The sequence below is a fragment of the Actinomadura geliboluensis genome, assembly GCF_043197915.1.
GTDB classification, from domain to species: domain Bacteria; phylum Actinomycetota; class Actinomycetes; order Streptosporangiales; family Streptosporangiaceae; genus Spirillospora; species Spirillospora geliboluensis.
Map to the genome: position 1 here is coordinate 793,812 of NZ_JBICUA010000002.1, position 112,258 is coordinate 906,069.

Here is a 112,258-nt window from a genome sequence, read left to right on the forward strand (position 1 = left end):
CGCGCGCCCGCCGCGCCCCCCCCCCCCCCCCGGCCGCGCCCCCGCCCCCCCCCCCCCCCCCCCCCCCCCCCCCCCCCCCCCCCCCCCCCCCCCCCCCCCCCCCCCCCGGCCCCTCAGCTCGCCGGAGGGGTGGCGCTCGGTGACGGCGACGGCGACCCCGGCGGCGACCCCGACGGGGAGGGTGCCGGGCTCGGCGACGTCTTCGGCGCGGCCTTGCCCGCCGCCGCCAGCGCGGCCTGCGCGTCCTTGATCCGCTTCCAGGCCTCGCCCATGCCCGGGTAGTCGCCCTTCTTCTGGGCGTTCTCGTAGTCGGTCACGGCCTTGTTCAGGTCGCCGATCGCCTTCTGTGCCGCCGCGCTCAGCTGCTGCCCGCCCGGCGAGCCCGGCGGCGCCTGCGGTGGCGCCCCGGGCTGCGCGGGCGCGCCCGCCCCGCCGAGGACCTGCTTCAGCGCGTCCTGCAGCGTGTCCGCCGCCGCGATGCTCTCCCCGTACCGGACCAGGATCTTGCCCATGATCGGGTACGGCTGCTGCTCCGCACCGCCCGCCGCCTTCGTGTACATCGGCTCCACGTACAGCAGATCACCGCCGAACGGGATCGTCAGCAGGTTGCCGGCCACGGTCTTCGTGCCGCCCTGCCGCAGCGCGAACAGGTCGCTCTTCACCTTCGAGTCGGTCTCGAACGAGTTCTGCACCTGCCCCGGGCCCGGCGGCTGCGCGTTCCGCGGCATCTGCAGGATCTGGATCTGCCCGTAGTCGCGCCCCGGCGTCGACCCGACCGCCATGAACGCCGCCAGCTGCGGGTTGTTGCGCGGGTTGAAGACCGTCGTCAGCGAGAACGACTCGGTGTCCTGGCCGGGCATCCGCAGGCTCTGGTAGTACGGCGGCTGCCGCTTGCCCTTCACCGTCGGGTCCTGCGGGACCTCCCAGAAGCCCTCGCCGTTGTAGAACGCCGACGGGTCCGTCACGTGGTACTTGGTCAGGACCTTGCGCTGCACCTTGAACAGGTCCTGCGGGTAGCGGAAGTGGGCCTCCAGCTCCGGCGGGATCGACGAGCGCGGCTGGACGGTGTTGTCGAACACCTTCATCCACGTCTTCGTCACCGGGTCGTTCTCGTCCCACTGGTAGAGGTGCACGGTGCCGTCGTAGGCGTCCACCGTGGCCTTCACCGAGTTCCGCATGTAGTTGATGTGGTCGTTCGCCTGCCGCGCCACCGCCGACCGCGTGTCGGTGATGGTGTCGCGGGTCGCCTCCCCGAGGCTCATCTCCTCCGAGTACGGGTAGCTGCTGGACGTCGTGTAGCCGTCCACGATCCACAGGATGCGGCCGTTCACCACCGCCGGGTACGGGTCGCCGTCCAGCGTCAGCCACGGCGCCGCCTTCTGCACCATCTGGCGCGGCGTCCGGTCGTAGAGGATCTTGGCGTCCTTGTTGATCGCGCCCGACAGCAGCAGGTTCTTGTCCTGGAACTTCGCCGAGTACAGCAGCTTGTTCAGGAACGAGTCGATGCGGACCCCGCCCCGCCCGGCGTAGGTGCTGCTCTGCTGCCCCGACTCGCTGTTGTCGGGGTAGTTCAGCTCCTGCTGGCCCTGCCCGCCGACCACCGAGTACTTCGGCGAGCGCTCCCCGAAGTAGATCTCCGGCTTCGCCACCTGGATCCGCTGGTCCGGGGACGCCGGCATGTCGCGGGTGATGAAGGCCGGCTCGCGCGAGTCGAACCGGTCGCCGTACGCCGACACGAAGCCGTAGCCGTGCGTGTAGACCATGTGGTCCTTCACCCAGCTGCGCTGCCCGGCCGGCGCGCCCGACAGCTCGCGGAGCGCGACGACCGTGTCGACGAGCTTGCCGTCCACCTGGTAGCGGTCGACGTCCAGCGTGTCCGGGAACTGGTAGAACGGGCGGATCCGCTGCAGCTGCTGGAACGTCTCGCCCACCACGTTCGGGTCGAGGACGCGGACGCCGCCGAGCTTGTCGGCGTCCTCCTGGAGCTGCTTCTTGTCCGTCACGGGCTGCGTGCCGTACGGGACGACCTTCGCGCCGTCCACGCCGTAGGCGGCCCGGGTGAACTTGATGTTGCGCGCGATGTACTCGCGCTCCTTGGCCAGCTCGTCCGGCTTCACCTGGAACTGCTGGATCAGCAGCGGGTACACCCCGCCCAGCAGGATCGCCGACAGCACCAGCAGCGTGAAGCCGACGCCCGGCAGCATCATGCCGCGCCGCAGCAGGTTGCTGAAGAACATCGCCGCGCACAACAGCGCGATCACGGCGAGGATCGTCTTCGCCGGCAGCAGCGCGTTGACATCGGTGTAGGACGCGCCCGTCGCCACCCCGCGTTCGGAATGCATCAGGCCGTACCGGTCGAACCAGTACGCCACCGCCTTCAGCAGGATGAACAGCCCGAACAGCACCGACAGGTGCGCGCGCGCCGGCGGGCTCGCCTTGTCGCCCGGCCCCTGCAGCCGCAGCCCCCCGTACAGGTAGTGCACCATCACCGCGGCCAGGATCGACAGGATCACCGTCGCGAAGACCACACCCAGCACGAGCCGCATGAACGGGTACGTGAAGACGTAGAACGACACGTCCTTGTGGAACTGCGGGTCCTCCACGCCGAACGGCGTGCGGTTCAGGAACGCCAGCCACACCGGCCACTGGCCCGCCACCGACGAACCCGTCAGCACGCCCAGCAGCCCCAGCAGCGACACCGCGATCATCCGGCGCCGCGGATCGATCACCGAGCGGTACCGCTCCAAGCCCTGCTGCTCCACCGACAGCGGCCGGTACGCCGGACGCAGCCGGTACGCGACCATCACATTGGCGCCCACCACCAGCGACATCAGCAGTCCGGCGCCGAAGAACAGGACGATCTTCGCCTGCAACTGCGTGGTGTACACCTCGGAGAAACCGATCGAGCGATACCACAGCAGGTCCGTGTACACGGCCGTGAAGATCAAGAACGCGACCAGCAGCACGGCCACCGCCACCAGAGCGGGCAAGACGATCCGCGTCCGTCCGGTACCGAGCCGGCGCCCGAAAGCGGGAGTCCGGAAGGTCAAGTCGGCCCCTCCGATCGAGAAACTCGCTCACCGGCCGCCCGCCGGTGCTGTAGATGCAACTTACCGACTGGCGCGAGGGTTCCGGCACTCACCGTCGCAGGAAGGGGAAAGATGGCCCCGTGAGTCATTTGGAAACAGCCGTGCTGGATCTTGAACGTCACTCGGCGGAGAAGGGCTGGGACAGCGCCCCCAGCCTGTACGCGCTCGTCCGCAGCGCCGAACTCCGCCGCGCCGAGCCCGGCCTCGCCGACCAGCTGCCCGCCGACGCCGACGCGCTCGTCCCCATCGAACAGGAAGGGCTCCCCGAAGAAAGCAGCGTCGAAGACGCCCTCGCGGGCATCGTCTGGCCCGACACCGTCGACGGCTGCGTCCTCGTCATCGAACGGGTCGTCCTGCCCCCCGGCGTCGAGGACGACATCCCCGACGACGCCGCCGAAGCCGCCGCGTTCGTCGGGAACCACCCCGCCCGCGAAGAGGTCCGCATGGTCGTCGGCGTCCTGCGCGACGGCGCCCGCCACGCCGCCGTCCGCATGCGCAGCCACGACAGCGAGGACGCCGTCCTGCGCGGGCCCGACCTCGTGCCCGGCCTCCCCGACGTCCTCGCCGCCACCTTCGACCCCGACGACCCCGGCGCGTCCCGCCCGGAATAGGACGGCCGCCGGGAGGTAGCCTGCGGAACGTGACCCACAGCGTTGAAGCCGGCGACGTCATCCGGCTGGCCGGCGTCCGCGAGACGCCCCTGTCCGTCGACGAGGTCTACCGCGCCGTCGGCGCCCCGAGCGCCGGCGGCATCGCCCTGTTCACCGGCACCGTCCGCGACCACGACCACGCGCGCGCCGTCAGCGGCCTGTCCTACAGCGCCCACCCCACCGTCGAACGGGAACTGCGCGCCGTCATGGAGAAGGTCGCCGCCGACCACCCCGTCCTCGCCCTCGCCGCCGTCCACCGCGTCGGCGACCTCCGCATCGGCGACATCGCCGTCATCGTCGCCGCCTCCAGCGCCCACCGCGCCGAAGCGTTCGACGCCTGCCGCCGCCTCATCGACGACCTCAAGGCCGGCGTCCCCATCTGGAAGCACCAGACCTTCGCCGACGGCGGCGACGAGTGGGTCGGGGCCTGCTGAGCCCCCTGACCGCATAGAGTTTCCGGCATGTCTCGTCGTGCCGCCACGCTCTCCGCCGCGAGCGTGCTCGTCCTCCTGCTCGCCGTCATCGGCTCCTTCATGCGCGTCCCCTACGTCGCGCTGATGCCGGGCCCCACGAGCAACACCCTCGGCACGAACGACAAGGGCCAGCCCCTCATCCGCATCGAAGGCCGCAAGACCTACCCCGACCAGGGGCACCTCAACTTCACCACCGTCACCTACCGCGGCGGTCCCGGCGGCCGCATCGACCTCTTCACCGCCCTGCGCGGCTGGCTCGACGGCGACACCGCCATCGTCCCCGAAGAGACGATCTTCCCCAAGAACGAGTCGCCGAAGCAGGTCGACCAAGAGAACACCCGGGCGATGCAGGACTCCCAGCAGAACGCCGAAGCCGCCGCCCTCCACCAGCTCGGCATCCCCCTCACCACCCGCGTCGTCGTCGACGGCGTCCAGAAAGGCCGCCCCGCCGACGGGATCCTGCGGCCCGGCGACGAGATCACCGCGCTCGACGGCGCCAAGGTCACCAGCGTCTCCCAGGTCACCGGCGCCATGGCCAAGCGCAAGATCGGCGACACCGTCACCCTGGACTACCGGCGCGGCGGCACCGAGCAGAAGGCCAAGGTCAAGACCGTCGCCGACCCCTCCGGCGAACGCGCCGTCGTCGGCATCGTCCTGTCCGACCAGTACAAGTTCCCCTTCAAGATCGACATCAGCATCGGCGACATCGGCGGCCCCTCCGCCGGCCTCATGTTCTCCCTCGCCATCTACGACAAACTCACCCCCGGCCCCCTCACCCAGGGCAAATTCATCGCCGGCACCGGCACCATCACCCCCGAAGGCCAAGTCGGCCCCATCGGCGGCATCCAGCAGAAGATGATCGCCGCCCGCAAGGCCGGCGCCACCGTCTTCCTCACCCCCAAGGACAACTGCACCGACGCCGCCGCCGCCCAACCCGACGGCCTCCGCCTCGTCCGCGCCGACACCCTCAACGGCACCATCCAGGCCATCAACGCCCTCAACACCGGCAACGGCCACATCCCCGCCTGCAAATGACCGCCACCGACCCAACCACTCCCACCCATGCCATAGACTTAAGACATCACCGCGGGGTGGAGCAGTTCGGTAGCTCGCTGGGCTCATAACCCAGAGGTCGCAGGTTCAAATCCTGCCCCCGCTACTGGTCCTAGGGTCCCCTTGGTCGCCGCTTTGCGGCTTCCCCGAGGGGACCCTTCGCCGTTTTCGGGGGGACGACCCCCCGTGCCCCCCGGTTCCGCCACCTCCCCCGCCCGCCCGCCCCTGGGGCTTCGCCCCTAGACCCCCTCTTTGGTTGGGGACGGTGGGTCAGGTGCTGGTGGGGCGTGGGGTACGGGTGGTGGGTGGGGCGTGGGGGTACGGGTGGGTGGGGTGGAAAGTTTTTCTGTAGGTGCCTGGGGTTGTTGCCAGGGCTCTTTGGAAGCGTCTTCTTAGGTTTGTGGCTGAGGAGAGGCCTGTGCGTTGGGCCACGGTCTCCACGGGGAGGTCTGTGGACTCCAGTAGGTGCTGGGCTGCGGCTATTCGCTGGGACAGGAGCCACTGGCCTGGGGGTGTGCCCAGCTGGTCGGTGAAGCGGCGGGCCAGGGTTCGGGGCGAGACGCCTGCTTGGGCGGCTAGGGCGTCCACTGTTAGGGGTTCGTGCAGGTTCTGTGTTGCCCAATCGAGGAGTGGTCCTAGGGAACCCTCGAACTGGGTCGGGTGGGGTGGGGCCGCGTACTGGAGTTGGCCGCCCTCGCGGTGTGGGGGCATGACCATGCTTCTTGCCACGTGCGCGGCGTAGCCGGCGCCCTGGTCAGTGCGGAGCAGGTGCAGGCACAGGTCTATTCCGGCGCCCGCGCCTGCGCTGGTGGCCACGTCGTTGTCGTGCACGTAGAGGACGTTCTTGTCGACCTGGACGGACGGGAACCACGCGGCCAAGTCGTCTGTGCGTGCCCAGTGCGTGGTTGCTCTGCGGCCGTCCAAGAGGCCCGTGTGCGCCAAGGCGAAGGCGCCGGTGCAGATGCTGGTCATGCGGGTTCCGCGGGCGTGTGCCTTGCGGAGCGCCTCGGTCAGGGTGGGGGAGGGTTTCTCCGCTACTGGTAGCCAGCCTGGGATGACGACGGTGTCGGCCTCGTCCAGCATCTCCAGGCCGTTGGGCACCACGAGGTCGTACCCGGCGCTGGTGGTGATCTGGCCCGGGTGCTCCGCGCACACGTCGAACGTGTAGCGGGGGTCCAGGCCAGGGCGTCTCGTGCCGAACACGTCCGCGGCGCAGCCGAGTTCGAACGTCGACTGGTTCGGGCGGACCAGCGCCACGACGCGGTGCATGGCAGGAAAGTACCGCAAGACGTCTTTTCTGACACTCGGCGAGGGCGGTGGCGGGCGGCCAGGGTGGTGCCATGACTACCGAACAGCCTGGATATGTGTGGTCGGCGGTGCAGGACGCCCCCGTTCGCGAAATCTTCCCCGGGATCCGGGTTCGGCCGCTGTGGTCTGGAGGCGCGGCGAAGGCGTCGGTGCTGGAGATGGATCCGGGCAGCCGGTGGGAGGGCGTGGACGTGCACGCGCCCGGTCCGGAGGAGGTCTTCGTCGTCTCCGGCGTCTTCAACGACGGAGAGCGCGACTATCCCGCCGGCTCCTTCATCCACGCCCCTGCCGGGTCGAGCCATGTGCCGCAGTCGGTGGAGGGCTGCACGCTGTTCCTGTTCTACCCGGAGGGGTGACCGGCTTTCGGGCGTCTCCTATACCCCCTTTTGGGGGTGGCGGGTGGGGTTCGGGTGTGGTTTCATCACGGCTCACCTGGGACTTTGCGGGAGGGGCGGTCTATGTCCGACTCGGTGGCTCGTGCTCGGCAGCACTCGGTGGGGGATCTGCTGCATCGGACCGCGCGGCGATATCCGGGGAAGCTCGCCGTGGTCAGCGGGGAGCTCCGGGTCACCTACGCGGAGTTCGACGTCGCGGTCAACCGGGCGGCGCACGCGCTGGCTGCGCGGGGGCTCGCCAAGGGGGACCGGATCGCGCTGCTCAGCCACAACTGCTGGCAGTACGCCGTGATCGCGTTCGCCACGGCCAAGCTGGGTGTGGTGCTCGTGCCCGTCAACTTCATGCTCAACGCCGACGAGGTCGCCTACATCGTCGGGCACTCGGGGGCGTCCGGGATCATCGCGGAGGACGCGCTCGCCCCGACGGCGGAGAAGGCGCTCGCGACCGCCGGAGTCGAGGGCGGTGTGCGGGGATGGATCGGGCTCTCCGGGGCTCCGGCGGGCGACGGCTGGGAGGACGTCGACGCCTGGTGGTCGGCCGGGCCCGAAGTGGCGCCGGACGTCCTCGTCGCGGACGATGATCCGCTGCGGCTCATGTACACGTCGGGGACCGAGTCGCGGCCCAAGGGTGTGATGCTCTCCAGCCGCTCCTTGATCTCCCAGTACGTCAGCTGCGTCATCGACGGCGAGATGAGCCCGGACGACGTCGAGGTGCACACGCTGCCGATGTACCACTGCGCGCAGCTCGACTGCTTCTTCTCGGTCGACGTCTACCTGGGGGCGACCAGCATCATCCTGCCGTCGCCGGAGCCCGGTGCGCTGCTGGAGACGATCGAGCGGGAGAAGGTCACCAAGCTGTTCTGCCCGCCTACCGTGTGGATCTCGCTGCTGCGGCATCCCGACTTCGAGCGGCGCGACCTGTCGAGCCTGCGGAAGGGCTACTACGGGGCGTCCCCGATGCCGGTCGAGGTGCTGCGTGAGCTGCTGCGGCGGCTGCCGGGGGTGCGGCTGTGGAACTTCTACGGGCAGACCGAGATGGCGCCGCTCGCGACCATCCTGCGGCCCGAGGAGCAGCTTGAGCGGGCCGGCGGCGCGGGGCGCGCGGGCATCAACGTCGAGACCGTCGTCGTCGACGACGACGGGAACCCCGTGGCGGCGGGGGAGATCGGCGAGATCGTCCACCGGAGCCCGCACGCGGCCCTCGGGTACTACCGGGACGAGGAGAAGACGGCGGAGGCGTTCCGCGGCGGGTGGTTCCACTCGGGTGACCTCGGGGTCATGACGGAGGACGGCTACCTGTCCGTCGTCGATCGCAAGAAGGACATGATCAAGACGGGTGGGGAGAACGTCGCCAGCCGGGAGGTCGAAGAGGCGATCTACGAGCTGGACGGCGTCGCGGAGGTCGCCGTCTTCGGCATCAGCCATCCGCACTGGATCGAGGCCGTCACCGCCGTCGTCGTGCCCAAGGCGGGGTCTGGGCTCAGTGTTGAGGATGTCAATGCTCATGCCCGGGAGCGGCTGGCTCCGTACAAGCGGCCCAAGTACGTCGTGCTTGCCGACGCCCTGCCCAAGAACCCCAGCGGCAAGATCCTCAAGCGGGAGTTGCGCGCTCAGCATGCCGAGCTGGCTCAGTCCTAGGTGGGGGGAGCCAGGTGAGGGGAGAGCGTTAGGGCCAGGTGGAGGGTCAGGCGGTCCTGGCCGTTGGTGAGGGTCAGGGCCGTCAGCTCTTCTATGCGGCGCAGGCGGTGGTAGAGGGTCTGGCGGTGGATGTTCAGGGCCTTCGCTGTTTGCTGGACGTTGCCCGCCAGGTCCAGGTAGGTGCGGGCCGTTTCTGCTAGTTCGTGGTTGTCGAGCAGGCGGTTGGTGCCCGGGGTTTGGGTTGCCTGGGTCAGGGCCTCGTCGCCTGCTGTGCGGAGGAGGCGCAGTACGCCCAGGCTCGTCCAGTCGCGGGTTTCGCCGGGGACGGCGGTGCGGGCCGCCACGCGGGCTCGGAGCCAGCCCTCGTGGACGTCCTCCAGGGTGGCGCAGGGGGCGTAGATGCCTGCTTGGACGGGGGCGTTGCGTTCCTCCAGGAGGCGGCGGGCCCGGTCGACCGTTGGCGGTGCCGGGGTCGAATTGTTGGGGATGACCAGGACGTGGTCGCGCTGCCACACCGTCGTCAGGACGGAGTGGGGGAGCTGCCACGGGTTGAGGGGTTCCGGGCTCGGGGTGCGCAGCACCGCCACGGCGAAGGGCGGTTCGGGGGAGGCGGCCTCGGTCAGGTCGTCCGCCGCCTGGGTGCGGGCGTCCGGGTGGGTGGAGAGCAGGTCGGCGACCTTCCAGCCCAGGTCGTCGCGCTCGCGGGCCTGGCGGGCCATGAGGAGGGCGGCGCGCTCGCAGAGCGGCATGGCCTTGGCGGCCTGGGCGCTCGTGATGCGCTCCTGGTCGTCCAGGAGCCACAGGTAGCCGTAGGTCACGTTGTGCCAGCGGACGGGCAGGCAGAGCCGGGCGAGCTGGCCGAGGGACGCGTCCGCCGGGATGCGGACCGGGCCTGTCGCGCGGGCGATGCCGTGCCGCTCGAAGCGGGCCCGGACGTCCTCGGACGAGCGGCGGCGCAGGATCGAGTCCAGCCGGACGGGGTCGATGGTGTCGCCGTGGGCGGCGTAGGCGACCAGGTGGAAGTCGCGGTCCTCCAGCGTGGCGGGGGCCTGCAGGAGGTCGGCCGCCTGTTCCGCGATCTCCTGGAGGTCTAGCGGCATCTCACTCCTTTGTACATTTGTATGAAGTCTAGCTCGCGTGAAAGTGGCGTTTGGCTGTAGGGGGACGGCGGGCGCGCTTCTACGGTTCGAGGTGTTCCTCGACGTTGGAGGCTCCCATGCTCGCTTCTGTTCTCCTCGCCGCCGCGCGCAGCGGGCGGATGCGCGGTCTTGTCACGTCCATGCCCCTGACCAGGGGCGTCGTCGACCGGTTCGTCGCCGGGGACGAGCTCGGTGACGCGGTGCGGGCGGTGCGGGAGCTGACGGACGCCGGGCTTTCGGTGACCCTCGACCACCTCGGGGAGGACACCCGGGAGCGCGCGCAGGCCGAGGCCGCGCGGGACGCGTATCTGCGGATGTTCTCGGTCTTCGAGGAGGGCGGGCTCGCGTCGGGCGCGGACGCCTCGGTGAAGCTGTCCGCGCTCGGGCAGGCGCTGCCGGGGGAGCTGGCGCTCGACAACGCGCGGGAGATCTGCGCCGCCGCCGGGCGGATCGGCATGACCGTCACCCTCGACATGGAGGACCACACGACCGTCGACTCCACGCTGGAGGTCCTCGGCAAGCTGCGGAGCGACTTCCCGTGGGTGGGTGTCGCCGTCCAGGCGATGCTGCGGCGCAGTGAGGGCGATCTGCGGGATCTGGTCGGGGAGGGCTCGCGGGTCCGGTGGGTGAAGGGCGCCTATGCCGAGCCCGCGTCGGTGGCCTTCCAGGGGCGGCACGAGGTCGACCGCGCTTACGCGCGGGGGCTGCGGCTGCTGATGGAGGGCGACGGCTACCCGATGATCGCCAGCCATGACCCCCGGATGATCGAGATCGCGCAGGCGCTCGGGGCGCGGCGGTCGCCCGATTCCTACGAGTTCCAGATGCTCTACGGGATCCGTGCCGGTGAGCAGCGGCGGCTCGCCGAGGACTACCGGATGCGCGTCTACGTCCCCTACGGCGCCGACTGGTACGGGTACTTCATGCGGCGGCTCGCCGAAAGGCCCGCCAACCTCGTCTTCTTTCTCCGTTCGTTCGTCTCCCGTTAAGGAGGGCCCCTGATGGACGCCGTGACCAACGTTCCGATGCCGGTCAACGAGCCGGTGCGCGGGTATGCGCCGGGCAGCGCCGAACGGGCCCGGCTGGAGGCGCGCCTCGCCGAGCTGACCGCCGAGGCGCCGATCGACCTGCCCATGACGATCGGCGGCGAGCGGCGGCTCGGAGCCGGCGCCAAGGTCGCCGTCGTGCAGCCGCACCGGCACGCGTCGGTGCTCGGGACGTTCGGCACCGCGACGCGGGAGGACGCGCAGGACGCGATCGACGCCGCGCTGAAGGCCGCGCCCGCCTGGCGGGACATGGCGTTCGACGACCGCGCCGCGATCTTCCTGCGCGCCGCGGACCTGCTCGCCGGGCCGTGGCGGGAGACGCTGCTGGCCGCGACGATGCTCGGCCAGTCCAAGACCGTCCAGCAGGCGGAGATCGACAGCCCGTGCGAGCTGGTCGACTTCTGGCGGTTCAACGTGCACTTCGCGCGGCGGATCCTCGCCGAGCAGCCGATCAGCGGCGCCGGGGTGTGGAACCGGTCCGACCACCGGCCGCTGGAGGGGTTCGTCTACGCGATCACCCCGTTCAACTTCACCGCGATCGCCGCGAACCTGCCGACCGCGCCCGCGCTCATGGGCAACGTGGTCGTGTGGAAGCCGTCGCCGACGCAGACCTACTCGGCCGTGCTGCTCATGCGGCTGCTGGAGGAGGCCGGGCTGCCGGACGGCGTCATCAACCTCGTGACCGGCGACGGGCTCGCGGTGTCGGACGTCGCGCTCCAGCACCCCGAACTGGCCGGGATCCACTTCACCGGGTCCACCGCGACGTTCCGCCACCTGTGGAAGACCGTCGGGAACAACATCGAGAAGTTCCGGAGCTACCCGCGGATCGTGGGGGAGACGGGCGGCAAGGACTTCGTCGTCGCCCACCCGTCCGCCGACCCGGCGGTGCTCAAGACCGCGCTCGTGCGGGGGGCCTTCGAGTACCAGGGGCAGAAGTGCTCCGCCGCGTCGCGGGCCTACATCCCGCGGTCGATCTGGGACGGCGGGTTCAAGGAGGAGCTGGCCGCCGAGGTCGACGGGCTCGCCATGGGCGACGTCGCCGACCTGTCCAACTTCATGAGCGCCGTGATCGACGAGCGGGCGTTCGCCAAGAGCAAGGCGGCCATCGACCGGGCCCACGCCGACCCCGGGGTCGAGGTCGTCGCCGGTGGGATCTACGACGACAGCGTCGGGTACTTCGTGCGGCCCACCGTGCTCGTTTCGGACGACCCCGAGAACGAGATCTTCCGCACCGAGTACTTCGGGCCGATCCTCGGCGTCCACGTCTACGAGGACGACAGGTACGACGAGATGCTCGCCCAGATGGAGTCGGTCGCCGAGTACGCCCTCACCGGCGCCGTCATCGCCAATGACCGGGCCGCCGCCGCGCACACCGCCGAGGTGCTGCGCTACGCCGCCGGGAACTTCTACATCAACGACAAGCCCACCGGCGCCGTCGTCGGGCAGCAGCCGTTCGGCGGCGCGCGGGCGTCCGGCACGAACGACAAGGCCGGGTCCGTCTTCAACCTGCTGCGGTGGACGTCGCCGCGGTCGATCAAGGAGACGTTCGTCCCGCCGACCGACTACCGGTACCTGCACATGGGCTAGGCCGGCTCGATGCCCGTGGCCGGGAGCGAGACCCAGCCCCGGGTGAACGGGGACGCGATCCGCTGGGCGTTCTCCAGGTCCACCCCTGTGCCGGGGTGGGCCTGGAGGAGCTCTTCCAGGGCGACGCGGGCCTGGAGCTTCGCCAGGTGCGAGCCGATGCAGAAGTGGACGCCGCTGGAGAAGCCCAGATGGCGCGGGATCTCCCGGGTGACGTCCAGCTCGTGCGCGGACGGGCCGAACTCCCGCTCGTCCCGGTTCGCCGACCCGAACAGCATCATCACCTTCTCGCCCTCCGGGATCTCCGTCCCGTGGAGGACGACCGGGCGCGTCGTCGTCCGCGCGAGGGCCTGCACCGAGCTCTCCAGGCGCAGGAACTCCAGCAGCGCGTTCGGGATCAGGGACGGGTCGGCGGCGAGGCGCTCGCGCTGCGCGTGGTCGCCGTCCAGCAGCGCGACGCCGTGTGAGATCAGGTTGCCGGTGGTGTCGTTGCCGCCCGCCACCATCACGAAGCAGAAGCCGAGGATGTCCCAGTCGGTGAGGCGCTCCCCGTCCGCCTCCGCCGCCGTCAGCGCGCTGATCAGGTCGTCGGACGGGTCGGCGCGGCGCGCGGCGATCACGTCGGTGAAGTAGGCGAACATCTCCGCGACGGCGGCGACCGCGTCGTCCTTCAGCGCCTTCAGGTCGAAGCCGTCGTCCTGGAGGGTCGTCAGCGCCGACACCCACGGATCGAACCGGGCCCGGTCGGACTCCGGGACGCCCAGCAGGTGCGCGAGCGCGTACGTGGGGAGGGGCGAGGAGAAGTCGCGGTGCAGGTCCGGGGTCTCGCCCTCGGCCGCCTTGCGCTCCATGAGGGCGATCCGGGAGCGGACGAACTCGCGGAGGAGGCCCTCCAGGGCCGCCGTGCGGCGCGGGGTGAAGCCGTGGCTGATCAGGCGCCGCAGGACGGTGTGGCGCGGCGGATCCAGCATCACGATCGTCGGGGCCAGGCCCAGCGTGCCGATCTCGTCCGGGTAGAACGTCAGGCCCTGCGCGGACGAGAACGTCCCCGCGTCCCGCGTCGCCGCCCAGATGTCGTCGAACCGGGACAGCGCCCAGAACGGCGGATCGTCGTGGCGGTGGACGGGGTCCTCGTCCCGCAGCCGGGTGTAGGCGGGATAGGGGTCGGCCTGGAAACCGGGGTCGAACGGGTCGTAGACGTCCGCCATGCGCGCGGCCTCCCGCTATTAACAGGCGTCGTTATTAACGCCCCCTGTTAGTATCATCGGCGTGCCGAAAGACGCAAGCGCCACCCGCGACGCCCTCCTGCACGCCGGCGCCCACCTCTTCGCCGCCCACGGCATCGACGCCGCCCGCACCCGCGACATCGTCACCCTCGCCGGACAAGGCAACGACTCCGCCGTCACCTACCACTTCGGCTCCCGCGCCGGCCTCCTCGACGCCGTCCTCCACGCCGGCATCACCCGCATGGAACCCGCCCGCGCCGCCGCCCTACCCCGCCTCCACCCCCGCGACCTCCCCGCCATCACCGTCGCCATCGTCCAACCCACCGCCGACGAACTCCGCACCGAACACGGCCGCGACTTCCTCCGCATCACCGCCCAACTCGCCGGACGCGCCGGAATCCGCGACCGCCACCTCCCACCCCTCCTGCGCGGCACCGCCCTCCAACGGCAACTCGAACTCCTCCAAGACGCCTGCCGCGCCACCCACCCCGAACCCCTCGCCCTCGAACGCGTCCAGCACTTCATCGCCTTCCTCACCGCCGCCCTCGCCGACCGCGCCACCCGCACCGCCCAACACCAGCCCCCCGCCCTCGACCACCACGCCTACACCGCCGACCTCACCGCCATGCTCACCGCCGCCCTCCAAACCCCCGCACCCGCCCATTTGCCTAACCACCCCCCACCCCATACAGTTAAGCCATCGCCGCGGGGTGGAGCAGTTCGGTAGCTCGCTGGGCTCATAACCCAGAGGTCGCAGGTTCAAATCCTGCCCCCGCTACTGGTCCTAGGGTCCCCTTGGTCGCCGCTTTGCGGCTTCCCGAGGGGACCCTTCGCCGTTTTCGGGGGGACGACCCCCCGTTCCCCCCGGTGCCTCCACCATCCCCCGCCCACCCGCCCCTGGGGCTTCGCCCCTAGACCCCCTTAGTCCTGTTTGTGGTGGTTTAGGCGGGTTGGGGATTCTTCTAGGGTTTGTCGGTCCCAGTTTGCGTTTTCTGCTGCTGCCTCGTAGGTGGCCTGGAGGAAGTCTGCTGCTGTTGCGTCTGGGTTTGGTGACGCTGCCACTGTTTCGTAGGGGAGGACGTACTCGCCCAGGGTCTGGTCGTAGTGGGCGCCTTGGGGGACCTTGTGGTCGGCGAAGCCCTTGGGTTCCGGGTAGGCGTAGGAGTAGAAGGCGCCCTCCTCGCCTCCGCCCGGCCAGAAGCCGGCGCTGGAGAGTTCGCCGGAATAGCCCTCCAGCATCACCCAGTCGGGGCAGTTCGGGGCGCCGCCGGGGTGGGCGGGGGCCGGGCGGCCGGAGAAGCGGGTGCAGGCCAGGTCCATCGCGCCCCAGAAGAAGTGCACCGGGCTCACCTTGCCGGTGAAGTGCGCGCGGAACGCGCCCAGGACGCGGTCGGCCTGGATCAGCTGGCGCCAGAAGAGGTGCGCGGCTTCGGGGTCGTAGGAGGATTTCTCGTTGTCCTCGGCGAACGGGATCGCCGGGTCCACCTCGTTCGGTGTGGCGCTGATCTGGGTTCGGATGCCCAGGTCGTCCATGGTGCTCATCAGCTCGGTGTAGAAGTCCGCCACCGGTCTTGGGGCGAGGTTCAGGTCGCGGGTCTCGCCGTTGCTGCGCCTGATGCGGAGCACGTGGTCGACGAAGTCGAACTCGATGTCGAAGGCGCCGTTCCCGTACGGGACCGACGACGTGGTCAGGCCCCTGGGGCTGACGTAGAGGGTGACCTGCCACCAGTGGTTCAGCAGCGGCTCGTGCGCCATCCGGATCTTGCCGACGATCTGCATCCACATGTGCAGGGTCTCGCGGGTGTCGGTCCAGTCCGCCAGCCGCAGGCGCGGCCAGTTCCCGTCCTCGCCTCGCTCTGCCATGACGCCTCCAGGTGACTCGGTCGTTGGCTCGGTCTGATACCCGCCCGATACCGGGAAAATGCACTGGCCAGTCCCGTGTCAGGTCACCGGTCTCCGGCTCTAGCCTGGAGGCATGCGCAACTATCTGGCGGGGCTGGCGGACGTCTGCTCCGTGCTCGTCTTCGTGGCGATCGGGCGGGCCTCGCACGAGGAGGCCGCGAGCCTGGCGGGGTTCGCCACGACCGCCTGGCCCTTCCTCGTCGGAGCCGGGGTCGGATGGGGCCTGACCCGGGCCTGGCGGCGGGCCGACGCGCTGGTGCCGACCGGGGTCGGCGTGTGGGTGTCCGCCGTCGCCGTCGGCATGGTGCTGCGGGCCGTGTCGGGGCAGGGGACGGCGCTCGCGTTCGTCATCGTGGCGACCCTGTTCCTCGGGGCCGTGCTGCTCGGGTGGCGGCTCGCCGCGCGGGTCGTCGAAGGGCGCAGGACGTCCGCCTCCGCCGGGTGACGCGCTTGTCGGGAGCCTCCAAATGACCGCCCGGTCTCTTTGACCGGTCGAACCGGTTGACGGAGGCGTCCGGTCCTGGTGAAGTTACCCGCGAGTCACGTGGGTGGCGGATCAGGGTGAAGGGAAGACGATGGCATCTGCGCTGCGCGAATGGCTGGACCGGCCGAACACCGGACGTGGCGTGCACCTCGCGGCCGACGACGGCGGCTGGGAGTACCGCGACTACGGTGAGCTGGCGTCCGCCGCGCGGCGCACCGCCGGGGCGCTGATCGAGGAGGGCGTCCGGCCGGGCGACGTCGTGTGCCTCATCCTCCCCACGGACTTCACCTGCATCGAGACGTACTTCGGCGTGTGGGCGGCGGGGGCCACCGTCTGCCTGATCACGCCGCCGCTCTTCCAGGACGGGGACGACTACGTCGCCCACGTCGCGGCCATCCTGCGGCAGGCGTCGCCGGCGCTCGTGGTCGCGTCCAAGGACCTGTCCGAGTACGCCGGGCGCGCCATGGACCAGGCCGGGATGAGCGGCGAGCCGTGGCAGCCGCGGCAGGGCGCCGAGGCCGACGTCCAGCCCGCGGGAGAGCTGGCGCTGCTGCAGTTCACGTCCGGGTCCAGCGGCGCCCCGCGCGGCGTCATGGTCACCTGGGAGAACCTGGAGGCCAACAGCGACCTCATCGCGCGGATGGCGGGGTACGAGGACGGCGACGTCGTCGCGTCCTGGCTGCCGCTCTACCACGACATGGGGCTCATCGGGACGTTCATCACGCCCATCGCGCGGCAGGGGATGCTGCGGCTGATGCGGCCCGACCACTTCATCCGCGACCCCGCACGGTGGATCCGCTGCTTCGCGGAGGCGCAGCACACGGCCGCGCCGCCGTTCGCCTACGCGTACTGCGCGCGGCGGGTCAAGCCGGAGCAGCTGGAAGGGCTCGACCTTTCGGGGTGGAAGATGGCGCTGATCGGGGCCGAGCCGATCGACCCGCACGCCCTTGAGGTGTTCGCCCGGCTCGTGGAGCCCTACGGGTTCTCGCGGTCCATGTTCAAGCCCGCTTACGGGATGGCCGAGACCACGCTGCTGGTCACCATGGACAACGCGCCCCGCGACCCGCTCGCCGTCCGGCCCGACCCGGAGGCGCTGGCGTTCGGGCAGCCCGTGCGGATCCTGGACCAGCACCGGCTCGGGGCCCAGTCGCTCGGCGCCAAGGCCGGGTGGGTCGTCGGGTGCGGGACGCCCGAGAGCGATGTGTCCGTCGTCATCGTCGACGACTCCGGGCGTCCCCTGGAGGACGGGCTTCTCGGGGAGATCGTCGTCGGGGGCGCCTCGGCCTGCCCGGGGTACTACGCGGGGGCCGAGGCCAAGTCGACGCGGTTCGTGGACGGGAAGGTCTACACCGGGGACGCCGGGTTCTTCCACGAGGGGCAGCTGTTCGTCCTCGGGCGGATGGGCGACAGCATCAAGGTGCGCGGCCGGTCGGTGTACGTCGAGGACCTCGAATCCAAGATCGCCGAGGTGAGCGGGCTCGGGAAGGGCCGCATCGTGGTGGTCGGCGTGCCGGGCGCCGGGCAGAAGGGGCTCGCGCTGTTCGCCGAGACGCAGAGCGAGGAGTGGATCCCGTCCGTGCGGGAGACGCTGCGGCGCCGGGTCGGCGACGACGTCGAGCTGACGATCGTGGTGGGCACCGGGCTGATCCAGCGCACCTCCAGCGGCAAGCCCCGCCGCCGGTACATGTGGGAGCGGCTGCAGGGCGGCCAGATGGACGGCGCACGGGTCGTCCGCTGATTGCTAAAGCCGGTGATAACACGACAACATGGCGGTGACGCTGTGAGAGGTCGACGATGCCGGCTGTTGCCAGAACGCTGTTCCGCCTGGGCGCCCGCCTGGGCTCCACCGCCCAGAACGCCCTGGAGGTCGCCCGCTTCGGCGGGTTCGACACCGATGAGGACGCCTCGCCGTGCGAGGTGGTGACCGAGCAGCGCGTGTACCGGCTGCGGCACTACTTCCCGGACGCGGCGGACGGGCCCGCGGTGCTGCTCGTCCCGCCGCTGATGATCACCGCGGAGGTGTACGACATCTCCTCGCGGGTCAGCGCCGTGCGCGTGCTGCACGACCTCGGCGTCGACCCGTGGGTGGTCGACTTCGGCGCGCCCGAGCGGGAGCCCGGCGGGCTGGAGCGGACCGTCAGCGACCACGTGCTGGCGGTCAGCGACGCCGTCGACCGGATCCGGAAGGCGACCGGGCGGGACGTCCACCTCGCCGGGTACTCGCAGGGCGGCATGTTCGTCTACCAGGCCGCCGCCTACCGGCGCAGCGACGGCATCGAGTCGGTCGTGACGTTCGGCAGCCCGTCCGACACCAGCCAGGGGCTTCCGTTCGGGCTGCCGAGCTGGCTCGCGTCGGAGGGCGTCGAGCGGATCCCCGACTGGGTGCTCGGCGGGTTCGCGGTGCCGGGGTGGGTGACGCGGCTCGGGTTCCAGGCCCTGAGCCCGGTCAAGTCCGTCCGGTCGCGGGTCGACTTCATCCTGCAGCTGCACGACCGTGAGCGGCTCGCGCCCAGGGAGCGGCAGCGGCGGTTCCTGGAGCGGGACGGGTGGGTGTCGTGGCCCGGCCCCGCGCTCGCCGAGTTCCTCCGCCAGTTCATCCAGCACAACCGCATGCTCACCGGCGGGTTCGTCATCGGCGACCGGCTGGTGACGCTCGCCGACATCACCTGCCCCGTGCTGACGTTCGTCGGGGAGGTCGACGAGATCGCCTCGCCGCCGATGGTGCGCGGCATCCGCCGCGCCGCGCCGCGCGCGCAGGTGTACGAGGCGTCGCTGCGCGCCGGGCACTTCGGGCTCGTCGTCGGCAGCCTCGCGATCGCGCAGACCTGGCCCGCCGTCGCGTCGTGGGCGCTGTGGCGGGAGGGCAAGGACGAGCTTCCGGAGATCGTCGCGCCGGTCGCGGGGGACGAGGAGGCCGAGCCCGCCGGCCTGCCCGGCGGCCCGGCGGGCTACGGGCTGCACCTGGCGATGGGCATCGGGGCCAGCGCCGCGCGGTCGGCGCTCCGGACGGCGTCGCAGGTCGTCCACGGCACCCGGCAGCTCAGCGGGGAGGCCGCGCAGAACCTGCCCCGGCTGGCGCGGCTGGAGCGCATCCAGTCCGACACGCGCATGTCGATGGGGCTGCTGCTGGACGAGCAGGCCCGGGACCGGCCCGGCGAGGTCTTCTTCCTGTACCAGGGCCGCGCGCACACCCACGACGCGGCCAAGCGGCGCGTCGACGCCGTGGTGCGCGGGCTGATCCACATCGGGGTGCGGCGCGGCGATGCCGTGGGCGTGCTGATGGAGACGCGGCCGACCGCGCTGGCGCTCGTCGCGGCGCTGAGCCGGCTCGGCGCCGTCGCGGTGCTGCTGCGCCCGGACGGCGACCCGGCCGCGGAGGCGCGGCTGGGCCAGGTGACGCGGGTCATCGCCGACCCGGAGCACGCCGCGATGGCCGCGCGGCTGGAGGGCGTCCAGGGCTACCTGCTCGGCGGCGTCGGGCGCGGCGACCGCGGGGCGCTGATCGACATGGAGACCATCGACCCCGCGAAGGTGGAGCTGCCGGGGTGGTACCGGGCGAACCCGGGGCGCGCCGGGGACCTCGCGTTCGTGGTCTTCCGGGGCGACGGGGAGCAGTTGCGGGCCAGCCGCATCACGAACCGGCGGTGGGCCCTGTCGGCGTTCGGGACCGCCTCGTCGGCGGCGCTGTCGTCGTCCGACACCGTCTACAGCATCACTCCGCTACAGCATTCGTCCGCCTTGCTGATGAGCTTGGGCGGTGCGGTGGCCGGGGGTGCGCGGCTTGCGTTGGCGAGTTCGTTCGATCCTGAGACGTTCTGGGACGAGGCGCGCCGCTATGGGGTGACTGTCGCGTCCTACACGTGGACGATGCTGCGCGAACTCGTGAACGCGCCGCCGAACCCGGCCGAGCGGCACCACGCCGTCCGGCTGTTCATCGGGTCGGGGATGCCGCGCGGGCTGTGGCGGCGGGTCGAGGACCGGTTCGCCCCCGCGCGGGTCCTGGAGTTCTACGCCTCGACGGAGGGCGAGGCGGTGCTGGTCAACATGAGCGGCAAGAAGCCCGGCTCGCTCGGCCGGCCGCTGCCCGGCAGCGCGCGGGTCCGGCTCGCGCGGTACGACTTGGAGAAAGGGCGGCTCGCCGAGGGGCCCGACGGGTTCGCGGTCAAGAGCGAGCCCGGCGAGATCGGCATGCTGCTCGCCCGGGTCCGGCTGTCGGCGATCGGCGCCGCGGCCCGTCCGGTGCGGGGCGTGTTCTGGCCCGAGGACGCGTGGACGATCACCGGCGACCTGTTCCGCCGGGACGCCGACGGCGACTACTGGCTCGTCGGGCGGGAGACCGAGCTGATCCGCACCGCCGACGGCATCGTCCCGCCCGGCCCCATCCGCGACGCGCTCGGCGACCTGCCGTACGTCGACAGCGTCGCCGTCTACGGGATTCCAGTGGGCGGCGGGGAGCTGGCCGCTGCCGCCGTCATCTTGCGGGACGGCGGCGAGTTGAAGGCCATCGACCTGTCGGAGGCGCTGCTGCGGGTCGAGCCGGGGCTGCGGCCCGCGCTGGTGCGGATCGTGGACGAGATGCCCGTCACGGCGGGACGGCGGCTGCGGACGGCGCCGCTGCGGGACGAGGGCGTCCCCGCCGCCGGCGACGGCCGCGCCTACTACCGGGACAAGGCGGGCGCGTACCGGCCGCTGACGGACGCGGCGCGGCGGCGGCTGCTCCGGGCGCCGTCGGCCCGCGAGGCGCGCTGACGCGCAAGTCACGAGCGATAAGTCTGGACTTACGGGCGTCCGCTACGTTAGAACAAAGCAACAGAATCCGGTTTTTTGTTGCACGCGTCCCGGAGGGTTCATGACGAGCGTCCTCGCGCCGCCGCCGCAGGGCAGCGGCCTGAAACCGGTCCCCGGCGTGCCCGGCGTCCCCTACATCGGCAGCACGCTCGCCGTGATGCGCGACCCGATCGGGATGGCCCGCAAGCGCTACGACCAGTACGGGCCCGTTGCGTGGGGCTGGCTGCTCGGGCAGCGCACCTGCACCGTCCAGGGGCCCGAGGCCGCCGAGGTCGTCCTGGTCAACCGGGACAAGGCGTTCGCGAGCGGGCCCGCGTGGAGCTACTACATCGGGCCGTTCTTCAAGCGCGGCATCATGCTCCTCGACTTCGAGGAGCACCTGCACCACCGCCGCATCATGCAGCAGGCGTTCACGCCCGCCCGGCTGCGCGCCTACATGGACGCGATGGCGCCCGGCATCGTCAAGGGCGTCGAGGCGTGGGAGCCCGGGCCCGGCTTCAAGGTGTACGACCACATCAAGAAGCTCACGCTCGACCTCGCCGTGGACGTGTTCATGGGCGTCGACCTGGACGACGCCGAGCGCGCGCGGGTCAACGGCGCCTTCATCGACGCCGTCCGCGCGGGCACGGCCTACGTGCGGTTCCCCGTCCCCGGGCTGCGCTGGCACCGCGGGCTCCAGGCCCGCAAGGTGCTGGAGGAGTTCTTCTACCGGCACCTGCCCGCCAAGCGGCGCGACGGCGGCGACGACCTGTTCGCCGCCCTGTGCCAGGCCGAGACCGACGACGGGCAGCGGTTCACCGACGAGGACGTCGTCAACCACATGATCTTCGCGCTGATGGCGGCGCACGACACCACCACCATCACGCTGACGACGATGTCCTACTACCTGGCCAAGTTCCCCGAATGGCAGGAGCGGCTGCGGGAGGAGTCCCTCGGCCTCGGCAAGCCGCAGCCGGCCTACGCCGACCTGGACGCCTTCACCGGCATCGACATGGTGATGAAGGAGTCGCTGCGGCTGCTGCCACCCGTCCCGGCGCTGCCCCGCAAGGTCGTCAAGGACACCTCGATCCTCGGCTACCACGTCCCCGCCGGGACGATGGTCGTGGTGCCGATGCTCAGCAACCACCACATGCCGCAGTGGTGGGCGGACCCGGAGCGGTTCGACCCCGAGCGCTTCTCGCCGGAGCGCCGCGAGGACAAGGCCCACAAGTACGCGTGGGCCCCGTTCGGCGGCGGCGCGCACAAGTGCATCGGGCTGTACTTCGCCGGGATGCAGGTGAAGACGATCCTGCACCAGGTCCTCCAGCGCTATCGCTGGAGCGTCCCCGCGCGGTACGAATGGCCCCTGGACACCACGTCCCTCCCTTCGCCGAAGGACGGGCTTCCCGTCCGGCTCGACCGCCTGGAGCAGCAATGAGCAAGGTCATCGCCATCACCGGAGCCGCGCGGGGGATCGGCCTCGCCACCGCCCGCGCCCTCAAGGCCAAGGGCGCCACCGTCGTCATCGGCGACATCGACGAGGCCGCCGTCCGGGAGGCCGCCGCGTCGCTCGGCGTCACCGGCCTCACCGTGGACGTCACCTCCCGCGAGTCGTTCACCGCGTTCCTGGACGCGGCGGAGGAGGCCGCGGGGCCGCTCGACGTCCTCATCAACAACGCCGGGATCATGCCGATCGGGCCGGTCACCGACGAGAGCGACGCCGACGCCCGCCGCTGCATCGACATCAACGTCCACGGCGTGATGCTCGGCACCAAGCTCGCCCTCGGCCGGATGCTGCCGCGCCGGTCCGGGCACATCATCAACATCGCCTCGCTCGCCGGCGTGATGTTCACCCCCGGCCTCGCCCTCTACAACGCCAGCAAGGCCGCCGTCGTCGGCTTCACCGAGGCGACCCGGCTGGAGGTGCAGGACCGGGGCGTGCACGTCAGCGCCGTGCTGCCGACGTTCACCAACACCGAGCTGGTCGCCGGGACGCGCAGCCCGAAGGGGCAGCAGAACTGCGAGCCGGAGGACATCGCCGCCGCCGTCGTCGAGCTGATCGGCAAGCCGCGCCCGCAGGTGGCGGTGCCGAAGAAGCTCGGCACGCAGGTCCGGCTCGGCGCGCTGTTCCCCGAGCGGCTCCGCCAGGCGACCTCCCGCCGCCTCGGCCTCGACAAGATCTTCCTGGAGTACGACCCGGACGCGCGCAAGGAGTACGACGCGCGAATCCGGTCGGGTTCCTGACCTTCTCGCTCAGGCCCGCCGCGCCTTCCGCGCCTCCCGGAAGGCGCGGCGGGCCTGCGGGAGGTAGCGGACGGACTCGGGCAGCAGCGGCCACAGCCGGTTGCCGGCGCGGACGGCCGCCGCGAAGCGGCGGTGGCGGCGCTCGTCGGCGGCGCTCCACGGCAGGTCGAGCAGCTCGCGCATGCGGGGGTGCAGGCCGCCGACCGTGATGAACCGGGCGACCGCGTTCAGCGGCGGCGACACCGCGCGCCACACCGGCGCGGGCACCCGCTTCGGGCGCGGCAGGCCCTTGGTGACGTAGCCGACGCCGTACCGGGCGGTCTTGTGGGGGACGATCTCCTCGTCCAGCATCCGCTTCCAGTACGCCTGGAACGCCTCCCAGTCCGCGGGCATGGCCCGGTCGCTGACCCCGTACATCCGGAACCAGGTCTTCGACTCCTCGTAGATGCGGCGCTTCTCGCCGTCGCCGAGCGGGCGGATGAACGTCTCGATCCCGTACAGCATGTTGTCGAGGAAGGTCGCGTGCGCCCAGTAGTAGGTCTCGGGGTCGAGGGCGTGGTAGCGGGTGCCGTCCGGCATCGTGCCCTTGATGTCGCGGTGGTAGTCGCGGACCTTGCGGCCCGTCTCGGCGGACCGCTCCGCCCCGTAGACGGTGTCCAGGATCGGCCCGGCGGAGCGTTTGACCCGCGCGAACGTCTCCTTGAAGAACACCGAGTGGTCGAGGACGCCCTGGCCGAGCGCGGGGAGCATGTTCTGCAGGACGGCCGCCCGCGGCCCGACGAGGACCATCCGGGTGTCGCCGAAGTAGCGCCAGGTCAGCGAGCCCGGTCCGAGCGGGGCCGGGGGCTGCGTCTCGGCCTGGTCCGTCATGTGCACCGCCGCGAGTGTGAGACAGAAGTACAGAGCGACGATTATTGTATCTGTGTAGCATCCGGCGGGCACGGCCCGGGTGCCCGATCCGGCTAGGGTGCGGCTATGACGATGGACGCGACGACCTCGGACGAGCTGCTCGCGCGGCTGTCCGAGCCCGACACCGGGGCCGACGACCTCGACACCCGCATCCTGGACGCCGCGCTCGCGGAGTTCGAGACCTACGGGCTGCGCAGGGTCAGCGTCGAGGACGTCGCCAAGCGAGCGGGGGTCGCGCGCACCACCATCTACCGGCGCTTCAGCAACAAGGAGCAGCTGCTCCAGGCGGTCATCCTGCGCGAGTGCCACCGGTTCCTCACCGCGATCGCCGAGGCCACCGAGGACCTCGGGTCCGCCGAGGAGGCCGTCGTGGAGGGGTTCGTGGTCGGGCTGCGCAGCGCCCGCACCCATCCGCTGATGACGCGCGTCCTGGAGAGCGAGCCGGAGGCGTTCCTGCCGCAGCTCAGCATGAACGGCGGCGCGGTCATGCTCGCCGCCCGCGACATCCTCGCCGAGCGGCTGCGCCGCGCCCGCCCCGGCGACGCGCAGGACCACGGCACCGTCGCCGAGGTGCTGCTGCGGCTCGCGGTGTCGCTGCTGCTCGTGCCGGGCGGTGGCCTGCGGCTGGACGACGAGGACGCCATCCGCGCCTTCGCCCGCGACTACCTCACCCGGATGCTCCGCCCCGCGCCCCGGAACGGGTGACGGGGCGTTCCGCCACCGCCGTCCGTCCCGTACGCTCTGGTCATCGAACTTCGTTCTAGAACCGGAGGCGCGGCATGGAGGCGGTCGTCCAGACGTCCCACGGAAAGGTGCGCGGCAGGACGCGGGACGGCGTCACCGCCTTCCTCGGCATCCCCTACGCCGCGCCCCCGTTCGGGCCGAACCGCTTCCGGGAGCCGCGCCCGCCGGAGCCGTGGGACGGCGTCCGCGACGCCTTCGAGTACGGGCCGACCGCGCCCAAGCCCGGCTACCCCAAGCCGTACGACGCGCTGCTGCCCGACCCCGACATCCCGGGTGAGGACTGCCTCAACCTGAACGTCTGGACACCCGAGCCGGGGGCCGCCGGGCTGCCCGTGATGGTGTGGATCCACGGCGGCGCGTTCCGCAACGGGTCCGGCGCCGTGCCCGTCTACAGCGGGCGCAACTTCGCCCGCGACGGCGTCGTCTGCGTGACCGTCAACTACCGGCTCGGCGTCGAGGGCTTCGCGAACCTGCCGGGCGCCCCGCTCAACCGGGGGCTGCTCGACCAGATCGCCGCGCTGGAGTGGGTGCGCGACAACATCGCGGCCTTCGGCGGCGACCCGGGAAACGTCACCGTGTTCGGCGAGTCGGCGGGCGGGATGAGCGTCACCACCCTGCTCTCCCTCGACCTCGGGCTGTTCCGGCGCGCGATCGCGCAGAGCGGCGCCGGCAGCATCGCGCAGGACCCGGACGACGCCATGCTCGTCACGAAGGAGATGGCGGCCCGGCTCGGCATCGAGCCGACCGCGGAGGCGTTCGCGGCGCTCGACCCGGCCGCGATCCTGCCCGCGCAGTCGTCCGTCGCCGCCGAGGTCTCGATGGTCCCCGACCCCGGCCGGTGGGGCGCCACCACCGCGGCGGGCGGCATGTCCCTCACCCCGGTGCTGGACGGCGCGCTGCTCGCCCGGCGGCCCGAGGACGCGATCGCCGCCGGCGCCGGCCGCGACGTCGACCTCCTCATCGGCTACACCTCCGAGGAGTTCCGGTTCTTCCTGATGCCGACCGGCCTCGCGGACCAGCTCACCGACGAGGTCGTGGGCCTCGTCACCACCGGGATGGGCGTCCCGGCGGGGCTGCCCGGCGCCTACCGGGACCGGTACCCGGAGATGACGGCGGGCGAGCTGATGGCGACGATCATCACCGACCACCTGTTCCGGATCCCGGCGAACCGCGCCGCCGCCGGGCACGCCGCCGCCGGCGGCCGCACCTGGATGTACGAGTTCGCGTGGCGGTCGCCGAACCACGGCCTCGGCGCCTGCCACGCCCTCGAACTGGGCTTCGTGTTCGACAACCTGACCGCCGAGGAGGAGGGGCTGACCGGGCCGAACCCGCCGCAGGCCCTCGCCGACCGGATGCACCGCCACTGGGTGGACTTCGCGGCCTCCGGCGATCCCGGCTGGGAGCGCTTCGACCCGTCCGCGCGGCTGGTGCGGACGTTCGACGGGCCGGGCGACGCGACCGCCGCCGACCCGCGCGGCGACGTCCGCAAGCTCTGGGACTAGAGCCGCTCGACCACGTGCTCGGCGATGGCGAGGGAGGACGTCGCCGCCGGGGACGGGGCGTTGCGGACCGTCACGACCGGTCCGACGCGCCCGATGCGGAAGTCGTCGACGAGCGAGCCGTCGGGGTCCACCGCCTGCGCGCGGACCCCGGCGGGCGCCGCGACGACGTCGGCGGCCGTGAGCGCCGGGACGAACCCGCGCGCCTCGGCGACGAACGCCCGCTTCACCGCCGACCCGTACAGTTCCTTCGCGCCCGTCCGCCAGTGCCGCCGCGCCAGGTGGCGGAAGCCGGGCCAGCGGACCGTCTCCCACACGTCGCCGGGGCGGACGTCCCGCCGCCGGTAGCCCTCCCTGGCCAGCGCCAGGACGGCGTTGGGGCCGATGTCCACGCCGCCGTCCACGCGCCGCGTGAAGTGCACGCCGAGGAACGGGTAGCGCGGGTCCGGCACCGGGTAGATCAGGCCGCGGACCTGGTCCGTCCGGGACGGGACGAGCCGGTAGTACTCGCCCCGGAACGGGATGATCGCCGGGGCGGGCGCGTCGCCGGCCAGGCGCGCCACCCGGTCCGACTGGAGCCCCGCGCACACGACGAGGCGGTCGAAGACCAGCTCCTCGTGCGGGGACGCGACCGTGACCCGGTCGCCGGCCCGGCCGAGCCGGACGACCTCGAAGCCGAGCCTGATCTCGCCGCCGGCCGCGGTGACGTCCGCGGCGAACGCGCGGGCGACCGCCGGGAAGTCGGCGATCGCCGTGGTGGGGGAGTGCAGCGCCGCGACCCCGGCGGCGTGCGGCTCGATCTCCCGCAGCCCGCCGCCCGTCAGGCGGCGCAGGCCCGGGACGCCGTTGGCGGTCGCGCGCCGCTCGATCTCGTCCAGCGCGGCCAGTTCGGACGCGTCGCGCGCCACGACGACCTTGCCGCACTCCTCGTAGGGCAGGTTCCGGTCGGTGCAGTACTCCTTGAGCAGCCCGATCCCGCGCCTGCACAGCGTCGCCTTGAGCGAGCCGGGCGCGTAGTACAGGCCCGCGTGGGCGACGCCGCTGCTGTGGCCCGTCTGGTGGGCCGCGACGCGGTCCTCCTTGTCGAGGACCGTCACCCGGACGCCGGGACGCGTCTCCGCCAGCCGGCGCGCGATCGCCAGCCCGAGGATCCCCGCGCCGACGACCCCGACCCGTGTTTCCGCCACCCCCGCACCCTAACGGGCGCCGGGCCTCAGCTCCCGAGCCGCTTGCGGCCCTGCGCCCGGACCCGCCTGCGCTGCGAGGGGTCGAGCATCATGTAGCCGACGACGGGCAGCGCCACGACGCCCAGCACGATGAGGAGGGCGATGAGCGGGCCGAGAATCTTGAGGGCGATGAGCGAGACCACCACACCGCCGATGACGTAGACAACCTTCGTTCCCATACCTGCACCTCCGGGCTTCTACCGAGAGAACGACCGTCCCGTGACGGTTTGTTCCACGATATGTCGCGAGTTGGCGGATGGCCATGGTGAGCGGACGGCCATGGTGATCTGCCCCGGAGTGGGTATGCCCGGCTCGCGGGGGTCGGATGCGCAGGTCGGACGCGCGGGTCAGATGCGCAGGTCAGATGCGCAGGGACAGCTGACCGCCGCCCAGGGCGCGCAGGACGTCGGCGTGCAGCCTGCCGTTCGAGCAGACCACGCTGCCGCCGTCCGGGCCCGGGACGCCGGACAGGTCGGTGAACATGCCGCCCGCCTCCTCCACGATCACCTGGAGGGCGGCGAGGTCCCACAGCGACACCTCCGGCTCGGTGGAGATGTCGACCGCGCCCTCGGCGACCATCATGTGCGACCAGAAGTCGCCGAACGCCCGCGTCCGCCACACCGACCGCGTCAGGTCGAGGAACTGGGTGAGGCGGCCCTGCTCCTCCCAGCCGCTCAGGCTGGAGAACGACAGCGACGCGTCGGCGAGGTCGCCCACCGACGACACGTTCATCCGGGTGGCGCGGGTGAGGCTGCGGCCCGTCCAGGCGCCGCCGCCGCGGGCCGCCCACCAGCGCTTGTTCAGCGCGGGCGCCGACACCACGCCGACCACGATCTCGTCGTTCTCCATCAGCGCGATCAGCGTCGCCCACACCGGCACGCCGCGCACGAAGTTCTTCGTCGCGTCGATCGGGTCGATGATCCAGCAGCGGTTCCCGTAGCCCGTCTTGCCGTACTCCTCGCCGATGACCGCGTCCCGCGGGCGGGCCCGCTTCAGCGTGCCGCGGATCTGCTCCTCCACGCTGCGGTCGGCGTCGCTGACCGGCGTCAGGTCCGGCTTGGTCTCGATGTCGAGATCGAGGGCGCGGAAACGCCTGGTCGTGATGTCGTCGGCCCCGTCCGCCAGCACATGCGCGAGACGAAGGTCATCGGAATAGCCCGCCACGGCGTGCAACGCTACCCTGATCGCCCCCGCCCGGACACACCCGTCCGTGCCGTACCGGCTTTTCCGGCATCCGGACGTGGCGCGCCGGGCCGCGATCGCCGGTTTCGGGGGGCGGGTGGTGGCAGCATGGGGGCCATGGCGCACGACCTTCCCGCATGGGTGGCCGAGCTGACCGACCCGCGCCGGGCGGAAACGCTCGACGAGCTCGCCGACCGCCTCGTCCCCCTCGCCGAGCACGCGATCGACGTCTCCCGCCGGTTGCAGGCGCAGCTCAACGAGCTCAACGACCCGTTCAAACGCGAGGCCCTCTACGGGCGCGTGGACCGGCTGAAGGCCCGGGTGGGCGAGGCCCTCGACGAGGTCACGGCGGAGATCGCCGCGTCCGGGGCCGAGCGCATCGAGCGGGTCTGGGCGGACTGGGCCGGCCGCGCCGGTCCCGGCGACCGCGGCGCGCGGGAGCGCGAGCTGCGCCGGCTGCTGGACCGCGACGTCGTGCCCGTCCTGTCCCGGCAGCAGGAGGACGTCGCCGCACGCGTCGCCGAACGCACCTCCAAGGCGCTGGAGGCGGCGACGCAGACGCTGCTGACGCGGGTGGAGGAGCTGGCCAAGGCGGTCACCGACCTGATCCACGACGTGCTGCCGCTGGCCCGCGAGGGCCTGGAGCTGGCGAGCCGCATCTCGACGCTGTCGGGCCACGCCCGCAAGGCGGGCCGGGGGCCGGTCCCCGGCGAGCTGAAGAGCGCGGGCGCCGAGACGTCCCGGGCGTTCGACGAGGCCGTCGCGCGGCTGGAGCTGGAGTGGTCCGCGCTCGGCGCCCGGTCGGCGACCGTGCGGGCGGCGCTGCGCGGCGCGGAGGAGACCGCGTTCAGCCACGTCACCGAGGAGATGACCCGCTGCGTGGAGGAGCTCGCGCCCCGGCACGTCGAGGCGCTGAACGAGGCCGAGGCCAAGGCCCGCACCTTGTTCGAGGAGTCGCGCGGGTAAGTCCGGGGGGCGGCCGGGCTGCTCCGCTAGGACTTCATGGTGAGGCTCTGCAGGAACGTCTCGTAGTAGGTGACGCTCTCGTCCCAGTGCGCCTGGTCGGTCGCCAGCAGCGCCTGGTAGAGGACGCCGCCCGACTCGAACACCCGCACGCGGGCACGGCCGGGCGTGCCGTTCTTGGTGAAGGTGAACTGCAGTTCGGCCGCCGGCCCGTACTTGTACGGGACGCTCCGCTCGAAGCTCTCCTGCTTGAAGTCGGGATACGCCCCCGTGTCGCTCTTCATCTGGCCGATCGCGGCCGCCAGGCCGTCACCGGGGCTCTGGAAGGACGAGCCGAGGCGCTGGAACGCCAGCCCCCGCGTCACGCCCTTCGTCTCGTCGGTGAACGTCACGTCGTCGCCCTCGGCCTCCTCCTTCCACCCCTTGGGGACGGCTACGACGAAGCTCGACCCGCGGTAGATCCGGTAGTCGGCGGGCGGGGAGGAGGGCGCGGACGACGCCGACGACGGCGTTCCCGACGTCGAGGTGCCGGCCCGGCCGCTCGGGCTCTGCTCGTTGCCGTTGCTGGTGAAGATGACCACCACGATGACGGCGACGGCGAGCGCGGCCGCGAAGACGCCCGCGGGCACGATCAGCGGCCACGGCACCCGCCGCCGCGGCGGGGGCGGCGGCGGGGGAGCCGTCGGGGCGGTGCCGGCCGGCGGCAGCGTGATGTCGTGCGGCGGCGGGCCGGGCGCGATGGCCTGCGGCGCGGCGTCGGCGGCCCGGCGGAGCAGCCGCCGGGCCTCGTCGGGGCCGATCCGCTGCGCGGGGTCCTTGCGCAGCAGCCCGTGCAGGACGGGCGCCAGCGGCCCGGCGAGGCGCAGCGGGTCCGGGTCGTCGGACAGGACGGCGGCCATCACGCCCCACACGTCCGGCCGCGCGAACGGCGGGCGCCCCTCCACGGCGGCGTAGAGCGTCCCGCCCAGCGACCACAGGTCGGACGCCGGGGTCGCCTTCTGGTGCCGGGCCTGCTCGGGCGCCAGGTACGCGGGGGACCCGACGATCGCGCCCGCCTGGGTGAGGGTCTCGTCGCCCGCCACGGTCGCGATCCCGAAGTCGGTGAGGACGGCCCGGCCGCCCGGCAGCAGCACGTTCCCCGGCTTGACGTCGCGGTGCACGACCCCGGCCGCGTGCGCGGCGCCGAGCGCGTCCAGCAGGTCGAGGCCGATCGCCGCGACCCGCGCGGGGGGCAGCGGCCCCTCCCGTTTGAGGACCCGGTCCAGCGACTCCGCCCGGACGAACTGCATGACGATCCATGGCCGGCCGTCCTCCTCGACGACGTCGTGGACCGTCACGATGCCCGGGTGGTCGAGCCGCGCCGCCGACCGCGCCTCCCGGAACGTCCGCGCGTACAGCCGCTCGACCTGCGCCTCGTCCAGGCCCTGCGGCAGCGTCACCTCCTTGACCGCGACCTCGCGGTCCAGCGTCCGGTCGCGGGCCCGCCAGACGGCGCCCATCCCGCCCCGGCCGAGCACCTCCACGAGCTCGTACCGCGCCGCGATCAACTGAGGCATGAAGGGGACCTTACCGACGCGGGCGGCGGCCGTCGCGGGCAATGCGCGGGGAAGAAGCGAGCAACCCACGGGCAAGGCCCGGCTATTCGGCGTCCGCCTCCCGGCTGGCGAGCAGGCGGCGCAGCGAGTCCAGCCGGGACTGCGAGGCGTGCCCGTCGGCGACCCACCCGTCCAGGCCGCAGTCGTCCTGGAAGTGGTCGCAGTGCGGCGGGCAGCGCTCGGCGGCGCCCTCGGCCAGGTCGTCGAACGCGTTGATCACGTTCCCCGGGTCGACGTGCGCCAGCCCGAAGCTCCGCACGCCCGGGGTGTCGATGATCCAGCCGTCGCCGCCGGGCAGCTCCAGCGCGATCGCCGACGAGGAGGTGTGCCGGCCGCGGCCGGTCACCGCGTTGACATGGCTGACCGCGCGCTCGGCGTCCGGGACGAGCGCGTTCACCAGCGTCGACTTGCCGACGCCGGAGTGCCCGACGAGGACGCTGGTGCGCCCCGCCAGATGGCCGCGCAGCTCGTCGAGGCCGCCGCCGCGCCGGGTCACCACGTACGGGACGCCGAGCGGCGCGTACTCGGCGACCAGCGCCTCCGCGCCGGCGAGGTCGGCCTTGGTCAGGCAGAGCAGCGGGTCCATCCCGGCGTCGTAGGCGGCGACGAGCTGCCGGTCGATCATGCGGGGGCGCGGCTCCGGGTCGGCCAGCGCGGTCACGATCGCGAGCTGGTCGGCGTTCGCGACGATGATCCGCTCGAACGGGTCGGTGTCGTCGGCGGTGCGGCGCAGCGAGGAGGTGCGCGGCTCCACCCGGACGATCCGGGCGAGGGTGTCGGCGGCGCCGGACACGTCCCCGACCACCGCCACCCGGTCGCCCACGACCACGCCCTTGCGGCCGAGCTCGCGGGCGCGCATCGCGGTCACGGCGCGCTCGTCGTCGGTGCCCGGGTCCACCAGGCAGCGGTAGCGGCCCCGGTCCACGGCCGTCACGAAGCCGGGGGAGGCGTCCTCGTGCGCGGGACGGCGGCGGGTGCGCGGCCGCGACCCGCGGCGCCCGGGCCGCACCCGGACGTCGTCCTCGTCGTAGTCGTGTGCTCGTCGAGCCAGTGTCCGCCCCTGCCGTCAGGCGGGCGCCTGCAGGGACGCCCACAACCGAGTGAAGTTCGGAAGAGTCTTGCCCACGGTCTCCGGATTCTCCACTTCGATGCCGGGAACGGCCAGTCCGAGCACCGCCGCCGCCATCACCATCCGGTGGTCGTCGTAGGTGTGGAACACGCCGCCGTGCAGCGGACGGGGCCGGATCTCCAGCCCGTCCGGCAGCTCGGCGGCGTCGCCGCCCAGCCCGTTGATCTCGGTGACCAGCGCGGCCAGCCGGTCGGTCTCGTGCCCGCGCAGGTGCGCGATGCCGGTCAGCCGGGACGGCGAGCCGGCCAGCGCGCACAGCGCCGCCAGCACCGGGGTCAGCTCGCCGACCTCGTGCAGGTCGGCCTCCAGGCCGCGGAACCCGCCGGCGGGGCCCCGCACGGTCAGGCCGTCCGGCCCGTGCGACACCTCCGCGCCCATCTCGGTGAGCAGGCCGCGCAGGGCGTCGCCCGGCTGCGTCGTCCGCGCGGGCCAGCCCGGCACGGTCACCCGCCCGCCGGTGACGAGCGCGGCGCCGAGGAACTGCGCCGAGTTCGACAGGTCGGGCTCGATCACCCACTCGCGGCCCCGCAGCGGGCCGGGGGCCACCCGCCAGACGTTCTCTTCGGCCTCGACCACCGCGCCCGCCTCGCGGAGCATCTCGACGGTCATCGCCAGGTGCGCGCCGGACGGCACCGGCGGGCCCTCGTGCCGGACCTCCACGCCCTTCTCGAAGCGCGGCGCGGCCAGCAGCAGCCCCGACACCAGTTGGGACGACCCGGACGCGTCGATCACAACCGCGCCGCCGTCCACCGATCCCGTCCCGCGCACGGTGAACGGGAGCGCGCCCCGCCCGCCGTCGTCGATGCCGGCGCCGAGCGCCCGCAGCGCGGTGATGATCGGGCCCATCGGCCGCTCCCGGGCGCGCGGGTCGCCGTCCACGGACACCTCTCCGGCGGCGAGCGCCGCGACCGGCGGCAGGAACCGCATCACCGTCCCGGCCAGGCCCGTGTCGACGCTCGCCGGGCCGCGCAGCTCACCCGGGGTGACCAGCCAGTCATCGCCGTCCTCGGCCACCCCGGTGCCGAGCGCGCGCAGCGCGGCGGCCATCAGGTCGGTGTCGCGGCTGCGCAGCGGCCGGACGATCCGGCCGGGCGCGGCGGCGAGCGCGGCCAGCACCAGCGCCCGGTTCGTCATCGACTTCGAGCCGGGCAGCGGGACCACGGCGTCCACCGGGGCGTGCGCGACGGGGGCGGACCAATGCGGAGAGGGCATGCCCCAAGGCTATCGGGCCGCGGCAGGTCACAGCGGGATGGTGAGGAGCGTCCCGCCGCCGTCCAGCCTGACCACGAAGCTGCTGATCTCGCCCATGTCGAGCCCCGTCCCGCCCTGCATGACGAGCGGCTTGGGCTGGCCCGGCACGCCGTAGCCCTTGTCGGGGACGCGCCAGCCCGCGACGACGCTGCGCTCGCCGTCCTTCGACACGGCCTCCAGGTGGCACCGCAGCGGCCCCTTGATGCCGCGCAGCTCCAGGCTGACCTGCGTGCCCCAGCCCTTGTCGACCAGCCCGACCGTCCCGGCCGCGCCGGTGCCCGCGTCGGTCGCGTGGAACTGTCGGCCCGTGACGGGCTGCGCCACCGGCGGCGGCTGCCGCTGCTCGCCCTCCTCGCCGAGCGCGGCGCCGATCGCGACGCCCGCGCCCAGCGCCACCGCGGCGGCGGCCGTGCCGACCACGTACGCGCCCCGGCGGAGCCTCCGGTCGGCGCGCCGCCGGCCGCGCACCATGTCGAGGACGGCGGCCGGGGGTGTGGACGGCTCGTCCTCACCCGCCTCCGCCTCCTCCCCGCCCGGGGACAGGCCCGGCTCGGGCACCAGCGAGAAGAGGGCCCCGGCCGTCCCCGACAGCTCGCCCAGCTCGGCCTGGCAGCGGCCGCAGCCGGCCAGATGCGCCTCGAACGCCCGCCGGTCGCCGGGTTCGAGAAGGCCGAGCGCGTAGGCGCCGACATCGGTGTGCTCGATCTGGGAACTCACGAGGTCACCCCCCTCTCCTCCAAGGCGACGCGCAGGGCGCGCAGCGCGTAGTAGACGCGGGACTTGACCGTCCCCACCGGGATGCCGAGGTGCTCGGCGGCCTGGTTCACCGTCCGGTCGCGCAGCACCGTCTCCGTCAGCGCCTGCCGGTGCGCGGGCGACAGGGACTCCAGGGCCTCCGCCACGACGACCTTGCGCAGCAGGCCGTCCAGCTCGTCCGCCATCGGCACGTTCTCCAGGGGGCCGTCGCCGACCTCCGGCGGCCGGACCTCGCGCTGCCGCCGGTTGTCGATCACGATACGCCGGGAGACCGTGGCCAGCCACGGCATCAGCGACGAGGTCCGGTCGTCCAGCCGGTCCGCGCTGCGCCACGCCCTGATCATGGTCTCCTGCACCACGTCCTCGGCCCACTGGCGGTCACCGCCGGTCAGCCGGAGGACGAACGCGAGGAGGGGCCGATGGTACTCGCGGTAGAGCGCGGTGACCATGTCCTCGTCGTCCGGGGCGGTGGCGCCGCCGGGCGGGCGTGCCGGGCCGGGGCGGCGGAGCAGGCTCCGCAACCCGCCGGGCCGGCGGCCGGTCGATCCGGGAAGTGCCATGGCCGGGGCGTCTCCGGGGTGCTCGAATGCGGACGGTCGTCAAGCAGTACGGAACCGCTCCGCCCCCGGGTTCAACCGTCTTGAGGGTCTTTTAAGGCTCTCTTCGGAAAGTCAGCGCTTGACCGCCTCCAGGACCTTGCCCGCCTGGACGGCCGTGCCGGTCTTCACCGTCCTGCCGGCCTTCATCGCCTTCGCCGCCTGGGTGGCGGTGCCCGCCTTCATGGTCTTGCCCGCGGCCTTGCCCGCCTTCGCGGCCTTCCCCGCGCGGTGGGCCGCCGCCGTCCGGACGTCCGGGCCGGTGGAGCGGCCCCGCTTCGCCCCGCCCCGGGACGCGATGCCCTTGAGCGCGCCGGTCGCCTTGCCCGCCTTGAACGTGCCCGCGGCGCCGGCCTTCGTCAGCAGGCCCCCGGCCTTGCCCCCCGCCTTGCCCGCCTTCCCGGCCTTGAGCATGCCGCCCGGCTTGAGCATGCCGCCGCCCGGCTTGGCGCTCTTCTTCATCTTGGCCGCCTTCGCGCCCTGCACGGCGGCCTTGCGCCCGGCCTCCGCGCGCGCGATCCGCACCTGGCGGGCGGCCTCCCGGCGGGCGTCCCGCAGCGTGGCGGCGGCCTCCCGGCGCATCGCCTTCGCGTCCGCGCCGCTCTTGATCTGCGTCTCGCGCAGCGCGCGGCGCAGTTCCGCGGCGCGCGGCGGGCGGCGCGGCTCGGTCGCCGCCATCAGCAGCGCGCCGAACAGCGCGGCGTTCTTCAGCAGGTGGGAGCGCTCGCTGGCGCGGCGATCGGGGTCGTCCTCGGTCCAGTAGCGGTGCTCGGTCGCCAGCGCCGGGACCAGCTGCGCGGCGAGCAGCAGCGTCGTCAGCCGCCGGAACCGGCCGGTCAGCAGCAGCGCGCCCGTGCCGAGGCTGATCGCGCCCTCGATGCGGACGAGCGTCTCGGGGTCCTTGGGCATCCACTCGATCCGGTCGGCGACCGGCTTGACGGCCGGGCCGACCTGCTCGGCGCGCTCGCGCGGATCGCGGATGGCGTCCAGGCCGGTCATGATGTAGGGCGCCGCCACGAGCGGGCGGGCCATGGTCGTGAAGGGTCGCATGACCGGCTACATGCCCAACGCGCCGCGCCTCAAGCGCGGCCGTAAGGGGACTCACGCGTGCCGCGGCGCCATGGCGGGCCGGGTGTCGCCGGCTCGTGGTGTTATGGGACCCATGTGCGGACGCTATGCCACCACCCGCGCGCGTCAGGAGCTCCTGGACGAGTTCCAGGTGCAGGTAGACGCGGTCGACGGGGACATCCAGCCCGACTACAACGTCGCGCCGACGAAGCAGGTGCCGGCGGTGCTGAACCGGCGCCCGAAGGACGCCCCGGAGGAGGAGGCCGCGGTCCGCCAGCTGCGGACGGTGCGCTGGGGGCTCGTCCCGTCCTGGGCCAAGGACCTCTCGATCGGCTCCCGGATGATCAACGCGCGGTTCGAGACCGTGCACGAGAAGCCGTCCTACCGCCGCGCGTTCGCCCGGCGCCGGTGCCTGCTGCCCGCCGACGGCTACTTCGAGTGGTACACGATCCAGGAGCAGGGCGACTCGCCCGACCCGGCGGAGGGCGAGAAGAAGGCGAAGAAGAAGCCGCAGAAGCAGCCCTACTTCATCCGGCCGAACGACGGCGAGGTCATGGCGATGGCCGGGCTGTACGAGCTGTGGAAGGCGCCCGAGGGCGGTGCCGGGGGGATCGAGGAGGGCGAGTGGGTGTGGACGTGCACCGTCATCACCACCGACGCGCCCGACGACCTCGGCCGGATCCACGACCGGATGCCGATGATCGTCGAGCGGGACCGCTGGGACGCCTGGCTCGACCCGGAGCTCGCCGACACCGAGCAGGTCCGCGGGCTGCTCGTGCCCGCCATGGCCGGGACAATGGACGCCTTCCCGGTGTCGAAAGCCGTCAACAGCGTGCGAAACAACGGGCCGGAACTCATAGAGCCGGTCATTTCTGGGGATAGCTCTGGTGATCAGGCCGACAGTTTGTTCTGACCCGTTGTTGTGACCGCGCCGCCTCGGCGGGGGAGGGCGGCTCCAGTGCGAGGAGTGCGCACGACCGTGGACACCGCCGCCGCCCGTTCCCGCCTCGAGGCCATGCTCATGGATCTGGACCGTTCCATCGCCATTCTTCGCGGCGAGACGCCCGAGCGCGACAGTTCCGCCGCGGACGCCGGGGCCGGTCTCACCGACCACGACCGGGTGGAGGCCGCGCTGGACTCCCTCGAACGCCACCGCGGCCGGGTGGCCGCCGCCCTGGACCGGATCGCCGCCGGGGCCTACGGCCGGTGCGTCGACTGCGGCGAGGCCGTCCCGGAGGGCCGCCTGGAGGCCCGCCCGGACGCCGCCCGCTGCATCGCCTGCCAGGGCAGGCGCGACCGCAGGCGCTGACCGGCCGCCCCTCGCCCCGCGCCCGGCTCCGGCTAGCCGGCCCGGCGGGCGCTGGCGAGCAGGTGGATGCCGAGCGACTCGTCCGTCTGCCGGGCGTTCAGCTCGGTCCGCACCAGGCGGGCGAGCGCGCGGGGCGACTCGCCGAGGACGTGCTCGACCGTGGAGGGCGAGAGCACGGTGCGCGGCCGGATCCACTCGACGTCGAGGCCCGCGTCGGCGAGCAGCTCGCGGAGCTGGTGGGACGAGAACGAGCGGGTGATCGTCCCGTCCGGCCAGGGCACGAGGACGACCTCGGCGCTCGGGACGTCCGACAGGTGCGCCCAGTAGTTGCGCTCGGCGAGCAGCGCCATCCCGAGGGTGAGGGAGTCGACGCAGAGCAGGACGCGGCCGCCGGGGCGCAGCACGCGGGCGATCTCCGCGACGGTGGCCTCGGTGGCGAGGTGCCGGGACAGCACGCGGTTCTCGGCGACCACGGCGTCCACCGAGGCGTCGGCGAGGTAGGGCAGCGTGCCGGAGTCGCCGACCACCGGGACCGGGCCCAGCAGCGGGCGATCCGCTCCGTCCCGGTGGGGGCCGTCCCGGCGGGCGCGGGCGGGCGGGCGGCCCGGGCGGTCGGGATCGCGCACCTCCAGCACCGCGTGGCCGGCGTCGGCGGCCCGGCGGGCGCTGTGCCCCTGGCCGCCGGAGATGTCCAGCACGCGGGACGGCCGCCGCGGCAGCCACCGGGCGAGCTGGGCGTCCGCCACCGCCCGGTAGAACCTCCAATAGCTGGCCAGGGAGTCCCCGGCCGCGGCTCCGGAGGTGTCGCGCAAGCTGGCGATGCTGGGCTCGGAAGGTCGCGCCGATGGCACGGAGTGCACCAAATGCTCCTGTTCTCGCCGTCTATGTCACTACCTTCCCCGTCCGGCCCCGATCATCACCCTGAGTGACGCGGCACCGGGTGCGGCGGGGATCCGGCCGGGGCCTCACCCCGGGAATCGGTGGGGCCGTTCCGGTGTTGCACCGTCTCACACGAGCAATACGGAGGTGCGAGCCGATGACGACAGCCGTCGCCGACCAGCAGCGGAGAGCCGGCGCCGCGGCGGCCCGCGGCGACGCGCGGCCACCCGTCCGCGTCGGCCGGCCGCGCGGACCGATATCGTCTGTGGGACACGACGCCGCAGGCCGAGCCAGGGCCGAGGGCGCCACAGCCGAGGGGGTGGGACAGGTACCGGGCACCACGGAGACCGTGGAGCAGCGCCAGGAGCGGTTCCAGCGCGACGTGCTCCCGTTCTTGGATCAGTTGTACTCGGCCGCGCTGCGCATGACGCGCAACCCGGCCGACGCCGAGGACCTCGTCCAGGAGACGTTCGCCAAGGCGTTCGCGTCCTTCCACCAGTTCAAGGAGGGCACGAACCTCAAGGCCTGGCTGTACCGCATCCTGACCAACACGTTCATCAACTCCTACCGCAAGAAGCAGCGCCAGCCGCAGCAGGCCGCCACCGAGGACATCGAGGACTGGCAGATCGCGCGCGCCGAGTCGCACACCTCCAGCGGGCTGAAGTCGGCGGAGGCCGAGGCGCTGGAGCACCTGCCCGACTCGGACGTGAAGCGGGCCCTGCAGGACCTGCCGGAGGAGTTCCGGATCGCCGTCTACCTCGCCGACGTCGAGGGCTTCGCCTACAAGGAGATCGCCGAGATCATGGGCACGCCCATCGGCACGGTGATGTCCCGGTTGCACCGCGGCCGGCGCCAGCTGCGCGGCATGCTGGAGGACTACGCTGAGGAGCGCGGCCTGACGCGCGCCACCAGGGGGTCATCATGAGCTGTGGGAACCACCACGAGACGCCCTGCGACGAGGTCCTCGCGCGGGTCTACACCTACCTGGACGGCGAGCTCGACCAGGGCGGCTGCGGCGAGGTGCGCCAGCACCTCGACGAGTGCGGGCCGTGCCTGCGCGAGTACGGGCTCGAAGAGGCCGTCAAGAAACTGGTGAACAAGTCCTGCGGGTGCGAGCAGGCGCCCACCGACCTGCGCGCCAAGGTGCTCGGCCGCATCGAGGAGATCTGCGGCGAGATCAAGGCGTCCGGCGGCGCCGACAGGTCCGAGAGCGTCTGAGGCCCGCGCCCGTCCCGGCGCGGCCGGGCGCGGGCCCGGCGCTTCGGTATCGTGCTGCGGGTGCTCACACTCGTCACCGGCGCGGCCGGCTTCATCGGCTCCCATCTCGTCGACCGGCTCCTCGCCGACGGCCATGAGGTCATCGGCGTGGACGACCTGTCGTCCGGCACCAACATCCGCCCGGGCGTCGAGATGTGGGAGATGGACGTCGCCGACCCGGCGCTGGCGGAGAAGGTCGCGGTCCGCCGCCCCGAGGTGATCTGCCACCTGGCCGCGCAGGTCAGCGTGCGCGTCAGCGTGTCCGACCCGCTGGGCGACGCCCGCACGAACGTGGTCGGCACCGCCAACGTGCTGGAGGCCGCGCGCGCCGCCGGCGGGCGGAAGGTCGTGGTGACCTCCAGCTGCGCGGTCTACGGGGTGCCGGACGCGCTGCCCGTCCCGGCGGACGCCGAGCTGCGGCCCGCGTCGCCGTACGCGGCCTCGAAGGTCGCCGGCGAGGTGTACGCGGGGATGTACAAGCAGCTCCACGGCATCGACTTCACGACGCTGACGCTCGCGAACGTCTACGGGCCGCGGCAGACGCCCGAGGGCGAGGCGGGCGTCGTGTCGATCTTCACCGACGCGCTGCTGGCCGGCCGTCCGACCAAGGTCTACGGCGACGGCACCCAGACCCGCGACTACGTCTACGTCCTGGACGTGGTCGACGCCTTCGCCCGTGCCGCCGGGGAGGCGGGCGGCGGGGGCCGCTTCAACGTGGGCACCGGGCTCCAGACGACCGACCGGGACCTGCATACGCTGGTCGCCGAGGCGGCGGGCGCGCCGGACGACCCGGAGTTCGCCCCGCCCCGGCTCGGCGACCTGCCCGCGATGTCCGTCGACCCGGCGGCGACGCGCGAGGCGCTCGGCTGGGAGCCGACGACCGCCCTCGCCGAGGGGATCGCCGAGACCGTCGCCTGGGCCCGCGAGCGCGGCGCCGCGCGCGGCTGAATTCGGGCGCATACCCCAAAACACGGGGTTGTCGCTTTGCGGTTATTTCCTTGGGGTGAGTCTTTTTCATCCGAGAGGTACGGTATGGCGTACCGGCGGTGGCCGACGGGGATGAAAAAGACTCGGGTTGGGCGTGCGTTTGCCGATGCACGTGCATTCTGTTGTGCAGTCGGATTGTGCGCTTACGTTGGGTGTATTCATCGGGGCAATTGATCACCTATGGTGACGGTCGGTTCACGCTTTGCTCAGTTTTTCCCTGACGCCTGTGTGACCTGGGCAGTTCGCGTTAGGCTTATGCCGAAATCAGCGACGGGAGCACGTGCGTGCCGATGCAATTCGGGGTATGTGCTCGCCCGGGAAGCCGGGCCCCGCGCCCGGCCCCTCGGAAGGCCGGCCGCGAGGCCGGGACGGCCCGGATCGGCGGGGGGAGGCAAGGAGCCATGCACGAACGCGTGTCGCCGGCAGGACACGGCCGGTGCCCGAGCGCCCCGGCGTCGTCGTTGATGCTGACCAAGGGCGTGTCCTGGGTCTAGGTGCCGGCAGGCGCACAGCACCCCGGCGGCGGCCCGCCATCTCGTCACTCCCCGAGGGGCGGCAATGCGTGGACTTCCTCTCGCTGCCTGGGCGTACGTCAGCGGTGTGGTGGCCGTCGCGGCCGGCCTCATCGCGACCTCGTCCTTCGCGGAGCTGGACTGGGGCAAGCTGGTCGTGCTGGCCCTGCTGTTCCTGGTCTGCGACTCGGCGCCCGCGCGGCTGACCGTCGCGCGCGCCAGGGTGTCGCTGAGCTTCGCCGCGAGCCTGGCCTCGGTGGTGCTGCTCGGCCCCACCGGCGCCGCGCTGCTCGGCCTGGTCGCCGTGGTCACCGGGCAGCGGTTCTTCGCCCCCGTCAAGCGCGTGTTCAACGGCGCGCAGTTCGCGCTCAGCGGCTTCGTCTCCGGGACGGTCTTCGAGCTGCTCGGCGGCGACCGCTTCCACCCGGAGAAGGCCCGCTGGGTCGAGCACGTCATCGGGCCGTTCCTCGGCGCGCTCGTCGCGTTCGTGGTGGTCAACCTGGCGCTGACCGCCGGGGTGCTGCTGCTCAGCCGGCAGGCCGCGCCGCGCGAGCTGCTGCACGAGAGCGGCCAGCTCGCCGTCGGCTGCCTCGGCTACGGCATGGTCGGCCTGCTGATCGCCGGGCTGTGGCCGCGGGTCGGCCCGTTCGCCGCCGTGCTCGTCCTGCTCCCGCTGTTCATCGCCCGCTGGGCGATGGACCAGGCGTACGCGCAGCAGCAGGCGCACGCCGCCACCCTCGCCGCGCTGTGCCAGGCGGTCGAGACCAAGGACTACTACACCCGCGGGCACTCCGAGCGCGTGTCCCGCGGCTCGGTGATGATCGCGCAGGAGATCGGGATGCGCGCCGACCGGGTCGAGGCGATCCGCTACGCCGGGATGCTGCACGACGTCGGCAAGCTCGGCGTCCCCACCAAGGTGCTGCAGAAGAACGGGCCGATGACCGAGGAGGAGTTCGCCGCGATCCAGCTGCACCCGATGCGCGGGCTGGAGATCGTCCGCGAGATCGGGTTCCTGGACGAGGCGCTCGCCGGGATCATGCACCACCACGAGAAGATGAACGGCCGCGGCTACCCGATGGGCCTCGCCGGGGACGAGATCCCCGAGTTCGCCCGGGTCATCTCGGTGGCGGACGCGTTCGACTCGATGACCTCGACGCGCTCCTACCGGGCCGCCCGCAGCATCGAGGAGGCCGTGGCCGAGCTGCGCCGCGGGATGGGCGACCACTTCGACCCCGAGATGGTCGAAGCGTTCCTGCGCGCGCTCGACCGCGAGGGCTGGGAGCCGCCCGACCCGGTCGTGCTGCCGGACGACGACGTCGTCGAGACCACCCGGCAGGACCACGACGACCCGAGCGCCCCGCTGCGGGTCACCGGCGGCGACGAGGTGCGGCACCAGTGACCACCGGCCAGATGCCCGCCCGGGAACGGGCGGCGTGGCAGACCATCGACTCCGGCCAGCTGCTGCTCATCGCGACCGCCGGGCTGTTCGTCGTCGTCGCCGTCACCCAGGTCGCCGCGGTCGGGCTCCGGCAGGCCGACATCGCGATCATGTTCGGCGTGCTGATCGCGCTGGGCGAGCTGTTCCGCATGGTGATGCCGGGCAACCGGGAGGTCGCCCCGATCGCCACCGCGGGCGCGATGGGGTACGCGCTGCTGGTCGGCGTCGGCCCCGAGGGCGCCCCGCCGGGCGCGCCGCTCGGCGTCGTCCCGGCCGAGCACTCCGCGCTGCAGGTCGTCGCCGTCACCGCGGTCGGCATGCTGGTCGGCTCGCTGCCGCACATCGCGGTGGGCCGGATGCCGCGGCCGGACGCGATGGCCCGCCGGCTGTTCAACGTCGCCGTCATCGCGCTGTGCTTCCGGCCGGTGCTGACCCTCGACCTCGCCTGGTACCTGCTGCTGGCCGTGATGGGCCTCGTCGTGGTCGCGTCCTGCTTCAGCGACGTGCTGATCGCCGCGGTCATCCGGGCGGAGACCGTCCGGGCGCGGTTCGGCATCGCGCTGCGCGACGAGATCGAGGCGAAGATCGCGCTGTGCGCGGCGACCAGCGCGACCGCCATGCTGATCGCGGTCGCGACGACCGCGATGGGCGAGGCCGCGCTGCTGATCTTCACCGTGCCGATCCTGGTGACGCAGTTCGCGTTCCGCCGGTACGCCGGGATCCGCGCCACCTACCTGGAGACCGTCCGCGCGCTGTCGCGGGTCACCGAGGTCGGCGGCTACGTCGAGGCCGGGCACTCGCGGCGGGTGGCGCGGCTCGCGGTCGCGATGGGCCGCGAACTCGGCATGGCCGAGGAGGAGCTGCTCGAACTGGAGTACGCGGCGCTGATGCACGACATCGGGCAGCTGTCGCTCGGCGACCCGATCCCGGGCGGCGCGACCGTGCTGGCGTCCCCGGCCGAGCAGCGCCGCATCGCCGAGCTGGGCGCCGAGGTGATCAAGCAGACCGGGGTGCTGGACCGGGTGGCGCACGTCGTGCAGCTGTCCTCGCACCCGTACCGGACGGGCCGCGACCCGGCCGGCGACGCGGGCGAGCAGCGGCCGCTGCCGCCGCCGCTCGCCAGCCGCATCATCAAGGTCGCCAACGCCTACGACGACCTCGTCGGCGACTCCGCCGACCGCGACCGGGGCGCCGCCGTGCTGGAGCGGCTCCGGCTCGACTCGGCCGCCGAGTACGACCCGACGGTCGTGGAGGCGCTCAGCCGCGTCGTCGACCGGCGGCCCCGCCCGTAGTACCGGGTGAGTTTGTAGCGCCGGAGTAGCCCGTAGCGCCGGGAGAGCCCGTGGGCGCCGTGCGCCGCCGTGACGGCGGCCGCGGCGGTCCACAGCAGCAGCGCGCCGAAGTGCTGGTCGTCCAGTGGCGGCGGGCCCCAGGTGCGGCCGAGGTCCTCGTACCAGTTGCCGAGGACGGTCCCGTCCCGCATGAGCGCCACCCCGGCGAGCACGTGCAGCGGCAGCAGGGCGAACGGCACGAGCGCGCCCGTCGCGCCGTGGAAGTACGCCAGCCCGGCGGCGAGGAAGGCGAGCATGGCGAGTGAGTGGAGCGCGTGGTTGCCGAGCGACGGCGGGAACAGCGGCGACACGTACCACGCGTAGAGGCTCAGCAGCAGCAGCGGGCACGCGACCGCCGGATGGCTGAGCGCCCGCAGCCCCCGGCTGCCCGCTGCGGTGGCGAGCAGCGCGCGGCCCTCCCCGCGCATGGCCTGGAGCGCGAGCCGCACCGGAGCCCCGTACAGCAGCAGCGGCGGCGCGATGAGCCCGACGAGGACGTGCTGGACGGCGTGCGCGCTGAACAGCACCATGCTGTAGCGGGAGATCCCGCTCGCGGTGGCGAGCAGCAGGACGAGCAGGCCGGCGGCCCACGCCGCGCTGCGGCGCGCCGGCCAGTCCCGGACGCGCGCGACGCCCGCCCCGTACAGCACGGCCGCGGTGACGATCAGCACGGCGAAGAGCGGATCGACCCACCAGTCGAGGAGGTACGGGCCGAGTCCGGCCGGGCCGGGCAGCGGGAAGCCGAGCCGCAGCGCGACGACGTCGAGGGTGCCCGGGGCGTTCTCCGGCGGCGGCGTGCGGGACAGCCCGGCGGCGAGCGCCATCGTCGCCGCCATGACGAGGACCTCGACCGAGCCGAGGCGCAGGAAAGGGCGGAGGTTCGCGCCGTCCCGGAGCGCGGGGAGCGTGGCGTGGCGGTGCCACCAGCCGAGGGCGCCGAGCACGGCGAGCGCGGCGCCCTTCGCCACGACCAGCATCCCGTACCGCGACCCGAGGTGGACGCCGCCGAGCCGCACCCAGGCGTTGACCGCGCCGCTGGCGCCGACGACGGCGAACGCGGCGAGCGCGAGGCCGCTGTACCGCTCGGCGACGCGGGGCAGGCCGTCCCGCATGCCGGGCGCGAGGGTGACCAGGGCGACGAGCCCGCCGACCCACAGCGCGGCGCCCGCCACGTGGGCGGCGAGGCTCCAGACGGCGAGCGCGTGGTCGGCGGCGCTCGCGGCGTGCCCGGTGAACAGCGGCGGCAGCATCGCGGCGAGCGCGCCCGCGAGCAGGTACCCGGCGCCGCCCGCCGCGCGGGGCAGGCTCGCCGCGACGGCCAGGGCGAGCGCGGCGGCGAGGACCAGCAGCAGCGCCCGGCCCTGCGGCAGCTCGATGAGCAGCGTCCGCAGCATGTTCCCGGTGACGCCGCCGAGGCCCGTCCCGAAGAGGTCGAGGACGGTGAACACGATCAGCGCCAGCGTGCACAGCGCCCACGCCAGCGCGGTCAGCGACGCGGCGCGCAGGCAGCGGCGGCCGGTGCCGGACGTCCCCGGCACGAACACGGCGGCGACCAGCAGCCAGCCGACCGTGAGGACCGCCGCGACGTCGCCGCCGAGCTTGGCGACCGACAGCCCGGTCTTGGTCAGCGCCCCCGCCCGCGACAGGCCGGGGACGGCGGTCTCGCTGAACGCGCCGCCCAGCCGCACCACCAGCGCGAGGACGACCAGCGCGAGCGCGGCGGCGCCGATGGCGAGCATCGTCCGGTCGGTGCGGGCCGCGGGCGGGTCGGGGATCGCCTCAGGTGCCGTCACGGCCGGTGGTACGGGCGCACCCCCGCCGCTGGTTCAGGTCAGCGCGTCTCCGCGGGCGGGAACGTGACGGGCAGGGCGACCAGGGCGCGGTGGAACGGGCCGGGACGCCACTCCAGCGCGTCCCGCGGGACGGCGAGGTCCAGGTCGGGCAGCCGGTCCAGGAGCACCTCGATGGCGGCGGACGCGATCAGCCGGGCGTGGCTCTTGGCCGGGCAGGTGTGCGGCCCGCCGGCGAACGACAGGTGCGCGCGGTTGCCCTTCCGGTCGGCCACCGAGCGGGACGGGTCGGTGTTCGCGGCGGCGTAGCCGATCAGGACGGGCTGGTGGGCGGGCAGCAGGTGCCCGTGGAAGTCGATGTCGCGGCGCGGGAACGTCGTCCCGTAGCTGGCCATCGGCGGGTCGGTCCACAGGATCTCGTCGAGCGCGTCCTCGACGGGCATGCTGCCGCCCGCGAGGTCGCCGCCGAACCGGTCGTCCGACAGCAGCAGCAGGATGCCGTTGGCGATGAGGTTCTGCTCCGGCTCGGTGCCGGCGCCGATCAGCAGCGTGAGCTGGTGGGCCATCTCCAGGTCGTCGAGGCCGGCCGGGTGCCGCATCATCCACGACGTCACGTCCGCGCCGGGATTCGCCCGCTTGTAGGCGACGAGCTCGGCGTTGCCCTCGGCGAGCAGCGCGTTGCCCTCCTCGGCGGACACGGCGTCGAAGATGGCGCTCATGCCGCGGACGAGCTTGTCGCCGATGTCGCGGGGGCAGCCGAACATCTGGTTGAACACCAGCAGCGGCAGCGTGCGGGCGTACTGGCCGATGAGGTCGGCCTTGCCGTCGCCCGCGAACCGGTCGATGAGGGTGTCGGCGCTGACCTGGGTGTGGTCGCGCAGCGCCGCCGGGTCGATGCGGTCGAGGCTGTCGACGATCACCGAGCGCAGGCGGGCGTGCACGGCGCCGTTGGTGAACAGCGCGTTCGGCCGCGCCATCATCATCGGCAGCACCGGGCAGCTCGGGCCGACCTCCTCCTCCCACACCTCGCTGCAGCGCGGGAAGGTGTCGGGGTCGCGCAGGATCTCCAGCGCGGCCTCGTACCCGATGACCAGCGTCGCCGGGACGCCGGGGGCCAGCTCGACGGGCGCGAGGTCGCCGTGGGCGCGCATCCGGGCGTAGGTGGCGGCGGGGTCCCGGGCGTACTCGGGGCCGTACAGGGGGAAGCGCTCCGGTTCGGTCATGCCGTTTCCGTGTCCAGGGTGAGGAGGTGGTCGACGAGGGAGATCAGCGCCTCGGTGGACGACCTGCGGTCGCGGGCGTCGCAGGTGACCAGCGGCGTGCCGGGCGCGAGGTCGAGGGCCTCGCGGACCTCGCCCTCCGGGAAGACGGGCGAGCCGTCGAAGTGGTTGACGGCCACCGCGTACGGCAGGCCCTGCTTCTCCACGATGTCCATGACGGCGAACGACTCCTGGAGCCGGGCCGTGTCCACCAGGATCAGCGCGCCGAGGGCGCCGCGCGCCAGGTCGTCCCACAGCCGGGTGAACCGCTGCTGGCCGGGGGCGCCGAACAGGTACAGGACGAGGTCGTCGCTGAGGGTGAGGCGGCCGAAGTCCATCGCGACGGTGGTGGTGGTCTTGTCGCGGATGCCGGCGAGGTCGTCCACGGTCGCGCCGGCCTGCGTCATCCGCTCCTCGGTGCGCAGCGGGCGGATCTCCGACAGCGTCCCGACGTAGGTGGTCTTGCCGACCGCGAAGTGCCCCACGATGAGGATCTTGACGGCGGTCCGGACGCTGTCGCGGACGTAGGACGGGTCAGAGGCGAGCGCGGAGCCCATCGAGCACCTCCTGAAGGAGCCGGACCTTCGGCTGCCGGTCGGCGGGCGCGGCGGCCCGGGTGGTGAGGTGCCCGCCGTCGACGAGGTCGGAGAGCAGCACCTTGACGACCCCGACGGGCAGGTCGAGGTGCCCGGAGATCTCGACGACCGACAGGGCGCCGCCGCGGCACAGCTCGACGATCCGGAGCTTCTCCGGGGTCAGGCCCTTGCGCGGCAGGTCGCCGGTGGCGATGACGAGGGTGACGAGGTCGAAGACGTTGCGGGTCGGGTGCGCCCGCCCGCCGGTGACGACGTGCGGGCGGACCAGGGCGCGCTCGTTCCGGCGCGGGGTCATGCGGGACTGCCCGCGCCCGGTCGCGGCGGGCTGGTCAGCTCCTTGCCCAGCCGCTGCACCAGCTCCTGGAGGCGGAACGACACGGTCTCCATGTCGACGCGCTGCGTCGCCGACACCGCGAGGTAGGCGCCGGGGCCGGCGGCGACGAGGAACACGTAGCCGTCGTCGAACTCGTTGACCGTCTGCCGCCAGGTGGTGCCCGCGTCGCCGCAGAACTCGGCGGTGCTGCGGGCGAGCGACTGCAGGCCCGCCATGCCGGCCGCCTGCCGCTCCGCCTCGTCCCGGCCGATCCGCTCCGAGTGCGCCATGAGCAGGCCGTCGGCCGACAGCAGGATCGCGTAGCGGGTCTCCGGCATCCGCAGCGCGTCGTCGAGCATCCAGCCGAGCCGGTTCGTACCGTCGTCCATCGCGCCGTTCCACCCCTCGTTCATGGCCGCAGATCCTTACTGTCAGCGCCGGACCCGGACGGGTCGCCGGACGGCGTCGCGGCGCGGCCGGAGCGCGTGCCGCGCTGCCAGGCGCCGAGGCCGGCGGCGGTCTCCCGCGCCGGCCGGGGCGGCGGCGGCACCGCGGCGCCGCCGGAGTCTCCGGTGTCCGGTTCGGCCGCCGCGTCGCCCTCGGGTTCGGCGGGGCGTTCGGCGACGGCGACGCGGCTGCGCTTGGGCAGCCCGCCGGCCGTCGACGCGCCCGCCGCGGCCGCGGCCGCCGGGAGCTCCGCCGCCGGTGCGGGCGCCCGCTCGTCCGGGACCTCGGTGAGCAGCGCGGACGGGACGAACACCACGGCGCGCACGCCGCCGTAGGGGGAGTGGCTGTCGACCGACACCCGGAACCCGTACCGGGCGGCGAGCACGCCCGCGACCGCGAACCCGACGCGGGGCGGGTCGCCGAGCCGGTGGATGTCCACCGACGCGTCGCCGGACAGCAGCTCCGCCGCGCGCTGCAGCTCGTCGGCGTCCATCGCGACGCCCGCGTCGTCGATGGTGATGGCGACGCCGTTGTGCGCGGACCGGAAGTTGACCTCGACGGCGGTGTCGGGACGGGAGTGCCGGGCGGCGTTGTCCAGCAGCTCGGCGAGGGTCAGCACGATCGGCTCGACGGCGCGGCTCGTCACGGCGGCGTTCAGCGACCCCTCCAGGTTGACGCGCAGGTAGTCGCGGATGCGGGAGGTGGCGCCGCGCACCACGTCGGTCAGCGAGGACGCCGACCGCTGCTGCCCCGGCCACGACCCGCACAGCACGGCGGTGGCCTGCGCGCGCCGTCCGAGCTGGGCGTTCATGTGGTCGATGCGGAGCAGGCCCTCCAGCACGTCGGGGTCGTCGTGGCGCTCCTGCATGTGCGAGATGGCGAGCTGCTGCTCGTTCGCGAGGCTCTGCACGGCGCGCATCATCGCGCGCAGCGTCGACTTCGCCGACCGGTCGGCGCGCTCCCGGACGCCCGCGGTGGCGCCGGAGAACAGGTCCACGACGGTGCGCATCGCCTGGCCGTACGCGGGGGCCTCGCGGTCGAGGTCGTGCAGCGGTCCGGTGACGCGCACGCCCGGGTTGGTCAGTGACTCCATGAGCTCGGGCAGCCGGACCTCGGCGAGGTGCCGCAGCTCGCGCTCCCGCAGGTCCAGGCCGTGGGCGAGCACGGAGTTCTGCTCGCGCAGGTCGGCGGTCGCCCGCCGCTGGCGTGCCAGCAGGGCGGCGGCGATGCCGGCGCCCGCCACGAGGACGAACGCCGCCGCCAGGAGGAATTGCTCCATCAGATCCTCGGTGCAGAGGGGTTTTCGGGCGAGGTGGACCGGCCGCGGGGCCGGAGGTGGGGGGAGTGGCGCGGAACACGCCACAGGTTCGGCACCGTAGGGCGGTTCGGGGGCGCGTGCTTGTGCCCGCGCGCAAGGAACCTGCCGCCGGGCGCACGGCAAGATCACCGACAGTCTGAATCGCGTTACTTTCCGCTGGAATCGGGTGAATCGGTGGCGCGGCGCGTACTACGCTCGGGCGCGCAAGCGATCACCGCTCCGGACCAGGTCCGGCGCGGTGCGGACCGGCGGAAAGGGCCTGCGGGTGGACGACCTCCTCGGCGGGCCGGTCCGGCGCGACGCCTACCGGCTCGTCCTGTACGAGGAGGGCCGCCCCGACCCCGGCGCCGAGGGCTACCGGTTCCTGCTGCCGCTGCACGGCGAGCTGCTCATGCTCGACGGCGCCCGCGAGGCGCGGCTGCGCCCCGGCACGGGCGGGCTCGTCCCGCCGGCCGCGCCGCTGCGGGTCGACCGGCGGCGGCCCGGCCGCGCGCTCGTGCTGACGATCCCGGCGCGCGAGATGGCCGGGCGGCCCAACGTCCCGGCGCTGCCGGTGACCGGCATCGACCTGACCGCCGGGCTCGGCCGCGTCGTCGCCGACATGGTGCGGGCCGTCGGGGAGGAGCGCGGCAGCCTGTCCGAGCCGCAGTTCGACGCCGCCTGCGACCGGATCACCGAGCTGCTGTGCCTGCTCGTCGCGGGACGCGCCCGGCCGCCCGCGTCCGGCCACCTCGCGGAGGTGGAGGCGGTGGTGCGCCGGCACGTCCGCGAGCACGCCGCCGACCCCGGCCTCACCGGCACCGCGATGGCGCAGGACCTCGGCTGGTCGCTGCGGCAGATCCAGCTCGCGCTGCAGCGGGCCGGGACGACGCCGCGCGAGCTGATCCGCGAGGAGCGGCTCCGGCTCGTCCGGGACCGGCTGCGCGATCCGCTCTACCGGAACGTCACGATCACCGACCTCGCGCACGCGAGCGGCTTCTCCTCCGCGAGCGCGCTCAGCCACGCGTTCCGCCGCCGCTTCGGCGTCAGCCCGCGCGACCTGCGCCGCGACGCGGGGCCGAGCTGAGCCGGTCGGGCACGGATTGCCATTCCGCCGCCGCCGGACCGGCGCTAGCATGCGGCGGAGAACCAGCGGCACGGGGCGACGACAGGTCAGGAGCGCCCGTGGACCTCGGCCCCCACCATCTGCGGATGATCGAGGCGATCGCCGCCACCGGCAGCATCAGCAAGGCCGCCGCGCGGCTCGGCCTCACCCAGCCCGCCGTCAGCACGATGCTCCGCCGCGTGGAGGGCCACCTCGGCGTGCAGCTGTTCGTCCGCTCGCCGGGGGGCGTCACGCCGACGCCCGTCGGGGCGGAGGTCGCCACCCGCGCCCGCGCCGCGCTCGCCGGCATCGACGACCTCAACGCGGCGCTCGCGCACCGGCTCCCCGCCGCGCCGCCGCTGCTGCGGATCGGGATCCAGGCGTGCCCGGCGCTGACCGGGCTCGGCGAGCACCTCGACGCGCTGCATCCGGAGGCGCGCCTGCAACTGCGGGTCGACCCGGGCGGCGGCCGCATCCTCGCCCTGCTCGGCTCCGGCGCCCTCGACATCGGGCTGTTCCAGGAGCCGGCCGGCCACGACCCGCGCCCGCGCGACGGGCTGCGGCGGCTCGTCCTGGTGGAGCGCGAGCCGCTGCTCGTCGGGATGGCCGCCGCAGGCCCGCTCGCCGACAGACCGGCAGTCGACCTCGCCGACCTCGCCGACCGGGACTGGCTGGACGACCCGCTCGACGACGGCCCGTGGCCCGCCCACTTCCGCGCCGTGTGCGCGGAGGCCGGGTTCACCCCGCGGGTGCGGTACTGGTCGAGCGACTGGCAGATCTCGGCGTCGCTGATCCGGTCCGGGCGCGCCGTCGGCCTCTACCAGCCGACCGCGGCCTCCCGCGACGGGATCGCGTTCCGCCGCATCGCCGGCGACCCGCTCGCGCAGCGCGTGGTGCTGATGTGGCGCCCCGAGGCCGAACCGGCGGCGGAGCGGCTGCGCGCCGCCTTCACCGGCGTCTACCTCGGCCTCGTCCAGGCCCAGCGGATCTACCGCGAATGGTGGGACGAGCACCCCGAGGCGCATCCGGCACTGCTCGCCGCGCGGGTCCCGGGAGGGGGACCGGCCTCCGGGACCCGCGCGCCGAGCCGCTAGTAGCTGCCCCTGCGTCGCCGCGCCACCGCGATGCCCGCGGCGGTCACGGCACCGCCCGCGCCGAGCGCCAGGAGGGCCGGTGCCGGGCCCCGATCCGGCACCGGCCCGCGGACGCCGGTCGCCGGCGAGTAGCCGCCGAGCTTCCCGGACCGCTGGTAGGCCGTCCCGGGGAGCTTGTCGGCGTACCGGCCGTGCACGAGCCGCTGGTACGCGGCCACCGTCACGCCGGCCTTCCCGACCGACGTCCTGGCGGTGTCGTTGAGGGCGGTGACCCGGCCGTCCTTCAGCCGGTACCAGGCGTGGATCTGCGGCTCGGTGAACACCGTGCCGCCGTCCGCCCGCGCCGGGTAGGCCGCCTCGTCCGACCCCGAGATGATGTTCATGACCTGCCAGCTCGCGCCGGACCCGGTCAGCCACACCGTCGCGTGCTGCCCGCTCGCCGACGCCGCGCCGACCGCCATGTAGGCGAACGTCGCGACCGGGGCGCTCTCGCCCTTCACGAACGCCGGGTTCAGCGAGTAGACCTTCTGCGCCGCTCCCTGGAGCCGCGGCGCCTTCGCCTGGGCCTGCGCCTTCGTCACGGCCTGGTTCGTCAACTGACCCCGCTGGTGCTGGTCCAGGTGGACGAAGAACTCCGCGAGCCGCTGCTGCGCCGCGGGCGCCTGCGCCGCCTGCGCCGCGGCGGCCTCGTCCGACGGCGGCCCGGCGGCCAGCGCCGCGCTCCCGCCCATCAGCACCGTGCCGCCGATCACCGTGCCGCCGATCACCGCGCCGGCCGCGATCTTCATACTGCCGCGCATCTCAACCCCCGATCCTGGACAGGGCCTGGCCCCATCGGAACTGGTAGTTGCTGACGTAGCTGCTGTAGGACATCTCCCCGTAGCGGGGGCTGGACGGCCACGGGTCGCCGTAGGAGACCGTCTGTCCGGAGTAGCCGTAGATGACCTGGGCGTGGCCGCCGCCGGCCGTCCAGTAGATGCCGGTCAGGATCGGGCGCCGCCCGTTGATCTCGGCCTGTACCGACGAGAGCGACAGCGGCCCGGAGACCTGCCCCGGGGAGAGCCCGAGCGCCTGGAACGCGCGCTGGTCGTACTCCAGGTAGCCGGCCTGGTTCGGGCAGTAGCTCCCGCGCGGGTAGCCGCGCCCGAGGTTGCAGAAATCGTTCTGGCTGACGTTCCCCTTTCCGAAGAACTGGGCGATGGTCAGCCCGCTGGCGACCCAGCACCACTGGTTCTGCTGCTGCACCTGCTGCGTGATCGGCAGGTCCTGCGCCGAAGCCGCCACGGCCGGTGCCGCGAAGGTGGCCGCCGCCACCCCCGCGGCACCGGCCGCGAGCCACCGGCGTGCCCGGGCGGGTCGGGTACGCGTTCTCATGCTTCCGCCATTTCTCCCGGCGTGGGCCGCGCCCCCCGCGCGACTCCGGGCCGGTGCCGGGGGAAACTCCGGCCGGAAATCCCCGCGCGAGGGACCGAGGAACGCCACAAAAGTCGCACTGCACCCCGAACGCGCGGAAATGCCAGCAGGCCATAACACGCCGCAATACCCGCCGCTCTGTGCCGGACGACCTGGACGCCCCGCCGCCGGCGGCGTTCACTGGGGTGCGTGGACGCACCACTCGACCGCGCGCCCGCCCGCGCGCTCGCGACCTGGTCGGGGCTCAACTGCTCCGTGCTCTTCTGCGACGTCGCGGGCTTCGGCGACCCGTCCCGCGACGACGACGACCGCCGCGTCGTCCGCGACGTCACCTACGGGGTGCTGCTGGCCGCGCTGGAGGCGTCCGACGTCCCCACCGCCGACACCTACCGCGAGGACCGCGGCGACGGCGCCCTGGTGATCGTCTCCCCGGCCGTCCCGACCGCCTCGCTCATCGACCCGCTCGCCGGCCACCTGGCCGTCGCGCTCCGCCGCCACAACCACCGCGCGAGCCCCGCCGTCCGCGTCCAGCTCCGCGTCGCCCTGCACGTCGGCCCCGTCACGCCCGACGCCGAGGGCCTGAACGGCCAGGCCATCATCCAGACCGCCCGCCTCATGGAGGCGCCCGCCCTCAAGACCGCCCTCGCCGAGACGGGCGCCGACCTGGGCTTCATCGTCTCGTCGTTCGTCTACGACGCCTTCGTCGCCCACCTGCACGGCGCCCTCGACCCGCGCGCCTTCGAACCCGTGACGGTCACCGTGAAGGAGACCACCACCGAAGCCTGGATGTACCTGGCGGGCACCGCCCCGCACCCAGCCGCGCGCCCGGCCCCGCCGCCCCCGCACTCACCGGACCCCGACGGCCCCCAGGGAACCACCGTCTTCCACCACGTCGAGGTCCACGGCGACATGGTCCTCGGCAACAAGACCGTCCACGAGCGCTGACGGTCCGCTCTGCCAGCGCTCCTCGACGCCGCGCAGCAGCCGCGCCCACTTCGCCGGCGACCGCGAGACCGCGAGGTTCCGCACCGCCGTGAACCGGAACAGCCACGCCAGCGCCTCGTCCGTGAGCTCGTGCTCGGTCTCGTCCCGGTAGGCGGCGACGAAGGCGTCCGCGAGGTCCCAGCGCGGCCGGTCCGCGCCCAGGTGGGCCAGATGCAGCCCGGCGAGCGCTACGTCGTACCACTGGACGTCCCAGTGCGCCCGGTCCCAGTCGACGATCTCGACGACCCGGCCGTCCCGCACGAGGAGGTTCTCGGTCCGCAGATCGTGGTGGGTGAGCCCCCTGGGCCCGAGGTAGAGCCCGACCCGCTCGGCGCTCAACCGGGCCAGCCCGGCCGTGACGGACTCGATGTGGGCCGGCGGGCGCCCCCGCGCCACCATGTCGTCGACCAGCGGGCCGGCCTGCCGGAGGACCCGGCGCATCGGCCAGTCGTAGACGTGGAGCCGGGTGCGCCCGGTGTCCAGGGACGCCTGGTCGATGGCGCCGGCGCTCCGGTGCACCAGGGCGAGCTTGCGCGCGGCGTCCCTGACCAGGGGGACCGCCAGCCAGTCGGGAGCCGGGTCGTGCTCGGTATGGGAGCGGACGAACCAGCGGTGGCGTGGACCCGCCACGCAGGAATGGCCCTTCCGGGTCTCGACCGGGGAGCGCACCACGGAACTCGCCGCCGTATCGGCGAGTGCCCGCATAATTGCGAATTGCCACTCGAAAGGAACCCGTCCCCGCTCCCTGCGCACCTGGGAGATCAGGTACGTCCGGTCAACGTGCCGGTACAGGTAGTGCAGGCTGTAGTGGCGGCGCGGGGCGCCCAGGAACAGCGGGCGGCGGTGGCCGTAATACCGCCAGAGAATCCCACGGCAAGTGAGAAAACGGTCATTCGGGAGCAAGGCACGTCCCCGGGTGCGACAACAGGCCCCACTCAGGCCTCAGCAGCAAAGTGCACCACAGAAGAGCGACCGAAACTCATGAATAGAAAATCCACAACCAGTCGGGAGGGGGTTTTGGGCGAGCCGGCCGGCGGCGGGCGGGTCAGGGGTCGCCGAGGAGGTGGCTGAGCTGGCGGTCGAGGGCGTCGGCCTCGGCCTCGGTGGTGGCGGCGGCCGGGTCGCCGGCGGCCCTGTGGACGTCGGCGAGCAGGCGGAGCGCCTTGATCTCCTCGTGCTGGACGCCGATCTGCGCCGCGAGGTCGCGGGCCAGGCGGACCCGGACGAGGGCGTCGGCGGGCCGGTCCAGCCGCAGCAGGATCTCGCCGACGTTGCGCAGCGTGACGACCTTGCCGTAGCTGTGGCCGAGGTCGTTCTCCAGGCTCAGGCACTTCTCCGCCGTGCGCAGCGCCTTCCCGGCGATCCCCATCCGCAGGTACACCTTGCTGAGCAGGTCGAGGGAGCCGGCGATGCCGCGCTTGTCGTCGATCGTGTGGCACAGCCGCAGCGAGCGCTTCGCCGCGTTCCGGGCCCGGCCGAGCCGCCCGGCGTTCAGCTCGATGAGGCCGAGCGCGTTCAGGGTGTTGGCCTCGCCGTGCCGGTCGCCGATCTCGCGGCGGATCGCGAGCGAGCGGTTCGCGTCCTCCCTGGCCTCCGCGTACATGCCCATCCGCCGGTAGCAGCGGCTGAGGCTGTCGAGCGCCTCCGCCTCGCCGTGCCGGTCGCGCAGCTCCTGCAGGATGTCGAGCGCCTCCAGGCCCGCCTCGACGGCCTTCTCGTGCCAGCCGAGCCGCCGCCTGATCGTGGAGAGGTACACCAGGGCGTGCCCCTCGCCCTGCCGGTCGGTGATCGTGCGGCGGATCTTCAGCGCCTCCTCGGCGTGGGCGCGGGCCTGGAGGTGGCGGCCGATCCGCATGTAGAGGTAGCCGAGGAAGGCGAGCGTCTCGCCCTCGCCGTGCCGGTCCCCGATCTCGCGGCGGATCCGGAGGGCCTGCTCGGTGGCGGCCTGGGACTCGCGGATCCGGCCCCACCCGTAGTAGATGCGGGCCATGTTGTCGAGGGTCTCGGCCTCGCCGCGCAGGTCCCCGATCTCCTTGCGGATCTCCAGCGCGTCGGCGGCGCACTCGTACGCCCGGTCGTACTCGCTGAGGCCCTGGTAGCCGCGCGCGAGGGTGTCCAGCGTGGTCGCCTCGGCGTGCCGGTCGCTGATCTCGCGGCGCATGGCGAGCGCCTGCTTGCCGAGGTCCAGGGCCATCCGGTAGTCGCTGAGCTGGAGGTGCGTCCGGGCCATGTTGTCCAGGACGGCCGCCTCCCCGTACCGGTCCTGCAACTGGACGCTCAGCTGCAGCGCGGGCGCCGCTTCGAGCAGCGCCTCCTGGGTCTGGCCCAGTTCCCGGTAGAGGACGGAGATGTGGTGGTGCATGAAGAAGCGGGCGAGCGGGTCGGCTCCGCGCTGCGCCGCCTCCAGCCCGGCCCGGTGGACCGCCAGGTTCTCGTGGCAGTAGCGGCGCAGCTCGAAGAAGTCGTAGACGGCGTCGGCGAGCTCCCAGGTGAGCTGGTCCCAGTGCAGGCGCGCGACCTGCCGGGTCAGCTCGGTGAGGTTCTGCTGCTCGGCGGCGAACCATTCGAGGTGGCGGGCCCGCTCGGCGGGGTCGGGGTTCACCGGCGGCGCGGTCAGCTCCTGGCGGATCGTCCGGCGGTACCGGTCGAGGAACCGCCCCGCCTGCTGGGCCGTGGTGAGGTACCACATCGCGAACCGCCGGATGGCGGCGGTGCGGACGACGGGCGGGTCCTCCTGGAGCGCCCGGTCCCGCGCGTACTCGCGGAGCAGTTCGTGCAGGTGGTGGCGGCCGCCGCCGATAGCCTGGACGAGCCCGGCCGTCTCCAGTTCGTCGAGCAGGCGCCGGGCGGCCTCCGGCGTCGTGCCGAGCAGCGCGCCCACGGCCCCGGCCGCGACGTTCGGCCCCTCGACGAGCCCGAGGAGCCGGAACGCGCGGCGCCGGTCCGGGGCGAGGCCGCGGTAGGACAGGTCGAACGCGGCCTCGACGGCCTCGTCCGGGTCCTCGCCCGCCGCGAGCTTGGCGAGCCGGTCGCCCTCCGCGAGCGCGTCCACGGTGTCGGCCACCGACTGGTGCGGGCGGGTGGCGAGGTTCGCGGCGGCGACCCGCAGCGCCAGCGGGAGCCGCGCGCACATCCGCACCAGCTCGGCGGTGGCGCCGGGCTCGCGCCGGGTCCGCTCCCGCCCGGCGACCTCGCCGACGAGGTCGCGCGCCTCCGCCGGGGACAGCAGGTCGAGCGCGGTCGCCCGGGCGCCGCAGCGCGCGACCAGCGCGGTGAGCCGCCGCCGGGCCGTGACGACCACCACGCACGACGAGGTGCCCGGCAGCAGCGGGTACACCTGCTGGGCGGACGCGGCGTCGTCCAGCACGATCAGCGCCCGCTTCCCGGCGAGCCGTGACCGGTAGAGGGCGGCGAGCTCGTCCTCCTCGACGGGCAGCCGGCTGGACGGGACGCGCAGCGTGCGCAGCGCCTGGCCGAGGGCCTCGCGCGGGGCGACCGGGCCCCGCCGCGCGTAGCCGCGCAGGTCGATGAAGAGCTGCCCGTCGGGGAAGTGCTCCGACACCAGGTGCGCCCAGTGCACGGCCAGGGCGGTCTTCCCGATGCCCGGCATGCCGGTCAGCGCGATGATCACGGGGGACTGCCCCGGCGGTTCGATGAGGGCGTTGAGCCGGTCGAGGACGTCCCGCCGCCCGGTGAACCCCGGCACGTCCAGCGGGAGTTGCCGGGGCGGGCCCTCGGCTTCGGGGGGCGGCGCCATGTGGACGTGCTTGTCACCGGAGACCAGGTCGCCCTCGGCGTTCGCCTCGCCGAACAAGGTCGTCATGCCGGCCCTCCGCGGTTAGATCGACCTGGTTTTCACCGTAACGTGCGAATCGTTCGGAAAATATGGACAAATACACAAGTGGCCATTATGGGAAGGGCTACGCCGGAAGTACGGTGCCGTTGTGGATCAACGCGGAGGTGCGCGCCTCAGGAATTGGGCCGGGAACGTCGGCTACGGCGCCGCGCGGGTGCACCGGCCGGAGTCCGTGGACGCGTTGCGCCGCGTCGTGGCGGACGCGCGGCGGGTGCGGGCGCTCGGCAGCGGGCATTCGTTCAGCCTGGTCGCCGACACCACCGGCGACCTCGTCCGGCTCGACGGGCTGCCGCCGCTGGTGGAGATCGACACCGCCCGGTCGACCGTGGCGGTCGCGGCCGGGATGCGGTACGCGGACGTCGCGGTAGAGCTGCACCGCAAGGGTTACGCCCTGCCGAACATGGCGTCGCTGCCGCACATCTCGGTGGCCGGGTCCTGCGCGACCGGCACGCACGGGTCGGGGGACGGCCTGCGCTGCCTGTCCGCGTCCGTGACCGCGCTCGAACTCGTCGGCCCGGACGGCGACCTGCGCGAGCTGCGGCGGGACGCCGACGCCGGCTTCCCCGGCGCGGTCGTCGCGCTCGGCGCGCTGGGCATCGTCACGCGGCTGACGCTGGAGGTCGAGCCCGCGTTCGAGGTCGCGCAGAACGTCCGGCTCGGCGTTCCACTGGACGACCTGGCCGCCCGTTTCGACGAGGTTTTCGGCGCCGCCTACAGCGTCAGCGCCTTCACCGGGTGGCGCAGCGGCGAGGCCACGGTGTGGCTCAAATGCCGCGCGGGCGCGCCGGAGCCGGTGTGGGGCGGCGGGCGCGCGGCGGGTGCGGCGGTCCACCCGGTGCCGGGCATGGACCCGGTGGCCTGCACCGTCCAACTGGGGGAGCCGGGCCCGTGGCACGAGCGGCTGCCCCATTTCCGGCCCGAGCTGACGCCGAGCGCCGGACGGGAGCTGCAATCGGAGTGGTTCCTGCCCAGGGAGGCGGCGGGCGCGGCGATCGCGGAGGTGCGCGGGCTCGCCGGCGTCCTGACGCCGGTGCTGCACATCTCCGAGATCCGGACCGTCCGCGGCGACGACCTGTGGCTGAGCCCGGCGTACGGCAGGGACTCGGTGACCTTCCACTTCACCTGGCACGACGATCCCGTTGGGGTGCTTCCCGCGGTCGCCGCGCTGCAGGAGCGGCTCGTCCCGCTGGGGGCCCGGCCGCACTGGGGCAAGCTCAGCACCACGCCCGCCGGGGAGGTCGCCGCCCGCTACGAGCGCGCCGCCGATTTCGCCGGGCTGGCGGGCGAGCTGGATCCCGGCGGGAAGTTCCGCAACGCGTTCGTGGACGCGCTGTTCCCGCGCGGTTAGCCGCCGGGCAGGGCGACCGTGATGGCCAGGCCGCCCTGGGCGCGGGGGACGGCGCTGACCGTCCCGCCGTGCGCCCGGACGATCGACTGGACGATCGAGAGCCCCAGCCCGGCGCCCTTCGCGGTGACGACGCGGTCGCCGTCGAGGCGCCGGAACGGCTCGAACAGCGCCGGGATCTCGTAGGGCGGGACGGACGGGCCCGAGTTGGCGACCTCCAGGACGGCGCGGCCGTCCTCGGTGCGGCAGGCGACGCTGACCCAGCCGCCCTCGGTGTTGTGGCGCAGGCCGTTCTCCAGGAGGTTCTGCACGACGCGTTCGAGGAGGAGGGCGTCGCCCGACGTCATGGCCTCGGCGGCGTCGGTCTCCACGCTGATGCCGGTCTCCTTGGCCTCGGGCGCGGTCTGGGACGCGACGTGGGCGACGACGTCCGCGAGATCGACGGGCGCGCGCTGGGTGATCTCGTTCTCGGAGCGGGCGAGCAGCAGCAGGCCGCCGATGAGCCGCTCGTGCCGCGCGTTGATCTGCAGCAGGGTCTCGCCGAGCTGCCGGACGTCCGGGGACGCCGACGCGCGGTGCATCGCGACCTCGACCAGGGCGCGGCCCAGCGTCAGGGGCGTGCGCAGCTCGTGCGAGGCGTTGGCGACGAAGCGGCGCTGGCCGTCGAAGGACCGGTCGAGCCGCTCCACCATCGTGTCGAAGGTGTCGGCGAGCTCCTTCACCTCGTCGCGCGGTCCGGTGAGGGCGATGCGCTCGTGCAGGCCCCGGTCGGCGGCGGGCGAGCCGGCGATCCGCCGGGCGGTCTCGGTGACGCGGTGCAGCGGGGACAGCACCTGGCCCGCGATGAGCCAGCCGAGGCCCGCCGCCGCCCCGCCGACGACGAGCAGCGCGATCGACCCCTGCGTCACCAGCGACGTGATGGCGGCGTCGCGCAGCTCGGCCCGCTGCTTCTTCATCCAGCCCTCGGTGTCGGCCAGCAGCTGCTCCTCCGGGACGCGCCGCTCCGGAGCGGGCGCGGTGCCCGGCGCCGGGGCCAGCCGGGTCGCGAGGACCTTCGTGCCCGAACGGGACAGCTGCTGGTTGAACAGGGCGTAGGTCACCCCGAGCAGGACGACCCCGGCGACGAGGAACAGGCCGCAGTAGGTGAGGGTGAGCCGGGCGCGCAGCGACAGCTTCATGGGATCCGGTACCCCGCTCCCTTGACGGTCTCGACCACGGGCGGGTCGGCGAGCTTGCGGCGCAGCTTGAGGACGGTCAGCCGGACGGCGCCGGTGAACGGGTCGGCGTGCTCGTCCCACGCCTTCTCCAGGAGCTGCTCGGCGGAGACGACGGCGCCGTCCGCGCGCAGCAGCTCGGCGAGGACGGCGAACTCCTTGCGGGCGAGCGGCACGTACCGGCCGTCGCGGAACACCTCGCGGCGCGCCGGGTCCAGGGTGATCCCGGCGCGGTGCAGCGTCGGCGGCGCGGCCGGCCGGGACCGGCGTCCGAGCGCGTGCACGCGGGCGGCGAGCTCCGGGAACGCGAACGGCTTGGTCAGGTAGTCGTCGGCGCCGAGCCCGAGGCCGCCGACCCGGTCGGTGACCTCGGCGGCGGCGGTCAGCATCAGGATCCGCGCCGCCGCCCCGGCCCGCACGACCTCCCGGCACACCTCGTCGCCGTGGACGAGCGGCAGGTCGCGGTCCAGGACGATCACGTCGTAGTCGTTGACGCCGGTGCGCTCCAGCGCCGCCGCGCCGTCGTAGGCGAGGTCGACGGCGTGCGCGTCGTCCCGCAGCCATTCGGCGATCGCGTCCGCGAGCAGCCGCTCGTCCTCCACCACCAGAACTCTCATCGCTCCTCCTCCGAGGGGTGATGCTGCCCGACGGCGTGTTTCGTCGCCGTTAGCCGCCGGCTCCGCGGACGCGGAAACGCGGGGGAAACGTCCGGCCGGGTTGCATCGCTCCGCGTCGGCCGGAACGGCTCCGGCCGGCGGACGAGGAGGAGACATGCGACTGCGGATCCTGGCGGCGCTGCCGCTCGCGCTGGCGCTGGTGCTGACCGGATGCGGCTCGGACGGCGGCGGCGACACCGGCGTGGCGTCGGCGGGCGGCGCGAAGCAGGAGGGGCCGGCCGGCGGCGGCGCCAAGCCGAACCTGGACGAGCTGGGCGTGAAGTTCGCCCAGTGCATGCGCGAGCACGGCGTGGACATGGACGACCCCCAGCCCGGCAGGGGCGTCCAGCTCAAGGTCAAGGGCAACAAGGAGACCGTCGACAAGGCGATGGAGGCGTGCCGGCAGTACAACCCGCAGGCGAACGCCACCGGCGCCCCCGATCCGCAGATGCAGGAGCGGGCGCGCAAGCACGCCGAGTGCATGCGGCAGCACGGCGTGGAGGCGTTCCCCGACCCGAAGCCGGGCCAGCGCGGCATCCGGATCGACGCGAAGGTCGGCGAGGACCCCGACTTCGAGGCCGCGCAGCAGGAGTGCCAGAAGATCCTCCAGGGCGGGAAGTGATGGGCGGGACGGCCGTGGGCGAGAGCGCCCCGGCGCGGGAGGAGCGGCGGGCGCGGGCCCGCCGCCGGCCCCGGCCGCTGCTCGCCCTCGGGGTCGCCGCGCTGGTCGCGGCCGGCGGCGGGGTGGCGACCGCGGCGGCGCTCGGCGGCGGCGAATCCGGCGGCGGGACGGACCCGGCGCTGCCGCCCGCCACCGCGAAGGTCGCGCGGCAGACGCTCAACGACGCCCAGACCGAGGACGGGCGGCTCGGCTACGGCCCGGCGTCCGTCGTGACGAGCCAGCTGCGGGGCACGCTGACGAAGCTCCCCGAGAGCGGCGCCGAGATCACCCGCGGCCACGAGCTGTACGAGGTGGACGGCGACCCGGTCGTGCTGATGTACGGGTCCAGGCCGTCCTACCGGCCGCTGGAGGTCGGCACCGAGGGGGCGGACGTGAAGCGGTTCGAGAAGAACCTCAGCGCGCTCGGCTACGGCGGCTTCACCGTGGACGACGAGTACACCTCCGACACCGCCGACGCCGTCCGGGAATGGCAGGAGGACATCGGCGTCGCGGAGACCGGGGCGGTCGAGCTCGGCCGGGTCGCGTTCGCGGACGGTCCGGTCCGGATCGACAGCGTCCAGGCGAGCGCGGGCGAACCGGTGGCACCCGGCAAGAAGGTGCTCACCCGCACGGGCACCGGCCAGGCCGTGACGGTCGAGCTGGACACCGCCGACCAGCGCATGGCGAAGAAGGGCGCGAAGGTCACCGTGACGCTGCCGGAGAACGAGACCGTCACCGCGGAGATCGACGAGGTCACGACCGTCATCGAGCCGGGCGAGCAGGGCCAGGACCCGACGACGAAGGTCGAGGTGACGATCTGGCTCGACACGGCGAAGGCGAAGAAGGCCGCCGCGCGGTACGCGCTGGCCTCGGTCGATGTCACGTTCACCGCGGGCAGGCGCGAGGACGTGCTGACCGTCCCGGTGACCGCGCTGGTCGCGCTGAGCGAGGGCGGCTTCGGCGTGGAGGTCGTCAAGGGCGCGGCCTCCTCCTACGTTCCGGTCGAGACGGGTCTGTTCGCGGACGGCAAGGTCGAGATCTCCGGGCCGGGGATCACCGCGGGCACCGTCGTGGGGGTGCCGAAATGATCGCGCTGCGAGACGTGGTGAAGCGGTACCCGGGCGGCGTGCACGCGCTCGCCGGGGTGTCGCTGCGCATCGCCGCGGGCGAGCTCGTCGCGATCGTCGGGCCGTCCGGGTCGGGCAAGTCGACGATGCTGAACGTCCTCGGCACGCTGGACCGGCCGACGTCGGGCAGCGTCCACATCGACGGGCACGACGTGGGGCGGCTGACCGACGCGAAACTGTCGGCGCTCCGCGCGACCCGCATCGGGTTCGTGTTCCAGCACTTCCACCTGGCGGCCGGGACGCGGGCGATCGACAACGTCGCGGACGGGCTGCTCTACACCGGGCTCCGCGCGGCGGCGCGGCGGCGGCGGGCCGCGGCGGCGCTGGAGCGGGTCGGGCTCGGCCACCGGCTGGACCACGAGCCGCACGAGCTGTCCGGCGGGGAGCGGCAGCGGGTCGCGATCGCGCGGGCGGTGGCGGGGGAGCCCGCGCTGCTGCTCGCCGACGAGCCCACCGGTGCGCTGGACTCGGCGTCCGGGGACGGGGTGATGGCGCTGCTGCGGGAGCTGCACGCCGCCGGCACCACCGTCGTGATCATCACGCACGACCGGGAGATCGCGGACGGGCTGCCGCGCCGCGTCCGGATGCGCGACGGCCGCGTCGTCGCCGACTCCGCCCTCGCCGACTCCGCCCTCGCCGAGGCCGCCGCCCTGCCCGAGGCGGCGCAGTGACGGCCGCAGGGACGCTGCGGCCCGCGCGGCTGTGGCCGGGCGACGTGGTCAAGGTCGGCGCGGTGGGGCTGCGGACGCGTCCGATGCGGGCGTTCCTGTCCGCGCTCGGCATCGCGATCGGGATCGCCGCGATGGTCGCCGTCGTCGGCGTGTCCTCCTCGTCCCGCGCGGAGCTGGACCGGGCCCTCGCCGCGCTCGGCACCAACCTGCTGACGGTGTCGCCGGGCAGCACGCTCACCGGGGAGAAGGCGCAGCTGCCGCTGGAGTCGGAGCGGATGGTGGCCCGCATCGCCCCGGTCCGGGACGTGTCGGCGATCGGGCTGCTGGACGAGGCGAAGGTCTACCGGTCCGGCAAGGTGCCCGCGACCGAGACCAACGGGATCGCGACGTACGCGGCCCGCACCGGCCTGCGCGCCGCGACGGGCGCGGAGCTGAGCCGCGGCGTGTGGCTGAGCACCGCGACCGGCGAGTTCCCCGCGGTGGTGCTCGGCGCGAAGGCGGCCGAGCGGCTCGGCATCGGGCACGCGTCCCCGGACGTGCAGGTGCTCGTCGGCGGCCACCGGTTCACCGTGATCGGGATCCTCGCGCCGGTGGCGCTGGCCCCCGAGCTGGACACGGCGGCGCTGGTCGGCTGGCCCGCCGCGCGGAGCGTGCTCGGCTTCGACGGGCATCCGACGACGATCTACACCCGGTCGGCGGACGCGCGCGTCGAGGACGTCCGGGACGTGCTCGGCCCGACCGCGAACCCGGCGGCGCCGAACGAGGTGGAGGTGTCGCGGCCGTCGGACGCGCTCGCGGCGCGGCAGGCGGCGGGGGAGGCGTTCACCGGGCTGCTGCTCGGCCTCGGCGCGGTCGCGCTGCTCGTCGGCGGCGTCGGGGTCGCCAACACCATGGTGATCTCGGTGCTGGAGCGCCGTGCGGAGATCGGGCTGCGCCGCTCCCTCGGCGCGACCCGCGGCCAGATCCGCACCCAGTTCCTCGCCGAGTCGCTGCTGCTGTCGGCGCTCGGCGGGGTCGGCGGCGCGCTGATCGGGTCGCTGGTGACCGCCGGCTACGCCCTCTACCAGGGGTGGCCGGTGGTGATCCCCGCCTGGGCGGTGCTCGGCGGCGTCGCGGCGACGCTGGTCATCGGCGCGGCGGCGGGGCTGTACCCGGCGGTCCGGGCGTCCCGGCTCAGCCCGACCGAGGCGCTCGCCGCCACCTGAGCCCGCGCCCGCCGCCCACCCGAGCGGGCGGGCGCGGGCATGGACGGAGCGGGACGGGTGAGATCTCCGGTATGGGTAACGCGGAGACCGAGCCCGTCACGCTCGTGGTCACCTGGGACGTCAGGCCCGGCCGGGAGCGCGACTTCGAGGAGTGGGCGGAGGGCCTCCACCGGGTCGCCTCCGGGCATCCGGGCCACCGGGGCGCCACCTGGCTGCGCGCCGAGGGGGCGCGGCACCGGTACTACACGGTCGTGAACTTCGCCGACCAGGACTCGCTCGACCGGTGGCTGCGGTCGCCGGAGCGGGCCGACTGGATCGACCGGGTCCGCGGCATCGCCGACGAGCACCATCTCGACACCACCGGGCTGGAGACGTGGTTCAGCCTGCCCGGGGAGTCGGTGCCGGCGCCGTCCAAGGCGAAGATGATCGTCGTGACGTTCTGCGCGGTGTATCCGCTCAGCCTGCTGCTGAACGCGTTCGCCACCCCGCTGACGAAGTCGTGGCCGGTGCCGCTGCAGGCGCTGACGTTCCCGGTGATCGTGATCCCGCTGCTCACCGTGGTGATCATGCCCGCGCTCAGCCGGCTGCTGCGGCGCTGGCTGTACCCGGCCGGGCGGATCCACCGCCCCGCCCGGCCGGGCCGCTGACCGGGCGGGCGGGGCGCGATCGGGCAGGGCGCGATCAGGCGGGGCGCGATCAGGCGGGGCGCGATCAGATGCGGGGCCGCGATCAGGAGAGCAGGTCACGCAGCTCCTGGACGGCCTCGCGCAGCCGGTCCGCGAACGCGTACATGGCGTCCGCGACGGGCTGCGGCGTGCTCAGGTACAGGTTGAAGCGGTCCGGCAGCAGGACGTAGGCGACGCCGATGCACTGCTCGCTGGTCGACCCGAACCCGAAGTACCGGATGTTGACCGACGGCGCCGAACTGGTGGACAGGTAGTCGTCCCGCATCTTGATCCAGCCCGGCGTGTCGAACAGCGGAAGCGGCCCGGTGACGCCGAGTTCGGCGCCGCGCCGCTTGGCGATCAGCTGCAGCTCCCAGAGGTGCTGCTCGGGCGCCTGCCCGGCCTGGCACTCCTTCGCGCGGCGCACGTGCGCCTCGGCGGCGGCGCGGAACGCGTTCCGGCGCGCCTCCCGGTCGGCCGCGGGGTCGTCCATGGCCGCGACGAAGCGCAGCACCTCGGGGGTGACGACCCGCATCGCCTCGGTGCGGCCGTGCCGGTACTGGCGGGTCGCGATCGACTCGTAGGTGGTGCCGGTGAGGCCCTTCGCGCGCCGGTGGGCGAGCTGGTAGGCCAGCTGGACGAACGCGTCCGGCGACGTCTTCAGCCGCTTGGCCTCGGCGGAGCCGAAGTCGTCGAACGAGACGGCGGCCGTGGCGGTCGCGGCGGCGTAGCCGGCGAAGGAGGCCGCCGCCTCCTCGATGTCGCGCCGCAGGTCCTCGTCCAGCGCGAACCGGATCGGCTCGATCGCGGGCAGGCCCTGCGCGGCGGCGCCCGACCGCCGGGACAGCTCCGCGGGCGGCGCGCCGAGCAGCTCGTCCACGAAGCTGAGGACCGTGGTGCCGTCCAGCCCGCAGTGCTCGACGTTGATGCCCGCGGTGCCGTCGCCGAACACGATGAACGACACCGCCTTGTCGAACCAGCGGTTGCCGCTGTCGCCGTGGAGCAGGTGGTCGCAGGCGTCGAGGGTGTTCGCGGGGGCGAAGTCCTCCAGGCAGACGCAGAACAGCGCCGTCTCGACCTCGTCCAGGGCCTTGTCGTTGCCGAGCGCCAGCAGCGCGTCGCGGCTCGCCGCCCACTCGGCGCGGGCCTTGGTGGTGAGGTGCCCGGCGGACGGCTCCTCCGCCGCCTCCGCCTTCAGGATCGTGCCGAGCCCGGCCCGCAGCTCGCCGAGGGTGTGCGGGCGGCCGTCCGGGCCGAGGACGTCCATCCGGAACATGGTGCCGCGGAAGAACACCACGATGTGGCGGGCGTCGGACGGGCCCGGCCACGCGTCGGTGTAGGGCGCGCGGACGGTGTCCTGCTCGGCGCCGGGGATGCGGGTCGTCGAGAACAGGAACCGGTTCTGCACCATCGACAGCGGGCGGCCGCGCTGCACGACCGGCGGGATGCGCTCGGCGTCCAGCCGCAGCTTGTAGTCGAGCGCCCCGGCGATCAGCCCGGCCGCGCGGTCGGCCTGCCCCTCCGGCGACTCCTTGAACAGGAAGAAGAAGTTGGCGTTCAGCGCGATCCGGTCGCGGCGGCCGAGGTAGCGGTACGGCCAGAACGTGTCGAGCCAGCTGTGCACGCCCTCGGCGGCGTCGTAGCGCTCGAGCGCGGCGTGCAGCGTCCGGCCGGGGCCGCCTGGCCGGACGAACGCGGCCAGCGCCGACTCCGTCCGGGCCCGCTCGTCCTCGGTCAGCAGCGGCCCGCACCACTCCATGAACCGCTCGCAGGTCGCGTCGAGCGTGGGCAGCGGCACGCGCGGCAGCCCCGCCTCGTTGCCGAAGGTGCGGGACGAGAGTTCTTCGCTGGCGTTCACTTCGTTCCTCTGCTGTGTGTACCGGACTTGCCGTGTGTACCGGAGTCGCCGTCTGTACTGGAGTGGCCGTGGATGCCGGCCCCGCGGCTCGATGCCTCAGCCGCGCGGCTTGGAGATGTAGAGCTGCGCGTAGAACCAGCCGTCGGTCTCCAGCCCGCCCGGGTCGACGCCGACCTCGGCGAGCCGCTCCAGGACGGACGCCTGCTCCTCCCGCGTCGCGAACCGCCGCTGCCGGAACAGGCCGTCGCGCCGGACGGTCTCGTACCCGGCGGCGGCGAGGGTGTCGGCGATCGGGTCGAACGGGAACATGCGCAGGACGAAATGCGCCATCCACGGCAGCCGCCCGCCGGCGCGCTCCCCGGCGGCGGCGACGATCCGCGCGATGGTGCGCTCGGTGACGTAGCCGAGGCAGCCGGTGGAGATGACCAGGTCGGCTGCCGCGAGCCGGGCCCGCTGCTCGCCGGTCGGCTCGCCGTCCTCCAGGTCGGCGTGGACGGCGCCGTCCAGGAAACCGGCGTCCAGCGCGTAGCCGAGGGCGCCGTCGGAGGCGTCGAGACCGAGGAACCGGACGCGTTTCGGCGGTGCGCCGGAATCGACCAGCTCCCGGTCGCGGGCCAGCAGCGCGGCGCGCGTCCACCGGTGGGCGTCGCGGCCGCTATACCGATCGTACAGCTCGGCCATGGTCGCGCCGTGTTTCACCAGGGCCGCGTTGATTCCGTACGAGCAGCCGATGTCCAGGACGGTCGGGACCGGAACGCCGCGCGCCTCCCGGTATTCGGCGATGAGCCGCTCGAAATGCGGTTTGGCCAGTTCCGGGATGTTGTAGTCGAGATCGCGGAGCGTGCTGAAATAGGCGCGGGGATCGGGCCGCGTGTAGATGTGGTCGAGCGAGATCTTGCCGGTCGTGTCGACGCGCAACGGCGGGCCTCCTAGTCGAGCAGCTGGTCCACCCGGACGGCGCGCCCCTCCGCCGCCAGGTGCTCGGGCAGGACGCGGCCGAAGAGCTGCCTCGTGCGCGCGACGCTGCCGATGACCCCCGGGCGCTCGCTGTAGGCGAAGATCGCCGTGTGCCGCGCCGTGTCCCCCCGGACCGTGCTCACCCGGTGCAGCGAGTACCGGCCCTTGAACAGCTGCAGGTCGCCGGGGCGCAGCGCCAGCCGGCGGACCAGGCGGTCGCCGCGGCCGGTCAGCACGTCCCGGACGTCGGCGAAGTTCTCCCGCTCCGCCGTCCGGATGTTCGGGCAGTACTCGAAGACGCCCCCGTCCTCGGGCTCCTGCGTGAGCAGGCTGACGGTGAACTCGTTGGTGTCGAAGTGCCAGGGGTGCTCCATCCCGGGGCCGACCACGTTGAGGACCAGCCCCGACAGCGGGTCGGCCAGCTCGTGCACCCGCGGCAGCCCGAAGCAGCTCGCCACGAACCGCTGGAACAGCCCGTTCGTGTAGAGCCGGTGGATGAGCGCGTCCGCCGGGACGCGGTCGCGCGCGACGAACGCGTTGCCCCGCTCGACGGTGATGCGGCCCGGATGATCGTCCGGCAAAGGGGTGCCGATGTCGATGTTGTAGGCGTTCACCGTTTCGACGTCATAATGCGCGGACGGCGCGATCTTCGCGCATTCCGTGCGCAGTGCCTCCCGCAATGCGGGGCGAATGAAGTCGGGCAGCACGCAGCACCCGGTTTTCGCCAGTTCGGCGCGGGTGCGGGAAACGGCGGCGGCCCAGCCGGCGCCGTCCGGCTCGGCCAGCGGATAGCGTTCCGTGTCGGCCACCTGTGCGAGAGACTCCGCCGCGCCCATGACGTTCCTTCCGCGTCGCCGAACCCATGACGGGTTTTAGCACAGTCCTTCCGGGAATTCATGGCCCGCCTTTCCGGGCCCGTTTGTCAGAAATCGATAAGCCCGGCCCGTGACCTGTGCCTTCGAACGTTCCGGCGCGCGCGCCGCCGCGGCGGCGGGTGTGTCCCATCTCACCCGCCGTGCGCGGCGGCGCCCCGCGGCGGGTAGGACCGGGGCACGGGGGAGTGACAGGGGGGGCGGTCGTGCAGACCTTTCTGCCGTACGCGGACTTCGCCGCCACGGCCCGGGTGCTGGACCGGCGGCGGCTCGGCAAGCAGCGCGTCGAGACGATCCAGGTGCTGCGCGCGCTCACGGTGCCCGGCTACGGCTGGCGGCACCACCCGGCCGCGCTGATGTGGACGGGCTACGAGGAGGCGCTCGTCCGGTACGGCCTGGAGATGTGCGCCCGGTGGAGCGACCTCGGCCACGCCGACACCTGCGCCGCGACGCTGGCGGCCGACCTCGCCGGCGCGCGGGGCGTGCGGGAGCCGCGCGCCCAGCGGCGGCTCGCCGCCGCGGGGGAGTTGCCGCCCTGGCTGGGCGACCCGGCGTTCCATCTGAGCCACCGCTCGGCGCTCGTCCGCAAGGACCCCGCCTTCTACGGGCCCGCGTTCCCCGGGGTGCCGGACGACCTGCCCTACGTCTGGCCCGCCTCGGACCGGCGCCCCGGCGGGCAGGGCTCTCATGGTGCGGCCGAGGGCGGGTAGGTACCCCGGAACCGCACGGACGAGGGGGCCCCGGAGGACGGTGAGCCGATGCTGAGGGAGCTGGTGGCGGAGAGCCACCTGATGTCCATGGAGCAGCTGCCGGGCGCGGCCGCCCGGCACGCCGCCGGCGTGGGCCTGCACGACGTGCTGATCTACGTCTCCGACCTCCAGCAGAACGTCCTGCGGCTGCTGACCGGCAAGGGCCCGGACGCCGGCGGAGACCCCGGCGACGAGATCCCGGAGCTGAAGATCGAGGGCACCGTCGCGGGCCGGGCGTTCCAGACCATGGTGCCGGTGATCGGGCAGACCTTCGGCGACGGGACCTGCCAGTACTGGCTGCCGGTCCTCGACGGCTCGGAGCGGCTCGGGGTGGTCCGGGCCACCATCCGCCGGGACGATCCGCAGGCCCGCGACGACGCCGAGTACCTGGCCGGGATGGTCGCGCTGATCATCGTCAGCAAGGGCCCCTACAGCGACTCGTTCTCCCGGCTGGTGCGCACGCGCGGGATGACGGTGTCGGCGGAGATGCAGTGGCGGCTGCTGCCGCCGCTGACGTTCGCCAACGACCAGGTGGTGATCAGCGCGGCGCTGGAGCCCGCCTACAACCTCGGCGGCGACACCTTCGACTACGCGCTGGCGGGCGAGACCGTGCACTTCGGGGTCTTCGACGCCATGGGGCACGACACCACGGCCGGGCTGACCTCCAGCCTCGCCGTCGCCGCGTTCCGCAAGCACCGGCTCCAGGGCGCCGACCTCATCGGGGTCGGGCGGGGGATCGAGGAGGTGCTGGCCGAGCAGGACAGCAGCGGACGCTTCGTGACCTCCGTGCTGGCGGAGCTCGACCTGCGGTCCGGCGTGTTCTCCTGGGCGTCCTACGGACATCCCCCGCCGGTCATCATCCGCAAGGGCCGCTGGGTGACCTCGCTCGAATGCCGCCCCGGCACGCCGCTCGGCACCGGCCTCGGCGTCGAGCCCGCGCGGTGCTCCGAGCAGCTCGAACCGGGCGACCGCATCCTGCTCTACACCGACGGCATCGTGGAGGCCCGCGACCCGGGCAAGCGGGAGTTCGGGCTGGTCCGCTTCGTCGACTTCGTGATCAAGCGGGAGGCCGACGGGCTGGCGGCGCCCGAGACGCTGCGGCGCCTGATCCACAGCATCCTGACGCACCACGCGGGACGGCTGGACGACGACGCCACCGTCCTGCTCCTCGAATGGCACGGCTGGGGCGGCCGGGAGGACGCGCTGGAGGCGATCCGGCAGACCTGAGCTAGCCGGCCCCGAGGGCGGCCATCAGCATCGGGTACGCCTCGTGCAGGTCGCGCTGCCAGTACGGCCAGTCGTGCTGCCCGTCGAAGAACCGGGCGGTCACCGGGATCCCGAGATCGCGCAGCCGGGCCGTGAACGCGCGCGCGTCGCCGTGGGCGGCGGCCTCCACCGGATCGGTGAACGGCAGCCCGCCGAGCGACCCGGCCCTGCCGTTGCCGCTCGCCACCCACAGCCGGACGCCGCGCAGCCGCCCGGCGATGTCCGTCGGGTTGTGCGCGCGCCAGATCGCCGCCTGGTCGTCCGGGTCGCCCCAGACGCGCCGCCAGTCGGTGCCGGGGCAGGCGAACGACGGCCCCCAGCCGGTCGAGTCGTCGCCCGGCTCGTGGCCGTGGAGGGTGTCCACGTACCCGCTGAAGGACGCGGCGGCCCGGAACATGCCGGGGTGGCGGGCCGCGTACAGCATGGCGCCGAGACCGCCCATGGAATTGCCCGCGACCACGCGGCCGGACCCGGCGCGGTAATCGCGTTCGAGGACGCGCCGGAGTTCGGTCAGGTGGAACGTCTCCCAGCGCGGGGAGCCGCCGCGCCCGTAATTCCACCAGTCGGAGTAATTCCCGCAGCGGCCGCCGTTCGGCATGACGACGATGACGCCGCTCCCGGCGGTGAGCCGGGCGACGTCGGTGCCGCGCGTCCAGGCGGTGTAGTCGTCGACGCCGCCGTGCAGCAGCCACAGCGTGGGCCACGTGCGGGTCGCGTCCCGCGACCAGCCGCGGGGGAGCAGAAGGCGAACCTGCTGCCGGCCGTCCATGGCCGGAGAGTCGATGGTCAGGTCCACGGTGCGGGACGCGACGGACCGCTCGGCGACAACCCGCGCGCCGCTCGGGGCGGCGCCCGCGGGCGGGGTGGAGGCGAGCGCGGTGGAACGATCCAGGAAAAGTGCGGGGAGGAGCAGCGCGAAGGCCGCCGGCCATGCGGCGGGGGTGATGCGGCGGAGCAATGGGGGCCTTCCGGAAACACCGGCGGGATGGGCCGGCCTTGACGGGAAAGGGGAGCGCCGTGGTGCGGTCTTTTCTCTCCCTGTGCGTGGTAGGTTCCCGTGCGCCGCCATTGTGAAGCGCCAACCAAATAACTGTATAAAATGCATTTTCCGGGCCCGGATACGCGCGATCCCGCCGTGCCGGGGCGCCCGTGATCCGGCCCCCGAACGCACGAACGCCGGACGCCCGCGGCGGGCGTCCGGCGCTCGTCCGGGCGTGGCTCAGGCGTCCGGCATCGGCTGGGGCGGGGGCCCCTGGATGTAGCGGACGGCCCACCGCACCAGCCGGCGGCCCACCCCGTACAGGATCAGCGCGACGCCGGCCAGCGGCAGGATCAGCAGGATGATCTGCAGCCCGGAGGTGACCAGCTGGAGCACCCCGGCCCCGTTCGCCGCCTCGGCGGCGAGCCGCCGCATCATCATCCAGTCCTTGCCGATCAGCGCCGGGACCTGGCTGATGATGAGGCCGATCTGGAACACCAGCACCGGTATGACGATCAGCACCCAGCACGTGACGAAGACCTGCGGCCAGCGCTTGAGCTCGTTCAGCCGGGCGTCGGGGCGGCGCAGCAGCGTCCGGCGCAGGATCGGCCCGATGTACTTGAACAGGTCGGGGATGCCGACCAGGTCGGACATGATGTAGTACCCGTCGAACCGGAGCGTCGGCAGGAGCTGCTGCATCATCTCCAGGTTGACGTAGAGCACGGCGACGAGCAGCGGCTCGAACCCCGTCTGCAGGTACGCCAGCGTCAGCCCCACCACGAAGATGGCGTTGAAGTACACCCCGGCCAGGTCGGCGCGCAGCCGCCCGGCCCGTCCGAGCCGGTACGACTCGGTGATGTCGGTGTAGAACGCGGGCCAGACCAGGTAGATCCCGCAGCCCATCACGCCCGGCCGGACGCCCCCGTACCGGCAGGCGGTGGCGTGCCCGACCTCGTGGAACGCGCAGGACGCGATGCCGAGACCGAGGATCAGCAGGATGCTCACCGGGTTCATGATCGCCGTGGTGATGGCGCCGGCCACCGAGTGGCTGGTGAGCAGCCAGCCCTCGCTGACCACGAACGCGGTGAGCATGACGGCGATCGCGACGGGCCGGAACAGCCAGCCGAACAGCCCGCCGACGAACCACGTGAACGACTCGGGCATGACCGCGACCCGCCACCGCAGCGCGAGCCACGGGTCGGCCTTGACGGGCGCGGGCGCCGTGCCGTCGCTGTAGGTGGTGACGCCGAGCGGCGCGAGCTTGCGGTCGGCCAGGTAGACGACCTGCTCGCCGGTGAGCTGGGCGCCGGCCTGTTCGGTGACGGCCGCGGCGACCCGGTCGAGCGCCTGCGCGGCGTCCGTGCCGGCGAGGTCGCGGTGGTCGTGCAGCGCCTTGGCGACGAGGAACAGCAGCGGCGGCAGCCGGACGAGCTGGCCGTCCGGCAGGCGCACGAGCTGCGGCGGCTCCCGGTAGCCGGAGTTCTTGAACTCGCCGACCAGCTCGGCGCCGTCGACGAGGGCGGGCAGGGTGAGGGCGGCGGGGGGCCCGCCGCCCGCCACGTCCGGGGTCGCGGGAGAGCCCATCAGTGGTGCTCGACCACGGTGGCCGGAACGCAGGTCATCGTGGAGTAGGCCGGCTGGGCGAGCAGCCCGCTGCCGAGCAGCCCGGTGGTGCCGGACGAGTACGTCGCCTGGCAGGCGTACATGACGACCGTGTCGCCACCGGAGGACAGCGCGAGCCGGGGCGGCAGGACCTCGCCGGAGAGCTGGTCCAGGTCGGTGTACGAGATTTTCCGAGGGTTCATGGCTCCCTTTCGGGATCAGTCCGCTGTCAGCGTTGCGTAGCAGGGAAAAGGGGGAAGGGCTGGCGCGCGAACGCCAGCCCTTCCGGTGCGGGCCGAAACCCGCGGTGTCAGACCTGAGCTCAGCCGTTGAGCGCGGTGTTGGCCGGGGTGCAGATCTGCGAGTTGGCGGCCGGCGCCGTCTGCCACAGGGTGAGGAGGCCCATCTGCGGCTGGTTGGAGTTGGCGGAGCAGGCGCTGGTGGTCACCGTGTGCCCGTCGCCGCCGTCGTGGCCGCCGTGGTTGGCGTTGAGGTTGAAGTTGTGGTTGTCGTCGTCGCCGCCACCGACGAGAAGGGTGGACAGCACGGCCCGCTCGGGCAGAACCTCGCCGGCCAGCTTGTCCAGCTCGGTGTAGCTGAAGGACTTCATGTGGTTCCTTTTCTTCCTTGTCACGCCCGGATCTCAAGGTGGATACCGGATGTCCCTTCCTCGCCACAGGTCGCAGCGAGGTAGCTCTACGTATAGCACGTGTGACGGTCCGTGGCCAACCATGCCGTGTCCAGCGGCTTCCGCGCGTCGTTTCGCGTGGCGGCGCATGAGGCCGCCCCGCTGGGTAGGACGGGCTACGCCCGCATGTGATCAGGAGGAGGACGGGGAATGGCCGACAGCAGCTTCAGCATCGACGTCGCGGCGATCCGGGACCGCGCCCGGCAGAAGATGGCGGACGGGCCGGTGACGGCCGGCTACGGAAGGAGCCCGGAGGAGGTCATCGGGGTCCTCAACGACGTCCTCGCCACCGAGATCGTGTGCTGGATGCGCTACGCGCAGCACGCGATCAGCGCGACCGGGATCGACCGGGCGCAGGTCGCCGCGGAGTTCCAGGAGCACGCCGAGGAGGAGCGCGACCACGCGATGCGCGCCGCGGAGCGCATCAGCCAGCTCGGCGGCGACCCCGACTTCGACCCGGAGACCCTCGCCCGGCGCTCCCACACCACGTACACGACGTTCAACGACGGCGACCTGCGCGGCATGCTGCAGGAGAACCTCGTCGCCGAGCGGATCGTCATCGAGTCCTACCAGGAGATCATCCGCTGGCTCGGGGACGGCGACGTCACGACGCGGCGCATCATGGAGCACATCCTCGCCGAGGAGGAGGAGCACGCCGACGACCTGATGGACCTGCTGGGCAACTGAGGGTTCACCCGGTGCACGCGGGTATGCGAGCCGCATGGACTTCGGATACTCGCTGCTCTGCGAGCAGACACCGCCCAAGCAGCTCATCAGCGACGGCGTGGAGGCCGAGGAGGCCGGCTTCGACTACGTCACCATCTCCGATCACTACTTCCCGTGGCTGGAGGACCAGGGGCACTCGGCCTACGCGTGGTCGGTGCTCGGCGCGCTGGCCCACGCCACCCACCGGGTGCCGCTGATCACGCTGGTGACGTGCCCGACGATGCGCTACCACCCGGCCGTGGTGGCGCAGAAGGCCGCGACGATGGGCGTGCTGTCGGACGGCCGGTTCATCCTCGGCCTCGGCGCGGGGGAGAACCTGAACGAGCACGTCGTCGGGCGGGACTGGCCGCCGGTGGACGTCCGGCACGCCATGTTCGGCGAGGCCGTCGACATCATCCGGAGGCTGTTCGGCGGCGGCTACGTCAACTACCGGGGCGAGCACTACCGGGTGGACTCGGCGAAGCTCTACGACCTGCCGGACCGGCCCGTCCCGATCGGGATGGCGGCGTTCGGCCCGCAGGCCGGGCGGCTCGCGGCCGAGCACGCGGACATCCTGATGTCCGACCAGCCCGTCGGCGACGTCGTCCGGCTCTTCGGCGAGCAGGGCGGCGCCGGCAAGCCCGTCTACGGCATGATCCCGGTCGCGTTCGGCGAGGACCGCGACGAGTGCGAGCGGCGCGCCCACCGGATCTGGAGGTTCTCGGCGCCGGCCTGGAAGGTGATGTCGGAGCTGCCCGGCCCGGTGAACTTCGAGGCGGCGACGAAGACGGTCCGGCCGGAGGACGTCGTGGCGTCGGTCCCGTGCGGTGACGACGGCGACGACTACGTCCAGGCCGTCCAGCAGTGGGCCGACGCGGGCTTCACCCACATCTCGTTCTGCCAGTCCGGCGCGGACCGCCAGAAGGACTTCCGCACGTGGGCGGAGGCGGACCTGCTGCCTGTCCTCCGCGAGCGCTTCGGCTGACGCGCGGCGGCCGATCGCGCGTTTCCGCGGAGCCGGGTCGGGGGCGCTAACGGACGTTCATTACGCCGAGTTGCGGACGCCCTAAGAAAGAGGAGCAGAAGATCTCCGTCCGATCATTGACCGGCCGGGGAATTTTACTTATCTTCTGCATAGAACGCGTTCTACTTGGAGCCGCCGGTGCCCGCGCGAGGAAGCGCGACGGCGCCCGGCTCCCGGCCCCCGGTTCGGCGCCGCCACGCCCCTTGGCCAGGGCGGGGCGGACGCGCGAGGCGGCGGGCCTCCCACCCCGTATCTCCGGGTGCAGGCGCGACGCCCACCGTTCGAAATGAGGACTCCCTTGTCCCGCATCACGAAGCCGGCCGCGATCGCCTCGATCACGGCCGCGGCCGCCGTCGCCGTCGCCATGACCGCCACCCCCGCGCTGGCCTGGACGGCCGGCGACTTCACGGCCACCCTCAACGGGAACATGACCATCAACGCAGGGGTCTCCGCCACCTGCACCAGCTCGACCCTGTCCGGCACGATCGCCTCCGACGGCACGCTGTCGATCACCTCGGCATCCGTGGGCGGCTGCGGCGTCACGGTCACGCCGCAGAACCTGCCCTGGACCGGCAAGCTCGACGGCGGCGTCGCGACCATCAACGGGTTCGCGATGAGCGCCATCGGCTGCACCTACGGCGGCAACCTGTCCGGCACCTTCACCGGCTCCGACCTGCCGGTGACCGCCACGTTCGCGAACCAGACCGTCCGCAAGACCAGCGGCTGGCTCTGCCCCGACCCCGCGACCGTGTCGGCCAAGTACGACTTCGCCGCCTCCTGACCCGGTGGTGCGCGGCCGGCCCGACGTCACCGGCCGCGCACCTCACCGCACCTCACCGCACCGCACCACACCGCCCCGCACCGCGGCCCCGGCGCCTCGCCGGGGCCGCGGTGCGGGACGCGTCCGCCGTCAGCGCAGCTCGTAGGCGCGGATGACCTCCTGGGTCACCGCGCTTCCCCGCGCGTCCTCGGCGGTGACCCGGAGGGAGACCGCTCCCTTGCCGCGCAGCCGCGCGGAACCGTCCCGCACCGGGACGTCCGTCCACGTCGCACCGTCGTCGAAGGACGCCTGCAGTGACAGGCGCTTGAGGCGCGCGGAGGAGCCGTCCTGGTGGCGGACGGCCAGCCGCAGCGTTCTAGAACGTGTTCTGTTACGGACATCAAGAGAGGCGTCGTATTCCACCTGGAGAAGCGGCAGGACGGTGACGTCCGAGGTGCGCGCGGAACGGAACGTCCAGGACGTCGCGGTACGCGTGGACAGTGCGGCCCATGGGGCGTTGTTGGCGAAGTCGTATTCCACGCGGTATTCGGCGTCGTCCGGCGTCGTCGTCAGCGTGCCGTTCGCGCGGTACGGAGTCTGGGCGATGAGTTCGCCGTTCCGGTATACGCGGAAATCGGTGGTGAATCCATTCGCGAATGAACTGGAATAGGCGTCGGAGAAGTTGCGCGCGGCGTCCACCATCCCCACGTGCAGGCCGATCTGGTCGCCGGCGCGGACGATCGGGTCCAGCGCGTTGATCCCGCCGGTGAGCGGGGCCCTGCCCCAGGAGTGCGGGTCGCGGTCGCGCGGCTCGTACGACGACCACTTCGTCTCGCCGAGCACGAGGTGCGGCGTCTCCGGGCCGGGGAAGGCGTTGTTGTACGGTTGCTCCGGTGTGATCGCCATCGCCGACCACTGGGTCTGCGAGTCGGCCGATACGTACTCCGTGCGCGTCCTGGGCGTGCCCGTTACCGGGTTGCTGTAGGCGATCGCGAACTCTTCCCAGGGGCGCTTGCCGTAGCGCGCGAAGGTCATGGAGCCGCCGCCGTGGTAGGCGCCGTCGACGCGCGCGAGGTCCCGCGTGCGGACGACATGGCCGAGGTCCCGGGGAATCTGCCCGGTCTCCGGGAGAACCAGGTCGTACTGGTACGGGCTGTTCGCGACGCCCTTGGCGGTCACAGTGGCGTGCTTCTGTCGCAGCAGGGCCAGCCCCTCTTCCCGAGACAGCCGGACGGTCGGGACCCGCAACTGGGCCCCGTAGCCGCCGGGATCGTCGTTCACCCCGGGCACGTCGTTGTAGACGGCGACCATCCTGGCGCCCGCCTTGGCGGCCCTGTTGGCCTGCTCGGCGACGGGCACGCCGTCCTTGCGCTCGACGAGGGCCAGGGCGCCGCGCAGACCGGCGCCGGAGGCGTCCCCGTCCGCGACCCGCATGCTGACCGTGCCGTCCAGGCGGGGGAACTGGTCGGAGGTGTCGCTGAAGTAGCCCGCGGGGTAGTACGAGGGGTGCAGGGAGCGCCCCCGCGCCCGCATGGTGACGTCCGGCGCCTCCAGCCGCCACCGCGTGTAGACCTCGAACGTGCCGGTACGGACCTTCCGGGTCGGCTGCAGGAACACCCGCTGCTCCAGCGTCGCGCCGGCGTTCATGTAGACGCCCTCGTCCACCGCCGAGCCGTTCGCGGGGCCGCGGGTCCACATCAGGTGGCTGATCGCTCCGACGTTCGGGGCGGTCGCGTGGTCGGGCGTCCGGACCGTCACCTCCTCGGCCTTGCGCGCGTCGAGGACGATCTCGGTGTCCCCGGTGATCTCGATCTCCGGGTCCCCGACGAGGCTGTAGTTGAGCGGCTTCCCGGTGCCGGTCGCGGGCGCCCACGAAGGCATCGTCTTGACGACGCCCATCACTGAGTACGTCCCCGGCCGCAGCCGTATGCAGTTCGAGTCGTTCCAGCGCTCGTCGGTGCACGGGGCGTCGGCGGAACCGGGCAGCGGCCGGTGCGCGTTGCCGAGCGCCGCGTCCTTGACGTTCACGAAGCCGACTGTGCCGGGCCCAGGCCGCCCGTCCCGCGCGATGCTCCGCACCCGCACGGTGACCAGGTCCTCCGCCGGCGCCGCCGACGCAGTGGGTGCGGAGGCGCGGCGCTCGTGCAGCGCCGTCACGTTGTACCGCTCCGGATCATCGGTGAGCCGGTCGTCCGGGACGACGTACAGGTCCCCGCCGCTGTGCCGGACCGAGAACGCGGGGGCGCGTCCCGGTGCGGGCGCCACCGTCGCGGCCCCGCCCGCGACGCGCACCGCGTCGCCGGTGGGCAGCGTGACGTCATAGGCTCCGGCGTCGGCGCGCAGCGCGGCCGGCGGCCCGGTCTCCGCCGCCGCGGGCGCCGCGAGCCCGAGGGCGCCGAGCGCCAGGGCCGCCGCGGTCTTCAGCCACATGGCCATCCCTCCCCAAGAAGTGGATCTTGATTGTCGGGCCGCCGCCCGGCGGCGATCCAGGGACGGCGGTGGCGGCTTCCGCCATGGCGGGAACCCGCCAAACGGCCAGGGAGCCCCTACATTTAGGACGTGTCCGATTCGCCGCTGCTGGAGGGGCTCGGCGTGGCCGCCGCCGAGGAGTCGGCCTACCGCGCCCTGCTGCGGGAGGGACCGTCCACCCTCGCCGACCTCGCCGCGCGGCACGGCACGTCGGTCGCCGCCCTGCGCCGCCTCCTACCCCGCCTGGAGGAACTCGGCCTCGTGACCCGGCTCGCCGGACGCCCGCTGCGCCTCCTCGCCACCCCGCCGCACGTCGCGGTCGAGGCCCTCGTCGCGAGCCGCCAGGAGGAGATCGCGCGCAGCCGCGCCGCGATCGGCCCGCTGCTGGCCGAGGCCGCCCCGCACCCCGAGGAGCTCGTCGAGGTCGTCAGCGGGCGCACCGCCGTGGCCCGCCGCTACCTGCAGCTCCTGCGCGGCGCCCGGGAGGAGCTGCGCGTCCTCGTCCAGCCGCCGTTCGCCACGGACGCCGCGCTCTCCGGCGCCGAGCAGGAGCGCACGATGCGCCGCGGCATCCGGGTGCGCGGCATCTACGGCGCCGAGGCGCTCGACCAGCCGCACGCCCTGGAGGAGATCCGCCGCGCCGCCGCGTCCGGCGAGGAGGCCCGGCTCGGCGCCGTCCCCATCAAGCTCGCCATCGCCGACGGCCGCACCGCGATGCTCCCGCTGACCTCCGAGCACGCGAGCAGCGTCGACAGCTCCCTCGTCGTCCACCCCTCGGCCCTGCTGGACGCGCTCGTCTCCCTCTTCGAGGCCCTGTGGCGCACCGCCCTCCCGCTGCCCGGCGGCGACGCCCCGGACGACGCCGTCCTCACCCTCCTCGCCGCGGGCCTCACCGACGAGGCCATCGCGCGCCGCCTGTCCATCAGCACCCGCACCGTCCAGCGCCGCGTCCGCGAACTCTGCGACCGCCTCGGCGCCCGCACCCGCTTCCAGGCCGGCGCCCTCTCCGTCCGCCCGCCGGAAGGCTGACCCCGGCGCCGGAGTGCCCGCTCGTGGACCTCTCTGACGCGATAACCACCTGTATCCGACCGACTACCCGGCGGGGTGGCTGGGAAGGGTTCTTCGCGTCCCCTGTCCCGGATGCGCGGAGGCGTTGCGGTCATGAGCGAGCTGTCGACACTGCCGACCACGGTCGTGCGGCCCGGTGACAAGAGGTACCCGGCGCTGTGTCGAGGGTTCAACCAGCGGTGGATCGCGGCGCCCGAGTACGTGCGGCTGGTGCGGACGCCGGAGGAGGCGCGGGCGGCGCTCGCCGAGGCGGTGCGGGAGGAGCCGGGCGACCCGGGGCGGGCGCGGATCGCCGTGCGCAGCGGCGGGCACTGCTACGAGGACTTCGTGTGCGGCTCGGACGTGCGGGCCATCCTGGACGTGAGCCCGATGTGCGGGGTGTCCTACGACGAGGCCATGAAGGCGTACTGCGTCGAGGCCGGGGCGACGAACGGGCACGTCTACGGACGGCTGTATCCCGTCACCGGGAAGGTGCTGCCGGGCGGGTCGTGCTTCTCCGTGGGGCTGGGCGGCCACATACCGGCCGGCGGGTTCGGGCTGCTGTCGCGCCAGCACGGGCTCACCGTCGACTACCTCTACGCGGTGGAGGCGGCGGTGGTGGACGCGGAGAAGAACGTCAAGCTGGTGGTGGCGCGGCGCGACGATCCGGACCCCCGGCTGCGCCAGTTGTGGTGGGCGCACACCGGAGGCGGCGGCGGGAACTTCGGCGTGGCCACCCGGTTCTGGTTCCGGGGGCTGCCGCAGCCGCCCGAGCAGGTGCTGCTGACCGCCCTGGCCTGGGACTGGGCGGACCTCGGCGAGGACGACTTCGGCGCGCTGGTCACGGCGTTCGGGGAGTACTTCCGCGACCACCAGGACCCGTCGGCGGCGACCGGGAAGCTGTTCGCGATGCTCAAGCTCAACCATGCGGGCCACGGGCAGATCGGGCTGGTCGCCCAGGTGGACGCCGACGACCCCGACGGGCCGCCGGCGATGGCCGACTTCGTCGCGGCCCTCGACGGGCGGGTCCGGCCGTCCGCGACGAGGATGCGGTCGGTGACGGGCGAGCACTTCGCCGACCTGGACACGCCGCGCACGATGCCCTGGCTGACCGCCGCGCGGGCACTGGACTCCAGCGGCGGCAATCGGTGCGGGAAACACAAGTCCGCCTATCTGTGGAAGCCTTTCAGCGACCGGCAGATCGCCGCGATGTGGGCGCATCTCGGCGACGGGAAGTACCCCGGCCATCGCGACGGGCGGGCGCTGATCCAGGTCGACTCGTACGGCGGCGCCGTCAACAGGCCGCTGCACGGCACCGCGGTGCGGCAGCGCGACTCGATTCTGAAACTGCAATTCCAGGTCTACTGGGCGGAGCAGGACTCCCGCGGGGACGCCCACATCGCCTGGATACGCGACGCCTACGGGGCGGTGTTCGAGGAGACCGGCGGCGTGCCCGTCGCCGGCGGCGAGTACACCGACGGCTGTTACATCGGGTATCCGGACGCCGATCTCGGTGATCATCGCTGGAACCGGTCGGGGCAGTCCTGGGAGACGCTCTACTACAAGGACGCCTATCCGGAACTCCAGGACGCCAAGCGGTTCTGGGACCCGTGCGAGGTGTTCCGGCACGCCCAGTCGATCCGCCCCGGAACGGGGGAGTGACCGGGGTCACGTCACGGAAAGCGAGGGGCGGCCGCGCGTTACCGTCTCGCCTTTATTGCATTTACTGCCAATACTTGCGGCTGTGACTCCGGGGACAGTAGTTTCTTCGGACGAGCAGGGCGTCGGGCCCGGGGGGCCTGAGCGGCTGGGGAGTCCATGAAGAAGCGTACCGACCGGAAGATCGCCATCGCGGGCACCGCGGCCGCCGCCGTGCTGCTGCCCACCGTCATGGTCGGCCTCGCGCAGGCCGGCATCGGCGTGCCGACGGGCAGGTCGGAGGCGTCGGGCGACTCCCAGCCGATCCCCTCGTTCGGGCCCCCGACGCAGCAGGCGCCGCCCGCGTCGGCGTCGCCGAGCACGTCGCCGAAGCCGGCGAAGCTGCCGAGCGTGCCGCTGAACAGCAACCCGTTCAAGACGGGCGGCGGCAAGCCGTCCGTCAGCGACCCCGACACCGACCGCCGCAGCCACGGCAAGAAGCCGCACCTGCCGGCCGGCTCCGCGGCCAGCAAGTACGCCAAGGCCCCCGACGGCGCCGCCATCACCGAGGTGCGGAAGGTCAGGACGCGGCAGTACGACATCACGATCGCCTCTCCGGCGCTCGGCGCGGCCGTGAAGACCCGGGTGATGGTCCCGAAGGGCTGGACGTCCAAGTCCACCCGCAAGTGGCCGACCGTGTACGCCTACCACGGCGGCAACAACACCTACCTGTCCTGGACCAGGGACTCCAACATCGCGGAGGTCGTCGGTCCGTACGACGCGATGGTCGTGATGCCCGACGGCGGCTGGAACGGCTCGTACACCAACTGGTGGAACGGCGGCAAGGGCGGCATCCCCGAGTGGGAGACCTTCCACATCGCCGAGGTCATCCCGCTGATGGAGCGCAACTTCGGCGCCGGGCAGGTGCGCGCGGCGATCGGCCTGTCGTCCGGCGGGCAGGGCGCCATCACCTACGCCGAGCGGCACCCCGGCATGTTCAAGTACGCCGCGTCCTACAGCGGCGCCCTCAACATCACCGCGCCGGGCATGCCGGCCATCCTCACGTCGATGAACCGGCAGGCGGGCACCGCCATCTGGGGCGACCCGGTCATCGCGCGGGCGAACTGGCGGGCGCACGACGCGACCGTCAACGTGGCCAAGCTGAAGGGCATCGGCGTCTACGTCTCCTGCGGCGACGGCCGGCCCGGCCCCTTCGACAACCCGAACACCCCGCCGCTCGACGGCGGCCGGGTCGGCGAGCAGCTCGCCGGGACGATGAACCAGAACTTCGTCGCCGCGGCGAAGCGCGAGGGCGTCCCGATCACCGCGAACCTCTACGGGCCCGGCATGCACAACTGGAAGTACTGGAAGCGCGAGCTGGTCAGGAGCTGGCCCGGCATCGCCGCGGCCATCGGCGCCCGCAAGTCCTGAGCGGCGGCCCCGAATTCGAGCGGCGGCCGGGCCGTAGCGCCCGACCGTAATTACTGACCGACCGGAATCGCCGAAACACGAGCGGTGAGCGTCCCTCCCCTGTGACCATGGGGGCATGAGGGGCAGTGATGGAGCGGCCCTCGCCGGCGGGCTCCCGCTCTCGCCGCCGGCGAGCGGAGCGGCGCGGCTCGGTGAGGTGCGCGCCCGGCTGGCGTATCCCGCGGTGCGCTGGTGCGGCGCCACGTACGGCGTGATGGAGCGGGTGCCCGCCGGCTGGATGATGTCCGGGATGGAGCGGGCGACGCCGCAGGACGCCCGCGACTCGCTCGGCTGGTGGCTGCGACGGCTGGCCGACGACCCCGGCGTGCCCGCGGCGGTCCGCGCGGCGTACCGGCGCGGCGCGGACCGGCTCGACCGCGACCGGCCGGACGAGCTGACCGTCGCCGGGCGGCTGTTCCGGGTGGTGCGCGCCGACCGGTTCTGCCGGTGCGGCGCGGACGGTCCGGAACCGCCCCGGCCCGGCGATCCCGACGCGCTCCCCGAGCCGCGCACCCGCCGCGACGCCGGCCGGTTCGACCACGGTCTGCTCCCGGACACGCCCGCGCCGGGGCCCGCGGCCCCGCCCGGGGACGCGTGGCTCCCCGCGGGGCCGGCGGTGCCGCCCGAGCTGGCCGGGGACGCCCGCCGCGCGCTCGCCACCCACCCCCGGGCCGTCCGGCTGCCGACCCGGTTCACCGTCGCCGAACTCGGCGCCGACGGCCCGTTCCTGCACGGCCCGTTCCTGCACGGCCCGTTCCTGCACAGTCCGGCCGCCGTGCGCGAGCACCTCGCCGCGTACTTCGACCTCGTCGTGCCGCTGCTGGACGGGCCGTCCCCCGGCGATGTCGCCGCCTACCGGGCGGCGGCGCGGCTGCTGCGCGACGGCACGCGGCGCACCGAGGTCGGCGTCCGCGGCCGCCGCTTCCGGGTGGTCCGCGTCGAGTACGTCGTGCGCCGCGGCCCGGACGGCCCCGAGCCGCCCCGGCCGTCCGAGCGCGACCTGGAGGAACCGGTCACCGGCCGCCCCTCGCGCTGACCCGGCCCCGCGCTGACCCTGCCCCGCACTGAACCGGAGGCCGCGCGGGGCCGGGGGAGGAGGGGTAGCGTGGCGGGCGATGAAGGGATTCGCGCGGCGGGAGTTCCAGCTCGTCCTGCTCCGCCGCATGGCCGACTACCAGCCCGGCATGGTCGAGGACGCGGTGCGCGCGCTCGGCGCGTCCCGCACCGAGATGCGGGAGGCCAACGCACGCTGGCAGCGCATCCTGCGGTCCCGGACGTTCCCGCGCGGCAGGCGCCGCTACGAGGCCGTCCTCGGCCCGCCCGCCGGCACGGCGGAGCGGCGCGTCGGCGACGTCGCCTGCGCGACCGCGTGGTGGCCGCCGCTGCCGCTGTGGCCGGGGCTCCGCTTCGAGATCATGATGGCGCCGGACGGCTCGGTCGTGCAGGAGTGGCTCGTCCGGGACGACGCCGCCCCCGTGCCGCGGCTCGCCGGCGTCGACGACCTCGTCCCCTGGTCGTGCGTGGTGGGCGACGTCGACGCGCGGTTCGGCGCGGTGGCCCACCAGGACGGCGACGCGCCGAGCCGCTGGCACGCCACCATCACGCTGCCGGACGGTGACCGGTATGTCGCCCATTTCGTGTGGGGTCTCCTCCAGACGGTGGTGAGCGTCTGAGACCGCTTTGAGCGATCTTGGCGATTCCGGACAGCGCAGATTGCGCGCCCCTCCCTACGGTGGGGGCATGCGAGCTGTCAGAGGCCGGCGATGCCCGAGGTGACCTCCTACGCCCCGGGCTTCCCGACCTGGGTGGAGCTGGCCAGCCCCGCCCCGGAGACCTCGAAGCGGTTCTACTGCGACCTGTTCGGGTGGCACTCCTACACGCTGACCGTCGACATCGGCGACTACGAGATCTTCACCCTCGGCGGTGTCCAGGGGCCGGAGGTCGGCGGGATGCAGGCCCTTGCCGACGACACCCTGCCCTCGTCCTGGACGTGCTACTTCCGCAGCGACGACGTCGAGGCGTCGGTGGAGGCCGTGCAGTCGGCGGGCGGCCTGGTCCTGGTGGAGCCGACCGACATCGCCAACCTCGGGCGGATGGCGCTGTGCTCGGACCCGGAGGGCGCCGACTTCGCCTTCTGGTACCCGTACCACCTGCAGGGCGCCGGGGTGCAGGACGAGCCGTCCGCGATGTGCTGGGTGGAGCTGGCGTCCCGCGACGTCGAGCAGGCGCGCCGCTTCTACGGCGAGGTCTTCGGCTGGCGGCCCGTGGACCGCGACTACTACACCGCCGGCTACACCGACTGGAAGATCGGCGACTGGTCCGTCGCGGGCATGGTGCCGATGGGCCAGCACTGGCCGCCCGACTACCCGCCCCACTGGATCCCCTACTACTGGGTGGCCGACTGCGACGAGGTCGCGACCAAGGCCGTCGAGCTGGGCGGCCGGGTGCGGGTGCCGCCGAGCGACATCGAGCTGGGCCGCTTCGCCATCATCACCGACCCGACCGACGCCCGGCTGGCCTTCATCGCCCCGACCGTCCGCGACGTCACCGAGACGCGGACGCGGCCCTGACGCCCCTGCGCCTCAGCCCGCGCCGGCGCCTCAGCCCGCCCCGGTGCCTCAGCCCGCGTCGGGGGCGTGCAGCCGGCCGAGGAGCATCAGCACCAGCTCGTCGATGACCTCGTCGAGGGTGGCGTCGACCCAGCCGGCGCTCCAGTCGTGCAGGAGCCCGTTGATGCTGCCGATGAAGGCGGTCGCGGCGATCCGGTAGTCGCGGTCCGGGATCTCGCCGCGCGCGGCGGCGGCCGCCGCCTCCGCACAGATGAAGTCGACCCAGCCGGCGCGGCGGGTGAGGCGCTGCCGGTCCAGCCGGGGGCTGACCCCGACGATCTCGACGAAGGCGATCCGGATGCGGGCCCGATCGGCGGTGATGGCGGCGGCGTAGGCGCGGAAGAGCCGGGCCGTGCGCGCGGCGAGGCCGAGGCCCTCGACGGACGGCAGCGCCTCGACGACCGCGCGCTCGGCGGTGTCGTTGACCTCCAGGTGCAGTTCGGCGAGCAGGTCCTCCAGGGTGCGGAACTCCTCGTAGAACTGGCGGGTGGACAGCCCGGCGGCCTCGCTCAGCGCGGCGACGGTGGTGCCGCGGTAGCCGGGGCCGCGGCCGAACATCTCCAGCCCGGCGTCCAGGAACCGGCGGCGCCGCTCGGCGCGCCGCTCGGCCGCGGACCTGCCGCCGTACCGGCCGGTCGGACTCGCGCGCCTGCCCGCCACGTCGCTCCTCCCCGCCCCTCGGATCGCATTTTCCCCCATCTTGGGTCTTGTGTCGCACATCACCCTGCATTACTGTCCAGTAACCAAGTCGGAACACGGTCGTTTTCAGACCGAGGCACACCCCCGCAGGAGGACGCGATGCCTTCCCGACGTCTCCGCCGACGCACCGCGCTGCTCGGCTGCGCCGTGCTGGCGGCGACCGCGATATCCGGCGCGCCGCCCGCGCAGGCCCGGCCGGCCGAGGCGCCGGCGCTGCGCGACGTGATGGCCGTCGGCAACGGCCAGGGCGGCACCGTCAGCTTCATCGACACCGCCACCTACCGGAACCTCGGCTCCATCAACGTCGTCCCGGACCTGCAAGAGCGCCTCGACTCGATGAACATCGTCGAGCGGATCGGCTACGAGGCCGTCAACGCCGCGCAGGGCTACCGCAAGCTCGTCGACGACATGGCCGTCTCCCCGGACGGCACGACCCTCTACATCTCGCGCGGCGTGCTGTCGGACGCCGTCGCGTTCGACATCGCCACCAAGAAGATGCTGTGGCGGCACAAGACCGAGGGCTTCAAGGCCGACCACGCGGCGCTGTCGGCGGACGGGAGGCAGTTCGTCGTCTCGGCCACCACCGCGAGCAAGGCCGAGGTCATCGACACCGCCACCGGGAAGCTCCTGACGAGCTTCGCCACCGGCGCCTACCCGCACGCGAACGACTACTCGCCCGACGGGACGGTCCTCTACAACTCCAGCATCGGCATCACCTCGCTGCCGAAGCTGCTGAACGGCCTCAAGGGGGCGAGGGCCGTGACGGCGGTGGACGCGAAGACGTTCAAGCCGCTGCGCACCTACACCTTCGAGTACGGGATCCGCCCGGCGGTGTTCACCCGCGACAACAGGACGATGTACGCGCAGCTGTCCTACCTCAACGGGTTCATCGAGTACGACCTGGCGGCCGGTAAGACCACCCGGACGGTGAACATGCCGTTCAGCGACAAGGCCGCCAAGATGAAGCCGGACGACTACCCGCAGAACTCCGCGCACCACGGCATGGCGATGAACGCCGACGAGTCCAAGCTGTGCGTGGCCGGGACGATCGACGACTACGTCTCCATCGTCTCCCGTCCCGGCCTGACCACGGACGGGACCGTCCACTACGCCACCGACGCGCTGCCGTACTGGACGCAGACCAGCCCCAACGGCCGCGACTGCTTCGTCTCGCTCGCCGAGGACGACCAGATCTCCGTCGTCGACTACCGCACCGCCAAGGAGGTCGCCCGCATCGACGTCGGACGCTTCCCGCAGCGGGAGCGGGCCGCCAAGCTCACCCCGGCCGCCCTCGCCGGCCTGGACCCGGCCAAGGGCTGACCCCCGGGCGGGCCTGCCCCTGGGTCCGCCCCCGGGCCCGCCCCCCGGGCCCGCTCCGAGACCGGCCGCCGCGCGCCCCGCCGCCACCCACATCCCGGCGGGCCGCGCGGCGGCCCCATGATTGGGCGCGCGGGCGCGGGGAACCGCCATGCGATGCCGACCGGAGGACTTCGAAGCCGGCCGCTGCCCTTCGCGGGGCGCCGCTACTGGGCGGAGCGGGCGAGGCTGACCGCCAAGGCCGTCGTCGCGGCCGTCGTCGCGTGGCTGATCGCCAAGTACCCGGTCGGGCACCCCCAGCCGTACTTCGCGCCGCTGGCCGCGCTGCTCGGGGTGTACCCGTCGGTCGTCCGGTCGGTCCGGGAGAGCGTGGCGTACGGCGCCGGGTTCGTGATCGGCGCCGGGCTCGCGATCCCGGTCGGGCTGCTGCTCGGCCCCACCACGCTCGGCATCGCGGTCGTGCTCGTCCTGGCGATGATGGCCTCCGGGTGGCGGCGGCTCGGCGACCAGTCGTCCCAGGTCGCGTTCACCGCGCTGTTCGCGCTGCTGCTCGGCGGCCACGACGTCGTCGGCTACACGCTGCCGCGGCTGGGCGACGTCGCGCTCGGGCTGGCGGTCGGCCTGATCGTGAACGCGACGCTCTTCCCGCCGCTGTACCTGCGCCGCGCCGAGTACGCCGTGCGGGAGGTGCGGGACGCGCTCGCCGACGCCCTCGACGCCCTTGCCGCCGAGGCCGCCGAGGAGGAGGGCGGCCGGGCGCGCTGGGACGAGCGCGAGACGCGGCTGGCCAGGGTGCAGGAGGAGGCGCGGTACTCGCTGGAGCAGGGCGAGGAGAGCCTGCGCGCCAACCCGCGCGCGAAGCTGCGCGGCTACCCGCTGCGCTGGCAGGGCCACCGCGACCGGTGGCCGGCGCCGCGCGAGCTGAACATGCTCGACCACACGGCCGCCTACGCCCGGTCGATCTCCGGGACGCTCCGCCAGCTCGACGGGGACGGCGAGGACGCGGCCGAGCCCGGGCTCGGCGCGCGGTTCCGGCGTGCCTACGCCGACCTGCTGCGCGGCCTCGCGGGGATCGTCTGCGAGCTGCCGGGGACGCCGGAGGAGGAGGCGCTCGCCGCGGTGGAGCGGATCCAGCGCCGCCTGGAGGAACCGCACCTCGGACCGGGCACGGACGCCCCCGGACTGTGGGACCCGCAGAAGGAGCTCCTGCGGCTGAGCCGGCTGCTGCTGGACGGCCTGCGCGCACCGGGCTAGCTTGTCCGCAGAATTGTTGACAATTTGGGTGACAAGATGAAGGGTGCGACCCATGAGTCCTTCCGCCTCGTCCGGCCCCCTCCTCGTCATCAGCGCCCACGCGGGCGACTTCGTCTGGCGCGCCGCCGGCGCGATCGCGCTGGCCGCCGCGCGCGGCGACCGCACCAAGGTCGTGTGCCTCAGCTACGGCGAGCGCGGCGAGTCCGCCCGCGCGTGGCGCGAGGGGAAGCGGCTGGAGGAGATCAAGAGGCTGCGCCGGGACGAGGCCGAGGCCGCCGCCGCGGAGCTGGGCGCCGAGATCGAGTTCCTGGACGCCGGCGACTACCCGCTCGTGGAGTCGCCGGAGCTGGTCGACCGCCTGGTCCGCGTCTACCGGGACGTCGAGCCGGCCGTCGTCCTGACCCACACCCTCGCCGACCCCTACAACGGCGACCACCCGGCGGCGGCGCGGATGGCGCTGCAGGCGCGCGTGCTCGCGCAGGCGATCGGCTACGACGCGCCGGGGGAGCCGCTCGGGGCGCCGCCGGTGTTCTTCTTCGAACCGCACCAGCCGGAGCAGTGCGACTTCAAGCCGAACGTGCTGCTCGACATCACCTCCGTCTTCGATAAGAAGCGCAAGGCGATGGAGTGCCTGCCCGCGCAGGTCCACATGTGGGACTACTACACCGACCTCGCCAAGCGGCGCGGCGTCCAGCTGAAGCGCAACGCGGGCCCGAACCTCGGGCTGCCGCACGACACCCGCGCCGAGGCGTTCGTCCGGCTGTACCCGCAGACCACGACGGAGCTGGCATGAGGACCGTCGTCGTCACGAACCCGCCGCGCGCCGACGCCGCCGCGGTGGACGCCCTCGCCGGGTACGGCGTCGCGACCGTCCACGAGGCTATGGGCCGCACCGGCTACCTGGGCCCGTCGATCCGGCCGGTGCACCTCGGGTCGCGGATCGCCGGGACGGCGGTGACCGTCCTCGCGTGGCCGGGCGACAACCTGATGATCCATGTCGCGGTCGAGCAGTGCCGCCCCGGCGACGTGCTGGCGGTCACCACGACCTCGCCGTCCACCGACGGCATGTTCGGCGAGCTGTTCGCGACCGCGCTCCAGCACCGGGGCGTGCGCGGGCTCGTCATCAACGCGGGCGTGCGGGACGTCGCCGACCTGCACGCGATGGGCTTCCCGGTCTGGTCGGCGGCCGTCAGCGCGCAGGGCACGGTGAAGGCCACGCCCGGCGCGGTGAACGTGCCGATCACGATCGGCGGGCAGGTCATCCGGCCGGGCGACGTGCTGCTCGCCGACGACGACGGGGTCGTCCGCGTCGCGCGGGAGTCCGCCGCCGAGGCGGTGCGGGCCGCGCGGGCCCGCGAGGAGAAGGAGGCCGCGACCCGCGCCGCCTTCCAGCGGGGCGAACTCGGCCTCGACCGGTACGGCCTGCGGGCCCGGCTCGCCGGGATGGGCATCGAGTACGTCGACCACGCCGACTACATCGGGCACGGGGACGCATGAGCGGCGTCCGCTGCATGATGATGCGGGGCGGTACGTCCAAGGGCGCCTACTTCCTCGCCGGGGACCTGCCGTCCGACCCGGCCGAGCGCGACGGCCTGCTGCTGCGCATCATGGGCACCCCCGACCCGCGGCAGATCGACGGCATCGGCGGCGCGCACCCGCTGGCCAGCAAGGTCGCGGTCGTGTCGCCGTCCGCGGGCCCGGACGCCGACGTCGACTACCTGTTCCTCCAGCTCGGCGTCGAGGAGCCGGCGGTCTCCGACCGGCAGAACTGCGGGAACCTGCTCGCCGGCGTCGGCCCGTTCGCCGTCGAGCGCGGGCTCGTGCCGGCGGGCGGCGACTCGACGAGCGTCCGGATCCGCATGGTCAACTCCGGCGGCGTCGCGACCGCGACGTTCCCGACGCCGGGCGGCGCCGTCGACTACGCCGGCGGCACCGCGATCTCCGGCGTGCCCGGCACGGCGGCGCGGATCGACCTCGACTTCGCCGGGACGGCGGGCTCGGCGTGCGGGGCGCTGCTGCCGACCGGCCGCGTCCGCGACGTGGTCGGCGGCATCGAGGTCACCTGTATCGACAACGGGATGCCGGTCGTGGTCGCCGCCGCGCCCGACCTCGGGGTCACCGGCTACGAGACCGACCTGTCCCACCTGCGCGACCGGATCCAGGCGCTGCGGCTCGCGGCGGGCGAGCTGATGGGCCTCGGCGACGTCGCCGTCAGCTCGATCCCGAAGACGACCCTCGTCGCGCCGCCCCGCGACGGCGGGACGATCTGCACCCGCACGTTCATCCCGCTGCGGATGCACGCCTCGATCGGCGTCCTCGGCGCCGTCACCGTCGCCACGGCGCTGCTGCTGGACGGCGCCGTCGGCCGCGACCTCGCCGAGCTCCCGCCGCCCGGCGCCCCCCTGAGCATCGAGCACCCGGCCGGCCGGCTGGACGCGGCGGTCGAGCTCGACGGCACGGCCGTCCGGCGCGCCGCCGTCGTCCGGACCGCGCGCAAACTCTTCGACGGAACCGTCTTCCCCCGGAGTTCCCCATGAGCCTCAAGCACGAGATCGCCCACGTCGCGCACGTCGAGCTGCTCACCCCCGAGCCCGACAAGAGCCTGTGGTTCTTCACCCGCGTCATGGGCCTCACCGAGGTCGGCGCCGAGGGCGACTCGGTGTACCTGCGGACCTGGGACGACTACGAGCACCACACCCTCAAGCTCACCGCGCACACCACGTCCGGCATCCGGCGGACCGGTCTGCGCGCGTCCTCCCCGGAGGCGCTCGACCGGCGCGTCCGGGCGATCGAGGACGCGGGGCTCGGCATCGGCTGGCGGGACGGCGACCCCGGCCTCGGCCCGACCTACGTCTTCCGCGACCCCGACGGGCACGAGCTGGAGATCTACTGGGAGTCGGAGTGGTACGAGGCGCCGCCGGAGCTGGCGCCGTCGCTGAAGAACCAGGCGCAGGCGTACCCGGCGATGGGCGTGTGCGTCCGCCGCCTCGACCACGTCAACTTCCTGGCCGCCGACGTGGAGCCCAGCACCGGCTTCGTGCGGGACGTGCTCGGCGCGCACCCGACCGAGCAGATCCGGCTGGACGACGGCACCATCGGCGCGCGGTGGCTGACCTTCACCAACAAGTCCTACGACCTCGTCTACACGCGGGACTGGACGCGCAGCAACGGCCGCCTGCACCACATCGCGTTCGCGACCGACACCCGCGAGGACATCCTCCGCGCCGCCGACATCTTCCTCGACAACGGCGTCTTCATCGAGACCGGGCCGCACAAGCACGCCATCCAGCAGACGTTCTTCCTCTACGTCTACGAGCCGGGCGGCAACCGCGTCGAGCTGTGCAATCCGTGCGCCCGGCTCGTCCTCGCGCCCGACTGGAAGACGATCACCTGGACGGAGGCCGAGCGCGCGAAGGGCCAGGCGTGGGGGCTGAAGACGATCGAGTCGTTCCACACCCACGGCACCCCGCCGGTGGACGTCAGCTAGCCAGGCGGCGCAGCAGGTCGCGGCTCGCGGCGGCGATCGCGGGCGGGACGTCCAGCTCCGCCAGCATGGTCGCCGCCGCCTCCATCTCGGCGGCGCGCCGGACGGCGTGCTTGCGGGTGCCGCTGACCAGCCGGTCCACGGTGTGCTCGCCGGCGGCGGTCAGCTCCTCGACGATGTTCGCGCGGAGCCAGTCCTCGCAGCCGGCGGCCCGCGCGGCTTCGAGGGCCTCGACGACCGCCCCGGCGAGGCCCTTGAAGAACACGCTGCGCAGCAGCTTGCGCTCCGCGGCGAGCCCGGCGGGACCGTCCATCACCTGGACCTCGGCGCCGAGCGGGCCGAGGACGTCCGCGACCCGGGCGGCGCCGGCGCCGCTGACCAGTAGCGGGGTGCGGAGCCCGCGCCCCGGCACCGGCGCCATGATCGCCACGTCGGCGAACCGGACGCCGCGCTCCCGCGCGACCGCGTCGAGTTCCCGCTTCAGGCCGGGGGAGCCGGTGTTCAGGTCGGCCCAGACGGCGCCGTCGCCGACCGCCCCGGCACCGGCCCTGAGCGCGGCGGCGGCGTCGTGCGCGCTGTTGACGCTCAGCACGAGATCGGCCCCGGCCGCGGCGTCCGCCTCGCTCCGGCAGGCCGCCATGCCGTCCGGCGCGGGGACGGCCGGGTCGTAGGCCCGCACGGTCGCGCCCGCCGCGGCGAGGTCGGCCGCGATGGCGCCGCCCGCCTCGCCCAGTCCCAGTACGGCGACGATGGGCATGCCGCTCTCCTCCCTGCCGAGATGTCCCGCACCGGCTACCCTAGATCAGCGACAAAAATGGCGACAATCCGGGAGTGCCGGTGTCCGACGTGGTGAACGGGATCCGCGAGGCGATCCTGAGCGGCCGGTTCGTGCCGAACCAGCGGCTGATCGAGGCGGACCTGTCCGAGGAGTTCGCCGCGAGCCGCGCCGGGGTCCGCGCGGCCCTCGCCGAGCTGGCCGGCGAGGGGCTCATCGAGCGCGTGCAGAACCGCGGCGCCCGCGTCCGCGCGGTGTCCCTGGCGGAGGCCGTCGAGATCTCCGAGGTCCGGATGGTGGTCGAGGGCCTGTGCGCCGCGAAGGCCGCCGCGCGCGCCACCGCCGCCGACACCGCCGAGCTGCGGGAGATCGGGGAGGAGATGCGCGCCGCCGTGGCGTCCGGCGACGTGCTCGGCTACTCCCGGCTGAACGAGCTCCTGCACCGCCGCGTCCGCGAGATCAGCGGGCAGCGGACGGCGGCCGGCGTCCTGGAGCGGCTGCGCGCGCAGAACGTCCGGCACCAGTTCCGGCTGGCCGTGCACCCCGGCCGGCCGCAGACCTCGCTGCCGCAGCACCTGGACATCATCGAGGCGATCGCCGCCGGCGACCCGGACGCCGCCGAGCGCGCCGCCCGCGCCCACCTGCGCAGCGTCATCGAGACCCTCCCGGAGGTCGAGCGCGGCACCGGCCCCTGACCGGGAAAACCCCTCGCGCCCGCGCGGCCCCGGCGGTTACCGTCGCGGATGCCGCGAAGGACGATCTTGTCCCGCGGCGGTCGTCATCGAGCGAAAAGGAGGATCCCGATGACAACCACCGCCCTTGCTCTCGCCAAGGTCCGCAACATCGGGATCATGGCGCACATTGACGCCGGCAAGACGACGACCGCCGAGCGGATCCTGTTCTTCACCGGCGTCTCCCACCGGATCGGCGAGGTCCACGACGGCGCCGCCGCGCTCGACCACCTCAAGCAGGAGCGCGACCGCGGCATCACGATCACCTCGGCCGCGACGACCTGCCACTGGGACGGCCACACGGTCAACCTGATCGACACGCCGGGCCACGTCGACTTCACCATCGAGGTCGAGCGGTGCCTGCGCGTCCTCGACGGGGCCGTGGCCGTGTTCGACGGCGTCGCGGGCGTCGAGCCGCAGTCGGAGACGGTGTGGCGGCAGGCCGACCGGTACGGCGTGCCGCGCGTCTGCTTCGTCAACAAGCTCGACCGCGCCGGCGCCGGCTACCACCGGTGCGTGGACATGATCCGCGAACGGCTCGGGGCCGTCCCGCTGGCCGTGCAGCTGCCGATCGGGGCCGAGGCCGGGTTCGAGGGCGTCGTCGACCTCGTCGCGATGCGGGCCCACGTCTGGCCCGATGAGCGGCACACGGTCGTGGACGTCCCGTCCGACCTGGCCGAGGACGCGCGGCGGTGGCGGCGCGCGCTCGTCGAGACGGTCGCCGAGCACGACGAGCAGGCCATGGCGCTGTACCTCGACGGCGTCGAGCCGTCCGAGGAGCAGTTGCACGCCGCGATCCGCCGGCTGACGGTCACGTCGGCCGCGACCCCGGTGCTGTGCGGCAGCGCGTTCAAGAACAAGGGCGTCCAACCCCTGCTGGACGCGGTGGTGCGGTACCTGCCGTCGCCGCTGGACGTCGCGCCGGTCTCCGGTGGGACGGTCTCCGGCGGGACGCCGGTCTCGGACGAGGCGCCGCTGGCCGCGCTCGCGTTCAAGGTCGTGACCGACCGGCACCTGGGCCGGTTCACCTTCGTCCGGATCTACTCCGGGCGCCTGGAGCCGGGGTCCGCGGTGCTGAACGGCGTCAAGGGCCGCAAGGAGCGGATCGGCAAGATCTACCGCGTCCACGCGGACAAGCGGGTGGAGATCGGCGCGGCGGGCGCGGGCGACATCGTCGCCGTCATGGGCCTCAAGCAGACCGCCACCGGCGAGACGCTGTGCGACCCCGCGCACCCGGTGGTCCTGGAGTCCATGGACTTCCCGGCCCCGGTCATCGAGGTCGCGATCGAGCCGAGGTCCCGGGGCGAGGTGGAGAAGCTCGGCGCGGCCGTTCACCGGCTGGCGGAGGAGGACCCGTCCCTCCAGGTCCGCGACGAGGACGGGCAGACCGTCATCGGCGGCATGGGGGAGCTCCACCTGGAGGTCCTCGTCGACCGCCTGAAGGAGGAGTTCCATGTCGAGGCCAACGTGGGCCGCCCCCGCGTCGCCTACCGCGAGACGATCCGCCGGGCGGTCGCGCGGGTCGACCTGACGCACCGCAAGCAGACGGGAGGCAAGGGCCAGTACGCGAAGGTGCAGATCGCCCTCGAACCCATCGAGGACGGGTACGAGTTCGTCAACCGGATCACCGGCGGGCGGATCCCGAAGGAGTTCGTCCCGTCCGTGGACGCGGGCTGCCAGGAGGCGCTGCGGACCGGCGCCGTCGCGGGCTACGCGATGACGGGCGTGCGGGTCGTCCTCACCGACGGCGACTTCCACCCGGTCGACTCGTCTGAGCTCGCCTTCAAGATCGCCGGTTCGCTGGCGGTCCGGGAGGCGCTCCGGCGCGCGTCCCCGGTGCTGCTCGAACCCGTGATGACCGTCGAGGTCACCACGCCCGAGGAGCACCTCGGCGCGGTCATCGGCGACCTCAACGGCCGCCGCGGCCGGGTCGAGGGGACGGGCGAGCGCGGCGGCGCCCGGACCGTCCAGGCCCTTGTCCCGCTGGCGGAGATGTTCGGCTACGTCGGAGACCTGCGCGGCATGACGTCCGGCCGCGGCGTCTTCACCATGCGGTTCGCGGCGCACGCCGAGGTCCCGCCCGCGGCCGCCGCGAAGATCGTCGCGGCGGGCTGAACGCGGCGGGCTGAGTGCGGCGTCCGGCCCCGCCCCCGGTCCCGGCCGGGGGCGGGGCCGGACGCACGTCCGCCGGCGAGGGGGCATGCGGCGGCGATCGGCACTAGTCTCTGCCGGGACGGGACGCCCGGTCCGGGCGCGCGCGAGGAGGAGGCCGCAGTGTTCGAGTCCGTGCTCGTGGCGAACCGCGGGGAGATCGCCGGCCGGATCCTGCGCACCGCGCGGGCGATGGGCCTCAAGGCCATCGCCGTGTACTCCGAGGCCGACGCCGACCTGCCGTTCGTCGCCGAGGCCGACGAGGCCGTCCTGATCGGCCCCGCCGACCCCGCCCGCGGCTACCTCAACGCCGCCGCGATCCTGGAGGCCGCGCACCGCACCAACGCGGGGGCCGTCCACCCGGGCGACGGCGTCCTCGCCGAGAGCGCCTCGTTCGCCCGGCAGGTCGCGGGCCGCGGCATGGTCTGGGTCGGCCCGCCGCCGTTCGCGGTCGCCCGGATGGGCGACAAGATCAACTCCCGGAACCTGATGAAGGAGGCCGGCGTCCCCGTCGCGCCCGGCGCGTGGGAGCCGGTCCCGGACGCCGGCACCGCCGCCGAGGAGGCCGCGCGCGTCGGCTACCCCGTGATGCTCAAGCCCGCCGCGGGCGACGGCGGCATCGGCCTGGCCGTCGCGCACGACGAGCGGTCCGTGCACGCCGCGTACGCGACCGCCCGCGCCGCCGCCGACAGCGTCTTCGGGCACGGCGAGGTCCTGCTGGAGCGGTACGTGCCGGGCGCCCTGCACATCGAGGTGCAGATCCTCGGCCTCGCGGACGGCACGGTGCTCGCGCTCGGCGAGCGCGACTGCTCCGTCCAGCGCCACTTCCAGAAGATCGTCGAGGAGACCCCGTCGCCGGGCCTGACCCCCGAGCTGCGGGCGCGCATGCTGGCGGCGGCCGTCCGCGCGGGGGAGACGGTCGGCTACCAGGGCGCCGGCAGCATCGAGTTCCTCGTCGACCCGGCCGCGCAGGAGTTCTACTTCCTGGAGATGAGCACCCGCCTGCCGTCCGGGCACATCGTGACCGAGATGGTCACCGGCATCGACCTCGTCGAGCAGCAGTTCCGGATCGCCGCCGGCGAGCCGGTCTCGTTCACCGCCGCCGAACCGCGCGGCCACGCGATCGCGTTCCGCGTCCACGCCGAGGACCCGCACCGCTTCCTGCCCGGCTCCGGCGAGATCAAGGTGTGGGAGGAGCCCGTCGGCGACGGCATCCGCATCGACGCCGGCTACGCCGAGGGCAACACCGTCACCCCGCACTACCACCCGCTGATCGCGAAGCTGTCCGTGCACGGCGCCGACCGCGCCCACGCGCTCGCCCTCGCCCGGGCGGCCGTCGACGCCTTCCGCATCGAGGGGCCGCCGACGAACCTGCCGTTCCTGCGCGAGCTGCTCGACCGCCGCGAGTTCGCGGACGGGACCTACGACACCGGGACCGTCGCCCGCATGCGCGCCGGCGGCCCGGCATAGGGTGGGCCCGTGTACTGCGACCGCTGCGGCGAGCCCGCCGCCGAGGGCGACCACGCCGCCTGCCGCGCCGCCCGCGAGATGGAACCGCCCCGCTACTGCGCGCACTGCCGCCGCCGCATGGTCGTCCAGGTGACCCCGCTCGGCTGGACGGCCCGCTGCGCCGCGCACGGCGAGCTGCAGCCTCAGAGCGGCAGCGCGTAGGTCAGCAGGTCGACGCCCGGTACCGGCGCCCAGTCATGGTCCGGGGTGCGGACGAACCCCATCCCCTCGTACATCCGCTGCGCGGCGGTCATGTTGCGCTGCGTCGACAACCGCAGGCCGCTGAGCCCGGCCGCGCGCGCCCGCTCGACGCAGGCCAGCACCAGGGCGCGCCCCACTCCCGTCCGGCGCGCCGCCTCCCGGACGGCGAGCATCCGGAACTCGGCCTCGCGGGGGCCGGCCAGCTCCGCGTACGGGCTGCCGGGCGGGCAGTACGCCACCGCACCGGCGATCTCGCCCGCGACCTCGGCGACCAGCAGTTCCGACTTGGCCGCCCGGTCGCCCGCGTCCCGCAGCGTCCGCACGTACGACGACTCGGGCGACACCAGCCCGCCGTGCACGTAGACCTCGACGGTCAGCTCGCCGACGAGGCCGTACTCCTCCGGCCGGGCCGGCCGCACGACCACCCGTCCGGCGTCCTCCATGAGCATGCGCATTTCCCCCACTGCCACCGCGGCCGACGAACCGCGCCGAACCAGGGTATTCGGGATGCGCGGCGGCCCTCCGGGCGGGCTTGACGGCACCGGGCGCCCGCCTGTTGATTGGCGGGGAGCCAATAACACTGGAGGACTGATGCCGGTTCCCCGCTCCATCCTCGGCACGCAGGACGTCACCGGCCTGGACCTGGAGGTCGTCGCCGGGACCTGGCCGGACGACGTGCGCGGCCACTACGTCGTCAGCACCTCCGACCAGCGGACCCGCCCCCGGCACGCGTTCTTCGGCGACGGGATCGTCGCGCGGATGCCGCTGCGGCCGGGACCGGACGGCCGGTTCCCGTGGCGGGCCCGCGTCATCGGCACGCCGTCGGTCCGGCTGCGCGGACGGCGGCCCGACCTGTTCACCGCCGGCCCGGTCGGCACCGACTCGCCGTGGGGGTTCGTCAACGCCGCCAACACCGCGCCGCTGCCGTGGGGCGACCGGCTGTTCGCCACCTGGGACGCCGGGCGGCCGGTCGAGGTCGACCCGGTCACGCTGGAGTTCGTCGCCGAGGTCGGCCACCGCGACGACTGGAGGCCCGCGATGGACCACGCCGTCCTGCCGCTCGTCGCCACCACCGCCCACCCCGTCGTCGACCCCGAACGCGGCTGCCTGTGGAGCGTCAGCCGCGACGTGCTGACCGGCGCCGTCTCGGTGATCCGCTACGACGGGACGGGCACCCGCGTCCGGCGCTGGGAGGTCGAGGGCGCGGCGCTGCCGCAGGCCACGCACACCATCACCCAGACCCGCGACTGGCTGGTGCTGGCCGACACCGCGTTCAAGCTGGAGGTCGACGAGATCTTCGGCGGCGACCGGACCGCGCCCAACAACCCCGACGGGCCCGTCCTGCTGATCCGCAAGGACGACCTCACTCCGGGAAGGGCGACCGTGGCCTGCACGCAGTTCCGGCTCGCGCCCGAGGTCAACCACTTCTACGCACGCTACGACGACTCCGACGGCGTCCAGGTCGTCATGGAGCACGGCGAAGGCGTCGACATCGGCATGTACCTGCGCGAGGACGACGTCGACGTCCACGGCCGCCCGATCGACCCCGCCCTGCGCGGCATGTACTGCCACGGCATGGCGCCCGCGCTCACCACCGTCATGCAGTTCGACCCGGAGACAGGCCGCGTCCTGGAGCGCGCCCGCGCCCGCGACCCCGAGCGCTGGTGGCAGGCGGAGCTGTCCGCGATCGACTGGAGCATCGAGGGGCAGCGCGCCCCGACCCGGCACCACCTCATCTACCTCGGGTTCCACCCGGAGGCGGTCAACCGGCGCGCCCTGCGCAACTACGCGGGCCGGATCGACCCGTCCCTGTTCCCGCCCGAGGAGACCCCGGCCGTGCTGGTGAGCCACGACCGCGAGGACCTCAAGGCCCTGTCGGAGTGGACGTTCGCGCTGGACGACTACCCGACGTCGCCGTCCTTCGTCCCGCGCGGGCACGGCGGCAGCCGCTACGCGGGCGCGGACCCCGGCGGCCACGAGGGCTACCTGGTCGTGGCCGTCCACAACGACGACCGGTTCCGCGTCGAGCTGTTCGACGCCGCCTGCGTCGGGCGCGGCCCCGTCGCCGTCCTGGCGCCGCCGCGCGGCACGACGGTGCCGTTCCTGATCCACTCGGCGTGGATGCCGGAGGCCGTCCCGGCGCCCGACGTCGAACGCCTCCGCTTCGCCGACGACCTCGACGAGCGCCTCGACCGGCTCGACCCCGAACTGGCGGCGACCGCGCGCGAGGTCGCCGCCGAACTGGACGGACGCTAAGCCACGTCGCGGCAGGACGACTCGCCGGGCAGCAGGGGCCGCAGGCGGACCGAGTAGGTCTTGCCCTCGCTGCGCCACGCCGTGCCGGGCTTCGCGTCCGGGACCTTCGCGGACGGCGCGAGCGTGCAGACGGCCCCGGCCACCGGCACCCCGTCGCCGAGCGGCTCCAGCGGCCACGTCCGGACGGTGCCGGTCCCGGCCGCCTCGCCCGCGAGGACGGCCGTCTTCGCGGGCCGGTACGGCGCAGGCTTCGCGGCCTGGTCGGACGCGGGCCACCCGGCCGGGTCGAGCCGCTTCAGGAACCGGGCCTCCGGGCCCGCCTGCGACTCCGGCTGGATGACGCGGGTCGTCGCGCCGCCCATGGTCACGACCGTGACCATCGCGTCGGCGATCCGGTCGGAGCCGACCGTGTGCGAGCGGTCGAGACCCGCCGCGCGCGCCTCGTCGAGGAGGTGGCGCAGCGCGTCCGGTTTCAGGCGGTACTCGGTCAGCTCGCTCCCGGCGAGGGCGACCGCGCGTCCGGTCGAGTAGAGCGAGAAGTCGGGAACGCTTCCGGGGCCGCCGATGCCGGCGATGCCTCCGGTCTGGCGCCGGCGGAGCACGAGATGCTCACCGGCGGGGGTGTCCTTGGCGGGGGACGAGGTCGCGGACGTGGTGGGCGCCGGGGGCCCGGCGCTGCCGGACCCTTCGCCGCAGGCGGCCGCCGCGCAGGCGGTCAGCGCCGCGCAGGCGAGAGCCGGCACCCAGCGGGAACGTGTGTACGGACCGGCCATGGAGCTTTGACGCGCCCGCGCCGCCCGCCGTTCCGCCCGTTACAAAAACGGCCGCCGAAGACTGTGGGATCCGGCGGGCGTCCCCGATGCGGGCCCGCGCTAGTGTGCCGCCTTGTGAGTGTGCTCGTTGTGACCGGGACCTGTACCGGCGTGGGCAAGACGGTCGTCACCGCGGCGCTGGCCGCGGTCGCCGCCGCCCGCGGCGCGTCGGTCGCCGTCGTCAAGCCCGGCCAGACCGGGGTGGACGGCGCCGGCCCCGGCGACCTCGACGACGTGCGCCGGCTCGCCGCCCTCGACGACGTGCACGAGTTCGCGCGCTTCCCCGACCCGCTGTCCCCGGCCGCCGCGGCCCGCACCGCCGGGCTGCCGCCGGTCCGGCTGGCGGAGGCCGCCGAACGCGTCGGGGAACTCGCCGCCACCCGCCGGCTGGTGCTCGTGGAGGGCGCGGGCGGGCTCCTCGTCCGCTACGACGAGGAGGGCGCCACGATCGCCGACCTGGCGCGCTGGCTCGGCGCCGCCGTCGTCGTCGTGGCCCGCCCCGACCTCGGCACGCTCAACCACACGGCGCTCACGCTGGAGGCGATGGCGCACCGCGGGGTGCAGCTCGCCGGCATCGTGATCGGCGCCTGGCCGGACGACCCGGACCTCGCGATGCGCAGCAACATCCGCGACCTGGAGACCATCGCCGCCCGCCCGCTGTCCGGCGCGCTGCCCGCCGGCGCGGGCGCCCTGGACCCGGCGGAGTTCCTGGTGGCCGCGCACCGCGGCCTCGCCCCCTCGTTCGGCGGCGGCTTCGACGCCGCCGCCTTCCGCGACAGCTTCGGCCTCGACAAGGAGAGCACGTGACGGACATCCTCGACACCGCCCGCCGCCAGGTCCTGGAGGAGGGCCGGGGCCTGACCGAACAGCAGGTCCTGGACGTCCTCGCCCTGCCCGACGACCGGCTGGAGGACCTGCTCGCGCTCGCGCACGAGGTGCGGATGCGCTGGTGCGGCCCGGAGGTCGAGGTCGAGGGCATCGTGTCGCTGAAGACCGGCGGCTGCCCCGAGGACTGCCACTTCTGCTCCCAGTCCGGCAAGTTCGAGTCGCCGGTCCGGTCGGTGTGGCTGGACATCCCCGAACTGGTGGCGGCGGCGAAGGAGACCGCGCAGACCGGCGCCACCGAGTTCTGCATCGTCGCCGCCGTCCGCGGCCCGGACGAGCGGCTGATGTCGCAGGTCCGCGAGGGCGTCAAGGCCATCAACGACGCCGTCGAGATCAACATCGCGTGCTCGCTCGGCATGCTCACCCAGGAGCAGGTGGACGAGCTGGCCGCGATGGGCGTCCACCGCTACAACCACAACCTGGAGACGGCCCGCTCCCACTTCCCGAACGTGGTCACCACCCACTCGTGGGAGGAGCGCTGGGACACCCTCCGCATGGTGAAGGCCGCGGGCATGGAGGTGTGCTGCGGCGGCATCGTCGGCATGGGCGAGACCGTCGAGCAGCGCGCCGAGTTCGCCGCCCAGCTCGCCGAGCTCGAACCCGACGAGGTCCCGCTGAACTTCCTGGCGCCCCGCCCCGGCACCCCGTTCGCCGACCTCCCGCTGGTCGAGGGCACCGAGGCCCTGAAGACCATCGCGGCGTTCCGGCTGGCCCTGCCCCGCACCATCCTCCGCTACGCCGGCGGCCGCGAACTCACCCTCGGCGACCTCGGCACCCGCGAGGGCATGCTCGGCGGCATCAACGCCATCATCGTCGGCAACTACCTGACCACCCTCGGCCGCCCCGCCCAGAAGGACCTGGACCTGCTCACCGACCTCCAGATGCCCATCAAGGCCCTCAGCCAGACCCTCTGACGACGCCGTGGACGCGCGACCCGGCCGGTCGCGCGCGCTGACCGGCCCGGAGCACGGGCCCGCCCTCGACGGGGTGCCGTGATCAGCTCTCCCACGTCACCCAGTGGGTGGTGTCGATCTCGAGGTCGAACGGGTCGGGCAGGTGGATCGTCTCGCCGAACTCCCAGGACTCCTGATGGAGGTAGGCGCCCGTGGCCCGGTCGGGGATGCAGTACAGCGTCGATCTGGCGATCTTGGGAGCACGGTCGATGAGGAGGTAGTAGGGGACCTCCGCCTGTGCATAGCCGGTCCATTTGTTCTTGTCGCGGGGCGGCGTCTGCCGCGGCGGCCGGTCGCCGTCGGCCCCCCACCGGGAGGTGACCTCCACCACCATCTCGATCTCGTCGGACGCGAGTTCGGGCAGCCGTGCCTTCTCGCTCGCAAGGAGGATCTCCTCGGTCGTGACCACGAGGTCGGGGATGTACCCGTCGCCCAGCCCCACGAGCCTCACCCCGGCGACCTGCTGCACCGCCCACGGGAACTCGGGGTCGGCGTCTCCTGCGCGCTCGAAGGCCCGTGTGATGAACCGGATGGGGCCGCCATGGGAAAGACCTGGGGGCGGGGACACGACGACCTTTCCTCCGATGATCTCGATCCGGGATCCTTCGGGGGCGTCGACGTGGTCATCGAGTTCGCCGCGCACCCACAGGTTGTAGGGCGTGTCGGGCAGCCTCGACACTTCCTCGTTTGACAAGGTCTTCACGCTTCGTGACTCCTCCTTCACGATCTGCTCCCGGTCATCGTAGAGAAGGGATGCACCCAGCGTAGCCAACTCATTCGAACTCGTGGTCGAAGATCTCGAGCGGGCCGGGGTGTACGGAGGGAGGGGGCGGGGTCAGCGGCTGAGGCGGGTGATGAACTTGTAGCGGTCGCCCCGGTAGAGGGACTGGGCCCATTCGACCGGCTGGCCCGTCGTGTCGAAGGCGTGCCGGGAGAGCAGGAGCATGGGGAGGCCGACGTCGACGCCGAGGAGCTGGGCGTCGTGGGGGGTGGCGAGGACGGTCTCGATCGTCTCCTCCGCCTCCGTCAGGTGGACGTCGTAGGCGGTGGCGAGCGTCTCGTACAGGGAGTGGTGGCGCGACAGCTCGCGGCGCAGGCCGGGGAAGCGGCGGGCCGGCAGGTGCGAGGTGTCGATCGACATCGGCTCGCCGTCGGCCAGGCGGAGGCGGTGGATGCGCAGGACGCGGCCGCCGGGGCGGATGCACAGCAGGGACGCCAGGCTCTCGTCGGCGCTGACGTACCCGGCCTCCAGGATGCGGGTCTCGGGGCGCAGCCCGTGGTGCCGCATGTCCTCGGTGTAGCTGACGAGCTGGAGCTCCTGCGCGACTTTCGGCTTGGCGACGAAGGTGCCTTTGCCCTGGATGCGCTGGAGGCGGCCCTCGACGACGAGTTCGGCGAGGGCCTGCCGGACGGTGGTGCGGGACGTCTCGTACTTCTCGGCGAGGGTGCGCTCGGGCGGCAGCGGGCTACCGGCCGGGAGCGACTGGATCAGCTCGACCAGCAGCTCTTTGAGCTTGTAGTACTTGGGGATCCGCGGCGCCTGGTTCGGGTGCCGCTGGCCGATGCCGGCGAGCGAGGCACGGTCGAAGCCGTGCTCGAACCCGCCCCCGTGCCGGGGCCCGCCCCTGACCTCCGTCACGGCATCTCCTCACGTTCATCATGGGTTATCCCCGATGTTATGCGTGAAGACTACGACCGGTAGAAGACGCGACCTCCGCCAGGGCCTCGCCGAGGCGTGTGAGGTCCGACTCGTCCAGGGTGGCGCGGGCGGTCAGGCGCAGGCACGCGCGGCCCTTCGGGACCGACGGCGGGCGGAAGCAGCCGGCGCGGAGCCCATGCTCAGCGCAGATCTCGGCGGCCCGGAGCGCGGTGCGCGGCTCGCCGAGGAAGACCGGGACGACGGCGGCGGCCGGGGCGGCGGTCTCCAGGCCGGAACCGGCCGCGAGGTTTGCGATCCGCCGGGCCCGGTCACGGGCGCGGGCGGGCAGGCCGGGGTCGGATTCCAGCACGTCGAGGGCGGCGAGGGCGGCGCCGGCGGCGGGCGGGTTCAGGCCGGTGTCGAAGATGAACGACCTGCCCGTGTCGACCAGCGTCTCGATCACCTCGGGCGCGCCGAGGACGGCGCCGCCCTGGGCCGCGAGCGACTTCGACAGCGTGAGGGTGAGGACGACGTCGGGCTCGCCCGCGAGGCCGGCGGCGTGCGCGGCGCCCCGGCCGCCGACGCCGACGACGCCGAGCGCGTGCGCCTCGTCGACCACCAGCAGCGCGCCGTGCGCGCGGGCGGCGGCGTGCAGCGCGCCGAGCGGCGCGAGGTCGCCGTCCACGGAGAACACCGCGTCGGTGACCACGAGCGCGTCGTCCTCCTCGCGGTCGGCGAGGGCCCGCTCGACGGCGGCGGCGTCGCGGTGCGGGACGATCGCAACGCGGGCCCGCGACAGCCGGCACGCGTCCACGATCGAGGCGTGGTTGGCCTGGTCGGACACGACGAGCGTGCCGGGCCCGGCGAGGGCGGTGACGGCGCCGAGGTTGGCGAGGAATCCGGAGGAGAACACGAGGCCGGCGGCGCTGCCGGTGAACGCGGCGAGCCGCCGGTCCAGCTCGGCGTGCAGCGCGGTCGTCCCGGTGACCAGCCGGGACCCGGTGGCGCCGGTGCCCCACGCGCGGGCCGCGGCGCAGGCGCCCTCGACCAGCCGGGGGTCGCCGGCGAGCCCGAGGTAGTCGTTGGACGCGAGGTCGACGGGCCCGCCGGCCGGCCCGTCCGGGCGGGGGCGCAGCGTCCGGCGCAGCCCCGCCTCGGCGCGGCGAGCGGCGGCGTCCCGGAGCCTGGCCAGGGGGTCTCGTACCGCGGTCATGCGGGGAATCCTGCCAGGTCGCGCGGGGGCCGGGGCAACCGCCCGGGCACCAAGAACGATGGGCGATGATGGTCGGGTGCCTACCTTGACCGATCTGGTCCGTGATCACACCGATCTCACCGAGACCGACCTGGAATGGCTGCACGCGCTCGTGTCGGACTGGCAGCTGCTCGCCGACCTGTCGTTCGCGGACCTGCTGCTGTGGGTGCCGCTGCGGTCGGCGGACGCGCTGCCCGCGGAGGCCGGCTCGCGCGGGGGCCGCGGCCGGCGCGGCCGGATGGACACCGGCGCCGCCGTCCCCGGCTGGGTGGCGATCGCGCAGATGCGCCCGACGACGGGCCCCACCGCCTACCCCGAGGACCTCGTCGGCAAGGTCGTCCGGACGGGGCGGCGCGGGCTGATCGACGTGGCGTGGCGGGAGCGCCGGATCGTCCGGGAGGGCGACCCCGAGTGGGGCAGCGGCATCCCCGTCCGGGAGGAGTCGATCCCGGTGCGGCGCGGCGCCAAGATCCTCGGGGTGATCCAGCGGAGCACGAACCTCAGCTCGGCGCGCACCCCGTCCCGGCTGGAGCTGACCTACCTGCAGAGCGCCAGCGACCTCGCGACGATGATCGCCGAGGGCCGGTTCCCGGTGCCGGGCGAGGAGCCGAACATGGTCCGCTCGCCGCGCGTCGGCGACGGGCTGATGCGGCTGGACCGGTCGGGCAAGGTCACCTACGCCAGCCCGAACGCGCAGTCGGCGTACCGGCGGCTCGGCTTCCCGGCCGACCTGGTCGGCGAGGCGCTCGGCCAGATCACCGCGGACCTGTGCGACACCGGCGAGCCGATGGAGGAGGCGCTGAGCGTGGTGCTGTCCGGGCGGGCGCCGCGCGAGGTCGAGGTCGAGTCACGCGGGTCGATCATGCAGTTGCGGACGATCCCGCTGGTCGTCGGCGGCACCCGGATCGGGGCGATCGTGCTGTGCCGGGACGTCACCGAGCTGCGGTGGCGGGACCGGGAGCTGATGACCAAGGACGCCACCATCCGGGAGATCCACCACCGGGTGAAGAACAACCTGCAGACGGTCGCGGCGCTGCTGCGGCTCCAGGCGCGGCGGCTGCGGATCCCGGAGGGGCGGGCGGCGCTGGACGAGGCGGTCCGGCGGGTCGGGTCCATAGCCATCGTGCACGAGACCCTGTCGCACACCCCGGACGAGCTGATCGACTTCGACGACATCGCGGACCGCGTGATCACGATGGCGGGGGAGGTGTCGACGCCGGAGACGAAGGTGACCCCGAAGCGGTCCGGCAGCTTCGGCGTGCTGCCCGCCGAGATCGCGACGCCGCTGGCGATGGCGCTGACCGAGCTGCTGCAGAACGCCCTGGAGCACGGCCTCGCCAACCGGTTCGGGACGCTGGAGGTCGTCGCGCGCCGCCACGGCGAGGGCGAGCAGCGCCGCGAGCCGGGCGGGGTGGAGGTCTGGGGGGAGTGGCCGGTGCCCGGCGCGCACGAGCCGCGCGCCCCGCACGAGCGCGCCCCGAACGGGGAGGAGCCGGCGGCGGAGGGGTCCGGGCGGCGGCTGGTGACGGTCGTCGCGGACGACGGCGTCGGGCTGCCCGCGGACTTCGACGTGGAGAGCACCACCAGCCTGGGCCTGCAGATCGTCCGCACGCTGATCGTGGGCGAGCTGGGCGGCCGGCTGGACTTCCGCCCCCGCGCGGGCGGGGGCACCGAGGTGGTGGTGGACGTACCGCTGGACCACGTCCACCGGAGGTTCTGACACGGGAGGTTTACGGCACCCGGAGGTTCCGGCCGGGGCGGCGCCACGTGCTCTCTTGCCGGGAGCTTCGAGGCGGTGGCGCCGCGTCGCCGGGGAACGGGGAGGGGCGGAGCGGCGGGGCTAGAGGCCGATGTTCGCGCGGGCGCGGGCGCGGGAGGCGCGGCGCTTGAGGGCGCGGCGCTCGTCCTCGCCCATGCCGCCCCATACGCCGGAGTCCTGGCCGGACTCCAGCGCCCAGCGCAGGCACGCGTCGCTCACGTCGCAACGCCGGCACACCTGCTTGGCCTCTTCGATCTGCAGGATCGCGGGCCCGGTGTTGCCGATCGGGAAGAACAGCTCGGGGTCCACGTCACGGCAGGCTGCTCGGTGGCGCCAGTCCATGCGGTCCACTCCTTCGTCAGGTGGTGGAGGAACTCCACTTTTGTGAACGGTTTCACATGTCGCGAACGCCCGGGAGACCACGGCCAGGTCCAGGGGTGAATGTTCGGCGGCGCCGCGAGCGGGGGACCGGCGTCGTCGGGGTCCCTGTCCTGCGGGCGCACTTTGAGCGTGTCAGGGCGGCGCCGGACGACGCAAGACCTTTGAGAAAGGATTCTCAAAGTATGGGTGTCGCATGTGTCACACCCGTGGGACGAACGTGTTACTTGGCTCTCACCTGGCCGCGCATGCGCCGCAAATGACGCGCGTCACCGAACGGATCCGCGCCGTGCCCGGCCCCGCGCGCTCAAATGACGACGCGTATCGCCTTCGGAACCGAGCGGAAGGTGACGCTCCGCAGTTCGCCGAGGTACTCGCCGTCCAGCTGGAAGGCCGCCGGGCGGTCCGCGCGCACCGTGAGCTCGGCCGCGTCGTGCACGTTCAGGACGTGCCTGCCCTGCACCGGGCGCATCCGCGCGGTCATCATCTGGGCCAGCGCCGCCGCCGTCGGGCCGAGTTCCAGCGAACGCATCCCGAACAGGTCCAGTCCGCGCCCGAAGTTCGCCCGCGGAGTCGGATTCACCGGCAGCCGGCCGAGGAAAGTCCATGGCGACGTATTGCAGATGAAGGTGAGGAACAGCCCCGTTTTCGGCGGCCGTCCCGGCTGCTCCAATGTGAGCGCGGGGCGCCGCCGATCCGTGCCGGAGAAGAAATGCCGGAGGGCGGTCCGCGCGTACAGCGACGGCAGGGCGCGGACGCCCGCCGCGCGGCGCGCCTCCACCTCGCGGATCACCTCGGCGTCGAGCCCGACGCCCGCGCAGAACGTGAAGTACCGCTCCGGGCCGTCCTCCGGGGCCGCCGTGGCGAGCCCGACCGTGCGGTACCGGCCGGCGCGCAGCGCCTCCAGCACCGCCCTCGTCGCGCCGACCGGGTCGTCCGGCAGGCCGAGCGCGCGGGCGAAGACGTTCGCGCTCCCGGACGGCAGCACCGCCAGCGCCGGGAGATCGGGGGACGGGCCGTCGGCGAGCAGGCCGTTGACCGCCTCGTTCACCGTCCCGTCGCCGCCGAGCGCGATCACGACGTCGTAGCCGTCCACGGCGGCCTGCCGGGCCAGCTCGGTCGCGTGGCCGCGGTGCCCCGTCTCGGCGAGCACGAGGTCGATGTCGCCGGTGAAGGCCCGCATGAGGATGTCGCGGGCCCGCCGGGAGGTGGAGGTCGCCTTGGGGTTGGCGATGAGCATGGCGCGCACGCGGTCAGGGTATGGGACGCGCACGCCGGACGGACGAGTAGGGTTCAGGTGTGAGCGAGCGCCCCTTCACCGTGCAGGCCGCAGCCGCCCTGATGGGCGCCGAGGGTCTGGCCGCCGTCGGGTTCGGCGTCTTCACCGGCGTGGAGACCGCGGCGGGCGCGGCCGTCGACCCCGCCAGCGCGATCGGGGTGACCGTCCTCGCCCTCGCGGGCGGGCTGGGCATGCTCGCGTGCGCGCGGGGCCTGCTGCGCGCCGACCAGTGGAGCCGCGCCCCCTCGGTCCTCACCCAGCTGTTCGCGCTGCCGATCGCCTGGTCGCTGTGGCAGAGCGACCAGCCCGCCCTCGCGGTCCCGCTGGGCGCGGTCGCGGTCGCGGCGCTGGTCACCGTCCTCAGCCCGCCGAGCACCGCCTGGCTGATCGAGGACCACGACGAGGACGAGGACGAGGGCGGCGCCGAGCCGCGGGAGGCCGCGGCGACGGGGCCGGAACCGGCCGCCACCGCGGGAGCGGTGGCGGAGCCGCGCTCCCTGAGCCAGCGCCTCATGGACCGGCTCAAGGAGCAGCCCACCAAGAACTGACCGCTCATGTGAAAGGCCCCGGGACGGCGCGTCCCGGGGCCTTTCACATGAGCGGCACCAGCGTCACTCGTCGGCGGTCAGGCCCTCGCGGAGCTGCGCGAGGGTGCGGGCGAGCAGCCGGGACACGTGCATCTGGGAGATGCCGAGCTCGGCGGCGATCTGCGACTGCGTCATGTTGCCGAAGAAGCGCAGCAGCAGGATCTTCTTCTCGCGCGCGGGCAGCTTCTCCAGCAGCGGCTTGAGGGACTCGCGGTACTCCACGCCCTCCAGCGACTCGTCGACCATGCCGAGCGAGTCGGCGACCGCGGGGGCGTCCTCGTCGCCGGAGTCGGGGGCGTCGAGGGACACGGTGGAGTAGGCGTTCGCCGACTCCAGGCCCTCCAGCACCTCCTCCTCGCTCATCTGCAGATGCGCGGCCAGCTCGCTGACCGTGGGCGCGCGGCCCTCGCGCTGCGCGAGGTCGCTGATCGCCTTGGTCAGCGACAGCTTCAGCTCCTGCAGCCGGCGCGGCACGCGCACCGCCCAGCCCTTGTCGCGGAAATGGCGCTTGATCTCGCCGACGATCGTGGGCGTGGCGTAGGTGGAGAACTCCACGCCGCGCTCCAGGTCGAACCGGTCGATCGACTTGATCAGGCCGATGGTGGCGACCTGGATCAGGTCGTCCAGCCACTCGCCGCGGTTGCGGAAGCGGCGGGCGAGGTACTCCACCAGCGGCAGGTGCAGCTCCACGAGCTGGTCGCGGATGCGCTGGCGCTCCGGGTCGCCCTCCGGAAGCTCGGCGAGGCGTTCGAACAGCGCGCGGGCCCGTGCCCGGTCGGGCACCGCGGACTCCGACCGCTCGCTGCTCGCGGCGGTGACCGTCGTCGTCTCCTCCGTCTTCTCCGTCACGGGGCCCCCGCCGCACCGCGCCGCTTCTGCAGCGTCACGGTGACCCGGTCGTCGGAGCCCACCGCCGCGTCGACCTCGCCCGCCAGGGACGACAGCACCGTCCAGGCGAAGGTGTCGCGGCTCGGTTCCTCGCCGTCCACCGTGAGCACCGACACGGAGATGCGCATGGCGTCCCCGGTCAACTCGAACTCGCAGGTCAGGTCGGTCCCGGGTAGGGCCTGGGCGAGCAGCATCGCGCACGCCTCGTCGACGGCGATGCGCAGGTCCTCTATTTCGTCCAGCGTGAAGTCGAGCCTGGCCGCGAGCCCCGCGGTCGCCGTCCGCAGCACGGACAGGTAGGCGCTCGCGGCCGGCAGCTTCACCGTCACCACATCGCGGACGGACAACTTCGTACTGGCCGGCATTGCAGCGGTTTCCTCGGTCACGTCACTCCCTCGCAGGATGGTCCCGCTGCTTCGAAACTACCGCCTGCGGGGCCCACTGGGAGACTTCGGCGCGCGTGGCTTTCTTACGAACGCCGGGCCGACCTGAACGGACGCGTTCCAAACCCGGGCCGGGGGAGGCATGCGTCACGCCGTGATCAGGTCCTCGCGGGTGCGGAGGCGTCTCCGGGGCGGTTTTCGGCCCGGTTCCCGGCCCCGCGCGGGACGGGCGGCAGCAGGGCGCCGCGGTGGCCGATCACGCGGGCGGCGAGGACGCTCGCGGCCTCCGCGGCGGCGCGCCGCCCCCGTCCGGCGAGCCGGGCGGCGAGGTAGCCGCCGTTGAAGGCGTCGCCCGCGGAGGTGGTGTCGACCACCTCCACCCCCGGGACGGCGGGGACGGCCTCCTCCGCGCCCTCGGCGCCGGCGATCGCGCAGCCGCGCTCGCCGAGCTTGACGGCGATCTCGGACACCCCGGCGGCGCGGAGCCGGGCGACGGCGTCGGCGGCGGTGGCGTCCCCGAACACGGCCCGGTCGTCGGTGAGCGTCGGCAGCGCGATGTCGGTACGGGCGAGGACGGCCGCCATCGCGGCCTCGGCGGCGTCCCGGGACGGCCAGCCCGCCGGGCGGTAGTTGCCGTCGAAGGCGACCAGGCCGCCGCGCCGCCGGGTCTCGTCGAGGACGTCCAGGAGCCGGTCGCGGGCCGCCGGGCCGATGATCGACAGGGTGATGCCGGAGAGGTAGACGAGGTCGTGCGCGGCGACGGCCTCGTCGGTCTCGGCCGGCTGGCCGGGGCCGAACAGCCCGCGGGCCGCCGACTGGGAGCGGTAGTAGGTGAACGTCCGCTCGCCGTGCTCGTCGGTGCGGATGAGGTAGAGCCCGGCCCGCCCGCCGGGGACGGCGCGGCTGTGGGCGGAGCCGACGCCGTGCTCGGCCCACGCCTCCCGCATCCGGGCGCTGTAGGGGTCGTCGCCGATGAGGGTGACGAACTGGACGTCGGCCGTCTCCGGGGCCGCGCACCTCGCCAGGTAGGCGGCCGTGTTGAAGACGTC

105 protein-coding genes, 2 tRNA genes and 1 pseudogene (1 of these 108 running past the window's edge) are annotated in these 112,258 nt (G+C 73.4%); 60 read left to right on the forward strand and 48 right to left on the reverse strand.

Going from position 1 to position 112,258, the window contains the following annotated elements:
- Positions 1-113: 113 nt before the first annotated feature.
- Positions 114-2,990 (reverse strand): UPF0182 family membrane protein, encoded by a 2,877-nt coding sequence (locus ACGFI1_RS09245; protein ID WP_392784287.1) that lies wholly within the window; start codon positions 2,988-2,990, stop codon positions 114-116.
- A 179-nt stretch (positions 2,991-3,169) separates the two neighbouring features.
- On the opposite strand from ACGFI1_RS09245, the gene ACGFI1_RS09250 reads away from it, so the two are divergent.
- From ACGFI1_RS09250 to ACGFI1_RS09265, 4 genes are all read left to right on the forward strand, one after another.
- Positions 3,170-3,700, forward strand: a complete 531-nt coding sequence (locus ACGFI1_RS09250; RefSeq protein WP_138635801.1) for a PPA1309 family protein — start codon at positions 3,170-3,172, stop codon at positions 3,698-3,700.
- A gap of 29 nt (positions 3,701-3,729) precedes the next feature.
- Positions 3,730-4,173, forward strand: coding sequence for a molybdenum cofactor biosynthesis protein MoaE (locus ACGFI1_RS09255; protein ID WP_205719169.1), 444 nt, complete (start codon positions 3,730-3,732; stop codon positions 4,171-4,173).
- A gap of 27 nt (positions 4,174-4,200) precedes the next feature.
- Positions 4,201-5,247 carry a YlbL family protein gene (locus tag ACGFI1_RS09260; protein WP_392784289.1) on the forward strand — a complete coding sequence of 349 codons (1,047 nt, stop codon included), beginning with the start codon at positions 4,201-4,203 and terminating at the stop codon, positions 5,245-5,247.
- 50 nt (positions 5,248-5,297) lie between these two features.
- Positions 5,298-5,371, forward strand: a tRNA-Met gene (locus ACGFI1_RS09265).
- A gap of 164 nt (positions 5,372-5,535) precedes the next feature.
- Here the strand turns inward: ACGFI1_RS09265 and ACGFI1_RS09270 are convergent.
- Positions 5,536-6,534: a helix-turn-helix domain-containing protein gene (locus tag ACGFI1_RS09270; RefSeq protein WP_392784291.1), complete on the reverse strand. Its 999-nt coding sequence runs from the start codon at positions 6,532-6,534 to the stop codon at positions 5,536-5,538.
- Between the two features lie 71 nt (positions 6,535-6,605).
- Here ACGFI1_RS09270 and ACGFI1_RS09275 point away from each other — a divergent pair, with 71 nt between their 5' ends.
- Entirely contained in the window at positions 6,606-6,929 is a 324-nt protein-coding gene (locus ACGFI1_RS09275; protein ID WP_392740086.1) for a cupin domain-containing protein, read from the forward strand.
- 102 nt (positions 6,930-7,031) lie between these two features.
- Positions 7,032-8,606: an acyl-CoA synthetase gene (locus ACGFI1_RS09280; protein ID WP_392784293.1), complete on the forward strand. Its 1,575-nt coding sequence runs from the start codon at positions 7,032-7,034 to the stop codon at positions 8,604-8,606.
- Here the strand turns inward: ACGFI1_RS09280 and ACGFI1_RS09285 are convergent.
- Positions 8,603-9,706, reverse strand: a complete 1,104-nt coding sequence (locus tag ACGFI1_RS09285) for a PucR family transcriptional regulator (RefSeq protein ID WP_392784295.1) — start codon at positions 9,704-9,706, stop codon at positions 8,603-8,605. The two genes, ACGFI1_RS09280 and ACGFI1_RS09285, sit on opposite strands and share 4 nt — an antisense overlap.
- A gap of 116 nt (positions 9,707-9,822) precedes the next feature.
- On the opposite strand from ACGFI1_RS09285, the gene ACGFI1_RS09290 reads away from it, so the two are divergent.
- Together ACGFI1_RS09290 and pruA are read left to right on the forward strand one after the other, a co-directional pair.
- Positions 9,823-10,731 (forward strand): proline dehydrogenase family protein, encoded by a 909-nt coding sequence (locus tag ACGFI1_RS09290; protein ID WP_386867870.1) that lies wholly within the window; start codon positions 9,823-9,825, stop codon positions 10,729-10,731.
- A 12-nt stretch (positions 10,732-10,743) separates the two neighbouring features.
- Positions 10,744-12,375, forward strand: a complete 1,632-nt coding sequence (gene pruA / locus ACGFI1_RS09295; RefSeq protein ID WP_392784298.1) for an L-glutamate gamma-semialdehyde dehydrogenase — start codon at positions 10,744-10,746, stop codon at positions 12,373-12,375.
- Here pruA and ACGFI1_RS09300 read toward each other — a convergent pair.
- Positions 12,372-13,580 (reverse strand): cytochrome P450, encoded by a 1,209-nt coding sequence (locus ACGFI1_RS09300; protein ID WP_392784300.1) that lies wholly within the window; start codon positions 13,578-13,580, stop codon positions 12,372-12,374. The two genes, pruA and ACGFI1_RS09300, sit on opposite strands and share 4 nt — an antisense overlap.
- A 61-nt stretch (positions 13,581-13,641) precedes the next feature.
- On the opposite strand from ACGFI1_RS09300, the gene ACGFI1_RS09305 reads away from it, so the two are divergent.
- Positions 13,642-14,325, forward strand: coding sequence for a TetR/AcrR family transcriptional regulator (locus tag ACGFI1_RS09305; protein WP_392784302.1), 684 nt, complete (start codon positions 13,642-13,644; stop codon positions 14,323-14,325).
- A tRNA-Met gene (locus ACGFI1_RS09310) sits at positions 14,303-14,376 on the forward strand. Before ACGFI1_RS09305 ends, ACGFI1_RS09310 begins: the two co-directional genes overlap by 23 nt.
- Positions 14,377-14,519: 143 nt before the next feature.
- Here ACGFI1_RS09310 and ACGFI1_RS09315 read toward each other — a convergent pair.
- On the reverse strand, positions 14,520-15,461 hold the full coding sequence (locus ACGFI1_RS09315) for a DUF5996 family protein (protein WP_392784304.1): 942 nt from the start codon (positions 15,459-15,461) through the stop codon (positions 14,520-14,522).
- A 112-nt stretch (positions 15,462-15,573) separates the two neighbouring features.
- On the opposite strand from ACGFI1_RS09315, the gene ACGFI1_RS09320 reads away from it, so the two are divergent.
- The 5 genes from ACGFI1_RS09320 (at position 15,574) to ACGFI1_RS09340 (ending at position 22,995) form a co-directional block, all read left to right on the forward strand.
- Positions 15,574-15,945: a DUF3054 domain-containing protein gene (locus tag ACGFI1_RS09320; RefSeq protein WP_138639198.1), complete on the forward strand. Its 372-nt coding sequence runs from the start codon at positions 15,574-15,576 to the stop codon at positions 15,943-15,945.
- Positions 15,946-16,075: 130 nt separating this feature from the next.
- A complete protein-coding gene (locus ACGFI1_RS09325) occupies positions 16,076-17,722 on the forward strand; it encodes an AMP-binding protein (protein WP_392740102.1) in 1,647 nt (548 codons plus the stop codon).
- Between the two features lie 56 nt (positions 17,723-17,778).
- Positions 17,779-20,733 carry an AMP-binding protein gene (locus ACGFI1_RS09330; RefSeq protein ID WP_392784306.1) on the forward strand — a complete coding sequence of 985 codons (2,955 nt, stop codon included), beginning with the start codon at positions 17,779-17,781 and terminating at the stop codon, positions 20,731-20,733.
- 100 nt (positions 20,734-20,833) lie between these two features.
- Positions 20,834-22,189, forward strand: coding sequence for a cytochrome P450 (locus ACGFI1_RS09335; RefSeq protein ID WP_301176286.1), 1,356 nt, complete (start codon positions 20,834-20,836; stop codon positions 22,187-22,189).
- Entirely contained in the window at positions 22,186-22,995 is an 810-nt protein-coding gene (locus ACGFI1_RS09340; protein ID WP_392784308.1) for an SDR family oxidoreductase, read from the forward strand. Before ACGFI1_RS09335 ends, ACGFI1_RS09340 begins: the two co-directional genes overlap by 4 nt.
- A gap of 9 nt (positions 22,996-23,004) precedes the next feature.
- Here the strand turns inward: ACGFI1_RS09340 and ACGFI1_RS09345 are convergent, their stop codons facing one another.
- On the reverse strand, positions 23,005-23,865 hold the full coding sequence (locus ACGFI1_RS09345) for an oxygenase MpaB family protein (RefSeq protein ID WP_392740424.1): 861 nt from the start codon (positions 23,863-23,865) through the stop codon (positions 23,005-23,007).
- A gap of 105 nt (positions 23,866-23,970) precedes the next feature.
- Between ACGFI1_RS09345 and ACGFI1_RS09350 the strand changes: the two genes are divergently transcribed.
- Both ACGFI1_RS09350 and ACGFI1_RS09355 read left to right on the forward strand, forming a co-directional pair.
- Positions 23,971-24,609: a TetR/AcrR family transcriptional regulator gene (locus ACGFI1_RS09350; protein ID WP_392784310.1), complete on the forward strand. Its 639-nt coding sequence runs from the start codon at positions 23,971-23,973 to the stop codon at positions 24,607-24,609.
- 74 nt (positions 24,610-24,683) lie between these two features.
- On the forward strand, positions 24,684-26,150 hold the full coding sequence (locus tag ACGFI1_RS09355) for a carboxylesterase/lipase family protein (RefSeq protein ID WP_392784311.1): 1,467 nt from the start codon (positions 24,684-24,686) through the stop codon (positions 26,148-26,150).
- On the opposite strand, the gene lhgO is transcribed toward ACGFI1_RS09355, so the two are convergent.
- From lhgO to hisN, 3 genes are all read right to left on the reverse strand, one after another.
- Positions 26,147-27,334, reverse strand: a complete 1,188-nt coding sequence (lhgO, locus tag ACGFI1_RS09360) for an L-2-hydroxyglutarate oxidase (RefSeq protein ID WP_392784313.1) — start codon at positions 27,332-27,334, stop codon at positions 26,147-26,149. The genes ACGFI1_RS09355 and lhgO overlap by 4 nt on opposite strands.
- A gap of 26 nt (positions 27,335-27,360) precedes the next feature.
- Complete coding sequence (locus ACGFI1_RS09365) at positions 27,361-27,552, reverse strand: hypothetical protein (protein ID WP_392740118.1); 192 nt, start codon at positions 27,550-27,552, stop codon at positions 27,361-27,363.
- A 181-nt stretch (positions 27,553-27,733) separates the two neighbouring features.
- Positions 27,734-28,537 (reverse strand): histidinol-phosphatase, encoded by an 804-nt coding sequence (gene hisN, locus ACGFI1_RS09370; RefSeq protein WP_138639206.1) that lies wholly within the window; start codon positions 28,535-28,537, stop codon positions 27,734-27,736.
- Between the two features lie 135 nt (positions 28,538-28,672).
- Between hisN and ACGFI1_RS09375 the strand changes: the two genes are divergently transcribed.
- A complete protein-coding gene (locus ACGFI1_RS09375) occupies positions 28,673-29,521 on the forward strand; it encodes a hypothetical protein (protein WP_392784315.1) in 849 nt (282 codons plus the stop codon).
- Positions 29,522-29,547: 26 nt separating this feature from the next.
- Here the strand turns inward: ACGFI1_RS09375 and ACGFI1_RS09380 are convergent, their stop codons facing one another.
- The 6 genes from ACGFI1_RS09380 to ACGFI1_RS09405 all read right to left on the reverse strand — a co-directional run bounded on the left by ACGFI1_RS09380 (position 29,548) and on the right by ACGFI1_RS09405 (position 35,895).
- Entirely contained in the window at positions 29,548-31,074 is a 1,527-nt protein-coding gene (locus ACGFI1_RS09380; RefSeq protein WP_392784317.1) for a serine/threonine-protein kinase, read from the reverse strand.
- Positions 31,075-31,156: 82 nt separating this feature from the next.
- Positions 31,157-32,122, reverse strand: coding sequence for a ribosome small subunit-dependent GTPase A (gene rsgA / locus ACGFI1_RS09385; RefSeq protein ID WP_392784319.1), 966 nt, complete (start codon positions 32,120-32,122; stop codon positions 31,157-31,159).
- 57 nt (positions 32,123-32,179) lie between these two features.
- Complete coding sequence (gene aroA / locus ACGFI1_RS09390) at positions 32,180-33,454, reverse strand: 3-phosphoshikimate 1-carboxyvinyltransferase (protein ID WP_387072601.1); 1,275 nt, start codon at positions 33,452-33,454, stop codon at positions 32,180-32,182.
- A gap of 27 nt (positions 33,455-33,481) precedes the next feature.
- Positions 33,482-34,210 (reverse strand): anti-sigma factor family protein, encoded by a 729-nt coding sequence (locus tag ACGFI1_RS09395; RefSeq protein WP_392784321.1) that lies wholly within the window; start codon positions 34,208-34,210, stop codon positions 33,482-33,484.
- Positions 34,207-34,809 carry a sigma-70 family RNA polymerase sigma factor gene (locus ACGFI1_RS09400; protein WP_392740133.1) on the reverse strand — a complete coding sequence of 201 codons (603 nt, stop codon included), beginning with the start codon at positions 34,807-34,809 and terminating at the stop codon, positions 34,207-34,209. Before ACGFI1_RS09400 ends, ACGFI1_RS09395 begins: the two co-directional genes overlap by 4 nt.
- Positions 34,810-34,920: 111 nt before the next feature.
- Positions 34,921-35,895 (reverse strand): DoxX family membrane protein, encoded by a 975-nt coding sequence (locus ACGFI1_RS09405; protein ID WP_392784323.1) that lies wholly within the window; start codon positions 35,893-35,895, stop codon positions 34,921-34,923.
- 112 nt (positions 35,896-36,007) lie between these two features.
- On the opposite strand from ACGFI1_RS09405, the gene ACGFI1_RS09410 reads away from it, so the two are divergent.
- A complete protein-coding gene (locus ACGFI1_RS09410) occupies positions 36,008-36,826 on the forward strand; it encodes an SOS response-associated peptidase (RefSeq protein ID WP_392784325.1) in 819 nt (272 codons plus the stop codon).
- A 54-nt stretch (positions 36,827-36,880) separates the two neighbouring features.
- Complete coding sequence (locus tag ACGFI1_RS09415; RefSeq protein WP_392784327.1) at positions 36,881-37,222, forward strand: TraR/DksA family transcriptional regulator; 342 nt, start codon at positions 36,881-36,883, stop codon at positions 37,220-37,222.
- A 32-nt stretch (positions 37,223-37,254) separates the two neighbouring features.
- Here the strand turns inward: ACGFI1_RS09415 and ACGFI1_RS09420 are convergent, their stop codons facing one another.
- Positions 37,255-38,082, reverse strand: coding sequence for a class I SAM-dependent methyltransferase (locus ACGFI1_RS09420; protein ID WP_386867831.1), 828 nt, complete (start codon positions 38,080-38,082; stop codon positions 37,255-37,257).
- 338 nt (positions 38,083-38,420) lie between these two features.
- Between ACGFI1_RS09420 and ACGFI1_RS09425 the strand changes: the two genes are divergently transcribed.
- The 5 genes from ACGFI1_RS09425 to ACGFI1_RS09445 all read left to right on the forward strand — a co-directional run bounded on the left by ACGFI1_RS09425 (position 38,421) and on the right by ACGFI1_RS09445 (position 43,587).
- Entirely contained in the window at positions 38,421-39,026 is a 606-nt protein-coding gene (locus tag ACGFI1_RS09425; protein ID WP_138638246.1) for a sigma-70 family RNA polymerase sigma factor, read from the forward strand.
- On the forward strand, positions 39,023-39,319 hold the full coding sequence (gene rsrA, locus ACGFI1_RS09430; protein WP_171069158.1) for a mycothiol system anti-sigma-R factor: 297 nt from the start codon (positions 39,023-39,025) through the stop codon (positions 39,317-39,319). Before ACGFI1_RS09425 ends, rsrA begins: the two co-directional genes overlap by 4 nt.
- A gap of 60 nt (positions 39,320-39,379) precedes the next feature.
- Complete coding sequence (locus ACGFI1_RS09435) at positions 39,380-40,306, forward strand: NAD-dependent epimerase/dehydratase family protein (protein WP_301177607.1); 927 nt, start codon at positions 39,380-39,382, stop codon at positions 40,304-40,306.
- 597 nt (positions 40,307-40,903) lie between these two features.
- Positions 40,904-42,256 (forward strand): HD-GYP domain-containing protein, encoded by a 1,353-nt coding sequence (locus ACGFI1_RS09440; protein WP_138638249.1) that lies wholly within the window; start codon positions 40,904-40,906, stop codon positions 42,254-42,256.
- A gap of 11 nt (positions 42,257-42,267) precedes the next feature.
- Positions 42,268-43,587, forward strand: a complete 1,320-nt coding sequence (locus ACGFI1_RS09445) for an HD-GYP domain-containing protein (RefSeq protein ID WP_386868028.1) — start codon at positions 42,268-42,270, stop codon at positions 43,585-43,587.
- A 77-nt stretch (positions 43,588-43,664) separates the two neighbouring features.
- On the opposite strand, the pseudogene ACGFI1_RS09450 reads toward ACGFI1_RS09445, so the two are convergent.
- The 6 genes and pseudogenes from ACGFI1_RS09450 to ACGFI1_RS09475 form a co-directional block, all read right to left on the reverse strand.
- A pseudogene (locus ACGFI1_RS09450) lies at positions 43,665-45,365 on the reverse strand (cytochrome c oxidase assembly protein); the annotation flags it as partial.
- 92 nt (positions 45,366-45,457) lie between these two features.
- A complete protein-coding gene (locus tag ACGFI1_RS09455; RefSeq protein ID WP_386867826.1) occupies positions 45,458-46,639 on the reverse strand; it encodes a cytochrome P450 in 1,182 nt (393 codons plus the stop codon).
- Positions 46,636-47,232 carry a GTP-binding protein gene (locus tag ACGFI1_RS09460; RefSeq protein ID WP_138638251.1) on the reverse strand — a complete coding sequence of 199 codons (597 nt, stop codon included), beginning with the start codon at positions 47,230-47,232 and terminating at the stop codon, positions 46,636-46,638. Before ACGFI1_RS09460 ends, ACGFI1_RS09455 begins: the two co-directional genes overlap by 4 nt.
- A complete protein-coding gene (locus tag ACGFI1_RS09465) occupies positions 47,210-47,566 on the reverse strand; it encodes a DUF742 domain-containing protein (RefSeq protein ID WP_138638252.1) in 357 nt (118 codons plus the stop codon). The genes ACGFI1_RS09460 and ACGFI1_RS09465 overlap by 23 nt, the downstream gene beginning before the upstream one ends.
- Entirely contained in the window at positions 47,563-47,997 is a 435-nt protein-coding gene (locus tag ACGFI1_RS09470; RefSeq protein WP_240807972.1) for a roadblock/LC7 domain-containing protein, read from the reverse strand. Before ACGFI1_RS09470 ends, ACGFI1_RS09465 begins: the two co-directional genes overlap by 4 nt.
- Complete coding sequence (locus ACGFI1_RS09475) at positions 47,994-49,310, reverse strand: ATP-binding protein (protein WP_392784330.1); 1,317 nt, start codon at positions 49,308-49,310, stop codon at positions 47,994-47,996. The genes ACGFI1_RS09470 and ACGFI1_RS09475 overlap by 4 nt, the downstream gene beginning before the upstream one ends.
- 277 nt (positions 49,311-49,587) lie before the next feature.
- On the opposite strand from ACGFI1_RS09475, the gene ACGFI1_RS09480 reads away from it, so the two are divergent.
- Positions 49,588-50,415 carry a helix-turn-helix transcriptional regulator gene (locus ACGFI1_RS09480; RefSeq protein ID WP_386867821.1) on the forward strand — a complete coding sequence of 276 codons (828 nt, stop codon included), beginning with the start codon at positions 49,588-49,590 and terminating at the stop codon, positions 50,413-50,415.
- Between the two features lie 98 nt (positions 50,416-50,513).
- Positions 50,514-51,527, forward strand: a complete 1,014-nt coding sequence (locus tag ACGFI1_RS09485; protein WP_392784332.1) for a LysR family transcriptional regulator — start codon at positions 50,514-50,516, stop codon at positions 51,525-51,527.
- Here ACGFI1_RS09485 and ACGFI1_RS09490 read toward each other — a convergent pair.
- Both ACGFI1_RS09490 and ACGFI1_RS09495 read right to left on the reverse strand, forming a co-directional pair.
- A complete protein-coding gene (locus ACGFI1_RS09490) occupies positions 51,524-52,327 on the reverse strand; it encodes a hypothetical protein (RefSeq protein ID WP_392784334.1) in 804 nt (267 codons plus the stop codon). The two genes, ACGFI1_RS09485 and ACGFI1_RS09490, sit on opposite strands and share 4 nt — an antisense overlap.
- 1 nt (position 52,328) lies before the next feature.
- Positions 52,329-52,901 (reverse strand): papain-like cysteine protease family protein, encoded by a 573-nt coding sequence (locus ACGFI1_RS09495; RefSeq protein WP_138638256.1) that lies wholly within the window; start codon positions 52,899-52,901, stop codon positions 52,329-52,331.
- Positions 52,902-53,129: 228 nt separating this feature from the next.
- Here ACGFI1_RS09495 and ACGFI1_RS09500 point away from each other — a divergent pair, with 228 nt between their 5' ends.
- Positions 53,130-53,885, forward strand: a complete 756-nt coding sequence (locus ACGFI1_RS09500; RefSeq protein WP_392784336.1) for a hypothetical protein — start codon at positions 53,130-53,132, stop codon at positions 53,883-53,885.
- Here ACGFI1_RS09500 and ACGFI1_RS09505 read toward each other — a convergent pair.
- Positions 53,787-54,827: a phosphotransferase gene (locus ACGFI1_RS09505; RefSeq protein ID WP_392784338.1), complete on the reverse strand. Its 1,041-nt coding sequence runs from the start codon at positions 54,825-54,827 to the stop codon at positions 53,787-53,789. The two genes, ACGFI1_RS09500 and ACGFI1_RS09505, sit on opposite strands and share 99 nt — an antisense overlap.
- 142 nt (positions 54,828-54,969) lie before the next feature.
- Positions 54,970-57,747: a tetratricopeptide repeat protein gene (locus ACGFI1_RS09510; protein ID WP_392784341.1), complete on the reverse strand. Its 2,778-nt coding sequence runs from the start codon at positions 57,745-57,747 to the stop codon at positions 54,970-54,972.
- A 121-nt stretch (positions 57,748-57,868) separates the two neighbouring features.
- Here ACGFI1_RS09510 and ACGFI1_RS09515 point away from each other — a divergent pair, with 121 nt between their 5' ends.
- Complete coding sequence (locus ACGFI1_RS09515) at positions 57,869-59,128, forward strand: FAD-binding protein (protein ID WP_392784343.1); 1,260 nt, start codon at positions 57,869-57,871, stop codon at positions 59,126-59,128.
- On the opposite strand, the gene ACGFI1_RS09520 is transcribed toward ACGFI1_RS09515, so the two are convergent.
- Positions 59,125-60,303 carry a sensor histidine kinase gene (locus ACGFI1_RS09520; protein ID WP_392784345.1) on the reverse strand — a complete coding sequence of 393 codons (1,179 nt, stop codon included), beginning with the start codon at positions 60,301-60,303 and terminating at the stop codon, positions 59,125-59,127. The two genes, ACGFI1_RS09515 and ACGFI1_RS09520, sit on opposite strands and share 4 nt — an antisense overlap.
- Positions 60,300-60,956 (reverse strand): response regulator transcription factor, encoded by a 657-nt coding sequence (locus ACGFI1_RS09525; protein WP_301177874.1) that lies wholly within the window; start codon positions 60,954-60,956, stop codon positions 60,300-60,302. Before ACGFI1_RS09525 ends, ACGFI1_RS09520 begins: the two co-directional genes overlap by 4 nt.
- 154 nt (positions 60,957-61,110) lie before the next feature.
- Here ACGFI1_RS09525 and ACGFI1_RS09530 point away from each other — a divergent pair, with 154 nt between their 5' ends.
- From ACGFI1_RS09530 to ACGFI1_RS09550, 5 genes are all read left to right on the forward strand, one after another.
- Positions 61,111-61,617, forward strand: a complete 507-nt coding sequence (locus ACGFI1_RS09530) for a hypothetical protein (protein ID WP_392784347.1) — start codon at positions 61,111-61,113, stop codon at positions 61,615-61,617.
- The gene (locus ACGFI1_RS09535) at positions 61,617-62,744 is read left to right on the forward strand and encodes a peptidoglycan-binding protein (RefSeq protein WP_392784349.1); all 1,128 of its coding nucleotides are present in this window, start codon (positions 61,617-61,619) and stop codon (positions 62,742-62,744) included. Before ACGFI1_RS09530 ends, ACGFI1_RS09535 begins: the two co-directional genes overlap by 1 nt.
- Entirely contained in the window at positions 62,741-63,454 is a 714-nt protein-coding gene (locus ACGFI1_RS09540) for an ABC transporter ATP-binding protein (RefSeq protein ID WP_392784351.1), read from the forward strand. The genes ACGFI1_RS09535 and ACGFI1_RS09540 overlap by 4 nt, the downstream gene beginning before the upstream one ends.
- On the forward strand, positions 63,451-64,659 hold the full coding sequence (locus ACGFI1_RS09545) for an ABC transporter permease (protein WP_138633161.1): 1,209 nt from the start codon (positions 63,451-63,453) through the stop codon (positions 64,657-64,659). Before ACGFI1_RS09540 ends, ACGFI1_RS09545 begins: the two co-directional genes overlap by 4 nt.
- 71 nt (positions 64,660-64,730) lie before the next feature.
- Entirely contained in the window at positions 64,731-65,306 is a 576-nt protein-coding gene (locus ACGFI1_RS09550) for an antibiotic biosynthesis monooxygenase (RefSeq protein WP_392784353.1), read from the forward strand.
- 82 nt (positions 65,307-65,388) lie between these two features.
- On the opposite strand, the gene ACGFI1_RS09555 is transcribed toward ACGFI1_RS09550, so the two are convergent.
- The 3 genes from ACGFI1_RS09555 to ACGFI1_RS09565 form a co-directional block, all read right to left on the reverse strand.
- On the reverse strand, positions 65,389-67,182 hold the full coding sequence (locus tag ACGFI1_RS09555; RefSeq protein WP_392784359.1) for a choline/carnitine O-acyltransferase: 1,794 nt from the start codon (positions 67,180-67,182) through the stop codon (positions 65,389-65,391).
- A gap of 96 nt (positions 67,183-67,278) precedes the next feature.
- Complete coding sequence (locus tag ACGFI1_RS09560; RefSeq protein ID WP_205719063.1) at positions 67,279-68,100, reverse strand: class I SAM-dependent methyltransferase; 822 nt, start codon at positions 68,098-68,100, stop codon at positions 67,279-67,281.
- A gap of 11 nt (positions 68,101-68,111) precedes the next feature.
- The gene (locus tag ACGFI1_RS09565; RefSeq protein ID WP_387071606.1) at positions 68,112-68,948 is read right to left on the reverse strand and encodes a HalD/BesD family halogenase; all 837 of its coding nucleotides are present in this window, start codon (positions 68,946-68,948) and stop codon (positions 68,112-68,114) included.
- Positions 68,949-69,217: 269 nt separating this feature from the next.
- On the opposite strand from ACGFI1_RS09565, the gene ACGFI1_RS09570 reads away from it, so the two are divergent.
- A complete protein-coding gene (locus ACGFI1_RS09570) occupies positions 69,218-69,721 on the forward strand; it encodes an MSMEG_6728 family protein (protein ID WP_386867788.1) in 504 nt (167 codons plus the stop codon).
- 48 nt (positions 69,722-69,769) lie between these two features.
- Complete coding sequence (locus ACGFI1_RS09575) at positions 69,770-70,987, forward strand: PP2C family protein-serine/threonine phosphatase (RefSeq protein ID WP_392784362.1); 1,218 nt, start codon at positions 69,770-69,772, stop codon at positions 70,985-70,987.
- Between the two features lies 1 nt (position 70,988).
- Here ACGFI1_RS09575 and ACGFI1_RS09580 read toward each other — a convergent pair whose 3' ends face one another.
- From ACGFI1_RS09580 to ACGFI1_RS09595, 4 genes are all read right to left on the reverse strand, one after another.
- The gene (locus tag ACGFI1_RS09580; protein ID WP_392784364.1) at positions 70,989-71,984 is read right to left on the reverse strand and encodes an alpha/beta hydrolase; all 996 of its coding nucleotides are present in this window, start codon (positions 71,982-71,984) and stop codon (positions 70,989-70,991) included.
- A gap of 261 nt (positions 71,985-72,245) precedes the next feature.
- Entirely contained in the window at positions 72,246-73,589 is a 1,344-nt protein-coding gene (locus ACGFI1_RS09585; protein WP_301174170.1) for a hypothetical protein, read from the reverse strand.
- Positions 73,589-73,810, reverse strand: a complete 222-nt coding sequence (locus tag ACGFI1_RS09590) for a hypothetical protein (RefSeq protein ID WP_138633140.1) — start codon at positions 73,808-73,810, stop codon at positions 73,589-73,591. The genes ACGFI1_RS09585 and ACGFI1_RS09590 overlap by 1 nt, the downstream gene beginning before the upstream one ends.
- Positions 73,811-73,929: 119 nt before the next feature.
- Positions 73,930-74,217: a hypothetical protein gene (locus ACGFI1_RS09595; protein ID WP_138633137.1), complete on the reverse strand. Its 288-nt coding sequence runs from the start codon at positions 74,215-74,217 to the stop codon at positions 73,930-73,932.
- 228 nt (positions 74,218-74,445) lie between these two features.
- Here ACGFI1_RS09595 and ACGFI1_RS09600 point away from each other — a divergent pair, with 228 nt between their 5' ends.
- The 3 genes from ACGFI1_RS09600 to ACGFI1_RS09610 all read left to right on the forward strand — a co-directional run bounded on the left by ACGFI1_RS09600 (position 74,446) and on the right by ACGFI1_RS09610 (position 76,805).
- Positions 74,446-74,982: a ferritin-like domain-containing protein gene (locus ACGFI1_RS09600; protein WP_138633134.1), complete on the forward strand. Its 537-nt coding sequence runs from the start codon at positions 74,446-74,448 to the stop codon at positions 74,980-74,982.
- Between the two features lie 34 nt (positions 74,983-75,016).
- Positions 75,017-75,985, forward strand: coding sequence for a TIGR03557 family F420-dependent LLM class oxidoreductase (locus tag ACGFI1_RS09605; RefSeq protein ID WP_392784366.1), 969 nt, complete (start codon positions 75,017-75,019; stop codon positions 75,983-75,985).
- 337 nt (positions 75,986-76,322) lie between these two features.
- Positions 76,323-76,805: a hypothetical protein gene (locus ACGFI1_RS09610; protein ID WP_387071621.1), complete on the forward strand. Its 483-nt coding sequence runs from the start codon at positions 76,323-76,325 to the stop codon at positions 76,803-76,805.
- A gap of 129 nt (positions 76,806-76,934) precedes the next feature.
- Here the strand turns inward: ACGFI1_RS09610 and ACGFI1_RS09615 are convergent, their stop codons facing one another.
- A complete protein-coding gene (locus tag ACGFI1_RS09615) occupies positions 76,935-79,214 on the reverse strand; it encodes a PA domain-containing protein (RefSeq protein ID WP_392784369.1) in 2,280 nt (759 codons plus the stop codon).
- 129 nt (positions 79,215-79,343) lie between these two features.
- Between ACGFI1_RS09615 and ACGFI1_RS09620 the strand changes: the two genes are divergently transcribed.
- The 6 genes from ACGFI1_RS09620 to ACGFI1_RS09645 all read left to right on the forward strand — a co-directional run bounded on the left by ACGFI1_RS09620 (position 79,344) and on the right by ACGFI1_RS09645 (position 85,978).
- Positions 79,344-80,282, forward strand: coding sequence for a helix-turn-helix domain-containing protein (locus ACGFI1_RS09620; protein WP_392784371.1), 939 nt, complete (start codon positions 79,344-79,346; stop codon positions 80,280-80,282).
- Between the two features lie 132 nt (positions 80,283-80,414).
- Complete coding sequence (locus tag ACGFI1_RS09625; protein ID WP_392784373.1) at positions 80,415-81,962, forward strand: FAD-binding oxidoreductase; 1,548 nt, start codon at positions 80,415-80,417, stop codon at positions 81,960-81,962.
- 156 nt (positions 81,963-82,118) lie between these two features.
- On the forward strand, positions 82,119-83,369 hold the full coding sequence (locus ACGFI1_RS09630) for an alpha/beta hydrolase-fold protein (RefSeq protein ID WP_386867770.1): 1,251 nt from the start codon (positions 82,119-82,121) through the stop codon (positions 83,367-83,369).
- A gap of 115 nt (positions 83,370-83,484) precedes the next feature.
- Positions 83,485-84,444, forward strand: a complete 960-nt coding sequence (locus ACGFI1_RS09635) for a DUF5954 family protein (protein ID WP_392784375.1) — start codon at positions 83,485-83,487, stop codon at positions 84,442-84,444.
- A 79-nt stretch (positions 84,445-84,523) separates the two neighbouring features.
- On the forward strand, positions 84,524-85,081 hold the full coding sequence (locus ACGFI1_RS09640) for a hypothetical protein (protein WP_392784377.1): 558 nt from the start codon (positions 84,524-84,526) through the stop codon (positions 85,079-85,081).
- A gap of 90 nt (positions 85,082-85,171) precedes the next feature.
- Entirely contained in the window at positions 85,172-85,978 is an 807-nt protein-coding gene (locus ACGFI1_RS09645; RefSeq protein ID WP_386867764.1) for a VOC family protein, read from the forward strand.
- A 48-nt stretch (positions 85,979-86,026) separates the two neighbouring features.
- On the opposite strand, the gene ACGFI1_RS09650 is transcribed toward ACGFI1_RS09645, so the two are convergent.
- On the reverse strand, positions 86,027-86,677 hold the full coding sequence (locus ACGFI1_RS09650) for a TetR/AcrR family transcriptional regulator (RefSeq protein ID WP_392784379.1): 651 nt from the start codon (positions 86,675-86,677) through the stop codon (positions 86,027-86,029).
- Between the two features lie 138 nt (positions 86,678-86,815).
- Here ACGFI1_RS09650 and ACGFI1_RS09655 point away from each other — a divergent pair, with 138 nt between their 5' ends.
- From ACGFI1_RS09655 to ACGFI1_RS09680, 6 genes are all read left to right on the forward strand, one after another.
- Positions 86,816-88,036: a YncE family protein gene (locus ACGFI1_RS09655; RefSeq protein ID WP_392784380.1), complete on the forward strand. Its 1,221-nt coding sequence runs from the start codon at positions 86,816-86,818 to the stop codon at positions 88,034-88,036.
- A gap of 153 nt (positions 88,037-88,189) precedes the next feature.
- Positions 88,190-89,287, forward strand: coding sequence for an FUSC family protein (locus ACGFI1_RS09660; protein ID WP_386867760.1), 1,098 nt, complete (start codon positions 88,190-88,192; stop codon positions 89,285-89,287).
- 52 nt (positions 89,288-89,339) lie between these two features.
- The gene (locus ACGFI1_RS09665; protein ID WP_392784383.1) at positions 89,340-90,080 is read left to right on the forward strand and encodes a PIG-L deacetylase family protein; all 741 of its coding nucleotides are present in this window, start codon (positions 89,340-89,342) and stop codon (positions 90,078-90,080) included.
- A complete protein-coding gene (locus tag ACGFI1_RS09670) occupies positions 90,077-90,784 on the forward strand; it encodes a 4-carboxy-4-hydroxy-2-oxoadipate aldolase/oxaloacetate decarboxylase (RefSeq protein ID WP_392784385.1) in 708 nt (235 codons plus the stop codon). The genes ACGFI1_RS09665 and ACGFI1_RS09670 overlap by 4 nt, the downstream gene beginning before the upstream one ends.
- On the forward strand, positions 90,781-91,824 hold the full coding sequence (locus ACGFI1_RS09675) for a 4-oxalomesaconate tautomerase (protein ID WP_392784387.1): 1,044 nt from the start codon (positions 90,781-90,783) through the stop codon (positions 91,822-91,824). Before ACGFI1_RS09670 ends, ACGFI1_RS09675 begins: the two co-directional genes overlap by 4 nt.
- A complete protein-coding gene (locus tag ACGFI1_RS09680; protein WP_386867753.1) occupies positions 91,821-92,774 on the forward strand; it encodes a catechol 2,3-dioxygenase in 954 nt (317 codons plus the stop codon). The genes ACGFI1_RS09675 and ACGFI1_RS09680 overlap by 4 nt, the downstream gene beginning before the upstream one ends.
- Here ACGFI1_RS09680 and ACGFI1_RS09685 read toward each other — a convergent pair.
- Positions 92,767-93,528: a DUF1932 domain-containing protein gene (locus ACGFI1_RS09685; protein WP_392784389.1), complete on the reverse strand. Its 762-nt coding sequence runs from the start codon at positions 93,526-93,528 to the stop codon at positions 92,767-92,769. The two genes, ACGFI1_RS09680 and ACGFI1_RS09685, sit on opposite strands and share 8 nt — an antisense overlap.
- 80 nt (positions 93,529-93,608) lie before the next feature.
- On the opposite strand from ACGFI1_RS09685, the gene ACGFI1_RS09690 reads away from it, so the two are divergent.
- The 4 genes from ACGFI1_RS09690 (at position 93,609) to bsaP (ending at position 98,099) form a co-directional block, all read left to right on the forward strand.
- The gene (locus ACGFI1_RS09690) at positions 93,609-94,241 is read left to right on the forward strand and encodes a GntR family transcriptional regulator (RefSeq protein WP_387071655.1); all 633 of its coding nucleotides are present in this window, start codon (positions 93,609-93,611) and stop codon (positions 94,239-94,241) included.
- A 108-nt stretch (positions 94,242-94,349) separates the two neighbouring features.
- Entirely contained in the window at positions 94,350-96,392 is a 2,043-nt protein-coding gene (gene fusA / locus ACGFI1_RS09695; RefSeq protein WP_392784392.1) for an elongation factor G, read from the forward strand.
- Between the two features lie 159 nt (positions 96,393-96,551).
- Complete coding sequence (locus ACGFI1_RS09700; protein ID WP_386867745.1) at positions 96,552-97,898, forward strand: acetyl-CoA carboxylase biotin carboxylase subunit; 1,347 nt, start codon at positions 96,552-96,554, stop codon at positions 97,896-97,898.
- Between the two features lie 9 nt (positions 97,899-97,907).
- A complete protein-coding gene (gene bsaP / locus ACGFI1_RS09705; protein WP_138639004.1) occupies positions 97,908-98,099 on the forward strand; it encodes a biotin synthase auxiliary protein BsaP in 192 nt (63 codons plus the stop codon).
- Here bsaP and ACGFI1_RS09710 read toward each other — a convergent pair.
- Positions 98,081-98,587 carry a GNAT family N-acetyltransferase gene (locus ACGFI1_RS09710; RefSeq protein ID WP_392784394.1) on the reverse strand — a complete coding sequence of 169 codons (507 nt, stop codon included), beginning with the start codon at positions 98,585-98,587 and terminating at the stop codon, positions 98,081-98,083. The genes bsaP and ACGFI1_RS09710 overlap by 19 nt on opposite strands.
- Positions 98,588-98,729: 142 nt before the next feature.
- On the opposite strand from ACGFI1_RS09710, the gene ACGFI1_RS09715 reads away from it, so the two are divergent.
- Positions 98,730-100,394: a carotenoid oxygenase family protein gene (locus ACGFI1_RS09715; RefSeq protein ID WP_392784396.1), complete on the forward strand. Its 1,665-nt coding sequence runs from the start codon at positions 98,730-98,732 to the stop codon at positions 100,392-100,394.
- On the opposite strand, the gene ACGFI1_RS09720 is transcribed toward ACGFI1_RS09715, so the two are convergent.
- On the reverse strand, positions 100,391-101,137 hold the full coding sequence (locus tag ACGFI1_RS09720; protein ID WP_392784398.1) for a hypothetical protein: 747 nt from the start codon (positions 101,135-101,137) through the stop codon (positions 100,391-100,393). The two genes, ACGFI1_RS09715 and ACGFI1_RS09720, sit on opposite strands and share 4 nt — an antisense overlap.
- Before the next feature lie 150 nt (positions 101,138-101,287).
- Here ACGFI1_RS09720 and bioD point away from each other — a divergent pair, with 150 nt between their 5' ends.
- Both bioD and bioB read left to right on the forward strand, forming a co-directional pair.
- Positions 101,288-102,013, forward strand: a complete 726-nt coding sequence (bioD, locus tag ACGFI1_RS09725) for a dethiobiotin synthase (protein ID WP_392784569.1) — start codon at positions 101,288-101,290, stop codon at positions 102,011-102,013.
- Positions 102,010-103,005: a biotin synthase BioB gene (gene bioB, locus ACGFI1_RS09730; RefSeq protein WP_386867735.1), complete on the forward strand. Its 996-nt coding sequence runs from the start codon at positions 102,010-102,012 to the stop codon at positions 103,003-103,005. Before bioD ends, bioB begins: the two co-directional genes overlap by 4 nt.
- 82 nt (positions 103,006-103,087) lie before the next feature.
- Here the strand turns inward: bioB and ACGFI1_RS09735 are convergent, their stop codons facing one another.
- The 3 genes from ACGFI1_RS09735 to ACGFI1_RS09745 form a co-directional block, all read right to left on the reverse strand.
- On the reverse strand, positions 103,088-103,747 hold the full coding sequence (locus ACGFI1_RS09735; protein ID WP_386867733.1) for a Uma2 family endonuclease: 660 nt from the start codon (positions 103,745-103,747) through the stop codon (positions 103,088-103,090).
- A gap of 132 nt (positions 103,748-103,879) precedes the next feature.
- Positions 103,880-104,608: a GntR family transcriptional regulator gene (locus ACGFI1_RS09740; RefSeq protein WP_089326354.1), complete on the reverse strand. Its 729-nt coding sequence runs from the start codon at positions 104,606-104,608 to the stop codon at positions 103,880-103,882.
- A gap of 112 nt (positions 104,609-104,720) precedes the next feature.
- Entirely contained in the window at positions 104,721-105,896 is a 1,176-nt protein-coding gene (locus ACGFI1_RS09745; protein WP_392784400.1) for an 8-amino-7-oxononanoate synthase, read from the reverse strand.
- A gap of 76 nt (positions 105,897-105,972) precedes the next feature.
- Between ACGFI1_RS09745 and ACGFI1_RS09750 the strand changes: the two genes are divergently transcribed.
- Complete coding sequence (locus tag ACGFI1_RS09750; RefSeq protein WP_392784402.1) at positions 105,973-107,655, forward strand: sensor histidine kinase; 1,683 nt, start codon at positions 105,973-105,975, stop codon at positions 107,653-107,655.
- Positions 107,656-107,775: 120 nt separating this feature from the next.
- On the opposite strand, the gene ACGFI1_RS09755 is transcribed toward ACGFI1_RS09750, so the two are convergent.
- Both ACGFI1_RS09755 and ACGFI1_RS09760 read right to left on the reverse strand, forming a co-directional pair.
- Complete coding sequence (locus tag ACGFI1_RS09755; RefSeq protein WP_138640679.1) at positions 107,776-108,036, reverse strand: WhiB family transcriptional regulator; 261 nt, start codon at positions 108,034-108,036, stop codon at positions 107,776-107,778.
- Positions 108,037-108,379: 343 nt separating this feature from the next.
- On the reverse strand, positions 108,380-109,321 hold the full coding sequence (locus ACGFI1_RS09760) for a diacylglycerol/lipid kinase family protein (protein WP_392784404.1): 942 nt from the start codon (positions 109,319-109,321) through the stop codon (positions 108,380-108,382).
- A 50-nt stretch (positions 109,322-109,371) separates the two neighbouring features.
- Here ACGFI1_RS09760 and ACGFI1_RS09765 point away from each other — a divergent pair, with 50 nt between their 5' ends.
- Positions 109,372-109,899 carry a hypothetical protein gene (locus ACGFI1_RS09765; protein ID WP_392784406.1) on the forward strand — a complete coding sequence of 176 codons (528 nt, stop codon included), beginning with the start codon at positions 109,372-109,374 and terminating at the stop codon, positions 109,897-109,899.
- 63 nt (positions 109,900-109,962) lie between these two features.
- Here the strand turns inward: ACGFI1_RS09765 and ACGFI1_RS09770 are convergent, their stop codons facing one another.
- From ACGFI1_RS09770 to ACGFI1_RS09780, 3 genes are all read right to left on the reverse strand, one after another.
- The gene (locus ACGFI1_RS09770; RefSeq protein WP_026401215.1) at positions 109,963-110,721 is read right to left on the reverse strand and encodes an RNA polymerase sigma factor SigF; all 759 of its coding nucleotides are present in this window, start codon (positions 110,719-110,721) and stop codon (positions 109,963-109,965) included.
- Positions 110,722-110,783: 62 nt separating this feature from the next.
- Positions 110,784-111,212, reverse strand: coding sequence for an anti-sigma factor (locus ACGFI1_RS09775; protein WP_067794237.1), 429 nt, complete (start codon positions 111,210-111,212; stop codon positions 110,784-110,786).
- A 155-nt stretch (positions 111,213-111,367) separates the two neighbouring features.
- Positions 111,368-112,258, reverse strand: partial view of a sugar kinase gene (locus ACGFI1_RS09780; RefSeq protein WP_386867723.1) — the 3' portion only. 120 nt of this gene lie beyond the right edge of the window; the window shows 891 of its 1,011 coding nt (coding positions 121-1,011); the start codon falls outside the window, past its right edge — the gene reads right to left on this strand; the stop codon is at positions 111,368-111,370.

Bases quoted from the DNA above. Each gene is read 5' to 3' on its own strand.
- ACGFI1_RS09260 (WP_392784289.1), top strand. From the start codon at position 4,201: ATGTCTCGTCGTGCCGCCACGCTCTCCGCCGCGAGCGTGCTCGTCCTC.
- ACGFI1_RS09270 (WP_392784291.1), bottom strand. From the start codon at position 6,534: ATGCACCGCGTCGTGGCGCTGGTCCGCCCGAACCAGTCGACGTTCGAA.
- ACGFI1_RS09275 (WP_392740086.1), top strand. From the start codon at position 6,606: ATGACTACCGAACAGCCTGGATATGTGTGGTCGGCGGTGCAGGACGCC.
- ACGFI1_RS09280 (WP_392784293.1), top strand. From the start codon at position 7,032: ATGTCCGACTCGGTGGCTCGTGCTCGGCAGCACTCGGTGGGGGATCTG.
- ACGFI1_RS09285 (WP_392784295.1), bottom strand. From the start codon at position 9,706: ATGCCGCTAGACCTCCAGGAGATCGCGGAACAGGCGGCCGACCTCCTG.
- ACGFI1_RS09290 (WP_386867870.1), top strand. From the start codon at position 9,823: ATGCTCGCTTCTGTTCTCCTCGCCGCCGCGCGCAGCGGGCGGATGCGC.
- pruA (WP_392784298.1), top strand. From the start codon at position 10,744: ATGGACGCCGTGACCAACGTTCCGATGCCGGTCAACGAGCCGGTGCGC.
- ACGFI1_RS09300 (WP_392784300.1), bottom strand. From the start codon at position 13,580: ATGGCGGACGTCTACGACCCGTTCGACCCCGGTTTCCAGGCCGACCCC.
- ACGFI1_RS09315 (WP_392784304.1), bottom strand. From the start codon at position 15,461: ATGGCAGAGCGAGGCGAGGACGGGAACTGGCCGCGCCTGCGGCTGGCG.
- ACGFI1_RS09320 (WP_138639198.1), top strand. From the start codon at position 15,574: ATGCGCAACTATCTGGCGGGGCTGGCGGACGTCTGCTCCGTGCTCGTC.
- ACGFI1_RS09325 (WP_392740102.1), top strand. From the start codon at position 16,076: ATGGCATCTGCGCTGCGCGAATGGCTGGACCGGCCGAACACCGGACGT.
- ACGFI1_RS09330 (WP_392784306.1), top strand. From the start codon at position 17,779: ATGCCGGCTGTTGCCAGAACGCTGTTCCGCCTGGGCGCCCGCCTGGGC.
- ACGFI1_RS09335 (WP_301176286.1), top strand. From the start codon at position 20,834: ATGACGAGCGTCCTCGCGCCGCCGCCGCAGGGCAGCGGCCTGAAACCG.
- ACGFI1_RS09340 (WP_392784308.1), top strand. From the start codon at position 22,186: ATGAGCAAGGTCATCGCCATCACCGGAGCCGCGCGGGGGATCGGCCTC.
- ACGFI1_RS09345 (WP_392740424.1), bottom strand. From the start codon at position 23,865: ATGACGGACCAGGCCGAGACGCAGCCCCCGGCCCCGCTCGGACCGGGC.
- ACGFI1_RS09350 (WP_392784310.1), top strand. From the start codon at position 23,971: ATGACGATGGACGCGACGACCTCGGACGAGCTGCTCGCGCGGCTGTCC.
- ACGFI1_RS09355 (WP_392784311.1), top strand. From the start codon at position 24,684: ATGGAGGCGGTCGTCCAGACGTCCCACGGAAAGGTGCGCGGCAGGACG.
- ACGFI1_RS09365 (WP_392740118.1), bottom strand. From the start codon at position 27,552: ATGGGAACGAAGGTTGTCTACGTCATCGGCGGTGTGGTGGTCTCGCTC.
- ACGFI1_RS09375 (WP_392784315.1), top strand. From the start codon at position 28,673: ATGGCGCACGACCTTCCCGCATGGGTGGCCGAGCTGACCGACCCGCGC.
- ACGFI1_RS09380 (WP_392784317.1), bottom strand. From the start codon at position 31,074: ATGCCTCAGTTGATCGCGGCGCGGTACGAGCTCGTGGAGGTGCTCGGC.
- aroA (WP_387072601.1), bottom strand. From the start codon at position 33,454: ATGCCCTCTCCGCATTGGTCCGCCCCCGTCGCGCACGCCCCGGTGGAC.
- ACGFI1_RS09400 (WP_392740133.1), bottom strand. From the start codon at position 34,809: ATGGCACTTCCCGGATCGACCGGCCGCCGGCCCGGCGGGTTGCGGAGC.
- ACGFI1_RS09405 (WP_392784323.1), bottom strand. From the start codon at position 35,895: ATGCGACCCTTCACGACCATGGCCCGCCCGCTCGTGGCGGCGCCCTAC.
- ACGFI1_RS09410 (WP_392784325.1), top strand. From the start codon at position 36,008: ATGTGCGGACGCTATGCCACCACCCGCGCGCGTCAGGAGCTCCTGGAC.
- rsrA (WP_171069158.1), top strand. From the start codon at position 39,023: ATGAGCTGTGGGAACCACCACGAGACGCCCTGCGACGAGGTCCTCGCG.
- ACGFI1_RS09440 (WP_138638249.1), top strand. From the start codon at position 40,904: ATGCGTGGACTTCCTCTCGCTGCCTGGGCGTACGTCAGCGGTGTGGTG.
- ACGFI1_RS09445 (WP_386868028.1), top strand. From the start codon at position 42,268: ATGCCCGCCCGGGAACGGGCGGCGTGGCAGACCATCGACTCCGGCCAG.
- ACGFI1_RS09455 (WP_386867826.1), bottom strand. From the start codon at position 46,639: ATGACCGAACCGGAGCGCTTCCCCCTGTACGGCCCCGAGTACGCCCGG.
- ACGFI1_RS09460 (WP_138638251.1), bottom strand. From the start codon at position 47,232: ATGGGCTCCGCGCTCGCCTCTGACCCGTCCTACGTCCGCGACAGCGTC.
- ACGFI1_RS09465 (WP_138638252.1), bottom strand. From the start codon at position 47,566: ATGACCCCGCGCCGGAACGAGCGCGCCCTGGTCCGCCCGCACGTCGTC.
- ACGFI1_RS09470 (WP_240807972.1), bottom strand. From the start codon at position 47,997: ATGAACGAGGGGTGGAACGGCGCGATGGACGACGGTACGAACCGGCTC.
- ACGFI1_RS09475 (WP_392784330.1), bottom strand. From the start codon at position 49,310: ATGGAGCAATTCCTCCTGGCGGCGGCGTTCGTCCTCGTGGCGGGCGCC.
- ACGFI1_RS09490 (WP_392784334.1), bottom strand. From the start codon at position 52,327: ATGCGCGGCAGTATGAAGATCGCGGCCGGCGCGGTGATCGGCGGCACG.
- ACGFI1_RS09495 (WP_138638256.1), bottom strand. From the start codon at position 52,901: ATGAGAACGCGTACCCGACCCGCCCGGGCACGCCGGTGGCTCGCGGCC.
- ACGFI1_RS09510 (WP_392784341.1), bottom strand. From the start codon at position 57,747: ATGACGACCTTGTTCGGCGAGGCGAACGCCGAGGGCGACCTGGTCTCC.
- ACGFI1_RS09520 (WP_392784345.1), bottom strand. From the start codon at position 60,303: ATGAAGCTGTCGCTGCGCGCCCGGCTCACCCTCACCTACTGCGGCCTG.
- ACGFI1_RS09525 (WP_301177874.1), bottom strand. From the start codon at position 60,956: ATGAGAGTTCTGGTGGTGGAGGACGAGCGGCTGCTCGCGGACGCGATC.
- ACGFI1_RS09530 (WP_392784347.1), top strand. From the start codon at position 61,111: ATGCGACTGCGGATCCTGGCGGCGCTGCCGCTCGCGCTGGCGCTGGTG.
- ACGFI1_RS09535 (WP_392784349.1), top strand. From the start codon at position 61,617: ATGGGCGGGACGGCCGTGGGCGAGAGCGCCCCGGCGCGGGAGGAGCGG.
- ACGFI1_RS09540 (WP_392784351.1), top strand. From the start codon at position 62,741: ATGATCGCGCTGCGAGACGTGGTGAAGCGGTACCCGGGCGGCGTGCAC.
- ACGFI1_RS09550 (WP_392784353.1), top strand. From the start codon at position 64,731: ATGGGTAACGCGGAGACCGAGCCCGTCACGCTCGTGGTCACCTGGGAC.
- ACGFI1_RS09575 (WP_392784362.1), top strand. From the start codon at position 69,770: ATGCTGAGGGAGCTGGTGGCGGAGAGCCACCTGATGTCCATGGAGCAG.
- ACGFI1_RS09585 (WP_301174170.1), bottom strand. From the start codon at position 73,589: ATGGGCTCTCCCGCGACCCCGGACGTGGCGGGCGGCGGGCCCCCCGCC.
- ACGFI1_RS09590 (WP_138633140.1), bottom strand. From the start codon at position 73,810: ATGAACCCTCGGAAAATCTCGTACACCGACCTGGACCAGCTCTCCGGC.
- ACGFI1_RS09595 (WP_138633137.1), bottom strand. From the start codon at position 74,217: ATGAAGTCCTTCAGCTACACCGAGCTGGACAAGCTGGCCGGCGAGGTT.
- ACGFI1_RS09600 (WP_138633134.1), top strand. From the start codon at position 74,446: ATGGCCGACAGCAGCTTCAGCATCGACGTCGCGGCGATCCGGGACCGC.
- ACGFI1_RS09605 (WP_392784366.1), top strand. From the start codon at position 75,017: ATGGACTTCGGATACTCGCTGCTCTGCGAGCAGACACCGCCCAAGCAG.
- ACGFI1_RS09615 (WP_392784369.1), bottom strand. From the start codon at position 79,214: ATGTGGCTGAAGACCGCGGCGGCCCTGGCGCTCGGCGCCCTCGGGCTC.
- ACGFI1_RS09625 (WP_392784373.1), top strand. From the start codon at position 80,415: ATGAGCGAGCTGTCGACACTGCCGACCACGGTCGTGCGGCCCGGTGAC.
- ACGFI1_RS09630 (WP_386867770.1), top strand. From the start codon at position 82,119: ATGAAGAAGCGTACCGACCGGAAGATCGCCATCGCGGGCACCGCGGCC.
- ACGFI1_RS09635 (WP_392784375.1), top strand. From the start codon at position 83,485: ATGAGGGGCAGTGATGGAGCGGCCCTCGCCGGCGGGCTCCCGCTCTCG.
- ACGFI1_RS09640 (WP_392784377.1), top strand. From the start codon at position 84,524: ATGAAGGGATTCGCGCGGCGGGAGTTCCAGCTCGTCCTGCTCCGCCGC.
- ACGFI1_RS09645 (WP_386867764.1), top strand. From the start codon at position 85,172: ATGCCCGAGGTGACCTCCTACGCCCCGGGCTTCCCGACCTGGGTGGAG.
- ACGFI1_RS09655 (WP_392784380.1), top strand. From the start codon at position 86,816: ATGCCTTCCCGACGTCTCCGCCGACGCACCGCGCTGCTCGGCTGCGCC.
- ACGFI1_RS09660 (WP_386867760.1), top strand. From the start codon at position 88,190: ATGCCGACCGGAGGACTTCGAAGCCGGCCGCTGCCCTTCGCGGGGCGC.
- ACGFI1_RS09665 (WP_392784383.1), top strand. From the start codon at position 89,340: ATGAGTCCTTCCGCCTCGTCCGGCCCCCTCCTCGTCATCAGCGCCCAC.
- ACGFI1_RS09670 (WP_392784385.1), top strand. From the start codon at position 90,077: ATGAGGACCGTCGTCGTCACGAACCCGCCGCGCGCCGACGCCGCCGCG.
- ACGFI1_RS09675 (WP_392784387.1), top strand. From the start codon at position 90,781: ATGAGCGGCGTCCGCTGCATGATGATGCGGGGCGGTACGTCCAAGGGC.
- ACGFI1_RS09680 (WP_386867753.1), top strand. From the start codon at position 91,821: ATGAGCCTCAAGCACGAGATCGCCCACGTCGCGCACGTCGAGCTGCTC.
- ACGFI1_RS09685 (WP_392784389.1), bottom strand. From the start codon at position 93,528: ATGCCCATCGTCGCCGTACTGGGACTGGGCGAGGCGGGCGGCGCCATC.
- fusA (WP_392784392.1), top strand. From the start codon at position 94,350: ATGACAACCACCGCCCTTGCTCTCGCCAAGGTCCGCAACATCGGGATC.
- ACGFI1_RS09710 (WP_392784394.1), bottom strand. From the start codon at position 98,587: ATGCTCATGGAGGACGCCGGACGGGTGGTCGTGCGGCCGGCCCGGCCG.
- ACGFI1_RS09715 (WP_392784396.1), top strand. From the start codon at position 98,730: ATGCCGGTTCCCCGCTCCATCCTCGGCACGCAGGACGTCACCGGCCTG.
- ACGFI1_RS09745 (WP_392784400.1), bottom strand. From the start codon at position 105,896: ATGACCGCGGTACGAGACCCCCTGGCCAGGCTCCGGGACGCCGCCGCT.
- ACGFI1_RS09755 (WP_138640679.1), bottom strand. From the start codon at position 108,036: ATGGACTGGCGCCACCGAGCAGCCTGCCGTGACGTGGACCCCGAGCTG.